Origin of the sequence: Ruegeria alba (assembly GCF_022321465.1) — a bacterium.
GTDB lineage: Bacteria > Pseudomonadota > Alphaproteobacteria > Rhodobacterales > Rhodobacteraceae > Ruegeria_B > Ruegeria_B alba.
The window spans coordinates 56,580-155,094 of the sequence record NZ_JAKOEM010000007.1 but is presented as its reverse complement, the minus strand read 5'-3'; the positions used below and the strand labels follow the sequence as shown (position 1 = coordinate 155,094).

The 98,515-nt window shown below is 62.6% G+C and carries 101 protein-coding genes, 1 pseudogene and 1 riboswitch (1 of these 103 running past the window's edge); of the genes and pseudogenes, 63 read left to right on the top strand and 39 right to left on the bottom strand.

Features of this window, described 5'->3' with window-relative positions; translation table 11 throughout:
• Positions 1–252 (bottom strand): annotated as a pseudogene (locus MB818_RS10690) (hypothetical protein); the annotation flags it as partial.
• Positions 252–965: a uroporphyrinogen-III synthase gene (locus MB818_RS10685; protein WP_238905057.1), complete on the bottom strand. Its 714-nt coding sequence runs from the start codon at positions 963–965 to the stop codon at positions 252–254. The gene MB818_RS10685 and the pseudogene MB818_RS10690, both read right to left, overlap by 1 nt.
• A gap of 98 nt (positions 966–1,063) precedes the next feature.
• On the opposite strand from MB818_RS10685, the gene tsaD reads away from it, so the two are divergent.
• The 5 genes from tsaD to MB818_RS10660 are packed head-to-tail and all read left to right on the top strand — an operon-like array spanning position 1,064 to position 4,251.
• Positions 1,064–2,161, top strand: coding sequence for a tRNA (adenosine(37)-N6)-threonylcarbamoyltransferase complex transferase subunit TsaD (tsaD, locus tag MB818_RS10680; protein ID WP_238905055.1), 1,098 nt, complete (start codon positions 1,064–1,066; stop codon positions 2,159–2,161).
• On the top strand, positions 2,158–3,120 hold the full coding sequence (locus tag MB818_RS10675) for an NAD(P)H-dependent glycerol-3-phosphate dehydrogenase (RefSeq protein ID WP_234177653.1): 963 nt from the start codon (positions 2,158–2,160) through the stop codon (positions 3,118–3,120). Before tsaD ends, MB818_RS10675 begins: the two co-directional genes overlap by 4 nt.
• 1 nt (position 3,121) lies before the next feature.
• A complete protein-coding gene (locus MB818_RS10670; protein ID WP_234145378.1) occupies positions 3,122–3,391 on the top strand; it encodes a YciI family protein in 270 nt (89 codons plus the stop codon).
• Positions 3,391–3,813, top strand: a complete 423-nt coding sequence (locus MB818_RS10665) for an EVE domain-containing protein (protein ID WP_234163349.1) — start codon at positions 3,391–3,393, stop codon at positions 3,811–3,813. The genes MB818_RS10670 and MB818_RS10665 overlap by 1 nt, the downstream gene beginning before the upstream one ends.
• A gap of 42 nt (positions 3,814–3,855) precedes the next feature.
• Positions 3,856–4,251, top strand: coding sequence for a DUF1761 domain-containing protein (locus tag MB818_RS10660; protein ID WP_234139115.1), 396 nt, complete (start codon positions 3,856–3,858; stop codon positions 4,249–4,251).
• Between the two features lie 245 nt (positions 4,252–4,496).
• On the opposite strand, the gene MB818_RS10655 is transcribed toward MB818_RS10660, so the two are convergent.
• The 4 genes from MB818_RS10655 to MB818_RS10640 form a co-directional block, all read right to left on the bottom strand.
• Complete coding sequence (locus tag MB818_RS10655) at positions 4,497–4,838, bottom strand: DUF2853 family protein (RefSeq protein WP_234139116.1); 342 nt, start codon at positions 4,836–4,838, stop codon at positions 4,497–4,499.
• 180 nt (positions 4,839–5,018) lie between these two features.
• Positions 5,019–5,522 (bottom strand): DUF922 domain-containing protein, encoded by a 504-nt coding sequence (locus MB818_RS10650; RefSeq protein WP_234139117.1) that lies wholly within the window; start codon positions 5,520–5,522, stop codon positions 5,019–5,021.
• Between the two features lie 174 nt (positions 5,523–5,696).
• Positions 5,697–7,085, bottom strand: coding sequence for an adenosylhomocysteinase (ahcY, locus tag MB818_RS10645; RefSeq protein WP_234139118.1), 1,389 nt, complete (start codon positions 7,083–7,085; stop codon positions 5,697–5,699).
• 96 nt (positions 7,086–7,181) lie between these two features.
• A complete protein-coding gene (locus MB818_RS10640; RefSeq protein WP_234139119.1) occupies positions 7,182–7,496 on the bottom strand; it encodes a hypothetical protein in 315 nt (104 codons plus the stop codon).
• A gap of 207 nt (positions 7,497–7,703) precedes the next feature.
• On the opposite strand from MB818_RS10640, the gene MB818_RS10635 reads away from it, so the two are divergent.
• Positions 7,704–8,297, top strand: coding sequence for an HD domain-containing protein (locus MB818_RS10635; RefSeq protein ID WP_234139120.1), 594 nt, complete (start codon positions 7,704–7,706; stop codon positions 8,295–8,297).
• Here the strand turns inward: MB818_RS10635 and MB818_RS10630 are convergent.
• The 3 genes from MB818_RS10630 to MB818_RS10620 form a co-directional block, all read right to left on the bottom strand.
• Positions 8,270–9,499: a glycosyltransferase family 61 protein gene (locus MB818_RS10630; RefSeq protein WP_234139121.1), complete on the bottom strand. Its 1,230-nt coding sequence runs from the start codon at positions 9,497–9,499 to the stop codon at positions 8,270–8,272. The genes MB818_RS10635 and MB818_RS10630 overlap by 28 nt on opposite strands.
• A 10-nt stretch (positions 9,500–9,509) precedes the next feature.
• The gene (locus MB818_RS10625) at positions 9,510–10,064 is read right to left on the bottom strand and encodes an ActR/PrrA/RegA family redox response regulator transcription factor (protein ID WP_234139263.1); all 555 of its coding nucleotides are present in this window, start codon (positions 10,062–10,064) and stop codon (positions 9,510–9,512) included.
• An 86-nt stretch (positions 10,065–10,150) separates the two neighbouring features.
• On the bottom strand, positions 10,151–10,771 hold the full coding sequence (locus tag MB818_RS10620; protein WP_234182114.1) for an SCO family protein: 621 nt from the start codon (positions 10,769–10,771) through the stop codon (positions 10,151–10,153).
• 87 nt (positions 10,772–10,858) lie between these two features.
• Between MB818_RS10620 and regB the strand changes: the two genes are divergently transcribed.
• From regB to arsJ, 13 genes are all read left to right on the top strand, one after another.
• Positions 10,859–12,256: a sensor histidine kinase RegB gene (regB, locus tag MB818_RS10615; RefSeq protein WP_238905053.1), complete on the top strand. Its 1,398-nt coding sequence runs from the start codon at positions 10,859–10,861 to the stop codon at positions 12,254–12,256.
• A gap of 67 nt (positions 12,257–12,323) precedes the next feature.
• Complete coding sequence (locus tag MB818_RS10610) at positions 12,324–13,826, top strand: PAS-domain containing protein (protein ID WP_238905052.1); 1,503 nt, start codon at positions 12,324–12,326, stop codon at positions 13,824–13,826.
• Between the two features lie 42 nt (positions 13,827–13,868).
• Positions 13,869–14,342: a tRNA (adenosine(37)-N6)-threonylcarbamoyltransferase complex ATPase subunit type 1 TsaE gene (gene tsaE / locus MB818_RS10605; RefSeq protein WP_238905050.1), complete on the top strand. Its 474-nt coding sequence runs from the start codon at positions 13,869–13,871 to the stop codon at positions 14,340–14,342.
• The gene (locus MB818_RS10600; protein ID WP_238905048.1) at positions 14,339–15,346 is read left to right on the top strand and encodes an aminoglycoside phosphotransferase family protein; all 1,008 of its coding nucleotides are present in this window, start codon (positions 14,339–14,341) and stop codon (positions 15,344–15,346) included. Before tsaE ends, MB818_RS10600 begins: the two co-directional genes overlap by 4 nt.
• Positions 15,343–16,029 (top strand): nucleotidyltransferase family protein, encoded by a 687-nt coding sequence (locus tag MB818_RS10595; RefSeq protein WP_234165158.1) that lies wholly within the window; start codon positions 15,343–15,345, stop codon positions 16,027–16,029. The genes MB818_RS10600 and MB818_RS10595 overlap by 4 nt, the downstream gene beginning before the upstream one ends.
• Positions 16,022–18,949 (top strand): double-strand break repair protein AddB, encoded by a 2,928-nt coding sequence (addB, locus tag MB818_RS10590; RefSeq protein ID WP_234216625.1) that lies wholly within the window; start codon positions 16,022–16,024, stop codon positions 18,947–18,949. Before MB818_RS10595 ends, addB begins: the two co-directional genes overlap by 8 nt.
• Positions 18,946–22,302 (top strand): double-strand break repair helicase AddA, encoded by a 3,357-nt coding sequence (gene addA / locus MB818_RS10585; RefSeq protein WP_238905042.1) that lies wholly within the window; start codon positions 18,946–18,948, stop codon positions 22,300–22,302. Before addB ends, addA begins: the two co-directional genes overlap by 4 nt.
• A gap of 60 nt (positions 22,303–22,362) precedes the next feature.
• Positions 22,363–22,683, top strand: a complete 321-nt coding sequence (gene trxA, locus MB818_RS10580; RefSeq protein WP_011049545.1) for a thioredoxin — start codon at positions 22,363–22,365, stop codon at positions 22,681–22,683.
• A gap of 87 nt (positions 22,684–22,770) precedes the next feature.
• Complete coding sequence (locus MB818_RS10575; RefSeq protein ID WP_234139130.1) at positions 22,771–23,121, top strand: Lin0512 family protein; 351 nt, start codon at positions 22,771–22,773, stop codon at positions 23,119–23,121.
• Positions 23,118–23,495, top strand: coding sequence for a Lin0512 family protein (locus tag MB818_RS10570; protein ID WP_238905040.1), 378 nt, complete (start codon positions 23,118–23,120; stop codon positions 23,493–23,495). Before MB818_RS10575 ends, MB818_RS10570 begins: the two co-directional genes overlap by 4 nt.
• 79 nt (positions 23,496–23,574) lie before the next feature.
• Complete coding sequence (locus tag MB818_RS10565) at positions 23,575–24,405, top strand: arsenate reductase/protein-tyrosine-phosphatase family protein (RefSeq protein ID WP_238905038.1); 831 nt, start codon at positions 23,575–23,577, stop codon at positions 24,403–24,405.
• Between the two features lie 32 nt (positions 24,406–24,437).
• Positions 24,438–25,436, top strand: coding sequence for an ArsJ-associated glyceraldehyde-3-phosphate dehydrogenase (locus MB818_RS10560; protein ID WP_234177644.1), 999 nt, complete (start codon positions 24,438–24,440; stop codon positions 25,434–25,436).
• Positions 25,433–26,710, top strand: coding sequence for an organoarsenical effux MFS transporter ArsJ (arsJ, locus tag MB818_RS10555; RefSeq protein ID WP_238905036.1), 1,278 nt, complete (start codon positions 25,433–25,435; stop codon positions 26,708–26,710). Before MB818_RS10560 ends, arsJ begins: the two co-directional genes overlap by 4 nt.
• A gap of 60 nt (positions 26,711–26,770) precedes the next feature.
• On the opposite strand, the gene MB818_RS10550 is transcribed toward arsJ, so the two are convergent.
• Positions 26,771–26,965, bottom strand: coding sequence for a DUF1127 domain-containing protein (locus tag MB818_RS10550; protein WP_234139135.1), 195 nt, complete (start codon positions 26,963–26,965; stop codon positions 26,771–26,773).
• Between the two features lie 195 nt (positions 26,966–27,160).
• On the opposite strand from MB818_RS10550, the gene hslV reads away from it, so the two are divergent.
• The 3 genes from hslV (at position 27,161) to MB818_RS10535 (ending at position 30,385) form a co-directional block, all read left to right on the top strand.
• A complete protein-coding gene (hslV, locus tag MB818_RS10545) occupies positions 27,161–27,718 on the top strand; it encodes an ATP-dependent protease subunit HslV (RefSeq protein ID WP_238905034.1) in 558 nt (185 codons plus the stop codon).
• 223 nt (positions 27,719–27,941) lie between these two features.
• Positions 27,942–29,249: an ATP-dependent protease ATPase subunit HslU gene (gene hslU, locus MB818_RS10540; protein WP_234145357.1), complete on the top strand. Its 1,308-nt coding sequence runs from the start codon at positions 27,942–27,944 to the stop codon at positions 29,247–29,249.
• A 32-nt stretch (positions 29,250–29,281) separates the two neighbouring features.
• A complete protein-coding gene (locus tag MB818_RS10535; protein WP_234139138.1) occupies positions 29,282–30,385 on the top strand; it encodes an alpha/beta hydrolase in 1,104 nt (367 codons plus the stop codon).
• On the opposite strand, the gene MB818_RS10530 is transcribed toward MB818_RS10535, so the two are convergent.
• The 3 genes from MB818_RS10530 to MB818_RS10520 are packed head-to-tail and all read right to left on the bottom strand — an operon-like array spanning position 30,382 to position 32,665.
• Positions 30,382–30,972, bottom strand: a complete 591-nt coding sequence (locus tag MB818_RS10530; RefSeq protein ID WP_234139139.1) for a Smr/MutS family protein — start codon at positions 30,970–30,972, stop codon at positions 30,382–30,384. The genes MB818_RS10535 and MB818_RS10530 overlap by 4 nt on opposite strands.
• Positions 30,972–32,012: a murein transglycosylase A gene (gene mltA, locus MB818_RS10525; protein ID WP_234139140.1), complete on the bottom strand. Its 1,041-nt coding sequence runs from the start codon at positions 32,010–32,012 to the stop codon at positions 30,972–30,974. The genes MB818_RS10530 and mltA overlap by 1 nt, the downstream gene beginning before the upstream one ends.
• A complete protein-coding gene (locus tag MB818_RS10520; RefSeq protein WP_234139141.1) occupies positions 32,009–32,665 on the bottom strand; it encodes a Tim44/TimA family putative adaptor protein in 657 nt (218 codons plus the stop codon). Before MB818_RS10520 ends, mltA begins: the two co-directional genes overlap by 4 nt.
• 109 nt (positions 32,666–32,774) lie before the next feature.
• Here MB818_RS10520 and MB818_RS10515 point away from each other — a divergent pair, with 109 nt between their 5' ends.
• Positions 32,775–33,272 carry an FxsA family protein gene (locus MB818_RS10515; protein WP_234139142.1) on the top strand — a complete coding sequence of 166 codons (498 nt, stop codon included), beginning with the start codon at positions 32,775–32,777 and terminating at the stop codon, positions 33,270–33,272.
• Between the two features lie 54 nt (positions 33,273–33,326).
• Positions 33,327–33,824, top strand: a complete 498-nt coding sequence (gene secB / locus MB818_RS10510; RefSeq protein ID WP_234139143.1) for a protein-export chaperone SecB — start codon at positions 33,327–33,329, stop codon at positions 33,822–33,824.
• A gap of 24 nt (positions 33,825–33,848) precedes the next feature.
• Here secB and dnaQ read toward each other — a convergent pair whose 3' ends face one another.
• From dnaQ to MB818_RS10490, 4 genes are read right to left on the bottom strand one after another with little or no spacing between them, the layout of a single operon-like run.
• Complete coding sequence (gene dnaQ / locus MB818_RS10505) at positions 33,849–34,574, bottom strand: DNA polymerase III subunit epsilon (RefSeq protein WP_234145355.1); 726 nt, start codon at positions 34,572–34,574, stop codon at positions 33,849–33,851.
• Positions 34,567–35,160 carry a dephospho-CoA kinase gene (coaE, locus tag MB818_RS10500; RefSeq protein ID WP_238905033.1) on the bottom strand — a complete coding sequence of 198 codons (594 nt, stop codon included), beginning with the start codon at positions 35,158–35,160 and terminating at the stop codon, positions 34,567–34,569. The genes dnaQ and coaE overlap by 8 nt, the downstream gene beginning before the upstream one ends.
• Positions 35,157–35,990, bottom strand: coding sequence for a shikimate dehydrogenase (locus MB818_RS10495; protein WP_234139146.1), 834 nt, complete (start codon positions 35,988–35,990; stop codon positions 35,157–35,159). The genes coaE and MB818_RS10495 overlap by 4 nt, the downstream gene beginning before the upstream one ends.
• Positions 35,987–36,586 (bottom strand): Maf family protein, encoded by a 600-nt coding sequence (locus MB818_RS10490; RefSeq protein WP_238905031.1) that lies wholly within the window; start codon positions 36,584–36,586, stop codon positions 35,987–35,989. The genes MB818_RS10495 and MB818_RS10490 overlap by 4 nt, the downstream gene beginning before the upstream one ends.
• A 412-nt stretch (positions 36,587–36,998) precedes the next feature.
• Here MB818_RS10490 and MB818_RS10485 point away from each other — a divergent pair, with 412 nt between their 5' ends.
• From MB818_RS10485 to MB818_RS10455, 7 genes are all read left to right on the top strand, one after another.
• Complete coding sequence (locus MB818_RS10485) at positions 36,999–37,448, top strand: CopD family protein (RefSeq protein ID WP_234139148.1); 450 nt, start codon at positions 36,999–37,001, stop codon at positions 37,446–37,448.
• A 125-nt stretch (positions 37,449–37,573) separates the two neighbouring features.
• Positions 37,574–38,845 (top strand): transcription termination factor Rho, encoded by a 1,272-nt coding sequence (gene rho / locus MB818_RS10480; protein ID WP_234165121.1) that lies wholly within the window; start codon positions 37,574–37,576, stop codon positions 38,843–38,845.
• Positions 38,846–38,876: 31 nt separating this feature from the next.
• Entirely contained in the window at positions 38,877–40,163 is a 1,287-nt protein-coding gene (gene mnmE / locus MB818_RS10475) for a tRNA uridine-5-carboxymethylaminomethyl(34) synthesis GTPase MnmE (RefSeq protein WP_234216641.1), read from the top strand.
• 12 nt (positions 40,164–40,175) lie between these two features.
• The gene (gene mnmG, locus MB818_RS10470; protein ID WP_234216643.1) at positions 40,176–42,044 is read left to right on the top strand and encodes a tRNA uridine-5-carboxymethylaminomethyl(34) synthesis enzyme MnmG; all 1,869 of its coding nucleotides are present in this window, start codon (positions 40,176–40,178) and stop codon (positions 42,042–42,044) included.
• Positions 42,041–42,655, top strand: a complete 615-nt coding sequence (gene rsmG, locus MB818_RS10465) for a 16S rRNA (guanine(527)-N(7))-methyltransferase RsmG (RefSeq protein ID WP_238905029.1) — start codon at positions 42,041–42,043, stop codon at positions 42,653–42,655. Before mnmG ends, rsmG begins: the two co-directional genes overlap by 4 nt.
• Positions 42,648–43,451 carry a ParA family protein gene (locus MB818_RS10460; RefSeq protein ID WP_234139153.1) on the top strand — a complete coding sequence of 268 codons (804 nt, stop codon included), beginning with the start codon at positions 42,648–42,650 and terminating at the stop codon, positions 43,449–43,451. The genes rsmG and MB818_RS10460 overlap by 8 nt, the downstream gene beginning before the upstream one ends.
• 22 nt (positions 43,452–43,473) lie before the next feature.
• On the top strand, positions 43,474–44,364 hold the full coding sequence (locus MB818_RS10455) for a ParB/RepB/Spo0J family partition protein (protein ID WP_238905027.1): 891 nt from the start codon (positions 43,474–43,476) through the stop codon (positions 44,362–44,364).
• Here MB818_RS10455 and MB818_RS10450 read toward each other — a convergent pair.
• From MB818_RS10450 to rph, 4 genes are read right to left on the bottom strand one after another with little or no spacing between them, the layout of a single operon-like run.
• On the bottom strand, positions 44,354–44,707 hold the full coding sequence (locus tag MB818_RS10450; RefSeq protein WP_234145346.1) for a YbaN family protein: 354 nt from the start codon (positions 44,705–44,707) through the stop codon (positions 44,354–44,356). The two genes, MB818_RS10455 and MB818_RS10450, sit on opposite strands and share 11 nt — an antisense overlap.
• Before the next feature lie 3 nt (positions 44,708–44,710).
• Entirely contained in the window at positions 44,711–45,868 is a 1,158-nt protein-coding gene (gene hemW, locus MB818_RS10445) for a radical SAM family heme chaperone HemW (protein ID WP_234177634.1), read from the bottom strand.
• Positions 45,858–46,472 (bottom strand): RdgB/HAM1 family non-canonical purine NTP pyrophosphatase, encoded by a 615-nt coding sequence (gene rdgB / locus MB818_RS10440; RefSeq protein ID WP_234139157.1) that lies wholly within the window; start codon positions 46,470–46,472, stop codon positions 45,858–45,860. The genes hemW and rdgB overlap by 11 nt, the downstream gene beginning before the upstream one ends.
• A complete protein-coding gene (gene rph / locus MB818_RS10435; RefSeq protein ID WP_234139158.1) occupies positions 46,469–47,182 on the bottom strand; it encodes a ribonuclease PH in 714 nt (237 codons plus the stop codon). Before rph ends, rdgB begins: the two co-directional genes overlap by 4 nt.
• 122 nt (positions 47,183–47,304) lie before the next feature.
• Here rph and hrcA point away from each other — a divergent pair, with 122 nt between their 5' ends.
• On the top strand, positions 47,305–48,369 hold the full coding sequence (gene hrcA, locus MB818_RS10430) for a heat-inducible transcriptional repressor HrcA (RefSeq protein ID WP_234139159.1): 1,065 nt from the start codon (positions 47,305–47,307) through the stop codon (positions 48,367–48,369).
• Between the two features lie 10 nt (positions 48,370–48,379).
• On the top strand, positions 48,380–48,943 hold the full coding sequence (locus tag MB818_RS10425; protein WP_234139160.1) for a nucleotide exchange factor GrpE: 564 nt from the start codon (positions 48,380–48,382) through the stop codon (positions 48,941–48,943).
• A gap of 63 nt (positions 48,944–49,006) precedes the next feature.
• Here MB818_RS10425 and mutS read toward each other — a convergent pair whose 3' ends face one another.
• Complete coding sequence (gene mutS / locus MB818_RS10420) at positions 49,007–51,625, bottom strand: DNA mismatch repair protein MutS (protein WP_238905059.1); 2,619 nt, start codon at positions 51,623–51,625, stop codon at positions 49,007–49,009.
• 160 nt (positions 51,626–51,785) lie between these two features.
• On the opposite strand from mutS, the gene MB818_RS10415 reads away from it, so the two are divergent.
• Both MB818_RS10415 and MB818_RS10410 read left to right on the top strand, forming a co-directional pair.
• Positions 51,786–54,041, top strand: coding sequence for an NADP-dependent malic enzyme (locus tag MB818_RS10415; RefSeq protein ID WP_238905025.1), 2,256 nt, complete (start codon positions 51,786–51,788; stop codon positions 54,039–54,041).
• A gap of 3 nt (positions 54,042–54,044) precedes the next feature.
• Positions 54,045–54,917, top strand: a complete 873-nt coding sequence (locus MB818_RS10410; RefSeq protein ID WP_234139162.1) for a ribokinase — start codon at positions 54,045–54,047, stop codon at positions 54,915–54,917.
• On the opposite strand, the gene msrA is transcribed toward MB818_RS10410, so the two are convergent.
• Positions 54,914–55,576 carry a peptide-methionine (S)-S-oxide reductase MsrA gene (gene msrA, locus MB818_RS10405; RefSeq protein ID WP_234139163.1) on the bottom strand — a complete coding sequence of 221 codons (663 nt, stop codon included), beginning with the start codon at positions 55,574–55,576 and terminating at the stop codon, positions 54,914–54,916. The genes MB818_RS10410 and msrA overlap by 4 nt on opposite strands.
• Before the next feature lie 162 nt (positions 55,577–55,738).
• Between msrA and MB818_RS10400 the strand changes: the two genes are divergently transcribed.
• Positions 55,739–56,452, top strand: coding sequence for a sulfotransferase-like domain-containing protein (locus MB818_RS10400; protein ID WP_238905023.1), 714 nt, complete (start codon positions 55,739–55,741; stop codon positions 56,450–56,452).
• A gap of 7 nt (positions 56,453–56,459) precedes the next feature.
• Here MB818_RS10400 and MB818_RS10395 read toward each other — a convergent pair whose 3' ends face one another.
• From MB818_RS10395 to MB818_RS10385, 3 genes are all read right to left on the bottom strand, one after another.
• Entirely contained in the window at positions 56,460–56,741 is a 282-nt protein-coding gene (locus MB818_RS10395; protein ID WP_234145336.1) for an SCP2 sterol-binding domain-containing protein, read from the bottom strand.
• Between the two features lie 75 nt (positions 56,742–56,816).
• Positions 56,817–57,260: a DUF1810 domain-containing protein gene (locus tag MB818_RS10390; RefSeq protein ID WP_238905021.1), complete on the bottom strand. Its 444-nt coding sequence runs from the start codon at positions 57,258–57,260 to the stop codon at positions 56,817–56,819.
• On the bottom strand, positions 57,257–58,486 hold the full coding sequence (locus tag MB818_RS10385; RefSeq protein ID WP_234177628.1) for an argininosuccinate synthase: 1,230 nt from the start codon (positions 58,484–58,486) through the stop codon (positions 57,257–57,259). Before MB818_RS10385 ends, MB818_RS10390 begins: the two co-directional genes overlap by 4 nt.
• Positions 58,487–58,640: 154 nt before the next feature.
• On the opposite strand from MB818_RS10385, the gene ilvA reads away from it, so the two are divergent.
• Positions 58,641–59,867, top strand: a complete 1,227-nt coding sequence (gene ilvA, locus MB818_RS10380) for a threonine ammonia-lyase IlvA (RefSeq protein ID WP_238905019.1) — start codon at positions 58,641–58,643, stop codon at positions 59,865–59,867.
• Positions 59,868–59,873: 6 nt separating this feature from the next.
• Here the strand turns inward: ilvA and MB818_RS10375 are convergent, their stop codons facing one another.
• Positions 59,874–60,200 carry an Hpt domain-containing protein gene (locus tag MB818_RS10375; protein WP_234145332.1) on the bottom strand — a complete coding sequence of 109 codons (327 nt, stop codon included), beginning with the start codon at positions 60,198–60,200 and terminating at the stop codon, positions 59,874–59,876.
• 190 nt (positions 60,201–60,390) lie between these two features.
• Here MB818_RS10375 and MB818_RS10370 point away from each other — a divergent pair, with 190 nt between their 5' ends.
• A complete protein-coding gene (locus MB818_RS10370; RefSeq protein ID WP_234139170.1) occupies positions 60,391–61,644 on the top strand; it encodes a PP2C family protein-serine/threonine phosphatase in 1,254 nt (417 codons plus the stop codon).
• On the opposite strand, the gene MB818_RS10365 is transcribed toward MB818_RS10370, so the two are convergent.
• Positions 61,631–62,083 (bottom strand): NUDIX hydrolase, encoded by a 453-nt coding sequence (locus MB818_RS10365; RefSeq protein WP_234139171.1) that lies wholly within the window; start codon positions 62,081–62,083, stop codon positions 61,631–61,633. The genes MB818_RS10370 and MB818_RS10365 overlap by 14 nt on opposite strands.
• A 76-nt stretch (positions 62,084–62,159) precedes the next feature.
• On the opposite strand from MB818_RS10365, the gene hslO reads away from it, so the two are divergent.
• The 8 genes from hslO (at position 62,160) to MB818_RS10325 (ending at position 71,388) form a co-directional block, all read left to right on the top strand.
• A complete protein-coding gene (hslO, locus tag MB818_RS10360) occupies positions 62,160–63,140 on the top strand; it encodes an Hsp33 family molecular chaperone HslO (protein WP_234163336.1) in 981 nt (326 codons plus the stop codon).
• Positions 63,133–63,729 (top strand): CoA pyrophosphatase, encoded by a 597-nt coding sequence (locus MB818_RS10355; protein ID WP_234139173.1) that lies wholly within the window; start codon positions 63,133–63,135, stop codon positions 63,727–63,729. Before hslO ends, MB818_RS10355 begins: the two co-directional genes overlap by 8 nt.
• Positions 63,726–64,880, top strand: coding sequence for a CCA tRNA nucleotidyltransferase (locus tag MB818_RS10350; protein ID WP_238905017.1), 1,155 nt, complete (start codon positions 63,726–63,728; stop codon positions 64,878–64,880). The genes MB818_RS10355 and MB818_RS10350 overlap by 4 nt, the downstream gene beginning before the upstream one ends.
• A gap of 191 nt (positions 64,881–65,071) precedes the next feature.
• The gene (locus MB818_RS10345) at positions 65,072–66,910 is read left to right on the top strand and encodes an ABC transporter ATP-binding protein (protein WP_238905016.1); all 1,839 of its coding nucleotides are present in this window, start codon (positions 65,072–65,074) and stop codon (positions 66,908–66,910) included.
• A complete protein-coding gene (locus MB818_RS10340; RefSeq protein ID WP_238905014.1) occupies positions 66,907–68,739 on the top strand; it encodes an ABC transporter ATP-binding protein in 1,833 nt (610 codons plus the stop codon). The genes MB818_RS10345 and MB818_RS10340 overlap by 4 nt, the downstream gene beginning before the upstream one ends.
• A gap of 39 nt (positions 68,740–68,778) precedes the next feature.
• Complete coding sequence (locus MB818_RS10335; protein ID WP_238905012.1) at positions 68,779–70,011, top strand: class I SAM-dependent RNA methyltransferase; 1,233 nt, start codon at positions 68,779–68,781, stop codon at positions 70,009–70,011.
• 17 nt (positions 70,012–70,028) lie between these two features.
• Entirely contained in the window at positions 70,029–70,805 is a 777-nt protein-coding gene (locus MB818_RS10330; RefSeq protein ID WP_234182193.1) for an ion transporter, read from the top strand.
• Between the two features lie 64 nt (positions 70,806–70,869).
• Positions 70,870–71,388, top strand: coding sequence for a L,D-transpeptidase family protein (locus MB818_RS10325; protein ID WP_234145323.1), 519 nt, complete (start codon positions 70,870–70,872; stop codon positions 71,386–71,388).
• Here MB818_RS10325 and MB818_RS10320 read toward each other — a convergent pair.
• Complete coding sequence (locus MB818_RS10320) at positions 71,372–71,659, bottom strand: hypothetical protein (RefSeq protein WP_238905010.1); 288 nt, start codon at positions 71,657–71,659, stop codon at positions 71,372–71,374. The genes MB818_RS10325 and MB818_RS10320 overlap by 17 nt on opposite strands.
• A gap of 114 nt (positions 71,660–71,773) precedes the next feature.
• Here MB818_RS10320 and MB818_RS10315 point away from each other — a divergent pair, with 114 nt between their 5' ends.
• Positions 71,774–72,682 carry a LysR substrate-binding domain-containing protein gene (locus MB818_RS10315; protein ID WP_234163334.1) on the top strand — a complete coding sequence of 303 codons (909 nt, stop codon included), beginning with the start codon at positions 71,774–71,776 and terminating at the stop codon, positions 72,680–72,682.
• A 10-nt stretch (positions 72,683–72,692) separates the two neighbouring features.
• On the opposite strand, the gene MB818_RS10310 is transcribed toward MB818_RS10315, so the two are convergent.
• The 3 genes from MB818_RS10310 to MB818_RS10300 are packed head-to-tail and all read right to left on the bottom strand — an operon-like array spanning position 72,693 to position 76,672.
• Positions 72,693–74,132 (bottom strand): sulfotransferase family 2 domain-containing protein, encoded by a 1,440-nt coding sequence (locus MB818_RS10310; RefSeq protein WP_238905008.1) that lies wholly within the window; start codon positions 74,130–74,132, stop codon positions 72,693–72,695.
• Between the two features lie 6 nt (positions 74,133–74,138).
• Entirely contained in the window at positions 74,139–75,839 is a 1,701-nt protein-coding gene (locus MB818_RS10305) for a DUF5927 domain-containing protein (protein ID WP_234216670.1), read from the bottom strand.
• Positions 75,836–76,672 carry a glycosyltransferase family 2 protein gene (locus tag MB818_RS10300; RefSeq protein WP_234139184.1) on the bottom strand — a complete coding sequence of 279 codons (837 nt, stop codon included), beginning with the start codon at positions 76,670–76,672 and terminating at the stop codon, positions 75,836–75,838. Before MB818_RS10300 ends, MB818_RS10305 begins: the two co-directional genes overlap by 4 nt.
• Between MB818_RS10300 and MB818_RS10295 the strand changes: the two genes are divergently transcribed.
• Positions 76,640–76,987 (top strand): hypothetical protein, encoded by a 348-nt coding sequence (locus MB818_RS10295; RefSeq protein WP_234163333.1) that lies wholly within the window; start codon positions 76,640–76,642, stop codon positions 76,985–76,987. The two genes, MB818_RS10300 and MB818_RS10295, sit on opposite strands and share 33 nt — an antisense overlap.
• Before the next feature lie 36 nt (positions 76,988–77,023).
• Here the strand turns inward: MB818_RS10295 and MB818_RS10290 are convergent, their stop codons facing one another.
• Genes MB818_RS10290 through cysQ form a run of 3 tightly spaced genes read right to left on the bottom strand, consistent with a single transcriptional unit; the run spans position 77,024 to position 79,679 of the window.
• Positions 77,024–78,067, bottom strand: coding sequence for a glycosyltransferase family 2 protein (locus MB818_RS10290; protein WP_234139186.1), 1,044 nt, complete (start codon positions 78,065–78,067; stop codon positions 77,024–77,026).
• Positions 78,068–78,080: 13 nt separating this feature from the next.
• Positions 78,081–78,881: a 3-deoxy-manno-octulosonate cytidylyltransferase family protein gene (locus MB818_RS10285; protein ID WP_238905007.1), complete on the bottom strand. Its 801-nt coding sequence runs from the start codon at positions 78,879–78,881 to the stop codon at positions 78,081–78,083.
• Positions 78,882–79,679, bottom strand: a complete 798-nt coding sequence (gene cysQ, locus MB818_RS10280; RefSeq protein WP_234139188.1) for a 3'(2'),5'-bisphosphate nucleotidase CysQ — start codon at positions 79,677–79,679, stop codon at positions 78,882–78,884.
• Positions 79,680–79,845: 166 nt separating this feature from the next.
• On the opposite strand from cysQ, the gene MB818_RS10275 reads away from it, so the two are divergent.
• A complete protein-coding gene (locus MB818_RS10275; RefSeq protein ID WP_235775994.1) occupies positions 79,846–80,619 on the top strand; it encodes an ABC transporter permease in 774 nt (257 codons plus the stop codon).
• Complete coding sequence (locus tag MB818_RS10270; RefSeq protein WP_234177615.1) at positions 80,616–81,200, top strand: COG3650 family protein; 585 nt, start codon at positions 80,616–80,618, stop codon at positions 81,198–81,200. Before MB818_RS10275 ends, MB818_RS10270 begins: the two co-directional genes overlap by 4 nt.
• Here the strand turns inward: MB818_RS10270 and MB818_RS10265 are convergent.
• Positions 81,197–81,799, bottom strand: a complete 603-nt coding sequence (locus tag MB818_RS10265; RefSeq protein WP_234139191.1) for an alpha-ketoglutarate-dependent dioxygenase AlkB family protein — start codon at positions 81,797–81,799, stop codon at positions 81,197–81,199. The two genes, MB818_RS10270 and MB818_RS10265, sit on opposite strands and share 4 nt — an antisense overlap.
• Positions 81,800–82,012: 213 nt before the next feature.
• On the opposite strand from MB818_RS10265, the gene dnaK reads away from it, so the two are divergent.
• The 13 genes from dnaK (at position 82,013) to radC (ending at position 93,591) form a co-directional block, all read left to right on the top strand.
• Complete coding sequence (gene dnaK / locus MB818_RS10260; RefSeq protein WP_234139192.1) at positions 82,013–83,926, top strand: molecular chaperone DnaK; 1,914 nt, start codon at positions 82,013–82,015, stop codon at positions 83,924–83,926.
• 75 nt (positions 83,927–84,001) lie between these two features.
• Positions 84,002–85,147, top strand: a complete 1,146-nt coding sequence (gene dnaJ, locus MB818_RS10255) for a molecular chaperone DnaJ (protein WP_234165063.1) — start codon at positions 84,002–84,004, stop codon at positions 85,145–85,147.
• Positions 85,148–85,289: 142 nt separating this feature from the next.
• A riboswitch (TPP riboswitch) is annotated at positions 85,290–85,394 on the top strand.
• Between the two features lie 44 nt (positions 85,395–85,438).
• Entirely contained in the window at positions 85,439–86,242 is an 804-nt protein-coding gene (gene thiD, locus MB818_RS10250) for a bifunctional hydroxymethylpyrimidine kinase/phosphomethylpyrimidine kinase (protein WP_234216673.1), read from the top strand.
• Positions 86,239–87,216 (top strand): FAD-dependent oxidoreductase, encoded by a 978-nt coding sequence (locus tag MB818_RS10245; protein WP_238905006.1) that lies wholly within the window; start codon positions 86,239–86,241, stop codon positions 87,214–87,216. The genes thiD and MB818_RS10245 overlap by 4 nt, the downstream gene beginning before the upstream one ends.
• A complete protein-coding gene (gene thiS, locus MB818_RS10240) occupies positions 87,200–87,394 on the top strand; it encodes a sulfur carrier protein ThiS (protein WP_234139196.1) in 195 nt (64 codons plus the stop codon). Before MB818_RS10245 ends, thiS begins: the two co-directional genes overlap by 17 nt.
• 3 nt (positions 87,395–87,397) lie before the next feature.
• Positions 87,398–88,162 (top strand): thiazole synthase, encoded by a 765-nt coding sequence (locus MB818_RS10235; RefSeq protein WP_234139197.1) that lies wholly within the window; start codon positions 87,398–87,400, stop codon positions 88,160–88,162.
• Positions 88,159–88,755: a thiamine phosphate synthase gene (locus MB818_RS10230; RefSeq protein ID WP_238905005.1), complete on the top strand. Its 597-nt coding sequence runs from the start codon at positions 88,159–88,161 to the stop codon at positions 88,753–88,755. Before MB818_RS10235 ends, MB818_RS10230 begins: the two co-directional genes overlap by 4 nt.
• On the top strand, positions 88,752–89,717 hold the full coding sequence (locus tag MB818_RS10225; protein WP_238905004.1) for a ThiF family adenylyltransferase: 966 nt from the start codon (positions 88,752–88,754) through the stop codon (positions 89,715–89,717). The genes MB818_RS10230 and MB818_RS10225 overlap by 4 nt, the downstream gene beginning before the upstream one ends.
• Positions 89,718–89,730: 13 nt before the next feature.
• Complete coding sequence (locus tag MB818_RS10220; RefSeq protein WP_238905002.1) at positions 89,731–90,666, top strand: ABC transporter substrate-binding protein; 936 nt, start codon at positions 89,731–89,733, stop codon at positions 90,664–90,666.
• Entirely contained in the window at positions 90,663–91,343 is a 681-nt protein-coding gene (gene tenA / locus MB818_RS10215) for a thiaminase II (RefSeq protein WP_234139201.1), read from the top strand. Before MB818_RS10220 ends, tenA begins: the two co-directional genes overlap by 4 nt.
• Complete coding sequence (locus MB818_RS10210; protein WP_238905000.1) at positions 91,340–92,068, top strand: ABC transporter ATP-binding protein; 729 nt, start codon at positions 91,340–91,342, stop codon at positions 92,066–92,068. The genes tenA and MB818_RS10210 overlap by 4 nt, the downstream gene beginning before the upstream one ends.
• Positions 92,065–92,799: an ABC transporter permease gene (locus MB818_RS10205; protein WP_234139203.1), complete on the top strand. Its 735-nt coding sequence runs from the start codon at positions 92,065–92,067 to the stop codon at positions 92,797–92,799. The genes MB818_RS10210 and MB818_RS10205 overlap by 4 nt, the downstream gene beginning before the upstream one ends.
• A 36-nt stretch (positions 92,800–92,835) precedes the next feature.
• On the top strand, positions 92,836–93,591 hold the full coding sequence (gene radC, locus MB818_RS10200; protein WP_430539609.1) for a RadC family protein: 756 nt from the start codon (positions 92,836–92,838) through the stop codon (positions 93,589–93,591).
• Positions 93,592–93,656: 65 nt separating this feature from the next.
• Here the strand turns inward: radC and MB818_RS10195 are convergent, their stop codons facing one another.
• From MB818_RS10195 to secA, 3 genes are all read right to left on the bottom strand, one after another.
• On the bottom strand, positions 93,657–95,213 hold the full coding sequence (locus MB818_RS10195; protein WP_234139204.1) for a phosphate ABC transporter substrate-binding/OmpA family protein: 1,557 nt from the start codon (positions 95,211–95,213) through the stop codon (positions 93,657–93,659).
• A 25-nt stretch (positions 95,214–95,238) separates the two neighbouring features.
• On the bottom strand, positions 95,239–96,231 hold the full coding sequence (locus tag MB818_RS10190; RefSeq protein ID WP_238904998.1) for a hypothetical protein: 993 nt from the start codon (positions 96,229–96,231) through the stop codon (positions 95,239–95,241).
• 93 nt (positions 96,232–96,324) lie between these two features.
• Positions 96,325–98,515 carry the 3' portion of a preprotein translocase subunit SecA gene (gene secA, locus MB818_RS10185; RefSeq protein WP_234139206.1) on the bottom strand. 515 nt of this gene lie beyond the right edge of the window, so only the last 2,191 of its 2,706 coding nucleotides appear in the window; its start codon lies beyond the right edge, outside the window — the gene reads right to left on this strand; it ends in the stop codon at positions 96,325–96,327.

Sequence of the window (98,515 nt, the reverse complement as noted above, 5' to 3'; positions counted from 1 at the left end):
TTCGGCTTCGGCTTCGGCTTCGGCTTCGGCTTCGGCTTCGGCTTCGGCTTCGGCTTCGGCTTCGGCTTCGGCTTCGGCTTCGGAAGGCACCTCTGTCGCCGCCTTCGCCTCGTCAACCGTTGGTTCAGGCAACTCCTGTTTGGTCTCGGACATAGGGTCGGTGACGGTTTCCAGCTCTGGGTCTTTCTTCTCGGCCACCGCGCTGTCCCTTTCGAATCTGAAAATCTTCAAATACCGGATGCCGTTCGACACTAATGCGCGCCCGGACGCCCCTCAACCCGAATGGCACGCGTCACAGCAATTTCAATCGCGTCCCGCATAGCGTCGGCATCCGGAGTCTTGGCAACGATCAAATCGGAAAGCTTTATGTTTTCAAAGGGTTTTTTCACTGCCTCGCTCATCGCGACGACGCTGAGCGTCGGCGTGCCGTTCAACAGCCCGGCAAATTGTCGCGCGGTCCGGGGTGAGAAAACCGGTGCAATAACGGGTTTGTCACCCGTCAGAACCCGTTGTGCCTCGTCCGAAAAGGGCAACAAACGCTGGGCATAGATCACCTGTTCCCCGGTCCTCAACCCCATCCGTGTCAGGTTTGCCGCCACTTCACCGCGCCCATGTTCACCGCGCAGATGCAAAAGAGGCGTAACCGGGCGCCGCGCGAGCATCCCCGCGATCAGCGCCTCGGCGCTCTCGCCCGCCATGGTGGCAGACCAGCCCGCCTGCACCGCCATCCGGGTGGTTGCCCGCCCGACGCAGAAACAGGGCAGCGACCGGTCTGCGGTCAAGCGCGCGGCGATGCCCACGCCATTGGACGAGGTAAAGATCAGACCCGCCGCCGAACCAAAATCCAGCGCCTCGACTGTCGGCTCTATCTGCAACAGCGGCGAAAAGATGGGGGTCAACGCCGCCCGGATCTCGGGGCGTAACCCGGCGACAAACCGTTCCGAGGCGCCACGCGGGCGGGTCATCAGCAGATAGATCAGCGGCGCGCTCCTGCGTGGCGGGATTGTTTGCGGGTCGCGGGGGTGATACCCCGCTCGCCGAACATCATGCAACGGTGGGGCCGATGGCGCAAACCCTGACGATACTCGGGCTGGAAAGCAGTTGCGACGATACCGCCGCCGCGGTGGTGCGCCAGACCGAGGGGCAACCGGCCGAGATCCTGTCCTCGGTCGTGCATGGCCAGACCGACCTGCACAGCGCCTATGGTGGCGTGGTGCCCGAGATCGCCGCCCGCGCCCATGCCGAAAAACTGGATATCTGCGTGCGCCAGGCGCTGGCCGAGGCTGGCGTTACCCTGGCCGATCTGGATGCGGTGGCAGTGACCGCCGGGCCGGGCCTGATCGGCGGGGTGATGTCGGGGGTGATGTGCGCCAAGGGGATCGCCGCCGCCACCGGCCTGCCTCTGATCGGGGTGAACCATCTGGCGGGCCACGCGCTGACCCCGCGCCTGACCGACCAGATCGCCTATCCCTATCTGATGCTGCTGGTGTCGGGCGGGCATTGCCAATACCTGATCGCCCAAGGGGCCGAACAGTTCTCACGGCTTGGCGGGACCATCGACGACGCTCCGGGCGAGGCCTTTGACAAGACCGCGCGCCTGCTGGGCCTGCCGCAACCCGGCGGTCCTTCGGTCGAGGGCGAGGCGCGGCAGGGTGATCCCAAGCGATTCCGCTTTCCCCGGCCCTTGCTGGACCGGCCCGGTTGCGACCTGTCGTTTTCGGGGTTAAAGACCGCGCTGATGCGGATGCGCGACCAGTTGGTCGCCGAACAGGGCGGGTTGACCCGGCAGGATCGCGCCGATCTGTGCGCCGGGTTTCAGGCCGCAGTGGTGGATACGCTGGCGGAAAAGACCCGGCGCGCGCTGGCGCTCTATCTGGCAGAGGACCCAGCAGACCCGGTTGTCGCGGTCGCTGGTGGGGTGGCGGCCAACGCAGCCATCCGCGCGGCGCTGGAAACGGTCTGCGCCGAGGCGGATGCCCGGTTCACCGCGCCCCCGCTGCGCCTGTGCACCGACAACGCGGCAATGATCGCCTATGCCGGTCTCGAACGCTTCCGCAGCGGCGCCCGCGACGGGCTGGACCTGACCGCCCGGCCGCGCTGGCCGCTTGATCAAAACAGCCCGGCGATGCTGGGCAGCGGCAAGAAGGGCGCCAAGGCATGAGTGTCGCGGTTCTGGGATCGGGCGCATTCGGCACCGCTTTGGCAATCTCGCTTGCGGGCAAGGGTCCGGTCACGTTGTGGTCACGGTCCCCCGAACAGGCGCGGCAGATGCAGGAGACCCGCGAGAACCAACAGCGCCTGCCCGGCCTGCCGCTGCCCGAAGCGCTGAGCGTTACCGATGATCTGGATCAGGCTTCGCAAAGCGACACGCTGCTCCTTGCGGTGCCGATGCAGAAACTGCGCGGCATGATGTCAGATCATGCGGCTGCATTGCGCGGGCGGGTTCTGGTCGCCTGCTGCAAGGGGATCGAAATGAACAGCGGGCTTGGCCCGATGGCCGTGATGGCAGAAACCCTGCCCGGCACCCGCACCGCGCTGCTGACCGGACCCAGCTTTGCCCAGGATATCGCGCGTGGCCTGCCGACGGCACTGACGCTGGCCTGCGCCGAGGCCGATCTGGGTCGCGATTTGCAAGCGCAGCTGACCACCGCCAACCTGCGGCTCTATCGGACCACCGACACGATCGGGGCCGAACTTGGTGGCGCGCTGAAGAACGTGATCGCGATCGGCTGCGGCGCCTGCATCGGTGCCGGGATGGGCGACAGCGCCCGCGCCGCGCTGTTGACCCGTGGCTTTGCCGAGATGCAGAGGCTGGCGGTGCTGAAAGGCGCCCGCCCCGAGACCCTGATGGGCCTGTCTGGCCTTGGCGATCTGATGCTCACCTGCTCATCCGACCTGTCGCGCAACTATCGGTTCGGTCTGGCATTGGGCCGACAGGAACCGTTCGACCGCTCCACCACGGTCGAAGGTGTCGCCACCGCCCATGCGGTGGCACAACTGGCCCGCGATAACAGGATCGAGATGCCGATCAGCACAACGGTGGCGCAGCTGTCAAACGGTGATTACAGTGTCGCCGAAGCGATGCGTTCGCTGCTCAACCGACCGCTCAAGGAGGAATGACATGCTGGTTGCCCTGATCGCACGGGACAAGGACGGCGCCCTGCAAACCCGGCTCGACAATCGCGCAGCCCATCTTGCCTATATCGAGGAAACCGGCGTTGTCGCGCAGGCGGGCCCCTTGCTGGACGGTGACGCGATGATCGGCTCGCTGGTCATTCTTGATGTGGCCGATCTGGCCGCGGCCGAGAACTGGGCCGCCAATGACCCCTATGCCAAGGCCGGGCTGTTCCAGTCGGTGCAACTGATCCCGTGGAAAAAGGTAATCGGCTGATGGCCTATTGGCTGTTCAAATCGGAACCCGAGACCTGGGGTTGGGACGATCAGGTCGCCAAGGGCGACGCGGGTGAAGAATGGGATGGCGTGCGCAACTATCAGGCGCGCAATTTCATGCGGGAAATGGCGCTGGGTGACCGAGGCTTTTTCTACCACTCGCAAAGCGACAAGGCGGTGGTGGGCATCGTCGAGGTCTGCGCCGAGGCGCACCCCGACAGCAAGGCAGACGACCCGCGCTGGGAATGCGTGGATATCAAGGCGGTGCGCCCCTTTCAGCAGCCGGTGACGCTGGACCAGATCAAGGCCGACACGCGCCTGTCCGAGATGGTTCTGGTGCGCAACTCGCGCCTGTCGGTGCAGCCGGTGACCGAGACGGAATGGCGTATGATCTGCGCAATGGGGCAGACAGATCCCGACTGATCGTGCATTCTGGCCGCATCGCGGATACTCGATGAGGCAAGGATGGAACTGTTGAATGTTCTGGCGGCCGCGTTTGGCGCATTTGCGCTGGGATCGGTTTGGTACATGGTTCTGGCAGAACCCTGGATGCAGGATGCCAAGGTGCCGCGCGGCCCCGACGGCAAACCCCAGGGCGGCATGACCCCCGGCATTTTTGCGGCCAGCTTTCTGCTGCAACTGGTCGTGGCGGGGATGATGCGGCATGTCTTTGCTCTCTCGGGGATCGACAGTGCGGGGGCGGGGATCGTGGCGGGGATCGGCATCGGGCTGTTCTTCATCACACCCTGGATCACGCTCAACAATCTCTATGGTATGCGCCCGCTGCGGCTCAGCCTGATCGACGGCGGCTATGCAACACTGGCCTGTGCGGTGATGGGCTTGATCCTGACGCTATTCTAGGATCGCGGTCCCGGTGGTAGCTCAATGAAAAAAGGGGAAGGTTCCGACGGTTCAGAACCCTCCCCTACCCCCGCGTGCTCCCAACACACCACACGCGAATTCTGTACCGAGGTTCTGACCGTCCTGGTCATACAATAGTTATACGCCCGATACCCCTTCCGGCGCAAAGGCAAAGCTTTGACAATATTCATAAAATGCGAAACGCCCGCGAATGCGGGCGCTTGCGTGTACAGCATGCCGTTGGCTCAGCCGTAGACGGATTCCTTGCCGAAATGCTTGGTCAGCATGTAATAGACGACGGCGCGATACTTGTTGCGCTCAGACTTGCCATAGGTGTCCACAACCTTGGCAATGGCGGCATCCAGCTCGGGCCCGTCGGCCAAGCCCAGCTTCTTGATCAGGAAATTGTTCTTGACGGTTTCCAGCTCACCCGGCTGACTCGACGCGACGGTCGAGGCATCGGCATCATAGATTGCCGGACCGCAACCAATGGTCACCTTGGTTAGCAGGTCCATGTCGGGTGTCATCCCGCACTTGTTCTTCAGATCGTCAGCATATTGGGCGATCAGGTCGTCGCGTTTTCCCATCTCTTCACTCTCCCGAGTTTTTCTGTTTTCGGCCAGTCTATCCGGCACTGGCAAGAGCGTAGCGGCAGCCGGGTCGCGCACAAAGGGAAAACTTGGCCCGTTTTCCCTGTAAGTCGCCGTGATCGGCCTTGTCATCGCGTCAAGTCAGCCCCGAGGCGAGAGACAACGCGAAAGGCCGCCTCACTTCAAGACCACGCCATCCTTCTTGCCGTGGTCGGTCCGCTTGTCGAGGACCTTGTCCTGATTGGACCATTTTCTGATGACGGCGTCGCCGTCAGCGCATTTGGTCTGTTCAATTTCCTGCGCTGCCTGAACACCATGCGCGCCGTGCAACTCCTCGTGTTTCTTCAGAGCCGTGACAAAGGATTTCCAGCTTTTGCGCAGCTCCGGATCCAGCTTGGCCTCGTTCTTATGCTTGGGCATCGTATAGGTGATACTGACTGACAGGTCGCAACTGCCGGACCATTTCACATACCAGTCCGTATAGGCCCAGAACCCGTTGGGTCCCCGCGCATCCATCTCCCGGATCAGGTCCTGCGCTGTGGCGGCATTCACCACATAGGTCTTGTTCACAACGGTAACCTTGGGTTTCGCCTCGGCCATCACCGCACCGAATGAGAGCCCCAACACCGCCACACACAGCGATTTGACCAAGAGGCGAATCGAAAGAAACTTCATACGCATATCACATTCCTCGAGGTGCATGCCGCCTGACGGCTCGGCTCAGTTGCATGAGATAAGCGGACTGGGGATTAACGCGTCAAGCTTTATCGGATCACTGCGATCGGTATGAAAAGGCCGCCCCGATCGTATCGGGGCGGCCAGTCAGAACGGTTGCGCATCGGCTGACGCCGACACTCAATAGCGGTAGTGTTCCGGCTTGAACGGGCCTTCGGGCTTGACCCCGATATAGCTGGCCTGATCGGGGCTCAGCTGGGTCAGCTTGACACCGATCCGGGCCAGGTGCAGGCGGGCCACTTTCTCGTCCAGGTGCTTGGGCAGGATATAGACCTTGTTCTCGTACTGGTCGCCCTTGGTGAACAGTTCGATCTGCGCCAGAACCTGGTTGGTGAACGAGGCCGACATCACGAACGAGGGGTGGCCGGTGGCGTTGCCCAGGTTCAGCAGACGACCCTCGGAGAGCAGGATGATCTTGTTGCCCGAGGGCATTTCGATCATGTCAACCTGTTCCTTGATGTTGGTCCATTTGTGGTTCTTGAGCGCGGCCACCTGAATCTCGTTGTCGAAATGGCCGATATTGCCGACGATGGCCATGTTCTTCATCTCGCGCATGTGCTCGATGCGGATCACGTCCTTGTTGCCGGTGGTGGTGATGAAGATATCGGCGCTGGCGACCTCGTCTTCCAGCGTGGTCACCTCGAATCCGTCCATGGCGGCCTGAAGGGCACAGATCGGGTCGACCTCGGTCACCTTCACGCGCGCACCGGCACCGCGGAGGCTGGCGGCAGAGCCCTTGCCCACATCGCCATACCCGCAAACCACGGCGACCTTGCCGGCCATCATGGTGTCGGTGGCGCGGCGGATGCCGTCGACCAGCGATTCCTTGCAGCCGTACTTGTTGTCGAATTTCGACTTGGTCACGCTGTCATTCACGTTGATCGCCGGGAACGGCAGATGGCCGTCCTTGACCAGCTGATACAGGCGGTTGACGCCGGTCGTCGTTTCCTCGGACACACCCTGGATCTGGTCGCGCATCTTAGTGAACCAGCCCGGCGAGGCAGCCATGCGCTTCTTGATCTGGGCCTTGATCACGGTTTCCTCTTCCGAGGACGGAACCGGGATGATGTCCTCACCCGCCTCGGCGCGGGCGCCGAGCAGGATGTAAAGCGTCGCGTCGCCGCCATCATCCAGGATCATGTTGGGGCCGTCCTCGAACAGGAAGGATTTGTCGAGGTAGTCCCAATGCTCTTCCAGCGTCTGGCCCTTGATCGCAAAGACGGGGATACCTGCCGCCGCAATCGCTGCCGCCGCGTGGTCCTGGGTCGAGAAGATATTGCACGAAGCCCAGCGCACATCGGCGCCCAGCGCCACCAGCGTCTCGATCAGCACGGCGGTCTGGATGGTCATATGCAGCGAACCGACAATCCGCGCGCCTTTGAGTGGCTGCGCCTCGCCATATTCCTCGCGCAGCGCCATCAGGCCCGGCATCTCGGTTTCGGCAATATCCAGTTCCTTGCGGCCAAACCCGGCCAGCGAAATGTCCTTGACGATATAATCCCCGGCCATCTGTCACTCCATTCCGGCAAATTCGGTCGCCAGAGGCCCTATCACCCCTGCCTTCGACTGGCAACGAGGATCAGGGGGAATGATCGCGGCTGTGGCTCAGCTGGGGATATCGGGCACCGTCTGGGTGTCCGAGGTCTGGAAATAGTCGGTGCCCGCAGCGACGATACAGCTGATGCCAGTGGCCCGGGTCAGCAGCACGGTAAAGGTGCCGGTTTCGGACGAGGCCCAAAGCTCGATCACCGAGGCGCCATCAGACAAGGGCTGCAAACCACCGGCGGCGAGGCGTTCAGAGTATTTTTGCTGCAACCGGTCGACGATCGCCGCGCGCGCGGCACAGGATTGCGCGGTGGCCGTCCCGGCGGACAGGATCAGGCCAAAGCCGGCCAATGCTCCCAACAGAGGCTTGATCATCGCAAGCTCCTTTCGCATAGAGGAACGGATCTGTTGGGGGACGTGCCGGGAGGAGATAACACGCCCCCCGCTCTTCGATAGACCGATCAAGCCACCGGGCCGCGAACGCGACACCTGATCGTTGGGCTGGCAGCATGTGATCGGAACAGGGATCAGGCTGCGCCCGGAATGTGGCAAAAACATGGCACGCAAAGGGGACGTGGCACAATGGCAACACAACCCAGAGCCTGGCAAAGGATGCTGTCGGGGCGACGGCTGGATCTGCTGGACCCGACGCCGGTCGACATCGAGATCGAAGATATCGCCCATGGGCTGGCCTTTGTCGCGCGCTGGAACGGGCAGACACGAGGGGAATTCGCCTATTCGGTGGCTGAACACTCGCTGCTGGTCGAGGATATCTTTGCCCGCATCGTGCCCGGCGCCGGGGCGAAATGGCGGCTGGCGGCGCTGCTGCACGATGCGCCCGAATATGTGATCGGCGACATGATCTCTCCGGTCAAGGCGGCGGTCGGGGCCGATTACGGGCTGCTCGACGCACGGCTGACAGCGGCAATCCACATACGGTTCGGCCTGCCCGCCGTGCTGCCGGTGCAGATCAAGAAACAGATCAAGCGCGCCGACCGGGTGAGTGCATGGATGGAGGCCACACGGATCGCCGGGTTTACCGAGGCCGAGGCGAACAAGTTCTTTGGCAGGCAGAAACCCGAGCTGATGCAGGGTCTGGACATTTGCCTGCGACCGCCGCTGGAAACGCGCGCCGCCTTTACCGCCCGCTATGAGGCCTTGATTTCCGAAGTCTGATCCGCTGCGGCGTCATCGCGCGCGGCACGGCGTGCGCGCCGCTCCTGCCGCATGATCCGGCGCCGGCGCTTTTGATATTCCTCGCTCTCGACAAAATCGCCGGCCTGATCCAGCCCCTTGTCGCGGAACATCTGGGCGCGCTCCTCGTCGGTTGCGCGCAGCCAGTCCACGTCCGGGCGCACGAAACCGCCCATCGCCAGGCCGCGCCCGATCACGGCATGATCGAGCTCGCCAAAGGAGAGCCGGTTCGATTTGCCGCCCTCGCCCCGCACCCATTCGGTATAAAGCGCGTCGATCACCATCGGGCTGCAGCGACAGAAATGGGCGACATTCTTGGCCAGAAGGTTGGTGGCCCCGGCCTTGCGGCGCAGGATCATCGCCACTTTCTGATCGGGCCGTCCGACCATGGCGTAAAGGTGCAGCGCCGAGCCGTCGGCGGCAATCACATGGGTCGCGGCCTTGTAGCGGGCCAGCTGGGTTTCGAGATTGTATTTCTCGGGGTGAAAGATGTCATAGCCCTCGGCCCGCAGCAGATCCTCCAGCCGCTCCTCTCCCAGCATGCCGCCCTTGCCCAGGCCCAGCGCCGAGCGCGAGATATAGATCTTGCTGGGCCCATCAGGTTCGACCGCCTTGCCGAACCCGGCATGGATCGCATCGCGGAACTTCTGAGTACCTTGCGTGATCGGCCCCAGGCCAAAGCCTTGTCCGGGAACGATCAATTCCTCGACACGGATTGGGTCCGTGGCCACATGGATCGGCAGACCCGGGTGCATCAGGTCGATGAAATCGCGCTGAAACCCGCGAATCTGATCGCCGACACGCGGCCGTTTGGGGATGAACAACACGCCGTCGATGGGCCCGTCGATATGGTTCAGCGCCCAGAGCCGCGCAGTGCTTTCCACGAGGAAATGACCGAAATGAGCCCACAGCACCCCACCCCACAGCCAGCGGCCCGATAGAACCTCGGACACATTCTCGGGCATCGGGGGCTCGGTCGTCAGCGGGCGATACCGACGCCAGAGCGCGCCTTGCGGACAATAGCGGCCATCGCTGTGCAGCACGCCCGCCTCTTGGGTGAATCCACTGACCTCGGGCGGCACGACGATGGCGCCGCTCAGCGTGTCCAGTCCCTCGGACCAGCCACCATCGGGCTGTGGTTGGGTGGTAGGGTCATTGGGGTCAAGTTCAGGCGCTTGCGCCATAACGAACCTCTCAGCGCGGGCTTCTCTTGGCCAGAATCCTTTGCAGGGTCCGGCGGTGCATGTTTAGCCGGCGCGCGGTTTCGCTAACGTTACGATCACAGAGTTCATAGACACGCTGAATGTGCTCCCACCTCACCCGGTCCGCGCTCATCGGGTTTTCGGGCGGCGGTGGCAATTCGTCGCCGGTGGCCAGCAAAGCGTTGGTGATGTCGGTGGCGTCGGCAGGTTTCGATAGATAGTCGGTGGCCCCGATCTTGACCGCTGCGACCGCGGTGGCGATGGCACCGTAACCGGTCAGGACCACGACCCGGCAATCGGGCCGCTTCTCGCGCAGCACTTCGACCACATCCAGCCCGTTACCATCCTCGAGCCGCAGATCGACCACCGCATAGGCCGGTGGCCGGGCGGTGGCGATGGCACGACCGGCGGCAACCGAACCGGCGGTCTCGATCTCGAAGCCGCGTTTTTCCATCGCCTTGGCCAACCGGCGCAGAAACGGCTCGTCGTCATCGACCAGCAACAGCGACTTGTCGGGTCCGATATCGGGCTGGGGGGCGTCGACCATGCTCATTCTTTCCGCTGTTTTTCGTGTTTTTGCCTAAGGGCGAGTATTAACAGCGACTGCGGCAAGGTCAAACGCCTCTGTCGTGATCACATGGCGTCCAGAAAACATCCGATCCGGTCGGCCATCTGCTCTGCCGTCTCGTCGCGGCGGAAAAACTCGACAAAGCCGTGCTCGGGCAGCACCAGGTAAGAGAAGGTCGAATGGTCGACCAGGTAGTACTCGTCGCTCTTGTCCTGTGCCCGGTAATAAGTCTTGTACGCCTGACTTGCGGCCTTGACCTGCTCGGGCGAACCGGTCAGGCCGATCATGCGCTCGTGCAGGTTGGCGGCGAAATCGCCAACCACCTCGGGGGTGTCCCGGTCGGGGTCGATCGAGATAAAGATCGGGGTCACCCTCTGGCCCCGGTCTTCCAGAAGGTCCACGGCCTCGGCATTGCGCGAGGTATCCAGCGGGCAGACATCAGGACAGAACGTATAGCCGAAATAGAGCAACGAAGGCTCTGTGATCACATCCTTGTCGGTCACGGTCTCGCCCTTGGCATTGACCAGTTCGAACGGGCCGCCGATGGTCTCGGCCCCGCCGGCAATCTGCCCGGCGCGGCACTGGGCGAACCGGTCATCTCCATCACCGCCTCGGGTAGCGATCCAGGTGGCACCCAGTGCGGTGGCAGCGACCACCGCGGCGAGAAAGGCATAGAGTCGGGTCATTTTCGGCCTCAAGGTCAGAGATGTTGATCGTCTCGGCCCGGACACCTATCAAGATAGCCAGCCGTTGCAACTGGACATAGGCGCGCGATGCCGGACTCCAACATGAACCTCGTGCTCGGACAAGAGCGCAGCAGCTGGATCCGTCTGCGCACGATGATCCTGCTCAGATGGGTGGCCATTGCCGGGCAGGTCGCCGCTATTCTGGTGGCGCAGCACAGCTATCACCTGCAACTGAACCTGGGCCTGTGCTATCTGGCCATCGGCATCTCGGCCGTCGGCAACCTGCTGGCGATCTTTCTTTTCCCTGAAAACAAGCGCTTGGGAGAGTTCGAGAACTTTCTGATGGTGCTGTTCGACCTGTTGCAGCTCGGGTTCTTGCTGTATCTGACCGGCGGGTTGCACAACCCGTTCGCGCTGCTTCTGGTCGGGCCGGTGATCATCTCGGCCAATGTGATGGGCCTGCGCTCGACCCTGTTCATAGGTACCACCGCCATCGTTCTGGTCACGCTGCTGGGGCTCTATCACGTTCCGTTGAGAACCGAGATGGGCTTTATCCTGCGCATCCCGGATGTGTTCGTCTTTGGCCATTGGACGGCGATCATCATCGCGATCATCTTTCTGGGCGCCTATTCCTATCGCATCAGCTCCGAGGTGCAGTCGATGTCCGAGGCGCTGGCCGCGACGCAAATGGCGCTGTCGCGCGAACAGAAGCTGACCGATCTGGGCGGGGTGGTGGCCGCCGCCGCGCACGAGCTGGGAACACCGCTGGCCACGATCAAACTGGCCAGTTCCGAGCTGGTCGAAGAGCTGGATGACCGCCCCGACCTGCGCGAGGATGCGGCACTCATCCGCGAGCAGGCGGATCGTTGCCGCGATATCCTGCGTGACATGGGACGGGCGGGAAAGGACGATCTGCATCTGCGCCAGGCGCCACTGTCGACTGTTATCCACGAGGCGGCCGAACCGCATGTGCACCGCGGCAAAACCGTGCATTTCGACGAAGGTCCCGGAGCGGGTGGCGATCTGCAACAGCCCTCGATCCTGCGCAAGCCCGAGGTCATCCACGGGCTGCGCAACCTGATCCAGAACGCGGTCGACTTTGCCCGTGCCAATGTCTGGGTCGAGGCGGAATGGACAGCCGAGACGATCACGGTCTCAATCATGGACGACGGTCGCGGCTATCCCGGCCACATGATCGGCCGGATCGGCGATCCTTTCGTGCGCCGTCGCCGTGCCGAGATCGACCGCCGCACCCGGCCGGAATACGAAGGCATGGGCCTGGGCCTTTTCATTGCCAAGACCCTGCTGGAACGCAGCGGAGCCGAATTGAGCTTTGCCAACGGTTCGGATCCCTACCAGACGCTTACCGATCAGTCCGAACGCCGTGGTGCAATCGTTCTGGTCGTGTGGCCCCGGTCGCAGATCGACGCTCAGACCGGCGAGAATCCTGTCCCGCTAGGGTTGAATGAGCAGTTTCAAGTTTAGTTAAACTTGTGTTAACCTCTGACCCTCAGGATCGATCCATTCGGACGGGACAAGGCGGGTTGCGAATATGGCGGATTGGCTGGCTCTGGCGGCAATTGCCCTGTTGTCAGCGGGCCTGACAGGACGGTTCCTGATCGTCTCGATGCGCGCGGGCAAACCAGTAGGACGGGTATTCGAACCGGGCGGCGGGCAAGGGCATGTGTTTCTATTTGACGGCACCGACCTGATCGGTGCCTCGCATCCGGGCACCGACAGAGGTATTCATGACTGGCACGGCCTGCGCGACAGGCTTGCTGACGAATTCCCTGGATTCCCATCGGATCCCGAACACGTGGAACAGCAAGGAGAATTGGTCGTGACCGCGATCGATGGACGGGCTGACCGCGATGTCTTTTGCGAATGGATCGACGGCATCGTTCGGGTCGAACTGCGCAGGCATTGCCAGACACAAGACGGTAAACGGCAGAACCCCGATACCGACCCGCTGCGGCTTGCAATGGATCAGGCTCCCTATCCGGTCTGGTATCTGGGCGGAGATGGCGGCATCCGATGGTGTAACGCCGCCTATGTGGTTCTCGCCCGAAAGGTTCGAGGTCGCTCGCCGGAACTGTTCGACCCGCTGTTTCCCGACGTCTCGGACATAGGCGCGCCGGGCAAGAAAACCCGGATTTCCATCGCGACCGGCGATACCGGCACCAAACTATGGTTCGACGTTGTTATCGTCCCGCAGGACGAAGGCTGTCTCTGCTACGCGATGGACATCAACGCGGTCGTCGATGCCGAAGTCGCCCAGCGCAATTTCGTGCAGACCCTTGCCAAGACCTTTGCCCAACTGTCCATCGGGCTGGCGATATTTGACCGCAACCGGCAACTTGCCCTGTTCAATCCCGCCTTGATCGACCTGACCTGTTTGCCCGCCGATTTCCTCAGCAGCCGACCCGAGGTGTCGAGCTTCTTTGACAGGCTGCGCAATCTCAACATGATGCCGGAGCCAAAGAATTACGGTGGCTGGCGCCAGCAGATGAACGACCTGCTGCAAGCGGCATCGAGCGGCAATTATCAGGAAACCTGGTCGCTGCCCTCGGGCTCGGTCTATTCGGTCAGCGGGCGGCCCCATCCTGATGGCGCGGTGGCCTTCCTGTTCGAGGACATCACCGCCGAGATCACCCTGACCCGCCGGTTCCGCTCGGAACTGGAACTGGGGCAGGCAGTGCTGGACCATCTGGATGAGGCGATAGCGGTGTTCGCCGCCGACGGGTCGCTGGCTTTTTCCAACGCCGCCTATCACCGGCTGTGGAAATCCGATCCCGATCTCAGCTTTGCACAGGTGACGATCGTGGATGCGACCCGAACCTGGCAGGACCTTTGCGCCGCGACGCCGCTCTGGGGCGAGATCCGAGACTTTGTCGAAAGCCGCGAAAACCGGGCCGAATGGGGGGGGCGCGTGCAATTGCGCAGCGGCGCGCATCTGATCTGCACTGTCAGCCCGATCCAGAACGGCTCTACCCTGGTATCCTTTTCTGCACCCGTAGAGACAGCCGCGCGCGGCCCCGCCCACGCCGGGGGGTGATACCGCCTTGCAGCCGGAATGCACCGCGGTCATTGTGGCGCCATGACCGCTTCGCCCCTGATCCTGCACCCTGACAGCCCCGATGAAACCGCCCGTTTGGCGGTGGTTCTCGGTGCCGCTTTGACAGCGGGGGATTGCCTGTTGCTGTCGGGCGAGATCGGCAGCGGCAAGACCCATTTCGCCCGTCACCTGATCCAGTCCCTGCTACCCGTCGCCGAGGATATCCCCTCGCCCACCTTCACGTTGGTACAGGTCTATAACAGCACCCGGGGCGAGATCTGGCACAGCGATCTCTACCGCCTGACCGGACTGGACGAGATCGAGGAACTGGGCCTGTCCGAAGCCTTCTCGGACGCGATCACGCTGGTTGAATGGCCAGACCGGCTGGGCCCTCTGACACCGGACCATGCCCTGCATCTGCATTTCGAAACCGACCCTCAGGACGAGTTGAAACGCCGCCTGACCCTGTCTTGGACCGATCCAAAATGGACCACGCGCATCGAGGCGTTGAAATGAGTGACCGAAGCGCGCTTGCCACCGCTTTCCTGGCCGAAACCGACTGGGCCGGCGCCTCGCGAACGCCGCTGGCAGGCGATGCCTCGGCTCGCCGCTATGAGCGGTTGAGCAACCCGGAAACCGGCCAGACCGCCGTGCTGATGGACGCTCCGCCCGCGCAGGGCGAAACGGTACACCGCTTTGTCGAAATGGCGCGGCATCTGCGCGCCCAGGGCCTGAGCGCGCCCGAGATCCTGGCCGAGGATCCAGCGCAGGGCTTTTTACTGATCGAAGACCTGGGCGACGACCTCTTTACCCGCGTCATCGCCCGCGACCTGTCACAAGAAGTGCCGCTTTACGAGGCTGCGACCGATCTATTGGTGGCGCTGCGCGACATGCCGCTGATGGCCGGTCTCGACAGCTATGGCCCGGCGCCGCTGGCCGAAAAGACCGATATCGCCTTTGATCACTATGTGAGCGGGATCACAGGCGCTGACACCACCGAGATGCGGGATCGGTTCATAGACCGGTTCGGAGGCGTCCTGCACCGGACGATCCAGGGACCCAAAGTAATGATCCTGCGGGACTATCACGCCGAGAATCTGCTCTGGCTGCCGGATCGCGCCGGGATGGCCCGGGTCGGGCTGCTCGATTTCCAGGACGCGGTCGTGGGCCACCCTGCCTATGATCTGGTCAGCCTGTTGCAGGACATCCGCCGAGATGTGCCGGCCCGGATCGAAATGCGCATGATCGACCGGTTCATAGCCGAGACCGGTGCGGACGACCACGAATTCCGCACCGCCTATGCCGTGCTGGGCGTACAGCGGAATCTGCGCATTCTGGGCGTCTTTGCCCGGCTGTCGCGCGAGATGGGCAAGACCCGGTATCTGGCGCTGATGGCCGCGGTCTGGCGCCATGTGATGCGCGATCTGGAGCATCCGGCCATGGCGGGTATCGCAGACTTGCTGCGCGAAACGCTGCCGCCTCCCTCACCCGAAAACCTGGCCCGACTGCACCCGAGATGACACAGACCGACCTGCCCGTAATGCTGTTCGCCGCCGGGTTCGGCACCCGCATGGGCGACCTGACCCGCACCCGCCCGAAACCCCTGATCGAGGTGGCGGGCCGCCCTCTGGTCGATCACACGCTGGATCTGGCTCGCGCAGTTTCCCCGCCTCGGATCGTAGCGAACCTGCATTACCTTGCCCCGATGCTGGCGGCGCATCTGGCGCCACGGGGGGTGCTCTTGTCCGAGGAGCAGCCCGATATCCTCGATACCGGCGGTGGGTTGCGGCAAGCCTTGCCGATGCTTGGAGCCGAAACGGTGTTTACAAGCAATACCGATGCGATCTGGTCGGGGCCGAATCCCTTTGCCCTGTTGGCCGAGGCTTGGGATCCGGTACATATGGATGCGCTTTTGATGTGCGTGCCGTTGGAACAGGCCATCGGACATGCAGGGACTGGCGATTTCAGCCTTGATGCGCAGGGGCGGATCGAACGCGGACCGGGGCTGGTCTATGGCGGGGTGCAGATCGTCAAGACGGGCGGGTTGCATGGTTTTGACGTGCCTGCTTTTTCGCTGAACCTTCTCTGGAACAGGATCGGGGCGGCCGGGCGGCTCTTTGCGCTGGAATATCCGGGGCGCTGGTGCGATGTCGGCCATCCCGGCGGGATCGCCCTGGCCGAGGAGATGCTGCGCGATGTTTGACCCCTGCACGCACCCCCGTGTCTTTGCCCTGCCGCCCGGCGTCGATTTCCCGCGCGCGCTGGTGCAGGGGCTGCACCAACGTGTTGCCGGGCAGCCGCCGCATGTGCTGGCGGGGGTGCAGCTGGTGGTCAACACCCACCGGATGGAGCGGCGCATCCGCGCGTTGTTCGATGCCGGGCCGGCGGCACTGTTGCCGCGGGTGTCGCTGGTCACCGACCTGACGGCGCTGGGCGCGGTCACCCATCTTCCACCCGCCGTTCCACCATTGCGGCGGCGGCTGGAACTGGTGCAGCTGATCACGCGCCTTTTGGATCAGCAGCCCGATCTGGCAGCGCGGGCATCGATTTTCGACCTTTCCGATAGCCTGGCTGCTCTGATCGACGAGATGCAGGGCGAAGGGGTCACACCCGCTGCCATTCGGGCGCTGGATGTCAGCGACCAGTCGGGGCACTGGGCGCGTGCGCAGCAATTCATCGCGATAGCCGAGCGCTATTTGCGCAGCGGTGACGACGAACTGGACGTGCAGGCCCGGCAACGCCGGGTGGTCGAGGCGCTGATCGCGGAATGGGCGCAGCACCCTCCTGAACATCCGGTGATCCTGGCCGGTTCCACCGGGTCGCGCGGGACCACAATGCTCTTGATGGAGGCGGTTGCCCGCCTGCCGCAGGGCGCGGTGGTACTGCCCGGCTTTGACTTCGACCAGCCGGGGCGGGTCTGGGACGGGCTCGAGGACGCGCTGACCGCCGAAGATCATCCCCAGTTCCGCTTTGCCCGGCTGATGGCGCGGCTGGGCCTGACGCCGGATCAGATCGCACCCTGGTCGGATGACGTGGCCCCCTGCCCCAGCCGCAACCGGCTGGTGTCGCTGGCACTTCGCCCCGCACCGGTGACCGACGCCTGGATGAGCGAGGGGCCGCAGCTGAAAGGTATCGATACCGCCACCCGCGACATCACCCTGATCGAGGCGGCCAGTCCGCGGGACGAGGCGCTGGCCATCGCCCTGCGCCTGCGTCAAGCGGCAGAGGATGGGCAAAGCGCGGCGCTGATCACCCCCGACCGGATGCTGACACGGCAGGTCAGCGCCGCGCTTGATCGCTGGAACATCCTGCCCGATGACAGCGCCGGCCTGCCACTGCACTTGTCACCACCGGGCCGGTTCCTGCGCCATGTCGCGGGGCTGTTCTCGTCCCGGCTGGATGGCGAGGCGCTGCTGACGCTGCTGAAACACCCGTTGTGTCACACCGGAAAGGGCCGCAACGAACACCTGCTCCACACCCGCGATCTGGAACTGGATCTGCGCCGCAACGGCCCGCCCTTTCCCGGTGCCGAAGACCTGACGGGTTTCGCCACCCGCCGCGAGGTGTCCGACGGCTGGACCAACTGGGTCGCCCGCTGTTTCTGCGACCAGCATGTCACCGGCGCCCTGCCGCTGTCCGATTGGGTCGACCGCCTGCGCCAGCTGGCCGAGGCGCTGTCGGCAGGCGCCGAGGGCGGCAGCGGCAACCTTTGGGAACAGAAGGCCGGGCAAGAGGCGTTGGCTGTTGTCACCGCTCTGGCCGACGAGGCCCCGCATGGCGGCGAGATGGACGCCCGCGATTTCGCCGACCTGCTGGGCGGGCTGTTGTCCACGGGCGAGGTGCGCGACCGCGACGCGCCCTATCCCGGCATCATGATCTGGGGCACGCTCGAGGCGCGGGTGATGGGGGCTGACCTGCTGATCCTGGGCGGGCTGAACGAGGGCAGCTGGCCCGAATCCCCTGCCCCCGACCCCTGGCTGAACCGGCGCATGCGCCATGATGCGGGCCTGTTGCTGCCGGAACGCCGCATCGGCCTGTCGGCGCATGATTTCCAGCAGGCCATCGGCGCGCCCGAGGTCTGGCTGACCCGCGCCAAACGCTCGGACGATGCCGAAACCGTGCCCTCGCGCTGGCTGAACCGGCTGACCAACCTGTTGCAGGGCCTGCCCGATCAGGGCGGTGCAGTGGCGCTGTCCGAAATGCGGGCGCGCGGCCGCCGCTGGCTGTCCATGGCCGAGGCGCTGGAGGAGGCGCCGCGCAGTGCCCCGGCCCCGCGCCCCTCGCCCCGGCCGCCGCTGGCCGCGCGGCCCCGGCAATTGTCGGTGACCGAGATCAAGAAGCTGATCCGCGATCCTTACGCGATCTACGCCCGGCATGTGCTGCGGCTCAAACCGCTGGACCCGCTGGTGCAGGCACCCGACGCGCTGCTGAGGGGGATCGTGATCCACGAAGTCCTGGAGAGTTTCGTCCGCGACAGCGTGCTGGACATGGCCCTGCTCAACCGCGACACCTTCCTGAAACGTGCGGCCACGATGCTGGAGGAGCTGGTTGCCTGGCCCACGGCGCGGGCGCTGTGGCTGGCGCGGCTCGACCGGGTGGCCGATGCCTTTTTGCTGTCCGAAGAGGCCCGGCGCGCCGATGCAGGCCCGATCGCCTTCGAGGCGCAAATGCACAAACAGCTCGACGGGCTGGATTTCACCCTGACCGGGCGGGCCGACCGGATCGACCGCTCCGAACGCGGCTCGCTCTGTCTTTACGACTACAAGACTGGGGCACCGCCCAGCGAAAAGCAGCAGGCGAAATTCGACCGGCAACTGTTGATCGAGGCTGCGCTGGCCGAAGAGGGCGGGTTCGAGGGGATCGACCCGGCCCCGGTGGCGCGCGCGGTCTTTATCGGCATGGGTGGCAGCTACAAAGAGGTGCCAGCCCCGCTCGACGCCGAGCCCCCGGTCAAAGTCTGGGCCGAGCTGCACCAGCTGATCGGCGCCTATTTCGAGCCAGATCAAGGTTTTACCTCGCGCCGGATGCTGCACAAGGACAGCGATGCAGGCGATTACGATCATCTGGCGCGGTTCGGAGAATGGGATCGCAGCGCCACGCCCGAACCCGAGGATCTGACATGAGCGCCCGCAACGCAGCGACCGAACGTCAGGTACAGGCCGCGCGGCCCGACGCCTCGACCTGGCTGGCGGCAAATGCCGGGTCGGGCAAGACCAAGGTGCTGACCGACCGGGTGGCGCGGCTGTTGCTCAGCGATGTGCAGCCTCAGCACATCCTGTGCCTGACCTATACCAAGGCGGCAGCCAGCGAGATGCAGAACCGCCTGTTCAAGCGGTTGGGCGAATGGGCGATGCTGGCGGATGCGCCGCTCAGGGCGCAATTGTCGGATCTTGGGGTGCCAGGGGCGATCAACAATGCGCGGCTGGCCCATGCCCGCACCCTGTTCGCCCGCGCCATCGAAACACCCGGCGGGCTCAAGATCCAGACCATCCACTCGTTCTGTGCCACGCTCTTGCGCCGGTTCCCGCTGGAAGCGGGGGTCAGCCCGCAATTCTCGGAAATGGAGGACCGCGCCGCCGCCCTGCTGCGCGAAGAGATCGTCGAAGACATGGCCGCTGGCCCGCAGGCTGCGCTGATCTCGAATTTGGCCCGCCATATCACCGATACCGATTTCGCCAGCCTGACCGCCGCCATCTGCCAAAGGCGCGCGGCCTTTGCGCAACCGCTGGACTGGGCCGGGCTGCTGGCCCTGTTCGACCTGCCCGAGGAGTTCGATACCCAGAGATTGCTGACCTCGGTCTTTCTGGGTGGCGAGGTCGCGCTGATCCGCTCCCTCCTGCCTGCGCTGATGGGCAGCGGTGCCAATGACCAGAAAGCCGCCGCCCGGCTTGCCGCCTTTACCCGGCCGACGCTCGACGGGCTGATCGTGCTGGAACAGGTGCTGCTGACCGGTGCCAGCGCGAAATCGCCGTTCTCGGCCAAGATCGACGGCTTTCCCACCAAGGGTCTGCGCCAAGGCGTGCTGGCTGGACAGATGCCCCAGCTCGAAGCGCTGATGCTGCGGGTCGAGGCTGCGCGCGACCAGCGCCTTGCGCTGGCTGCCGCTGAGAAATCTCTGGCGCTGCACCGGTTCGCGGCCGCGTTTCTGCCGGAATATTCCCGGCGCAAACAGTTGCGCGGCTGGCTCGACTTTGACGACCTGATCCTGAAGGCGCGGCAATTGCTGACCGATCCGGGCGTCGCGGCCTGGGTGCTTTACCGGCTCGACGGTGGCATCGATCATATTCTGGTGGACGAAGCACAGGACACCAGCCCCGAACAATGGGACGTGATCGAGAAGCTTGCGCAGGAATTCACCAGCGGCGAAGGCGCGCGCTCGGGTGTCGAGCGCACCATTTTTGTCGTCGGTGACAAGAAACAGTCGATCTATTCATTTCAGGGCGCCGACCCGGACGCGTTTGACCGGATGCAGGCCGAATTCGGGCGCAAGCTGCGCGATTCAGGCTCTAACCTGGAAGATCTGACGCTGGAATTCTCGTTCCGCTCGTCCAGCGCGATCCTTGGGCTGGTCGATCTGGTGTTCCGGGACCGGTCTCAGGCGGGGTTTCACAAAGAGTCCTTGCACCGGGCCTTCAAATCCGACCTGCCGGGACGGGTCGACCTTTGGCCCCTTATCGACAAGGTCGAGGAAGAGGAAGACGGCGATTGGACCGACCCGGTGGACCGGCCCGGCGCGCGCCATCACACGGTGATCCTGGCCGAGCAGGTGGCCGGGCAGATCCGCGAGATGATCGACCGGGGCGAAACCATCCCGATTGATGGCGAAACACCTGGCACATTCGCGCGGCGACGGGTGCGGCCCGGCGATTTCCTGATCCTGGTTCAGCGCCGATCCGATCTGTTTGCCGAGATCATCCGCGCCTGCAAGGCGGCGGGCCTGCCCATTGCGGGGGCCGACCGGCTCAAGGTCGGGGCCGAACTGGCGGTCAAGGATCTTGCCGCCCTGCTCAACTTTCTGGCCACGCCCGAGGATGATCTGTCGCTGGCCACGGTGCTGAAATCGCCTCTGTTCGGGTGGAGCGAACAGCAGCTCTTCGATCTGGCGCATCGCCGGAGCGACCGCTACCTGTGGGCGGCACTGCGCGCCCGTCGCGCCGAATTTCCCGAGACGCTCGAGATACTCGACGACCTGCGCGGGCAGACCGATTTCCTGCGCCCCTATGACCTGATCGAGCGGATCCTGACCCGGCATGACGGGCGGCGCAAGCTGTTGGGCCGGCTGGGCGCCGAGGCAGAGGACGGGATCAACGCCCTGCTCAGCCAGGCGCTGGCCTATGAACGCTCGGACATTCCCAGTCTCACCGGGTTCCTTGTCTGGATGCAGACCGACGATCTGGAGATCAAGCGCCAAATGACCGGGGTGGGCGACATGATCCGGGTGATGACGGTACATGGCTCCAAGGGGTTGGAGGCGCCCATCGTGATCCTGCCCGACACTGCCCAACGCCGCGCGCCACGCGATGCCGAGATCATGTTGGCCGAGGGCACACCACTATGGCGGGTGCCGCGTGACAGCTCTCCGGCGCTGCTCTCGACCGCGCGCGAGGCAGCGCAGACGCGCGAGATGAACGAACGGCTACGGCTCTTGTATGTGGCGCTGACGCGTGCGGAAAAGTGGTTGATCGTGGCGGCGGCGGGCGATCTCGGCAGCGATGGCAGCAGCTGGTATCAGGCGGTTGCGGATGCGATGGCCGAGGCCGGGGCAACCGGAGTCGCGGGCGATATCCTGAGGCTGGAACATGGCGACTGGACCGGGCCACCGCTGGTCGAGGAAAGCACCAAGCCCGACAGTGCAGTGGCCCTGCCCGATTGGGCGGCCCTCCCGGCGCCCGATCCCGTATCCGCAGTCAAAACCATTGCGCCCTCGGATCTGGGCGGCGCCAAAGCCCTGCCGGGAGAAGCCGGTCTGGACGAAGAAGCCGCCAAAGCGCGTGGCAGCTGGCTGCACCTATTGTTGGAGCATCTGCCCGGAACCGAACCGGCGGCTTGGACCGATCACGCGTTGCGCCTGTTGCCAGACCTTGATGCCCCCTTGCGTGACGAACTGCTGGCCGAGGCACGCGGCGTGCTCAGCTCCACGGCGCTGGCTGACATCTTTGCCCCCGGCACCCTGGCCGAGGTGGCGATCTCGGCACCGCTGGGGGCAAGGCGCTTGCACGGAGTGATCGACCGGTTGCTGATCGGTGAGAACGAGATCGGCGTCGTCGATTTCAAGAGCAACGCGGTGGTGCCAGACCGGCCCGAAGCCTGCCCCGAGGGGCTGTTGCGGCAGATGGGCGCCTATGCACATGCGCTGGAACAGGTCTATCCCGGGCGCAGCATCCGCACCGGCATCCTCTGGACTCGCACTGCACAGATCATGTGGTTGCCTCACGATCTTGTGGCCGCTGCCCTGGGTCGCATCCAGATATCTTGACCTCCCCCCGTCGGGAACCTACCTTTCCGGCCCAAGCGCATCCCTTTTTGGAGACAGACCATGTCCACCGTAGCCGTCACCGACGCAACCTTCGACGCCGAAGTCAAGAACTCGGACATCCCCGTAGTGGTCGATTTCTGGGCCGAATGGTGCGGCCCGTGCAAACAGATCGGCCCCGCCCTGGAAGAACTGGCAACCGAATATGCCGGCAAGGTGAAGATTGCCAAGGTCGATGTGGACAGCAACCCCAACGCCGCCGCCGCAATGGGCGTGCGCGGCATTCCGGCGCTGTTCATCTTCAAGGACGGCCAGGTCGTGTCGAACCGCGCCGGCGCCGCACCGAAAGCGGCGCTGCAAAACTGGATCGACAGCTCGATCTGAAGCCGGTTTCACGCTATGAACCAAGAGGCGCCCCGCATCGGGCGCCTCTTTTTCGTTCCGATTACGGGCGATAGCAGGAGCGGCAGAATGGCTAAAACGCGCGTATTGGTGGAATTTGGCATGGGCACGTCGCTCAGGCGCGAGGACTATACCGAGGCGGCGCTGCGCGCACTAAAGGACGCGCTGTGGCACAACTCGGTCAACATGGCCGAGTTGTTCGGCTTTCCGAAAGAGGCGATGATCGTTGATGCCGAAATAGGCGTACAGCGGCCCGAGGCGGTGGATACGACGGCTCTGGCGGCGGTGTTTCCCTACGGCCAGCCCAACATCACGGTCCGGCAAGGCGGGTTGGACATCGACAAGCCGCAGGGTGGCGGGCGCACGGTCATCGCCAATGCGGCGGTGGTCGTGTCCTTTGACATGGAGGCGGCAGGATGAGCGATCATCGGATGATCCTTGAGATGGGCACCGGCAATGACCTCTATGGTCAGGATTATACCAAGGCGGCGCGGCGGGCGGTGCAGGACGCGCTGCACCATTCCTCGATCACGCTGTTTTCGAAGCTGCGGATCGATCATGGACAGATGCGGGTGCAGGTAACCATCGGCGTACAGCAGCCCGACGAGGTCGATTGCGAGTCCGTCGCCGCCGAGCTGCCGCGCGGGGTTGCCACGGTGCGCGCTGTGCTGGGTGGGCTGGATGTGGCGGACCCGGATGCCGGAACCCGCCACGTTGTCGCGACTGCGGCGATCGAAGCTTACTTGCCTTCCCTTGCGGGCAAATATCAGTTGACACCGGACGATCCGGCCTGAGCACTTCCAGCCTGACGGGAACAGGAGGGACGGCGCAAAGGGGCTTGACCGAATTCTTTATTTCGATAAAACGCGAAATATGGAAATAACGATTCCCCTCCGCCTGTCCACCCTTGGGCACCCGCAGCGGCTGGCCGTGTTCCGGCTGCTGATGCGCCGCTATCCGGGCCGCGTCGCCGCCGGTGAAATCGGCGCCGCGCTGGATGTGAAACCCAGCACATTATCGTCATATCTTTCTGCTTTGGTGCAGGTGGGGCTGGTGACCCAGACCCGCGAGGGCACCTCGCTGCTTTACCAGGTGGATATGGACGGCATGCGCGAGACGATGAATGCGCTGTTCCTCGATTGCTGCCGGGGTCGCCCTGAATTGTGCCTGCCCAACGCTCTCTCTGCTGTTGCGACGAGTTCAACCATGACCCACCCGAAATACAATGTCCTGTTCATCTGCACCGGCAATTCCGCCCGCTCGATCTTTGCCGAGACCCTGTTGCGAACCGAAGGCGGTGACCGGTTCAACGTCTATTCCGCAGGGACCAAGCCTTATTCCGAGCTGAACCCGCACGCGGTCGAGGTGCTGCGCGCCAAGGGTCATGACGTGACCGGATTGCGCGCCAAGAACATTGCCGAGTTCACCACCCCCGAGGCGCCAAAGTTCGATTTCGTCTTTACTGTCTGCGACCGCGCCGCAAACGAGGAATGCCCGGCCTGGCAGGGGCAACCGATCTCGGCCCATTGGGGCCTGCCGGACCCTGTTCGCGCCGAAGGCAACGACGCACAGAAAAACCTCGCCTTTCAACAGGTCTATGGCACGCTGAAGAACCGCATTCAGGCCTTTGCCAACCTGCCTTTCGAGCAGCTTGACCGGATTTCCCTGCAACGCGCGGTCGATGATCTGGGCCGCGAGGCCTGACCCCACCCGATTTTTTTCACAAAGGAATTCTCATGACTGTTTATGCCCTCAATGGACTTGGCCGCATGGGCAAGCTGGCCCTGAAACCGCTGCTGGAGCGCGGCGCGCAAATCGCGTGGATCAACGATGCGGTGGGCAGCCCCGAAATGTTCGCGCATCTGCTGGAATTTGATACCGTACATGGTCGCTGGCAGGCCGAATTCGGCTGGGATGACCAGTCGATCACCATCGACGGCACCCGGATGCCGGTCCACACCAGCCGCCGGATCGAGGATCTGCCGCTGGATGGGGTGGATGTGGTGATCGACTGTACCGGCGCCTTCAAGACCGAGGCGAAACTGGCCCCCTATTTCGACGCGGGCGTCAAAAAGGTTGTGGTCTCGGCCCCGGTCAAGGATGGTGACGCGGCAAACATCGTCTATGGCGTGAACCACGATATCTACGAGCCCGCGCGCCACCGGATCATTACCGCCGCCAGCTGTACCACCAATTGCCTGGCGCCGGTGGTCAAGGTCCTGCACGAGGGGATCGGGATCAAGCACGGCTCGATCACCACGATCCACGACGTCACCAATACCCAGACCATCGTCGACCGCCCCGCCAAGGACCTGCGCCGGGCGCGCTCGGCGCTGAATTCGCTGATCCCCACCACCACCGGCAGCGCCACCGCGATCACGCTGATCTATCCCGAACTCAAGGGCAAGCTGAACGGCCATGCAGTGCGGGTGCCGTTGCTGAATGCCTCGATCACCGATTGCGTGTTCGAAGTTGCCCGTGAGACCAGCGCCGAAGAAGTCAACGCGCTGTTCAAGGCCGCGGCCGAAGGGCCGCTGAGCGGTATCCTGGGATATGAAAAGCGGCCGCTGGTCTCGGCCGATTATACAAACGATCCGCGATCTTCGATCGTGGATGCGCCCTCGACCATGGTGGTGAACGGCACCCAGGTCAAAATCTATGCCTGGTATGATAACGAGATGGGCTATGCCCACCGGTTGGTGGATGTGGCCTGCATGGTGGGTGACAGCCTGTGACGCGGGCCCCGTCCGAGCGCGGCGGGCTGTCGGCCTATATCGCCGTCACCGCCGCCTATTGGGCCTTTATGCTGACCGATGGCGCGCTGCGCATGCTGGTGCTGCTCCATTTCCACATGATGGGATTCAGCCCGGTGCAACTGGCCTATCTGTTTGTGCTCTACGAGGTCGCGGGCATGGTCACCAACCTGTCGGCGGGCTGGATCGCGGCGCGCTTCGGGCTAGCGGCGACGCTCTATGCCGGGTTGGCGCTTCAGGTGGGCGCGCTGGTCGCCTTGTCGCAATTGGATCCGGGCTGGCAGATCGCCACATCGGTGGCCTTTGTCATGATCGTGCAAGGCCTGTCCGGCGTGGCAAAGGATCTGTCCAAGATGTCGTCGAAATCGGCGGTCAAGCTGCTGGCGCCGAAAGAAGGCGATGGTCTGTTTCGCTGGGTCGCCCTGCTGACCGGGTCAAAGAACGCGGTCAAGGGGATCGGCTTTCTGCTCGGCGCTGTCCTGCTGGCGCTGGCTGGCTTCTCAGCGGCGACGCTGGGTATGGCCGCCATCCTGGCCGTAATCCTGCTGGCAGTGCTGGTCGCCATGCCCGCAGGCCTGCCCAAGGGCCGCAAGGGTGCGAAATTCTCCGAGGTCTTCTCGAAATCCACCAATATCAACTGGCTCTCGGTGGCGCGGGTGTTCCTGTTCGGCGCCCGCGACGTGTGGTTCGTGGTCGGCATCCCGGTCTATTTCTACGCGGTCCTTTCCGACGGCAGCGCGGCGGGCAACCGCGCCGCGTTTTTCATGATCGGCGGGTTCATGGCGGGGTGGATCGTGTTCTACGGCGCGATCCAGGCCTCGGCGCCGCGCCTATTGCGCGCCGCATCGCGGGGCGAGGACGCGCTGATCGCCGCCGCCCGCCATTGGGCGGCCTGGCTGGCCACTGTTCCCGCTGTTCTGACGGGCGCGACCTTGATGGCCAGTGGGCCGGAACCCTGGCTGACGGCGGTTCTGGTATCGGGCCTGCTGGTGTTTGGTGCGCTTTTCGCCATCAACTCCTCGCTGCATTCCTATCTGATCCTCGCCTTTTCCAAGGACGAGCGGGTCACCATGGATGTGGGGTTCTACTACATGGCGAATGCGGCGGGGCGGCTGCTGGGGACGCTTCTGTCCGGGCTGACCTATCAGCTGGCCGGGGTGCCCGGCTGTCTGGGAACTGCGGCGGTGATGGTCGCGCTCAGCGCGCTGGCCGCTGGACAGTTGCATGCTGCAACTTCCAACAGGGCGGCCCCCTGAAATAGAAAAAGCCGCCCGAAACACGAGCGGCCATTCTAACGTCGATCCGTGGGGATTGGATCAGATCTTGGCGATGTCGGCACGAGTCAAGCCGATGTCGTCCAGCTGGGCGTCGGTCAGAACCGACAGCGCCTTGCGGGTGCGGCGCGAGTCGTTCCAGGATGCCACGGCCTCTTTCGCCGAGTAGAAGAAATCCACCACGCGGAGAACGGTGACTGCTCCGAGCGGCGCTGTGGTGCTGGTGGTATATGCCATTTGCGCGTTCCTTTAAATGAAACAGCCGACCCTGCGTCGGTTGTGAGGCTCATCTAGGGGATGGGTCCGAGTCTTACAAATGCCCGCTCGACAGCCCCGAAATGCAATCCGTGCATAACTTCTAGGCAGTATGCATAGCTTGCCCTTGCGCCCCCGACGGCCCATATACGGGCGCAACAGAAGATGGAGGCATTCATGGCAGACGATCAATTTCCGGGCTGGCACGGCACCACGATCATCGGCGTCAAGAAAGACGGCGAAGTGGTGATCGCGGGCGACGGTCAGGTCAGTCTGGGCCAGACCGTGATCAAGGGCACCGCTCGCAAGGTGCGGCGCCTGTCGCCCGGAGGCTATCACGTGGTCGCGGGGTTTGCCGGATCGACGGCGGATGCCTTTACCCTGCTCGAACGGCTGGAGGCCAAGCTGGAGGCGACCCCCGGGCAACTGGCGCGCGCCTCGGTCGAGCTGGCCAAGGACTGGCGCACCGACAAGTACCTGCAAAAGCTCGAAGCGATGCTGATCGTCAGCGACGGGCAGGACATGTTCGTGATCACCGGCGCGGGGGACGTGCTGGAACCTGAACATGACGTGGCCGCCATCGGCTCGGGCGGGAATTTCGCACTGGCCGCCGCGCGGGCGATGATGGACAGCGACAAGAGCGCAGAACAGGTGGCCCGCGCCGCCATGGCGATTGCCGCTGATATCTGCGTCTATACCAATGGCAACCTGACGGTTGAGACAATTTCGAAATAGATGAGGCCGCGCCTTAGGCGCGGCCTCGCGGGCGGAGAGAGTGAGTGGTGGCGCCCGTTGTTACAGGGTTGAAATGGTGTGTGCCCAATTGCGCGGAAAGATGCTTTCACAAATCTCTGATCCACCGTGCGCGGCCCGTGTGCTGACGCCGCGACACGGGACCCGCTTGTGTTTTCAGCCCCCATGCTTAGGTTCCCGCCTGACACAACGAGATTGAGAGCACATGACCGACCTGACCCCGCGCGAGATCGTCTCGGAGCTTGACCGTTTCATCATCGGCCAGAAGGACGCCAAGCGCGCCGTTGCCGTGGCGCTGCGCAACCGCTGGCGGCGCAAGCAGCTGGCTGACGACCTGCGCGACGAGGTGTACCCGAAGAACATCCTGATGATCGGCCCCACTGGCGTGGGCAAGACCGAGATCAGCCGACGCCTGGCGAAACTGGCGCGCGCGCCCTTCATCAAGGTCGAGGCGACCAAGTTCACCGAGGTCGGCTATGTCGGGCGCGATGTGGAACAGATCATCCGCGATCTGGCCGATGCGGCCATCGTGCAAACCCGCGAATATATGCGGGACGAGGTCCGTGCCCGCGCCCACAAGGCGGCCGAAGACCGGGTAATCACGGCCATTGCAGGCGAAGACGCTCGCGAAGGCACCCGCGAGATGTTTCGCAAGAAGCTGAAGGCCGGCGAGCTGGACGATACCGTGATCGAGCTGGATGTCGCCGACGGTTCGAACCCGATGTCGATGTTCGAGATCCCGGGCCAGCCCGGCGGCAATATGGGCATGATGAATCTCGGCGACCTGTTCGGCAAGGCCTTTGCCGGGCGGACCACCCGCAAGAAACTGCGCGTGGCCGACAGTTATGATATCCTGATCGGGGAAGAGGCCGACAAGCTGCTGGATGACGAGTTGGTCAACAAGACCGCGCTCGAGGCGGTCGAGCAGAACGGCATCGTGTTCCTGGACGAAATCGACAAGGTTTGCGCCCGCTCGGACGCGCGCGGGGCCGATGTCAGCCGCGAGGGCGTGCAGCGCGACCTGCTGCCGCTGATCGAAGGCACTACTGTGAGCACCAAATACGGGCCGATCAAGACCGACCATATCCTGTTCATCGCCAGCGGCGCCTTTCACATTGCCAAGCCCAGCGACCTGCTGCCCGAATTGCAGGGGCGGCTGCCGATCCGCGTGGAACTGCGCGCGCTGACCGAAGAGGATTTCGTGCGCATCCTGACCGAGACCGATAATGCCCTGACCCGGCAATATACCGCGCTGATGGGCACCGAAAGCGTAACGGTCACCTTTACGCCCGACGGCATCGAAGCGCTGGCCCGGATCGCCGCCGAGGTGAACCAAAGCGTCGAGAATATCGGCGCGCGGCGCCTTTATACAGTGATGGAACGGGTGTTCGAGGAACTCTCCTTTACCGCGCCCGACCGTTCGGGCGAGACGGTGAAAGTGGATGCGGCGTTTGTCGACACCAACCTTGGTGAGCTGACACGCTCGACCGACCTGAGTCGATACGTTCTGTAACGACCGGGGTTTACCCAGCAAGAGGATCTGAGATGCGGATTCGGGTTGCGATCATCTTGTGTATCGCGCTGCTCACTGGCTGTGCCGACCGCAGTTACACGCCGATCACGCCGGATGCGTTGAAGGTTGGCAGCCCCGCCACCGTGTTTGCCGCAACCACCCGGGTGCAGCAGGTCGATGGCTCCTTTGGTCCTGACCGGAGCGAAAGCCTGAGCCTGTTGGAGCTGACTGTCTCGATCCCGCCCGACCGTCGTCCCGGTCGGCTCGATTTCGGCTATGGGCAGGCCAACCCGGAAAAGCAGTTCATCCTTGCGGGCCAGACCCTGTTCGCCCGTGCCGATGCGTTTCACGACCGGCTACGGCAAGACCTGTCCCAGCAACCGGTCGGCAATCGCGAGTTGACCCTTTTTGTGCACGGGTTCAATTCCACGCAGACCGAAACCGCCTATCGCGCGGCACAACTGGCGCATGACATCGACATGTCCGGGTCGCTGATGGTCTATTCCTGGCCCAGCAAGGGCCATGCCCTGGGCTATGCCTATGATGCCGACAGCACGGTATTTGCCCGCGATGGTCTGGAAATCTTATTGCGCAGTCTGGGAAATGAGCGGATCGACCGGATCTCGGTCGTTGCGCATTCCATGGGGTCTTTCCTGTTGATGGAAGCGCTGCGCCAGATCGAGATCGCCAGCCCGGGCTGGTCGGCGCAACATCTGGACGGAATTATTCTGATCTCGCCCGATCTGGACCTCGACGTGTTCCGCAGCCAGATGCGCCGGATCAAGACCGTGCCACAACCATTCGTGGTTATGGCCTCGGAAAAGGACAATGTGCTGAACCTCTCGCGCCGGCTGCGCGGCAAGCAAAGCAGCGAGCGGCTGGGTCAAATCAGTTCGGCCGCGTTGATCGCCGATTTGCCGGTGTCGGTGATCGATACCAGCACGTTTTCGGACGAGGCTGAATCGGGTCATTTCGTCGCCGCTACCTCTCCTACTCTGCTGGCAATGATCGCCGAGGCGCGGAACATGACAGATCTGTTTGAGGCAGGAAATGTGCCGCTGGAGCGCGCATTTCCGGGTATCGTCACCTATGCGCGTGACAACCTCGACGTCGTAATGGAAAACAACGACCGCTAGCCGCGGTTGCGCCTGAGATAGACGTAATAGGCACCTTCGCCGCCGTGGCTGATATGGGCGGGCGTCACCTGAAGCACCGCCTGCGCCAATGGAGGTAGCGACAGCCATTGAGGCACCTGATGACGCAACACCCCACGCGGGGTGGGGATGGGTCCGGGTTCGTCGCGATACTTGCCCTTTCCGGTCACCACCAGTACCAGCCGCTTGCCCTGGGCCTGGGCAGTCAGGATAAAGCGGGTCAGGGCGGGGTGAGCGGTGTCTACGCGCATGCCGTGCAGGTCGAGTTTTCCCTCAGGTTTGAGCTTGCCCCGGCGCATCCGGGTATAAGCCTTGGGATCCATCTGCACCGGCGCCCGCGACAACCGGTCTGTGACCGAGGGTGTCAGCACATGGCGTGCGGATTTGACGCGCGCGGCTTGACCTAGCTCGAAAGGTTCCAGCGACATCGGCAGCGGTTTGGTCGGTTTCGGCTTGGGCAGCGTCTGCGGGTGAACCCCGTCGACACGTTCCGGGTGCAGCCGGTCGGCTTGCCGGACGACCTTGCGCCAGAGGTCGATTTCATCCCTTGTCAGCTTTCTCCGGGTCATCAGTACCCGTCCGGCAACAGGGCATAGGCGCGCTGGATCGGTAGCAGAACCACCATGCGGCCCGGATCGCGCAGCGTACCCGCCGCCTGTCCCGCTGCATCGCCTGTGCCAAAAAAGATATCGGCCCGCTGCGCCCCCTTGATGGCCGATCCGGTATCCTGCGCGATCATCAGTCGCCGCATCAGGCCGGCGCCGTTCTTTTCGACCCAGACCGGTGCACCAAGCGGCGTATAGGCTGGATCGACCGCGATCGAGCGCAGCGGCGTCACCGAGCGGTTCATCGCCCCGACTGGTCCCAGTTCCGAGGACAGGTGCTTCAACTCGCGAAAGAAAACAAAAGATGGGTTGTGATAGAGCAACTCTTCGCCGGCCTCGGGATTGCGCCGAACCCAGTTCTTGATCACCTGGGCGCTCACCTGATGGGCGGAATAGATGCCGCGCCGCACCAGCTCGACCCCGATCGACCGATAGGGGTGCCCGTTGGCGCCGCCATATCCCAGCCGCAAGGTTTGCCCATCCGGCAGGCGGATGCGGCCTGACCCCTGGATTTGCAGAAAGAACAGCTCGACCGGATCATCGACCCAGGCAATCTCGAGTCCGCGATTGTTCATCACGCCGCTGGTCAGGATCTGGCGCCGGTCCAGCCATGGATTGCTGGCGCGCGCCTCGGGCGGCATCTTGTAAACCGGATACCGATAGCGGGACGAAGGGAACCGGGCGCCCTCAAGTTCAGGTTCGAAATACCCGGTGAACAACGCATCCTCGCCATCCTCGATCAGGACGGGGCGAAACAGCAGCTCGAAAAACCCACGCGCGGTCTCGGGCGTTGCCTCGCGCGCCATGGCGCACAGGCTGCGCCAATCCGGATCATTGAACTGGTCGCAGGTGTTCAAGAATGTCGACAGCGCGGCCGCGTGGTCGTCTTCCACCCAACCGTCCAGCTGGTCAAAGGACAAGACGGTATGCGTTATCTCTGCCGCTCCGGCCGAGGCGGTCATCATGGCACCTGCCAGAACAGCCGACCGGAGCGCGCCAATCATGCGTCCGTGGCGACAAGCAGCCAGTTCGGATCATCGGTGCCCATGACGCGGGCAAAGGTCCAGACGTCCTTTTGCCGTTTGACCGTCGTGGGGCTACCTTCGACCACATCGCCGCCGCGATCGCGTACAACCGAGGTCAACTCGCCCACGAAACGCATGGTGATTTCGGCCCGGTTGCCATCCTTGTCGAAATGAACGTCCTGAATTGCGGTTTCCCGCACACCGACGAATTCCGCCTCGATCGTAAGACCCTGATCCTCGCGCGCTGCAACGACGCCGACAAAGGTTTCAAAGACGTCTTCGGCCAGAAACGGCTCGATCTCGTCCAGATTGCCGCGCTCGAACCCCATCACGATCATCTCGTAGGCGCCGCGCGCTCCCTGCACGAATTCACTGACCGAAAAGGCCGGTTCGATCCGTTTCATCGCTGCCAACGCCTGGGCTTGCGGGCTGTCCTCGGGAACATGGTCGGTGATGTCGCGATCGGGGCCGCCTTCGATCACTTCGAAATCGCGCCGCGCGCGGTTTTCCGGCTGCTTCGGCACCGGCGGCTTTTCGAACCCTTCACGGGTTCCAAGCACGCTTTTCAGGCGCAGAATCAGGAAAATGGCAATGCCGGCCAGCACAAGAAGCTGGATCAGGGGAGAGTTCATTATGTCCTCGGTCTCGGGCCAGAAACTTTGTAACCTGGTCTTAGAACCACTATGTAGGCAACGGTTGGGGGCAAGTCCACCATTGACCATAGGCGAAAGGACGCGTTGCATGTATCTGTTTCTGGCCTTCCTGCTGGTTCCGATCATCGAGATCGCCCTGTTCATTCAGGTTGGCGGGTTGATCGGGCTGTGGCCGACCCTTGCCATCGTGGTGCTGACCGCGGTGCTGGGAACATGGCTGGTCCGGACACAAGGCCGCATGGCGCTTGGCCAATTGAACCGTGCCTTCAACCAGTTGGACGACCCGACAGAGCCGCTGGCCCATGGGGCGATGATCCTGTTTTCCGGTGCTTTGCTGCTGACACCGGGCTTCTTCACCGATGCGCTTGGATTTGCCTTGCTGGTGCCGGGCGTGCGGGTTGCCGTCTATCGCTATCTTCGCGCCCGTGTTCAGGTTTCCAGCTTTCAGATGGGTCCGGGGCCAGGCATGCGCCAACCGCATCATGACACTGGCGACGTGATCGACGGCGAATGGGAAGAGGTGCGCCCGCATCGCGAAAGAGGTGCCGGGCCGTCTGGCTGGGTCGAGGGGCCCGACCGCCATTGAGCCGACCGCGCCAAGCTGATAAGCAGTGGCGAATTTGCTAATCCGGAGGATTTCATGGCCGAGACCGACGCCGCCGCTGCCCAGCAGCCGCCCCAGATCCAGATGCGTGTATTGGGTCAGTTCATTCGTGACATGTCGTTTGAAAACGTCATGGCACAGCGCGGCGCTTCGGGCGACGTGCAGCCCGATGTCAATGTCCAGGTCAATCTGGATGCGAAAAAGCGCAGCACCGAAAACCAGTACGAGGTTGCGATCAAGCTGAACATTACGTCCAAGGCCAAAGGCATGGACGATGTGCTGTTCGTGTTCGAGATCGACTATTGTGGCATCTTCCATGTCGAGGGTGTGCCGAACGAGCAGTTGCACCCGTTCCTGCTGATCGAGTGCCCGCGGATGCTGTTCCCGTTCCTGCGCCGCATCGTCAGCGACATCACCCGCGACGGTGGCTATCCGCCGCTGAACCTCGACAATATCGACTTCATGGCGCTGTACCGCTCCGAACTGGCACGCCAGCAGGCAGCCGCGCAGGCCGAACAAAAGGCCGACGCCTGATCCGGAACGCGCGCCTGACCCCGGTCAGGCGCGTTTCCACACCGCGTTTTCCCCCAGTTTCTCGACAAACTCGGCATGCGCCGCGCGCTCTGCCTCGGTGATCCGGGCGGGCAGGGGGGTTGGCCTTGGCATCGGGCGCCAGGCAGTCTCTGCACCGGTGCCACCGCTGCTTGCCACAGTCGACAGTCCGAAATCGGGCTGCTTGCCGCCAATCAGCTCCAGATAGACCTCGGCCAATATCTCGGCATCCAGCAAGGCGCCGTGCAACACCCGGTTCGAATTGTCGATACCGAACCGGCGGCACAGCGCGTCCAGCGTGGCGGGCGAACCCGGAAATTTGCGCCGCGCCATGCCCAGCGTGTCGATGGCCCGGTCAAACGGAATTTCAGGCAGACCCATCCAGCGCAGTTCGGCATTCAGGAACTTCATGTCAAAGGACGCGTTGTGGATGATCAGATGGGAATCCGCCACGAAATCGCGAAACGCCTGACCAACCTTCGCAAAGACCGGCTTGTCCCGCAGGGTCACCTGACCCGGTTCGGGCTGTTGCGGCGGCTCCAGGATGTCGGGTCCGATCCCGTGCACGCCAAAGGCCTCGGCGGGCATCATGCGTTCGGGGTTGATATACTGGTGATAGGTGTTGCCGGTGGCGATGTGGTTCCACAGCTCGACTGCACCAATCTCGACAATACGATCGCCGGTTTCAGGGTCGAATCCGGTGGTTTCAGTGTCGAGTACGATCTCACGCATGGTTCATCCCCGCCCGTATCTGCCTGACGATATCCTGCACCTGGGCGCGGGCATGGTCCAGTGTGTCGGTCACGATCACGAAATCGGATCGCGCACATTTTTCTTCGTTCGGCATCTGCTTGGCCCGGATCTGTTCGAACTGTGCCTCGGTCATGGTGCCGCGCGCCATGACACGGGCCCTTTGTTCCTCGGGCGGGATCGAGACACAGGCAACCGCGTCCATCGCAGCCTCACCCCCGGTTTCGAACAGAAGCGGAATGTCAAAAACAAGGATATCCGCCGTCGCGCTGTCGCGAAACCGGGCGCGGTCCTCGGCCACCAGTGGATGCACAATTGTCTCGATCCGTTTCAGAGCCTGCGGATCCTCGGCAATGACCCGTTTCAGCGCCGGGCGGCTGACCTGATCGTCAACCACCGCATCCGGAAAGGCCGCCCGCATTGGCGCAACTGCCGCGCCGCCGCTGGAATAGAGCCTGTGCACCGCCGCATCCGCGTCCCAAAGCGCGCAACCTTCGTCCACGAACATCTGCGCCGTGGTCGACTTTCCCATGCCGATGGAGCCGGTCAACCCAAGTCGAAATGTCATCTGAGCGCGGCCGCGCGCGTGGCCGCATCGACAACCGGACGCTCGCCGAACCAGCGCTCGAATCCCGGCACCGCCTGGTGCAACAGCATGCCCAGCCCGTCGACCGTGGTACATCCCATCTCTTCGGCCTCGGCCAGAAGACGGGTCTTGAGCGGCGCATAGACCAGATCGGTCACCACCGCATCCGCGCGCAACCCGTCCAGCGGCACCCGCAGCTCAGGCTTTCCGATCATCCCAAGAGATGTTGTGTTCACCACCAGGCGTGCGTCCTCGACCACGTTGCCGGCCTGAACCCAGTCCGCCACTGTGACCCGCTGGCCGAAATCATCCTTGAGCTTGTCGGCCCGCACCCGCGTGCGGTTGGTGACGATCACCTCTGGCACACCGGCTTCGGCCAGGGCCGAGATCACCGCCCGTGCCGCGCCACCTGCGCCGAACACTACCGCCGGCCCCGATTTCGGGTCCCAGTCAGGCGCCCCGGCACGCAGGTTCTCCATGAAACCATAGCCATCGGTGTTGTCGGCAAGGATCCGCCCGTCTTCGCGAAAGATCAGCGTATTGACCGCGCCGATCAGCGTGGCGCGGTCGGTGATCTGATCGGCAACCGCCATCACCGCCTCTTTATGCGGAATGGTGATGTTGACACCCACGAACCCGGCCTTGGGCAGGGTGCGCACCACCTGAGCCAGGTCCTGTGGCGCGACATCCATCGGGATATAGTGGCCGTTGATGCCATAGGTCTTGAGCCAATGGCCATGCAGCCGGGGGGATTTCGAATGCGAAATCGGGTGGCCAATCACGCCAGCCAGCGGAATCCGGGTCTCGGTCATGTGTCAATCACTCCGCGCAATGCCAGAAAATTGAGCAGTTCCAACAGGGGCATACCCAAAACGTTAAAATGATCCCCGTCAATGGCCGAGAACAGGCGCACGCCCTCTTCTTCAAGCTTGTAGCCGCCGACCGCGTGGCGAATGCTGTCCCAATTGCGGGTGACATAGCCTGTCAGATAGCTGTCGGACAATGCCCGCATCCGCAGACGGACCTGCCCGACATGGCGCCAGAGGGGTTGCCCGTTTTCATAGATCACTGCTGCTGACAAGAGCATGTGCCGCTGACCGCTCATCTGTTTCAGCTCGGCCAGTGCGGTCTCGGGGCTGTCAGGCTTGGACAACAGCCTACCCTGAAAGTCGAGCACCTGATCGCATCCCAACACCATGGCGCCGGGATGTTTGTCGCTGATCTTGCGTGCCTTCATCTCGGCCAGCGCATCGGCGATATCGCGCGGCGGAGCGCCCTCGGCCAGCAAGGCTGCCTTTACAGTTTCTTCATCGACGCGCGGTACATCCTTGGTAAAAGGGACGGCCGCGTTTTCCAGCAGCTGGGCCCGGATGGCGGAACCGGATGCCAGGATGAGGGGGACAGTCATGTGGAAAACCCCGTGGGAAATCTGGTGATTGCTCGAGTATGGGTTTTCATGCTTTTCGCCTTGACGTGCAAGTCCGGTGAAATTGCAGAAATCTCACCCGAGTCGCCCGAGTTCCGTCCCATCTGGACAAGGATAACTGCGACAGTTGGGAGAATCCGACCTATTCATGGGCCTCCCCGTGCGCTCCCCGATTTAATCCGGCAAATGATAGTGACATAAGACATTGTTAAAAAAGAATAATGCTTGAATTTTCCACAGAACATGGAACATCCGCGCAAAGTTTCTCACATTGGGGAAAACCGCAGGGAGAGAACAGTTATCCACGAAAACGGAGCTACCTACAAAACCATCAATCTTTCTTCTTTTCTTTTTTATTATTAGATACGAGACCAATCGCCCGAAGAGAGACATAATGACCGACCTTCTGTTCACCCTGTACCCATGGGTCAAATCCCTGCACATCATGGCGGTGATCAGCTGGATGGCCGGTCTGTTCTATCTGCCCCGGCTGTTTGTCTATCACGTCGAAAAGGCTGAGAAGGTGCAGAACGCACCGGCGATCTTTCACGAGATGGAAGAAAAGCTGATGCGCGTGATCATGCGACCGGCAATGATCGTGTCCTGGGTCTGTGGTCTGATCATGGTTCTGACGCCGGGTATCGTCGACTGGGGCGAGGTCTGGCCCTGGACCAAGGGTGTATCCGTCATTGCGATGACCTGGTTCCATGAATGGCTCAACGCCCGCCGTCGCGCGTTCCTGTCAGGGCAAAACCGATTGACCGGGCGCCAGTACCGGATGATGAACGAGGTGCCGACGCTGCTAATGGTGGTGATCGTGCTGTCGGTGATCGTGAAATTCTGATCCCCCTTTGACTCTGCCTGCCAGCGCGCTTATCTATGGGCCAACGCGCCCGTCCGGGCATCCGCGTCTCCTATTCACATATTCCGTTCTAGTGCCGCCACAGGGCGGCAGAGGGTCCGTATACGATGACGATCGAATCCCTGAATCTCGCCGATCTCAAGGCAAAGAGTCCCAAGGACCTGTTGTCCATGGCCGAGGAGCTGGAGATCGAAAACGCCTCGACCATGCGCAAGGGCGAGATGATGTTCCAGATCCTGCGCGAGCGCGCGGATGAGGGATGGACCATCGGCGGCGATGGCGTGCTTGAGGTGCTGCAGGACGGCTTTGGCTTTCTCCGCTCGCCCGAAGCGAACTATTTGCCAGGTCCGGATGACATCTATGTATCGCCGGACATGATCCGCCAGTACAGCTTGCGCACCGGCGATACGATCGAGGGTGCGATCAAGGCGCCCGACGACAACGAGCGCTATTTTGCGCTGACCAATGTCACCAAGATCAATTTTGAAGACCCTGAAAGGGCGCGTCATAAGATTGCCTTTGATAACCTGACACCTCTCTACCCGGATGAGCGGCTGAAGATGGAGATCGAGGATCCGACCATCAAGGACCGCTCGGCCCGGGTGATCGATCTGGTCGCGCCTATCGGGAAGGGCCAGCGCTCGCTGATCGTGGCGCCGCCGCGGACCGGTAAGACGGTGATCCTGCAGAACATTGCCCACTCGATCGAGCGTAACCACCCCGAGTGCTATCTGATCGTTCTGTTGATCGACGAACGCCCCGAGGAAGTCACCGACATGCAGCGCTCGGTCAAGGGCGAGGTGGTGTCCTCGACCTTTGATGAACCAGCGACCCGCCACGTGGCCGTGTCGGAAATGGTTATCGAGAAGGCCAAGCGCCTGGTCGAGCATAAACGAGATGTTGTTATCTTGCTCGACTCGATCACAAGACTTGGTAGGGCATTCAACACAGTTGTCCCGTCCTCGGGTAAGGTTCTGACCGGTGGTGTGGATGCCAATGCGTTGCAGCGGCCCAAGCGGTTCTTCGGTGCGGCCCGGAACATCGAAGAGGGCGGTTCACTGACCATCATCGCAACCGCGCTGATTGATACCGGCAGCCGGATGGACGAAGTGATCTTTGAAGAGTTCAAGGGCACCGGTAACTCTGAAATCGTGCTGGATCGGAAAATCGCCGACAAGCGGGTATTCCCGGCTATCGACATCCTGAAATCCGGTACCCGGAAAGAGGATCTGTTGGTCGATAAGGGCGATCTGCAAAAAACCTTTGTCTTGCGTCGGATCCTCAATCCGATGGGTACGACCGACGCGATCGAGTTCCTGTTGTCAAAGCTGAAACAGACCAAGACAAACGGCGAATTCTTCGATTCGATGAATACCTGATCCGGTATCCAGGCAGCGCGAGGGCAAGGATATGGACACGATTTTTGCCTTGGCCACGGCGCAGGGCAAGGCGGGTGTTGCAGTCATCCGCCTGTCCGGTCCGCGTGCCTATCAGACCGCCTGCCTGCTGGCGGGGCCCGACCTGCCGTCGCGGGGCCTGTCGGTCCGGCAGCTGAAGGATGCGCAGGGTGCCCGCCTGGATGACGGTGTGGTGCTGACCTTTGCGGCACCTGCCAGCTTCACCGGCGAGGACGTTGCCGAATTCCAGATACATGGCAGTCTCGCTACCACCGAAGCGGTGCTCCGTTGCCTGGGCGATCTTGATGGATTGCGCCTAGCTGAGCCCGGGGAATTCACCCGGAGGGCGCTGGAAAACGGCAAGATGTCGCTTCCCCAGGTCGAGGGGTTGGCCGACCTGATCGACGCCGAGACCGAGGCGCAGCGCAAGCAGGCGCAGGCGATGCTGAATGGCGCACTGGGCCGGTTGGCCGAAGGATGGCGTGCCAAACTGATTCGCGCCGCCGCGCTGCTAGAAGCGGTGATCGACTTTGCCGATGAAGAGGTTCCGACCGATGTCAGCCCCGAGGTGCGGGCGCTGTTGGCTGACGTGCGCGCGGATCTGGAACGTGAGATCTCCGGCGTTCGTATCGCGGAACGCATTCGAACCGGGTTCGAAGTGGCGATTATCGGGCCGCCAAATGCGGGCAAGTCTACCTTGTTGAACATGTTGGCGGGCCGTGAGGCAGCGTTGACATCCGAGGTGGCAGGAACCACCCGTGATGTGATCGAGGTACGTATGGACCTTCGCGGGCTGCCGGTCACTCTGCTCGACACTGCTGGCCTGCGCGAAACCGGTGATCTGGTCGAGGGGATGGGTATTGCCCTGGCTCGGCGTCGTGCGGATCAGGCCGATCTTCGGGTGTTCCTGACAGAGGATGTCATCGCCACGGGCGTGGTATTGCAGCCCGGCGACCTGCATGTCCTCCCAAAGGCTGATCAGCGCTCGGATACGGCAAACGCGATTTCGGGCGTGACAGGGCAGGGGGTTGATCAGCTGGTGCAGCGCATCTCGGGTGTCTTGACGACCCGTTCCGCCAGCGCCGGTATCGCAACCCGCGAACGTCATCGTGTGGCAATGAGAACAGCATTGGACGCCCTGGATCGTACCGGCACTGTTCTGGAATCGGGCCCGGACCTGTATGATATCGCTGCCGAAGAACTGCGCACTGCGATCCGTGCGTTGGAATCGCTGGTCGGTCGGATCGGTGTGGAAACGTTGCTGGACGAAATCTTTGCGTCCTTTTGCTTGGGAAAGTGAGGAGTGTTTCACGTGAAACATTCGGATTTCGATATCGTGGTGATCGGGGCCGGGCATGCCGGTGCTGAGGCGGCACATGCTGCGGCACGCATGGGTATGAGGACTGCCCTAGTGTCCCTGTCCGAACGTGACATCGGCGTGATGTCCTGCAACCCTGCCATTGGCGGTCTGGGAAAGGGACATCTTGTTCGCGAGATCGACGCGCTTGACGGGGTCATGGGACGGGTGGCCGACAAGGCTGGGATTCAATTTCGTCTGCTTAATCGGCGCAAAGGACCTGCTGTACAGGGGCCGCGCGCTCAGGCCGATCGCAAGCTCTATCGACTGGCGATGCAGGAAGAAATGCGTAGTCGCCCTGGGTTGACCATTGTCGAGGGCGAAGTCATCGATTTCCGCATGCAAGGGTATCGCGTTGCTGGTGTCGTTTTGGCGGATGGCTCCGAGATTGCATCGCAAGCCGTGATCCTGACCTCGGGTACGTTCCTGCGCGGAATCATTCACATTGGTGATGTCTCGCGCTCTGGTGGACGGTTAGGAGACCGACCCTCGGTTCCGCTCGCCGAAAGGCTGGACCGGTTCGCGTTGCCGATGGGACGGCTGAAAACGGGAACGCCGCCCCGACTGGATGGGCGCACCATCGACTGGTCAATCTTAGAACGACAGGAAGGGGATGAGGACCCTGTCTTGTTCTCGTTCCTGTCTAAAGGGGTTTATGCGCGTCAGATCGCTTGCGGTATCACGCATACCAACGCGCGGACGCACGAGATTATCCGCGAGAACCTGACTCGTTCCGCGATGTATGGCGGGCACATCGAAGGTGTCGGCCCCCGTTATTGCCCGTCGATCGAAGATAAGATTGTTCGTTTTTCTGACAAAGAGTCGCATCAGATTTTCCTAGAACCCGAAGGTCTGGAAGATCACACTGTCTATCCAAACGGTATTTCGACCTCGCTGCCGGTAGATGTTCAGGAGGATTATGTCCGCTCGATCCGGGGACTGGAAAAAGTCGAAATTCTGCAACCTGGTTACGCGATCGAGTACGATTATGTCGATCCACGTGCCCTGACGTCCCAACTGTCACTACCGAATGTTCCGGGCTTGTACCTTGCCGGCCAGATCAATGGAACGACTGGCTATGAAGAGGCTGCGGCGCAAGGGATGGTAGCTGGGTTGAACGCTGCCAACATGATATTGGGTCGTGACCCTGTCCTTGTCAGCCGGTCAAACAGTTATATCGGTGTGATGATTGACGATCTGACCACGCGCGGTGTAGCAGAACCATATCGAATGTTCACCTCGCGGGCGGAATTCCGTCTGTCCTTGCGTGCGGATAACGCAGATCAACGGCTAACACCACTGGGCCTGGAATTGGGTTGCGTTGGTGATGAGAGGCGTGATGCGTTTACACGTAAGGCCGAAAATCTGGCGAAAGCTTCAGCTCTACTCGATCAGAGCAGCTTTACCCCAAAAGAGATTGCCGCGGCTGGTATCAAGATCAGTCAGGATGGCAGTCGGAGAAATGGCTTTGCTATTCTCGCGTTTCCCGATGTCGGGTTTGACGAATTGGTGCCGCTGATCCCAGGGTTAGAAGAGACTGACGCTGAAACCCGCGACCAAGTGGAACGTGATGCACTTTATGCCAATTATATCGCGCGACAAGAACGGGATGTCGAGGCTATGAAACGGGATGAGGCTATGGTCATCCCGGCCGATTTCAGCTTTTCCTCGCTCGATGGGTTGTCAAATGAGCTGAAACAAAAGCTGACATCCGCGCGACCTGAGAACATTGCGCAGGCAGGACGGGTAGAGGGGATGACCCCGGCGGCGCTTGCACTGATTCTGGCCCGCTTGCGCCGTGGCGACCGAGCGCGAAGCGCATGACGGTGCCCGATGCGAACGCGCTGAATGTTTCACGTGAAACATCCGAGCGGCTGAGGACCTTTGCCAATTTGGTGCACAAGTGGAATCCTCGGATCAACCTGGTATCGAAGCGTAGCTTGGACGATCTGTGGGTTCGTCACATAGTCGATTCCATTCAGGTGTTCCGCAACGCCCATACAGGCGATCTGTGGGCCGATCTTGGCAGTGGCGGCGGCTTTCCAGGTTTGATCTGTGCAATTCTGGCTGCCGAAGAGCAACCCGAAACCAAGTTCATCTGTGTCGAGAGCGATCAGCGAAAATCGGCGTTTCTGCGTAGCGCTGCACGCGAATGCGGCATCGAATGTCAGGTAATATCCGAGCGTATCGAGCATCTTGACCCGTTGGACGCAGATATCCTTTCTGCCCGTGCTCTGACCGATCTGACAGGGTTGCTGGGTTTTGCCGAGAGACACCTGAAACCCGGCGGAACTGCGCTGTTCCCCAAGGGCGCCAACTGGAAAAAAGAGATGCAAGAGGCCGCGAAGCAATGGAATTTCTCCTATGACGCGGTTACTAGTTTAACCGAGCCCCAGGCCGTTCTTTTGAAGATAACAGGAGTCACGCGTGTCTGATCTTTCCCGTCCAGTCGGACCCCGGATCATAGCGGTCGCCAACCAGAAAGGCGGCGTGGGAAAGACCACAACAGCCATCAACCTTGCGGCAGCGCTGGTCGAAGCGGGCCAGCGTGTTCTTGTGGTGGACCTCGATCCACAAGGGAACGCCTCGACCGGGCTGGGCGTGGATGAGCGTGACCTGACGACCTATGAGTTGCTGGTGGATGATGCGCCACTGAACTCCGTGATCCAGAAAACCAACATTGAGGGGCTTTCGATCGTTCCGGCGACAGTCGATCTCAGCTCGGCGGATATCGAACTGATCTCGAACGAGAAGCGAAGCTTTCTGCTTCATGATGCACTGCGTCAGACAGCAATGGACGCCTATTTGTGGGATTACATCCTGATCGATTGCCCACCGTCTCTGAACCTGTTGACGGTCAACGCAATGGTTGCCGCGCATTCCGTACTGGTACCGTTGCAGAGCGAGTTCTTTGCGCTGGAGGGGTTGTCGCAACTGATGCTGACCATCCGCGAGGTGCGTCAGGCGGCCAACCCCAATCTGCGGATCGAGGGAATCGTGCTGACCATGTACGACCGCCGCAACAACCTGTCGCAGCAGGTCGAAAAGGATGCGCGCGACAATCTGGGTGATCTGGTGTTTGATACCAAGATCCCCCGTAATGTGCGGGTCAGCGAGGCGCCGTCTTTTGCTATGCCGGTGCTCAGTTACGATCCAAACTCTCTGGGCGCGATGGCTTATCGTGACCTGGCCGCTGAATTGATGAAGAAACATAAAAAGATCGCCGCCTGAACGCGGTAGAGAGGAGCGACACATGGTTTCGAACAAACCCCGAGGGTTGGGACGCGGACTGTCCGCTTTGATGGCCGATGTGACGCAGACGCCAGAGGCGACCAGTGGTGAGTCCTCGCGTCGCCCTGATCGTACTGTGCCTATCGAAAAGCTGCGCGCAAACCCGAACCAGCCGCGCCGCACCTTTACCGAAGAGGCGCTGCAAGAGCTTGCAGCCTCGGTCAAAGAGAAGGGTATCTTGCAACCGCTGATCGTGCGTCCCGTTGAGGGTGACATGTACGAAATCGTCGCCGGTGAACGTCGCTGGCGCGCGGCGCAACTGGCGCAGCTGCATCAGGTTCCGGTTCTGGTGCGCGAGCTGGACGATACCGAAGTCCTGGAAATCGCGATCATCGAGAATATCCAGCGCGCCGACCTGAACGCGGTAGAAGAGGCCGCAGGCTATCGGCAGTTGATGGACAAGTTCGGCCATACGCAGGAAAAGCTGGCCGAAGCCCTGGGTAAAAGCCGCAGTCATATCGCGAACCTTCTACGCCTGCTGTCTTTGCCGGATGACGTTCAACACATGGTGGTCGAAGGAAAACTGTCGGCCGGACATGCCCGAGCCCTGATTACCAGCGATAATCCGTCGGAATTGGCCAAGATCGTCGTGCGTGACGGGCTGTCGGTACGCGCGACTGAGGCTTTGGTCAAGAAGCAGGCGGAAGGCGAGAAGCCCGCGACGACGGCGCGCCCGAAATCGGCCGGAAGCGACAAGGACGCCGATACCCGCGCGTTGGAAAAGGATCTGTCGGCGATCCTGGCGATGAAGGTGACGATCAACCACAAGGCGGGAACCGAAACCGGTCAAGTGGTCCTGACCTATGAGAATCTGGATCAGTTGGACGATCTTTGCGCCAAGCTCAGCCGTTAGGGCGGGTCCAGATAAAGATCAGCACTCCCCCCAGAACCACGGCTTGAATGGCCAGGACATGGGAGGGGGCCGAGAGAAGAAGCGACAGGCCAAAGACGGCGGCAATCGACAGGGTTGCCGCCTTTTTTGCGCCTGGACGGATGGCGCCAGATTGCTGCCAGTCAACGATCATCGGGCCAAACAGGCGATGTGTCAGCAGCCAGGTATGCAGGCGCTCGGACGAGCGGGCAAAGAAGAACGCGGCCAGCAGAAGGAACGGCACAGTAGGAAGCAGCGGCAGGACAACGCCAATCAGGGCGAGGGCAACGCAGACCAGTCCAAGAGCCGCCCAGATAAACTGCATTCTCTACTCCGACATCAGGTCCAGAATGACCGCGTTCAGCACCGCGCGCCCTTGGGCCGTTGCCCTTAGTCTCGCCCCGTCGATGTCGATCATGCCCAGTTCGGCCAAATGGGCAAGGCGGTTCCGGTTCAGGGGCTGTGGGGAAAGTGTCTCGTATCGGCGAATATCTAGTCCTTCGGTAATGCGAAGCCCCATCATCAGGTATTCATAGGCTTGATCTTGTAGGGATAGTGCAACACGGCTCAACTCACCGTTTCCCTTTGCCGCTGCACCCAGCCAGGCACCGGGGTTCAGTGGGCTCTCGGTGGCAAACCGCTGACCATCTATGGTGATGCGGCCATGCGCGCCGGGACCGATGCCGACATAATCGCCATAGCGCCAATAGATCAGGTTGTGGCGGGACTCGGCGCCGGGGTGGGCGTGGTTCGAAACCTCATAGGCGGGCAGGCCATGGGCAGCGCAGACTTCTTGCGTGATCAGGTACATGTCGGCGGCATCGTCATCGGCGGGCAGGCCGCGCAGCTTGCCACGGGCGTAACGGTCGCCAAAGGCGGTGCCGTCCTCGATCGTCAGCTGATAGAGCGAAAGGTGATCGACGGCCATGGCCAACGCTTCGTTCAACTCTGCGCGCCAGGCCTCGGGCGTCTGATCCTGCCGGGCATAGATCAGATCGAAACTGACCCGGTCAAAACAGCGGCGCGCTATGTCGAAGGCGGCGCGCGCTTCGGCCACGCTGTGAATGCGGCCCAGCCGGTGCAGATCCTGGTCGTTGAGCGCCTGCACCCCCATCGAGATGCGATTGACCCCGCCATCACAATAGGCGGCAAAGCGACCCGCCTCGACCGAGCCGGGATTGGCCTCGAGCGTGATTTCCATGTCGTTGGAAGTGGGCCAGAGCCGGCGGGCGGTTTCGATCACCGCCGCGACCGTTTCCGGCATCATCAGCGACGGGGTACCGCCGCCAAAGAACATGGTGTTCAGAACCCGACCCGGCAGTTCGGCAGCAGAGCGTTCAAGCTCTGCGACATAGGCTCTAACCCAGGCCTTTTGGTCAATCTCACGGGCAACATGGCTGTTGAAATCGCAATAGGGGCATTTGGCCTGGCAAAAGGGCCAATGCACGTAGAGGCCAAAGCCTCCATGCTGCCAGTCATCCCCCAAAACAGCCCTTTACGAATTTCTCCACTGCCCGTGCGCGGTGGCTGATCTTGTTCTTTTCCCAACGATCCATCTCGGCAAAGGTCACGTCATAGCCCTCGGGTACGAACATCGGGTCATAGCCGAACCCGGCCGCGCCACGAATGGGCCAGACCAGATGACCGGGGGCGACGCCTTCGAACACCTCGTCATGACCATCGGGCCAGGCCAGAACCAGCGTGCAGCGAAATTGTGCCAACCGGGGATGCGGGGCGCTTTTGGCTTCCAACTCGTCATTGGCGCGGGTCATTGCCATCATGAAATCGCGCCCATTGCCGGTTTCGGCCCAGTCGGCGGTATAGACCCCCGGCGCGCCATCCAGCGCGTCGATGGTGATGCCGCTGTCATCGGACAGGGCGGGCAGGCCGGTGGCGCGGGCGGCGGCATGCGCCTTGATCCGCGCATTGCCGACAAAGGTATCCTCGGTCTCTTCCGGTTCGGGCAGGTTCATTTCGGCGGCGCCGACCACCTTGACCCCAAAGGGCTGGAGGAGATGCGCCATCTCTTCCAGCTTGCCCTTGTTGTGGGTTGCAATCAGCAGCGTATCGCCTGTGAACCTGCGGGTCATGCGGTGGCGGCCTTTTGCGCGGCAACCAGTTCGCCCACGCCCTTTTCGGCGAGACCCAGCAGCTGATCCAGTTGCGCGCGGTTGAAGACCGAGCCTTCGGCGCTCATCTGCACCTCGATCAACTTGCCGGACCCGGTCATGATGAAATTGCCGTCGACGCCTGCCTCGCTGTCCTCGGGGTAATCGAGGTCCAGCACCGGCTGACCGGCATAGATGCCGCAGGACACGGCGGCGACCGGATCGACCAGTGGGTCGGAAATGACATCGCCCGCCTTCATCAGCTTGTTCACCGCCAGGCGCAAGGCGACCCAACCGCCGGTGATCGAGGCGCAGCGGGTGCCTCCATCGGCCTGAATCACGTCACAGTCGACGGTGATCTGACGCTCGCCCAGGGCCACCCGGTCAACACCCGCGCGCAGGGCGCGGCCGATCAGGCGCTGGATTTCAACGGTGCGGCCGCCTTGCTTGCCGCTGGCGGCCTCGCGCCGCATCCGGGTGTTGGTGGCGCGTGGCAGCATACCGTATTCGGCGGTGACCCAGCCGAGGCCCGAGCCCTTAATAAAGGGGGGCACACGATCTTCGATCGTGGCGGTGCACAGCACATGCGTATCACCCATCTTGATCAGGCACGAGCCTTCGGCATGTTTTGTGAAACCGGTTTCGATTGAAACCGGGCGCATTTCGCTTAGTTCTCGTCCAGAGGGTCGCATGGGTCATCCTTTGTCTGTTGCGCTGGGGATACCGCCCGCAAGGGCGTGGATGCAAGCCCGATTGACCTTTTCGGGGCAGGGGATTTAATGGCCACTCAGCCGGGGATTGCCCAAGGAATGCCATGAGCGATGCGCGCAAAATACTGGACGATCTGAACGACCGCTCGCGCGAGGTGTTTCGCCTGATCGTCGAGTCCTATCTGGACAGTGGCGAGCCGGTCGGCAGCCGCACCCTGACCCGCACTCTGAGTGAAAAAGTCAGCGCCGCAACCGTGCGCAACGTGATGCAGGATCTGGAATATCTGGGCCTGCTCGACAGTCCCCATGTCAGTGCGGGGCGGATCCCGACCCAGATGGGGCTGAGAATGTTTGTCGACGGGTTGCTCGAGGTGGCGGATCTGAGCCTGGATGACCGGGCCAAGCTGGACGCGACGTTGGGCGCAAATGCCAGCGATGTGGGCGGAACACTGGACCGGATCAGCGCCACGCTCAGCCGGGTGACTCAAGGCGCCTCGCTGGTACTGACGCCCAAGCACGAGGCCGAGATCCGCCATATCGAGTTTGTCTCGCTGGCGCAGGACCGGGCGCTGGTGGTGTTGGTGTTTTCGGACGGTCATGTGGAAAACCGCCTGTTTGCGCCGCCCCCGGGACAGACCCCCAGTTCGATGCGCGAGGCGGCCAATTTCCTGAACGCACTGATCGAGGGCAAGACCCTGAGCGAGGTCCGCCGGCTGATGCAGACCGAGATCGGCGCCCGCCAGCAGGAAATCGACCAGCTGGCCCGCCAGATGGTCGAAAGCGGTCTGGCGGTCTGGGACCGCGAGGGTGAAGGCGCAGACCGCCTGATCGTGCGCGGGCGCGCGAATCTGTTAGAGGGCACTGGCCAGGAACAGGAGCTGGAGAGAATTCGGGTGCTGTTCGACGATCTGGAGCGTAAGCGCGACATCGCCGAGTTCCTGCAATTGACCGAAGATGGCGATGGTGTGCGAATTTTTATCGGCTCTGAGAACAAACTTTTCTCACTTTCGGGTTCCTCTTTGGTGGTGTCTCCATATATGAACGCGGATCGAAAGGTTATCGGTGCGGTGGGGGTGATCGGCCCGACGCGCCTGAACTATGGTCGCATCGTTCCGATCGTGGATTACACGGCACAGCTGGTCGGGCGTCTGATTTCCGACCGGAGTTAGAGGTAGAAAGATGGCAAAGCCGAACAACGAAGAGTTTCTGGACGATATCGCAACCGCCGAGGCCGAAGAACTGGCCGAGGAAATGGCCGAGATCAGCGAAGAGGCGGCAGAGCTGGATACGCTGCGGGCCGAGCGGGATGCGTTCAAGGACAAGTTCATGCGCGCGTTGGCCGACGCCGAGAATGTGCGCAAGCGGGGCGAGCGCGCCCGGCGCGAGGCCGAGCAGTATGGCGGCTCGAAACTGGCCCGCGATATGCTACCGGTCTATGACAATATGAAGCGTGCGCTGGACTCCATGACCGACGAACAGCGCCAAGTTTCGGGTGCTTTGATCGAGGGAATCGAATTGACGATGCGTGCGCTGCTGGATGTGTTCGGCAAGCATGGCATTCAGGTGCTGTCGCCGCAGGTGGGCGACAGGTTCGACCCGCAGATGCACGAAGCGATGTTCGAGGCGCCGGTGCCCGGCACCAAGGCGGGCGATATCATTCAGGTTTCCGCCGAAGGCTTCATGCTGCACGACCGCCTGCTGCGCCCGGCGCAGGTTGGCGTGTCGTCGATGCCTGCGGGCTGATTTGGCTTCGCCCGGCGAAGCCAAGCCTCCGGCGGGAGTACTTTAAGCGGAATGAAGGGGCGGTCAGGATCTGGCCGCCTCTTTCAGTTTATACAGCATCTCAAGCGCTTGGCGGGGGGTCAGCTCGTCAGGGTGGATGTCCTTCAGCATCGCAACGGCAGGTGAGCTTTTTGGTGCGGGCGGCGGCGGTGGCGGCGCGACTGAGAACAGCGGCAGATCATCGATCAGCGCCTTTTGCTTGCCGCCTTCGCGTTCGGACTTCTCCAGTTGGTCCAGAACCACGCGGGCACGCGCCACAACGGACGGGGGTAGGCCGGCGAGTTGCGCCACTTGCACACCATAGGACCGGTCGGCGGCGCCCTTCCTCACTTCGTGCAGAAAAATGACCTCTCCGTCCCATTCCTTGACGGCAACGGTCAGGTTCTCGACACCATCCAACGTTCCGGCAAGGGCGGTGAGTTCGTGGTAGTGGGTGGCGAACAGAGCGCGGCAGCGATTGGCCGCATGCAGGTGTTCCAGCGTGGCCCAGGCGATGGAAAGACCATCATAGGTGGCAGTGCCACGGCCGATTTCGTCCAGGATCACCAGCGCTCGGTCGTCCGCCTGGTTCAGGATGGCGGCGGTTTCCACCATCTCGACCATGAAGGTCGAGCGGCCCCGTGCCAGATCGTCCGAGGCGCCGACGCGGCTGAAAAGCTGGCTGACCACCCCGATATGGGCTCTGTCGGCGGGTACGTAGCTGCCTATTTGGGCGAGCAGGGTAATCAGCGCGTTCTGGCGCAGATAGGTTGATTTACCGGCCATGTTGGGGCCGGTCAGCAGGCGGATCGCGGCACCCTTGTCCGCGGTGAGATCGCAGTCATTGGCCACGAACGGCTCTCCGCCCTGCCGGCGCAGGGCGTGTTCCACCACCGGGTGGCGGCCTCCCTCGATGGCAAAGACGCGTGAGGTGTCGACGCTGGGTCTGCACCAGTTCTCGGCCCGTGCCAGATCGGCCAGCGCGGTCGCCAGATCAAGTTCAGCCAGCCCGCGCGCGGCGAGGTTGAGGCGGGCGGCGGCCTCTAGAATTGCGCCAGAAAGGCTGGAATAGAGCCGTTTTTCAATCTCGAGCGCGTGGTTCCCCGCGTTCAGGATGCGGGTTTCCAGCTCGCTCAACTCGACCGTGGTAAAGCGCACCTGATTGGCGGTGGTCTGTCGGTGGATATAGGTCTCGCTCAGCGGTGGGTTCAGCATCTTGGCCGCGTGCGTGGCGGTGGTTTCGATGAAATAGCCCAGAACGTTGTTGTGCTTGATCTTCAGCGAGGCGATGCCGGTATGTTCGGCATATTTCTGCTGCATCCCGGCGATGACGCCACGGCCCTTGTCGCGCAACTCGCGCGCCTCGTCCAACTCGCTGTCGTAACCCGGCGCGATGAAGCCGCCATCGCGGGCCAGCAGCGGCGGTTCGGCCACCAGCGCGGTATCGAGCAGGCCTAGCAGGTCATCGAAACCGTTCAGGTCGGCACAGGCGCTTGCGATCAGGTCGGGCAGTTCCAACCCATCGCAGCGGGCGGCAATCGCCTCGGCCTGACCCAGCCCGTTGCGGATTGCGGCAAGGTCGCGCGGGCCGCCCCGGTCCAGCGCCAGCCGCGACAGGGCACGGTCCAGGTCGGGCGTCTTGCGCAGGGCCCCACGCAGGTCGGCGGCCAGCGTGGTGTGGTCGATACAGAAGTCGAGCGCCGAGAGCCGCGCGTGGATGACGTCCAGATTGCGCGACGGGCTGGCAATGCGCTGTTCCAGCAGGCGGGCGCCACCGGGAGTGACGGTGCGGTCGATCACCGAAAGGAGCGAGCCGCCGCGTTCGCCCGAGAGCGAGCGGGTCAGTTCCAGATTGCGCCGGGTGGCGGCGTCGATCTGCATTACCCGGTCTTCGGCCTCTTGCACCGGGGGTTGCAGCAGTGGCAGTTTGCCTTTCTGGGTGATCTCCAGATAGTCGATCAGCGCACCCATGGCCGACAGCTCGGCGCGGGCGAAGGAGCCGAACCCCTCCAGCGAGCCGACCTTGTAAAGTTCGCACAGCCGCTTTTCAGCCGCCATGCTGTCGAAACTGGCCTTGCCCAGGGGGGTCAGCGGGATGCGGTGATCGTCGGCCAGCGGGCGCAGCTGCTGAAACACCGGCTCATCAACCACCAGCAGCTCAGAGGGGGCCAGCCGCGCCAGTTCCGGGCTGAGGCGAGGGCGGGTCACAGGCATCACATGGAAATCACCGGTCGAGATATCGGCCCAGGCCAGCGCGGCGCCGCTGCGGACCTCGGCATAGGCGACAAGGAAGTTGTGGCGGCGCGCCTCGAGCAGCGCATCTTCGGTCAGGGTGCCGGGGGTGACGAGCCGCACCACATCGCGCCTCACCACGGATTTTGATCCGCGTTTCTTGGCCTCGGCGGGGCTTTCCATCTGTTCACAGACGGCAACCCGGAACCCTTTGCGGATCAGGGTCAACAGATAGCCCTCGGCGGCGTGAACCGGGACGCCGCACATCGGGATATCCTCGCCCTCGTGCTTGCCGCGCTTGGTCAGCGCGATATCCAGCGCCTCGGCCGCGGCCACCGCGTCGTCAAAGAACATCTCGTAGAAATCGCCCATCCGGTAGAACAGCAGGGCATCGGTATGGCCCTCTTTGATTTCGAGGTATTGGGCCATCATGGGCGTGACGGTGGTCAAGGCTTTGTTCTCCGGCGGCTGGTGCGCGCGACCTTACAAATCCGGCCCCTGCGGCGAAAGGCGAAAACGCATTGTCGTTGAGGCGCGCGATTGCCTGCGCTATGAGGCTGAAAGCCCGCATAGCAGAGAAACGACCCATCCCATGCCCAAAGCGAAAATCACAAACGAAGAGGCGCTGGCCTTTCACCTGGAACCGACCCCCGGCAAGTGGGAGGTGCAAGCCACCGTTCCCATGACCACCCAGCGCGATCTGTCGCTGGCCTATTCGCCCGGCGTTGCGGTCCCTTGCGAGGCGATCGCGGCCGATCCCGGGCTGGCCTATGACTATACCAACAAGGGCAATCTGGTTGCGGTGATCTCGAACGGGACGGCGGTTCTGGGCCTGGGCAACCTGGGCGCGCTGGGCGGCAAGCCGGTGATGGAGGGCAAGGCGGTGCTGTTCAAGCGCTTTGCCGACGTGAACTCGATCGACATCGAACTGGACACCGAGGACCCGGACGAGTTCTGCCGCGCGGTCAAGCTGATGGGGCCGACATTCGGTGGCATCAACCTCGAAGACATCAAGGCGCCCGAGTGTTTCATCATCGAGCAGCGGCTCAAGGAAGAGATGGACATCCCCGTCTTTCACGACGACCAGCACGGCACGGCGGTGATCTGCGCGGCGGGCCTGATCAACGCGCTGCACATCTCGGGCAAGAAGATCGAAGATGTGAAGATCGTCCTGAACGGGGCCGGGGCGGCGGGCATCGCCTGTATCGAACTGCTGAAAACCATGGGCGCGCGGCACGAGAACTGCATTGTCTGCGATACCAAGGGCGTGATCTATCAGGGTCGTACCGAGGGCATGAACCAGTGGAAATCGGCCCATGCCATCAAGACCGAGCTGCGCAGTCTCGAAGAGGCGATGAAAGGGGCCGACGTGTTCCTGGGCGTCAGCGTCAAGGGCGCGGTGACGCAAGAGATGGTGCAGAGCATGGCCGACAACCCGGTCATCTTTGCCATGGCCAACCCCGACCCCGAAATCACACCGGAAGAGGCGCATGAGGTGCGTCCCGACGCCATCGTTGCCACCGGGCGCAGCGACTATCCCAATCAGGTCAACAACGTGTTGGGCTTTCCCTATCTGTTCCGCGGCGCGCTGGATATTCATGCGCGCGCCATCAATGACGAGATGAAGATCGCCTGTGCCCATGCGCTGGCGGCGCTGGCGCGCGAGGACGTGCCGGACGAAGTCGCCATGGCCTATGGCAAGAGCCTGACCTTTGGCCGCGATTACATCATCCCGACCCCGTTCGATCCGCGCCTGATTCACCGCATTCCGCCCGCCGTGGCGCGCGCGGGTATGGACACCGGCGCGGCACGGCGGCCGATCATCGACATGGATGCCTATGAGCTGGGCCTGAAATCGCGGATGGATCCGACCGCCAGCATCCTGCGCGGCATCAATGCCCGCGCCCGAAAGGCGCAAAGCCGGATGATCTTTGCCGAGGGCGACGATCCCCGCGTGCTGCGCGCGGCGGTGATGTATCAGCGCTCGGGCTATGGCAAGGCGCTGGTGGTGGGCCGTCAGGACGACGTGAGAGCCAAGCTGGAGGCCGCGGGCCTGGAGGACGCGGTGCGCGAGTTGGAGGTGGTGAACGCCGCCAACACCACACATTTGGAGACCTACAAGGAGTTCCTGTACTCGCGCCTGCAACGCAAGGGGTTCGATCAGAAAGATGTGCACCGCCTCGCCGCGCGCGACCGGCACGTGTTCTCGGCGCTGATGTTGGCGCATGGCCATGGTGACGGGTTGGTAACCGGCGCGACCCGGAAATCGGCGCATGTGTTGCATCAGATCAGCCATGTGTTCGACGCCGACGCCGCGCATGGGGCGGCGGGGATCACCGCGTTGCTGCACAAGGGCAAGATCGTCCTGATCGGCGACACGCTGGTGCATGAATGGCCCGACGAACACGACCTGGCCACCATTGCAGAGCGCGCCGCTGACGTGGCCCGCCATATGGGTCTGGAGCCGCGCGTGGCCTTTGTCAGTTTCTCCACCTTTGGCTATCCGATCTCGGAGCGGACCGAGAAGCTCACGAAGGCGCCCAAGGTTCTGGAAGAGCGTGGGGTGAATTTCGAGTTCGAAGGCGAGATGACTGTCGATGTGGCGCTGAACCCGCGCTCGAAAGAGGCCTATCCCTTCTCGCGCCTGACCGGCCCTGCGAACATCCTGATCGTGCCTGCGCGGCACTCGGCCTCGATCTCGACCAAGCTGATGCAGGAGATGGCAGGCGCCACGGTGATCGGCCCGATCCTGACCGGTGTCGACAAGCCGATCCAGATCTGTTCGACCGTCTCCACCGCCAATGACATCCTGAACATGGCGGTATTGGCATCGGCCGAGATCGGCTAGGCCATGGCGATCTGGAACCTCGGCTCAATCAATGCGGACATGGTCTATGCCGTGCCGCATCTGCCCGGGCCGGGCGAGACGTTGGCCGCTTCGGGGATGGAGCGGTTTCTGGGCGGCAAGGGCGCCAACATGTCGGTGGCCGCCGCCCGCGCGGGTTCGCATGTGCATCATATCGGCGCGGTGGGGCCTGATGGGCGCTGGGCCATTGATCGGCTGACCGAATATGGCGTCGATACCCGCCATATCGCGACGCTCGACGCGCCCACCGGCCATGCCATAATCGCGGTTGAGCCGGGTGGCGAAAACCTGATCGTTCTGTTGCCCGGTGCCAACCGGGCCATTTCGCCCGAGCGGGTCGCCAGCGTGCTGGCCGATGCCGCGCCGGGCGACCTGTTGGTGATGCAGAATGAGACCAGTGCCCAAGTCGAAGCGGCGCGGCTGGGTCGCGAACGCGGCCTGACCGTGTGCTACGCCGCAGCCCCCTTTGATGCTCAGGCGGTGCGTGATGTCCTGCCCTGGCTCGATTTCCTGATCCTGAACGCGGTCGAGGCCGAGCAGTTGCAACAGGCGACCGGTCTGTCGCCAGATCAGTTGCCGGTGCAGCATGTCATCGTGACCCTTGGATCGAAGGGCGCACGCTATTTCGACACTAATCAGGGGAAAACGGCGGAATATCCCGCGCACAAGGTCAAGGCGGTCGATACCACCGGGGCGGGCGACACCTTTACCGGTTATGTCCTGTCGGGGATGGACCGGGGCTTGCCGATGCCGCAGGCGATCACCCAGGCGACGCGCGCGGCCGCTTTGATGGTGATGCGCCACGGCACGGCCGATGTGATCCCCGATTTGAAAGAAGTTTTGGAGGCGCGGTTCTAGCTGCCCGCAAAGGGCGCCGCATCACCCCAAAGCTGTTTCACCCGCGCATCCCGACCACAGGATTTGCGATAGAGCTTGTAAGCCTCGCTTTGCCGTTTCGGGCCAAACCGGGTCAGCACCAGCTTTTCTCCCTTGGCATAATCCTGGTGATAGGCCTCGGCCGGATAAAACCGGCCCGCCTCCAGGATGGGGGTTACGACCGACTGCGCCAAATCTGCCTCAGCGGCGGCTTTGGCCTGGGATGCAAGCGCGGTTTCTGCCTTGTTAGAGACGAATATCGCGGTGCGATAGCTTTCACCGCGATCACAGAACTGACCGCCTGCATCGGTTGGGTCGACCGAGCGGAAAAACAGATGCAGCAGGCGTTCGCGCGAAACCTTGTCGGGGTCAAACAGGATCTGCACAGCCTCGTAATGCCCGGTTCCCCCGCGCGAGACCTGCTTGTAGGTCGGATTGTCAAGCGTCCCGCCGGTATAACCGGACACCGCACCCAGCACGCCGGGCACTTTCTCGAAATCGGCCTCGACGCACCAGAAACAACCGCCCGCAACGGTCAGGGTTTCGGTCTCTGCGGCCTCGGCCTTGCCCCCTTGCAGGATCGTTGCCAGCACCATGGCAACCACCAATGCGACGGGTTTGAGTGTCTGGATCGGGAACATGATGATCCTCCATTTCCGGTCTCGATCAGGCTGCCTTGCAACCGGATTTGCGGCAAGGTTCCGTCATCGAATGTCACGCGCTGTTGATGCGGTGTTTACCCCTTGGAACGCGGCGGGCGGGGCGATAGCGTGCGGCGAATACCCGTAAACGGAGGGCAGTAGATGAAAATCGCCATGTGGTCGGGACCGCGCAACCTGTCGACGGCGATGATGTATGCCTTCGGCGCCCGGACCGATTGCGCGGTCATCGACGAGCCGTTCTATGCTGCTTATCTGGCGATGACCGGGCTGAACCACCCGATGCGAGAAGAGGTTCTGGCCGCACAGCCACAGGACCCAAAGATGGTGGCGGCGGCGCTGAGTGGGCCCAATCCCGGTGCGCGGCCGTTCTGGTATCAGAAACACATGACCCAGCACATGATCCCCGGCATCCCGCGCGACTGGATGCGGGCGGTGCGCAACGTGTTCCTGATCCGCCATCCGGCGCGGGTGATCGCGAGTTATGCCGAAAAGCGCGAAAACCCGACTCTGGAGGATATCGGCTTCCAGCTTCAGGCAGAGTTGTTTGACGAGGTGTCTGGTTGGGGTGGCGACCCGGTCGTGATCGACAGTCATGACATTCGCGAAAACCCGGCCCGGATGCTGGAACAACTCTGCGACCGGATCGGTGTGCCGTGGTCACCGCATATGCTGAGCTGGCCCAGGGGTGGCCACAAGGACGACGGTGTCTGGGCGCGGCATTGGTACGGGGCGGTCTGGAATTCGACCGGCTTTGCCGGACCCGAGGGCGATTTGCCCGAGGTGCCGGAGGCGCTTCAGCCGGTCTTGCAGGCCGCAATGCCGTTTTACGAGCGCATGCGGGCCAAGAAGATCTGAGGCGCGATCAGCCCAGCAACTGTCCCAGTTTCATCGCCACGCCCATGTTGCCGCTGACCTTGAGCTTGCCCATCATCACACCGGTCATCGGGTTCAGCTTGCCGGTCAGCAGTTTGACTAGGTTGTCCTGGCTCAGGCGGATGGTGCAATCTGTATCTCGGTCCTGGGTGCTGGCGGTGTTGTCGGCCAGAACGATCACGCCATCCTCGCCGCAGTCGAATTTCAGCGACCCGTCAAAGCTTTTGCCCGCCAGTTCGGCTTGCATCTTGTCGGCGATATCCTGAAGCATGTCGCGCCCCTCATGTTGCTGGGAAAAGCGGTAAGAAACCGGCCCGCGCTTGGCAAGCCTGACCAAGCGGCAGGGTCAGTCGCCCAGCGCGCGCAGGGTCAGGGGGCAGGGCGACCCGCCATAGAACGCCTCCAGAACCGCACGGAATTCGCCCGGTGCGTCGGGCACCATCGCGAACAGGGTCATGGAGGAACGCAGTTTCTTGGCGTCGATGATGCCCAGGATATCCTCGGGCCGTTTGCCGGTGTGGCCGAGCATAAGCCGGCTGACTTCGATCAGGCGGGCACGCAATTCGGGATGGGCCAGATAGGCGGCGGCCTCGTCCAGATCCCCGATCCCGTAAAGCTGTGCCATATGCGACCGGCCCAGCTCGGCCAGTTGCGGAAAGACGAACCACATCCAGTGGCTCGTCTTCTGTCCCGCAGTCAGTTCGCGCAGGACATCCGGCCAAACGGTGTCCTGCGCCTCGACGAACATCTCCAGTTCGTCGTCTTCGTCAAAGTCGTCTTCGCCGCTCACTTGTCGGCGACGCGACGGTTGCGGGTGGCGATCAGTTTCAGCCGCAGCGCGTTCAGCTGGATGAAGCCCTTGGCATCCTGCTGGTCATAGGCGCCTGCGTCTTCTTCGAAGGTCACATGGGCCTCGGAGTAAAGCGAGTGATCCGACCAGCGGGCAACGGTACGCGCCGAACCCTTGTAGAGCTTCAACCGCACGGTGCCGGTGACATGCTCCTGGCTCTTGTCGATCAGGGCCTGCAGCATCTCGCGCTCGGGGCTGAACCAGAAGCCGTTATAGATCAGCTCGGCATAACGCGGCATGATCGAATCCTTCAGGTGGCCCGCGCCGCTATCCAGCGTGATCTGTTCGATGCCGCGATGTGCCTCGAGCAGGATGGTGCCGCCGGGGGTCTCGTAGACGCCGCGCGATTTCATCCCGACAAAGCGGTTCTCGACGAAATCCAAGAGGCCGATACCGTGCTTGCCACCCAACTCGTTCAGGCGGGTCAGGATGGTCGCGGGCGACATCGCCTCGCCGTTGATCGCAACCGCGTCGCCCTTTTCAAAGGTGACCTCGATGAACTCGGGCGTATCGGGGGCGTCTTCGACCGCGACGATGCGCTGGGCGACGTAATCGGGCGCCTCGACGCCCGGATCCTCCAGCACCTTGCCCTCGGACGAGGTGTGCAGCAGGTTTGCGTCGACCGAGAACGGCGCCTCGCCGCGCTTGTCCTTCGAAATCGGAATCTGATGTGCTTCGGCGAATTCCAGCAGACGGGTGCGGCTGGTCAGGTCCCACAGACGCCAGGGGGCGATCACCTTGATTTCGGGGTTCAGCGCATAGGCGGAAAGTTCGAACCGCACCTGGTCGTTGCCCTTGCCGGTGGCGCCATGGGCCACCGCGTCTGCGCCATGCTCGGCGGCGATTTCGACCAGACGTTTCGAGATCAGCGGCCGCGCGATCGAGGTGCCCAGAAGATACAGCCCCTCGTACACCGCATTGGCGCGGAACATCGGGAAGACAAAGTCGCGCACGAACTCTTCACGCACATCCTCGATATGGATGTTCTCGGGCTTGATCCCCAGCAGCTCGGCCTTTTTGCGGGCGGGTTCCAGTTCCTCTCCCTGACCGAGATCGGCGGTAAAGGTAACAACCTCGCAGCCATATTCGGTTTGCAGCCATTTAAGGATGATCGAGGTATCGAGGCCACCGGAATAGGCCAGGACAACTTTCTTGGGCGCGGACATTGGACTTCCCCATTTACGTATGACGCAAGGGCCGTAGCGGTTTTTGCGGTTGGGGGCAAGTTGCGGCATCGGAACTGTGGCGAAATCGGTGGGTGTAATCCAGCACACCAATGTATTCCTTGCCTCGGGCGCAGGGTTGCGGCAGTCAGGCGGAATGAGCGATTTCATGTCCCGTGCCCGCGCCGCCGAACAGGTGATGCGCGATGTCTTTCCCGCCACGCCGTTGCAGCGCAATGACCATCTGTCGGCGCGCTATGGTGCCGATATCTGGCTCAAGCGCGAGGATCTGAGCCCGGTCCGATCCTACAAGATCCGCGGTGCATTCAACGCGATGCGCAAGCAGCAGGGGCAGGCGCTGTTCGTCTGTGCCAGTGCGGGTAACCATGCCCAGGGCGTGGCCTATATGTGCCGGCACATGGGGGTGCGGGGTGTGATCTTCATGCCGGTGACCACTCCGCAGCAGAAGATCCAGAAAACCCGGATGTTCGGCGGCGATCAGGTCGAGATTCATCTGACCGGCGACTATTTCGACCAGACGCTGGCTGCCGCACAGACCTGGTGCGCGCAAGAGGGCGGGCATTTCCTGTCACCCTTCGACGATGCCGATGTGATCGAGGGGCAGGCCTCGCTGGCTGTCGAGATCGAGGAACAACTGGGCGGCGTGCCCGATCATGTGGTGCTGCCGGTCGGCGGCGGCGGCATGTCGGCGGGGGTGGCCACATGGTTCGGGGATCGCAGCCACTGCATCTTTGTCGAGCCCGAGGGCGGTGCCTGTCTGCGCGCGGCGCTGGCGGCGGGGCATCCGGTGACGCTCGATCATGTGGACAATTTCGTTGATGGCGCGGCGGTGGGCCGGATCGGCGAAAAGACATTCGAACTGCTGAAATCGCGGCACATGTCGGATGTGCTGGTGATGTCCGAGGATCGGATCTGCACCACCATCATCGAAATGCTGAATGTCGAGGGTATCGTGCTGGAACCCGCGGGCGCGCTGTCGGTCGAGGCGGTGGCGGATGTGCAAAGCTTCATCAGGGGCAAGACCGTGGTCTGTGTCACCTCGGGCGGCAATTTCGATTTCGAACGTCTGCCCGAAGTGAAGGAGCGGGCGCAGCGCTATTCGGGGGTCAAGAAATACTTCCTGCTGCGACTGCCGCAGCGGCCCGGCGCGCTGAAGGAGTTTCTGAACATCCTCGGACCGGATGACGATATCGCCCGGTTTGAATACATGAAGAAATCGGCACGCAATTTCGGGTCCGTCCTGATCGGTATCGAGACGGCCAAGCCTGAGAATTTCGAGCGCCTTTATGCCCGTCTGGACGAGGCCGGGTTCACCTATACCGACATCACCCGCAACGAGACGCTGGCGCAATTCGTGATCTGAGCGCGCTCAGATATGGTCGGACAGCTCCGACTGGAAGGCCGATTTCGAGGCCTCGAAACTGTTGATGATCGCGTCCAGATCGACCGCGTCCGCATGACCGGCGGCGGATTGCCGCTCGCCATCCTGACACAGGGCGGAAAAGGATTCGAACCCAAGGCTGAGCGCGCTGCCCTTGAGGAAATGCAGATCCTTTTCGAGCAGTCGGCGATCCGGTGTCTGGCGAAGACGCGCGATCACCTCTTCGACCTCTTCCAGGAAAAGGTCTACAACCTCGTCGAAATCCTCCGCACCGACCTCTTCCCGCAATTGGGTCACGCGGGGCCAGTGAATCATGGCGCACCTCCGTTCTGTCTGCCCCATTCACCCATCATTAGGAGATCGAGGGTAAACAGCCGGTAAAGAGAAGCAGGTGCATAAGCGGCAATTTGCACTTTCATGAGATGTTAACGGGGGCCTGTCTAGCGTGTCAGTATCCTTGGCCTTGGTGAATTCGGGACAGACGACAGTGTTGCATGGTAGGGAAATGGAGGCCCAGACCGAGATGGAGCTGGGTGCAATCCGCCGGGTGCTGGTTGTCGATGACAGCCGGTTACAGCGTCGCATCCTGTCGAGCTCTCTGAAAAAATGGGGGTTCGAGGTAATCGAAGCCGATAGCGGCGAGGAGGCGATGGAGATTTGCGCCAGCGCCATGCCCGATCTGGTGCTGAGTGATTGGGTCATGCCGGGGATGAGCGGTGTAGAATTCTGCGAGGCGTTCCGGCAGCTGAACTCCGACCGATACTGCTATTTCATCCTGCTGACATCGAAGAGCGAAAAGAACGAGGTGGCACAAGGGCTTGACGCCGGTGCCGACGATTTCCTGATCAAGCCGGTCAGTTCGGACGAGCTGCGCGCGCGGATTTCGGCCGGGGACCGCGTGATCGGCATGCAGCGAGAGCTTTCGGACAAGAACGAGGTGATCGAACAGGCTCTTGACGACCTGAAACGCGCTCATGACGCCATCGACAAGGATCTGATTCAGGCACGCAAGATCCAGGAATCGCTGGTGCCCGATTTCAGCCAGGGTTTTGGTTCGTCACGCATCAGCCTGTTGCTGAAACCGTGCGGTCATATCGGTGGTGATCTCGTCGGCATGTTCTCGCCCGGACCGAATCGCGTCGGATTCTACAGCATCGACGTCTCGGGCCACGGTATCACCTCGGCGATGATGACCGCGCGGCTAGGCGGCTATCTGTCCAGCCGGTACTTCGATCAGAACGTCGCGATGGAGAAACGGTTCAACAAGTTCTATGCGCTGCGCCAGCCGCAGGATGTGGCCGAAACCCTGAACTCGCGCCTGATCGCCGATACCGGGATCGAAGAGTATTTTACCATGGTCTATGCGATCATGGACCTGCGCAGCGGCATGTTGCGGATGGTGCAGGCCGGGCACCCGCATCCTCTGCTGTTGCGCCGGAACGGCACGGCGGAATTCATCGGCGAGGGCGGCGTACCCATCGGCCTGTTGCCGGGCATTCCCTATACGCAGGTCGAGGCGCAGATGGAGGTTGGCGACCGGCTGTTGTTATATTCCGACGGGTTTACCGAATGCCGTCTCGCCAATGGCGAGATGTTGGAGCCCGAGGGGCTGCTTGCACTGGTCAACGAGTGTAATCCGGAACAGGGCGGGCAGGAGTTTCTGGATGACCTTTTCTGGCGCTTGACGCAGGTGATGTCGCCCGAACACGGGCTTGAGGACGATGTCTCGGCCACGTTCTTCGAGTTCAACGGGCCCTGATCTGCGCCAGGTGCCACGCGGCGAAATGGCGATCACCGGCATTCCCCAGCAAGCCCGCAGCGTCCAGCGTCGGCATCCACAGAGCAGCGTGGTCGGGTTCCGTCGGCGGGCCGATACGACGCACGGGCCGGGCGCGGTATATAAGACATATCTTCTCGGCCCAGAGATCGTATTCCGGCATATAGGCAAAGCGCCGGAATGCCCCCACCCGACGCGGTGCGGCAATCAGCCAGCCAGTTTCCTCGTAAACCTCGCGATGCAGCGCCGCGACCGGCGATTCACCCGGATCGATGCCACCGCCGGGCAGTTGCAGATCGGGATCGGGGTCATACTGGCTGGTCAGCAACAGGTCCGATCCGCGCGGCAGCAGGGCATAGGCCCCCACCCGGCGGATATAGCGGCGCCCCGGCTCGGGGCTTTCCCCAAAACGTCTGATCATGTAGAGGCCCTTTCAACGCGGCTTGTCCGACCCTATATGGTCGCGATATGCCAAGACTTGGCGTGCAAGGAAACCCATGACACTCGGAACCAAAATCGCGTGGGACGACACGGTCCTGCCCTTTCAGCTCGATTTGCCCGACATGCGTGGCCGCGTGGCGCGGCTGGACGGTGTGCTGGACGGCATTCTGAAACAGCATGATTATCCCACCGTGGTCGAGGCCCTGGTGGCCGAGATAGCATTGCTGACCGCGCTGATCGGCCAGACCATCGGCCTGCGCTGGAAACTTTCGTTGCAGGTACAGTCCAAGGGCGCGGTGCGTATGATCGCCACCGATTACTATGCCCCGCAGGTCGAGGGCGAGCCGGCGCGCATCCGCGCCTATGCCAGTTTCGACCGCGACCGGCTGACCGATGGCGCCCCCTTCGACCAGGTGGGAGAGGGCTATTTCGCGATCCTGATCGATCAGGGCAAGGGGACCCAGCCCTATCAAGGCATCACCCCGCTGGCGGGCGGGTCGCTGAGTGCCTGTGCCGAGGCCTATTTCGCGCAATCCGAACAGCTGCCGACACGGTTTCAGCTGCGCTTTGGCAAGTCCACCGAACCAGGTGTGCCAGAGCATTGGCGCGCAGGTGGCGTGATGTTGCAGCACATGCCCAAGGCCTCGCCCTTTGCCGCCGGCGGGCCGGGTTCTGGCGATATTCTGACCGCCGCCGATCTGGTGGACGGCGCCGAGGGCGAAAACTGGAACCGGGTCAATATCTTGCTCGACACGGTCGAGGATCTGGAGCTGATTGGCCCGGCGCTGCCGCCGACCGACCTGCTGGTACGGCTGTTTCACGAGGAACAGCCGCGTGTCTACGATGCGCAGTCGGTGCGGTTTGGCTGTACCTGCTCCGAGGAGCGGGTGCGCCAGAGCCTGTCGATCTATTCCGCCAAGGATATCGGGCACATGACCACGGATGAGGGAACGGTGACCGCTGATTGCCAGTTCTGCGGCGCACATTACGTGCTGGACCCGGCCTCGGTCGGGTTCGAGGCGGATCAGGGTGACTGACCTGGTCAGCCCTCTGCTTGCGGCGCTGGCCCGGACCGGGCCGGGGTCGAGCGATTTTGACCTCAACCCCGGTACGGTCCTGCCCGAGGGGCGCAAACTGCGCCCCGCCGGGGTCTTGGTGCCGGTGACCTTGGCCCACGGCGCACCCCGGGTGATCCTGACCAAACGCTCTTCGGCGCTAAAACATCATCCCGGCCAGATCGCCTTTCCAGGCGGCAAGCAGGACGAAGGCGATGCCGATGTGATTGCCGCGGCCCTGCGCGAGGCACAGGAAGAGATCGGTTTGCCACGCGACCTGCCGCGCGTGCTGGGGACCCTGCCGTCACACGAGACAGTGACCGCCTTTACCGTGACACCGGTGGTGGCAGTGATCGAACGCGCGTTCGACATCCGGCCAGAGCCGGGTGAGGTCGAAGAGGTGTTCAGCGTGCCGCTTGCGCATCTGATGCGGCCCGAAAATTACTCGGTGCAATCACGCCGCTGGCGCGGGCAGCGGCGGCACTATTTCACCGTACCCTTCGGGCCCTACTATATCTGGGGCGCCACCGCTCGGATGCTGAGGGGGCTGGCCGAAAGGATGCAACCGTGACCCGCATCAACGAGGCTTGGTTGACCCACCCGGCAACGCAAAAGGTCTGCCGGACCCTGACAGATGGCGGTGCGCAGGCGCTGTTCGTCGGTGGCTGTGTGCGCAACGCGCTGCTGGGGGCACCGGTCAGCGATATCGACATCACCACCGATGCTCGTCCCGAGCGGGTGATGGAGCTGGCTGCGGCGGCCGGGATCAAGGCGGTGCCCACCGGCATCGCCCATGGCACCGTGACGCTGGTCGCGGGCGGTATCCCGCATGAGGTGACCACCTTTCGCCGGGATGTGGAAACCGATGGCCGCCGCGCGGTGGTCGCCTTTTCCGGCTCGATCCACGAGGACGCGGCGCGACGCGATTTCACGATGAACGCGCTTTATGCCCGGCCTGACGGCACGGTACTGGACCCGCTGGATGGCCTGCCCGATCTGCAGGCGCGGCGCGTGCGGTTCATCGGCGATGCGACCGACCGCATCCGCGAGGATTACCTGCGTTCACTACGCTATTTCCGCTTTCACGCCTGGTATGGCGATGCCGATGCCGGTTTTGATGCCGAAGCGCTGGCGGCGATTGCCGGGAATCTCGACGGGCTGACCCGCCTCTCGCGCGAGAGGGTGGGGGCCGAGATGCTGAAGTTGCTCGCTGCGCCCGATCCGGCGCCCTCGGTCGCCGCTATGCGCGCCGCCGGGGTTCTGGCGCAGCTCTTGCCCGGCGCTGACGATCGAGCGCTGGCGCCTCTGGTGCATCTGGAAGACGGGCTGAGCGCCGACCCGATCCGGCGGCTGGCTGCGCTGGGCGACGGCGAAACACTGGCCTCGCTCCGGTTGAGCAAGGCGCAGATGGCGGCGCTGGACACTCTGCGCCACGCTGCTTTGGGCACCGCCGGGGCCGGAGAGTTGGGGCATGATCTGGGCGTCGAAGCAGCGCGCGATGCGCTTCTCTTGCGGGCCGCCTTGCTGGATCAACCGCTTGACCCGCATGCGCCCGCCGCAATTGCGCGCGGTGCTGCGGCCGTGTTTCCGGTCACCGCTCGCGACCTGATGCCAGCGTTTTCGGGCCCCGCGCTGGGCGCGCGGCTTGCCACCCTGAAAGCGCACTGGATCGCATCCGATTTCACGCTGAGCCGGACAGCTTTGCTGGCTCGAGATGATTGACGTAAGGTCAATCAAATCCTGCGTGACATGCTGAACCTTGCGAGGTTAGGTTTGCCGCGAAACCAATAGGAGGGATGCGAATGTATTACGGGCTCTGGTTCAGCTGAGGCTGGGATAACCGACCCGTTCGGGTGGTGTCCTGCACGCCGCCTCTTTCGCATATTCCCTAATTGCTCAACGGAGCATCCTTCATGTTTCGCTTTTTCGAAAATCTTGTCGATCCCTTTGTCGCCTATGATGAGACGGACACGCCGCCCACACGGCTGTGGCCCTTCATGCTGGACTATTCACAGCCATTTCTGCGTGTCTTCATCTGGGCTGGCCTGTTGTCGATCGTTGTCGCCGGGGTCGAGGTCTGGCTGATCTATTACATGGGCCGCGTGGTCGATGTGCTGAACGGCTCACCCGCCGAAGTGTGGGAGCGCTACGGTACCGAGATGATCGCGCTGGCCCTGTTTGTTCTGCTGATCCGTCCGGTGCTGCATGTGCTGGATGTATTGGTCCTGAACAACGCGATTTTGCCAAACTTTGGCACCCTTATCCGCTGGCGCGCGCATAAACATGTGCTGCGCCAGTCGGTGGGCTGGTTCGAGAACGACTTTGCCGGGCGTATCGCCAACAGGATCATGCAGACCCCTCCGGCGGCGGGCGAAGTGGTGTTCCAGGTGTTCGACGCCATTTCGTTTTCGCTGGCCTATCTGATTGGGGCAGCAGTTTTGCTCATGGCGGCGGATGCCCGGTTGTTGTTGCCGCTGCTGATCTGGTTCGCGCTTTACGCGTTGCTGGTGCGCTGGACGATCCAGCGGGTGGGGCCGGCGTCGCAGGCGGCCTCGGATGCGCGGTCGACCGTGACGGGCCGGGTGGTGGACAGCTATACCAACATCCATTCGGTCAAGATGTTCGCCCATGACGACCGCGAGCTGGCTTATGCACGAGAGGCGATCGAGGAAACGCGCCGCACCTTTCAGGTGGAAATGCGGATCTTTACCATCATGGATGTGGTGCTGGTTACCCTGAACGGGCTGTTGATCGTCGGTGTGGTTGGCTGGGCCATCGCGCTTTGGATGCAGGGGCAGGCCAGTGTTGGCCTGGTGGCCGCCGCTTCCGCCCTGACCCTGCGGCTCAACGCGATGACCGGTTGGATCATGTGGGCGCTGACCAGCTTTTTCCGCCAGCTGGGTGTGGTGGCCGAAGGGATGGAGACCATCGCCCAGCCCATCGACCTGGTGGATGCGCCGGATGCCCGGCCGCTCGCGCTGAGCGAGGGCCGGATCGAGCTGCAACAGCTATCGCATCATTACGGGCGCGGCGCCGGTGGCTTGGATCGGTTGGACCTGACCATTGCGCCCGGCGAAAAGATCGGGCTGATCGGGCGTTCGGGCGCGGGCAAGTCGACACTGGTCAAGCTGCTGCTTCGGTTCTACGACCCGGATAGCGGTCGTATCCTGATCGACGGACAGGATATCGCCCGGGTGACCCAGAACAGCCTGCGCAGCCATATCGGCATGGTGCAGCAGGACAGCGCACTGTTGCACCGCTCGGTACGGGACAATCTGCTTTACGGGCGTCCCGACGCGACCGAGGAAGAGATGATCGCCGCCGCCAAACAGGCCGAGGCGCATGAGTTCATCCTCGATCTCGAAGACCCGCAAGGCAGACGCGGCTATGACGCTCATGTGGGCGAGCGCGGGGTCAAGTTGAGCGGCGGGCAACGTCAACGGGTGACGCTGGCGCGTGTCATTCTCAAGGATGCGCCGATTTTGCTGCTGGACGAAGCGACCAGCGCCCTAGATTCCGAGGTCGAGGCTGCCATACAGGACACGCTCTACGGCATGATGGAAGGAAAGACCGTGATCGCCATCGCTCACCGGCTGAGCACTATCGCGCAGATGGACCGTATCCTGGTGCTGGATCAGGGCCGGATCGTCGAGGAAGGCGGTCACGCCGATCTGTTGGCGCAGGGCGGGCTTTATGCCCAGTTCTGGGCGCGACAGTCGGGCGGGTTCCTGAATGTCGAGGCCGATGGATGAGGCTTGCCGACCTCATCGACCCGTTCCGCGACACGGATACGCTCCCACCCCGACGGCTGGGGGCGTTCATCCGATGGGCGCTCAGCGGGGCCTGGCCGGTCTTGTTTGCCGCCGCGCTGTTTTCGGCAATGGCGGGTATGTTCGAGGCGATAACCGCGTGGATACTGGGGCAGGTGGTCGACCGGGCGGTCGAACTCGGTCCCGAAGGGTTTTTTGACGGGACCAATCTGGGGGCAATCCTGGCCGCAGTGGCGTTCTTTGTACTGATCCGACCGGTTGCATTCGGCCTGTCGGCGCTGTCGAACAACTATGTCGTCATGCCCAATATTCCGCCGTTGGTGCTGGCCCGGCTGAACCGCTGGACATTGGGTCAGTCGGTCGGGTTCTTTGACGACGATTTTGCCGGACGGATCGCGCAAAAACAGATGCAAACCGCAAGTGCGCTCACTTCGGTTGTGTCCGAGACGATCAGCGCGATTGTGTTCGCCTTGGCCTCTCTGTTCGGTAGTCTGGCCTTGTTAGGGTCGATTCATCCATTGGTGATGCTGCCCTTTGCCCTGTGGCTCGGCGCCTACTTCATGCTTATCCGCTGGTATCTGCCACGGGTCCGCAGACGGTCGGCGGCACGCGCGGGGGCGCGGGCGATGGTGTCGGGCCAGGTCGTGGACACGATCACCAATATCAAGACGGTCAAGCTCTTCGCCCATGCAAAGGCCGAGGATGTGGCGGCGCGCAACGCCATGGCCGACCTGCGCGAGCGGTCGCTGGATTTCGGATGGCTTTCTGCCAGTTTCCGGTTCTTCCTGATGCTTCTGGCAGGCGTCTTGCCGGTAATCCTGCTTGGATCGGCGCTGCTTCTATGGCGAGCAGGGGGCGCCAGTGCCGGCGATGTGGTGGTTGCGGGCTCGGTTTCGATCCGTATCGCGCAGATGTCCGGCTGGGTCAGTTTCACGCTGATGAGCCTTTATGCCAACCTGGGCGAGGTTCAGAACGGCATGAACAGCCTCGCGCGGGCCGAGCGGATCGAGGATATGCACGATGCCCAACCGCTGGTTGCAGGCAGTGGAAAGATCGAATTCGTCAATGTCGGCTTTGCCTATGGGCGCGAAACCGGTGGGGTGGATGCGTTGACGCTGTCCGTTGAGCCGGGCGAGAAACTGGGGATCGTTGGCGCCTCAGGTGCAGGTAAGTCGACGCTGGTTTCGCTTCTCTTAAGGCTCTACGAGGCGGAAACCGGTCAAATCCGCATTGACGGACAGGACATTGCAACCGTGACGCAAGACAGCCTGCGACGACGGATCGGGCTGGTCACGCAGGAAACCGCAATGTTCAACCGGTCTGCCCGCGACAACATCCTCTATGGTCGCCCCGACGCGACCGAGGCCGAATTGATAGCTGCCGCCCAAAAAGCCGAGGCGCATGAGTTCATTCAGGATTTGGCCGACGCCAAGGGGCGCAAGGGTTACGATGCACATCTGGGCGAGCGCGGGGTCAAGCTGAGCGGTGGTCAGCGGCAGCGGATCGCGCTGGCCCGCGCCATCCTCAAGGACGCCCCGATCCTGGTGCTGGACGAAGCGACCAGCGCGCTCGACAGCGAGGTCGAGGCGTCGATCCAGAGCGCGCTGCATCGCGTGATGGAGGGCAAGACCGTGCTGGCCATCGCGCACCGCCTGTCCACCCTGTCGGAAATGGACAGGATCGTGGTGCTGGATCGCGGGCGGATCGTCGAAAGCGGCACGCATGAGGCGCTGTTGGCCCGCAATGGTCTCTATGCCCGGTTCTGGCATAGGCAATCCGGCGGGTTTATCCGCACGCAAGCGGCCGAGTAAGGGCTTTTCGCCTTGCGCGCGCCCCTGTATCAGGCGGCCATGACACAAGAGATAACCATCACGCGGCTGGGCCATCAGGGTGACGGGATCGCCCCGGGCCCGATCTATGTGCCACGTACCCTGCCGGGCGAAGTGGTCAGCGGAACGCCCGAGGGCGACAGGCTGGCCGATATGCGGGTTGTGATCCCGTCGCCGCACCGGGTGGCGCCGCCCTGCCGCCATTATCGCGCCTGCGGCGGTTGCCAGTTGCAGCATGCCTCGGACGGATTTGTTGCCCAGTGGAAGCAGGAAGTGGTTCATTCCGCGCTCACGGCTCAGGGTATCGAGGCCGAGATGCGCCCCGTTCATACCTCGCCGCCCCGCTCGCGCCGCCGTGCAACCATCGCAGTGCGACGCACCAAGAAGGGCGCGCTTGCCGGGTTTCATGGCCGAGCGTCGGACGTGATCACCGAAATACCCGATTGCCAGTTGTTGGACCCTGCGCTGCTTGCCGCCATTCCGGTCGCCGAGACGCTGGCCATGCTGGGTGGCAGTCGCAAGGGTGTCATGGCGGTGACGCTGACCCTTTCAGACGCCGGGCTGGATGTGGCGGTGCGCGGTGGCAAACCGCTGGACGGCCCGCTTGAGGTGACGCTGGGACAATTGGCCGAGGCGCGGGGACTGGCCCGGCTGGCCTGGGAGGGTGAGGTGATCGCGATGCGACACCCGCCCACGCAACGTTTTGGCAAGGCGGCGGTTGCGCCGCCGCCGGGCGCCTTTCTGCAAGCCACCCGCGACGGTGAACAGGCGTTGCTGGCGGCGGTGCAGGAAACGGTTGCGGGTGCCAGGCGGGTCGCCGATCTGTTTGCCGGTTGCGGCACCTTTGCCCTGCCGCTGGCCGAGACCGCCGAGGTACATGCGGTCGAGGGCGAGGCCGCGATGACTGCGGCGCTGGATCAGGGTTGGCGCCGGGCGGCGGGCTTGAAGCGTGTGATCACTGAGGCGCGCGACCTGTTTCGCCGCCCGCTGTTGCCCGACGAGCTTGCCGCATTCGACGCGGTGGTGCTGGACCCGCCCCGTGCCGGGGCCGAGGCGCAGGTGGCGGAACTGGCCCGTGCCAAGCCACCCGTCATCGCCTATGTCAGCTGCAATCCGGTGACCTTTGCCCGTGATGCGAAAACACTGGTTCAGGCCGGCTATCGCCTGAATTGGGTGCAGGTGGTCGATCAGTTCCGCTGGTCGGCGCATGTGGAGCTTGCGGCGTCCTTCTCGCGGGTCCATATCGGCGGCTGAGCAACAAGGAGCGCGCGATGCAGAGATTGCAGGCATTCATCGACCGGCCCGGATTTGGCCGGTTCATCACCGCCGTGATCATGCTGAACGCCGTTGTTCTGGGGATGGAGACGTCGCCCTATCTGATGGAGCGGTGGGGTGGTCTGATCCTGACCGCCGACCGCATCTGTCTGGGCATCTTTATCGCCGAGATCGTTCTGAAACTGGCGGCGCAGCGGCAGCGTTTCTTTTTGAACGGCTGGAACATCTTCGATTTCGTGATCGTGGGTATCGCCCTGATCCCCGCCGCCGGCGGCCTGTCGGTGCTGCGGGCCCTGCGTATCCTGCGGGTTCTTCGGGTGATCTCGGTTGCACCGCGCCTGCGTCGCGTGGTCGAGGGCTTCATCACCGCGCTGCCCGGCATGGCCAGCGTTTTCCTGCTGATGACCATCATCTTTTACATCGGTTCGGTGATCGCGACCAAGCTCTTTGCCACCTCTTTCCCCGACTGGTTCGGCGACCTGGGCTTGTCTGCCTATACGCTGTTCCAGATCATGACGCTGGAAAGCTGGTCGATGGGCATCGTTCGACCGGTGATGCAGGTCTATCCCTATGCCTGGTTGTTCTTTGTCCCCTTCATCATGATCACCACATTTGCGGTGGTGAACCTGCTGGTCGGTCTGATCGTGAACTCGATGCAGGACGCCCATCATGCCGAGGACGGTGTCCGCACCGATGCCTATCGGGACGAGGTTCTGGCCCGTCTGGAGCAGATCGAACAGCGGCTTGGCGCATTGGGTGAAACCAAAAAGTGATTTTGCCCGGCCCCGATTCCGGGGTATTCGGGGGACCATTGAGAAAAAGAACGAGGCAGTGAATATGGATCGTCGGCATTTCGGTCTTGGTGCGGTTGCCGCGCTTGGCCTGTCGGCCTGCGGCAGTCAGGACAGCAAGTTCCGCCGCTATTACGGACCTGCGGTCACCTCGGTCGTGATCAACAAGGGTGCACGCAAGATGTACCTGTTGAACAACGAAAAGGTGCTGAAGGAATACAAGGTCGATCTGGGCTTTGCCCCGGCCGGGCACAAACAGTTCGAAGGCGATGGCAAGACGCCCGAAGGCACCTATCTGATCGACCGCCGCAATCCCAACAGTGCGTTCCACCTCTCGCTCGGCATATCCTATCCCAATGCCCGCGACGTGGCCTATGCCCAGGCGATGGGCAAGAAGCCGGGCGGCGAGATCTTCATTCATGGGCAGCCCAACCTGTTGCGCGACCGCAAGAAGGCGAAGAAACAACCGGATTGGACCGCAGGCTGCATCGCCGTCAGGAATGAAGAGATTGAAGAGATTTATGCCATGGTGCGCGACGGAACGGTGATCACCCTGCGCGCGTGATCGCAGCTGGCCCCGGTTGTTCAAAGGCCAGGTCGTTGTCGGGCGAGACCCACACTGTTGTTGCTGCGTTGCTGCGCAGCGGATCCACGGTAAATCCGATATCCGCCAGAAGATGCGGCGCGGTTTCCGCGAGGCGGATCAGATCCGCTTCGAGCACCGCACGCTCCCGCTCTCTCTTTCGATCAATAATGCTGATCCAACGAAAGAACCAGGCGCGCAATCCCGGTTTGGTGGCATTCACAGGGCTTTCGTAAACGCCGCAAGAATTCATGATATTTTCCCCTTGGCTATCTGGTCATAACCAAAGCTGGACCCTCGATCTCTTGCCTTCAACGCAAGCTTTCTCGTAACTTGACTTAGGAAATCTAATCCAAAGGGTTTGCACATGCGATTGCCGCCGTTGAATGCTCTGCGCGCATTTGAAGCTGCCGCGCGTCACAATGGGTACATTGCGGCCGCCGAGGAGCTTTGCGTGACCCGAGGTGCTGTGAGCCGTCACATCAAGTTGTTGGAGGAGCATCTGGGCGTTGCCCTGTTCCACCGAAACCACCGCGGGGTCGATCTGACCGCGGCGGGGCGGCAGTTGCTGCCAGTGTTGACCGAGGCGTTTGCCCGGATCGGACGAGAAGCCGAACAGATCTCTTCCGTGACTCAGGACATCCGGATCATCTGTCCGCCGGCGTTGTCAATTCGCTGGCTGTTTCCACGACTGGAGAACTTCCAGGCAGCGCATCCCGGCATCCGTGTCCGGATGACCACAGAGTTTTACGGCGCCAAGGGATTTGATGGTACCGAATATGATCTCGGTGTGTCGGTCGAACATGTCCACGGACGGCCAGCGGGTATCACCAGCATGCCGCTGTTCCCAATGGTGCTGTCCCCGGCCTGTTCCCCGGCTTTGCTACGTCAACAGTCCCTCAGGACACCTTCAGATCTTGCGCGGATGGTCTTGTTGCATGAATCTCCGCAGCGCCGGGACTGGGCGCATTGGCTGGCCAGCTTTGGGATACGCGGGATTGATGCGGCAAGCGGACCGACATTTCCGAATCTGGATATGGCCGCAAGGGCGGCGGCGATGGGGTCAGGCGTTGTGATGGCGGACCTGGCTTTGTGTCACGAAGAACTGCGAAATGGAGCGCTTGTGCTTCCCTTTCCCGAGATGACCTGTGTCACACCACAAGGGGGATATGTCCTGATCGGTATGCGTGACCGTTGGGACGAACCCCATCTGCGGGCGTTTCGGGAATGGGTGGCGCAAGACTGCGCTGATCTCATGCCAGATCTCGGAGCCTAGCCAATCTGTGTCACGCCTGGCTGCCGGCCCATTTCCCGAACCCGAACAGGATATAGTCGCGCTGATAGATGTCGGCGGCCAGCGCCTCGAGCGCGTCATCATAGATATCGCCCAGCGGGATCGGCGTATCGGGGGCGGCACGAGGCGGTTCGGGTGGTTCGGCATGGCCGAAGCGGCGGGCCAGCGCAGGCAAATCGCTCGCGATTTCGTCTTCGCGCAGGATCAGGTCTGGACTGACGAAGTCGGAAAAGCTGTTTAGCGCCTGAGCCTGACTGCACCAGGATCCGTCAATGCGGATCGCTGTCTGTCCGGCGAGGTTCATGCGGACAAATTCCAGAAACGCCTCGAACGCGGCGCGGTGATCGGCGCGTCCGTAATCCGGGCCGGGGCTGTCCTCGGGTATCAGCAGGTTGAACTGTCGGCGCAGGGTGTTGCGGATCTTGGTGAAACAGCCCGGCCCCTTGTTCAGGATGCGATGGCAAAAGGCCGAATGCGCACGTGCCAGAGGGTGACGCAGCACCGTGAACGAGCGGTGTCCCTCGTTACCCTTGAGCCAGCCGCGTACCTGTTTCTGGTTCAGGCCGGTGCCCAGTGCCGCATCGACAACACCGTCCAGATCTGCCATCCAGCGGCGAACCTCGTCCTCGGGGCCGCCACGCACCGGCAGATAGATCAAAGGTGTCACCGCGCCGGTAACATAGGTCGGTACCGCGGGGCCACGGCGCGGTTCGAAATTGGGAGTCCGTGTCAGGTTGAAACGGTCCAGCCCACTCAGGGCCTCGACCATCTCGCCCGCATTCACCACCTTGGAGGTGACGGGGCTGGGGTTCTGGCGCTTCAGGTTGTCATCCAGTTGGTCCAGCCGCGCGGGCACGCCCAGCCATTGCGCCAGCCCGTTCATCACCGCCAGGTCCTGAAGATCCTCATAGGCGACATAGAACGGGGTCTGGCCACTGCGCTGAAGGCTGTTGAGCAGAAAGACCTGGAAATCCTGTAACGCCTCGACGTGGCGTGCGAATTCCTCGGCATCGAAGCGGGCCTGTGCCTCTTTCCGACGCTTGATGTTGGTCAGTTTCCACTGTCCGGTTTCCTTGGCGATCTTCCACGAGACATAGCTGTCGAGCGGATTTCGGGTCAGGATGATCTTGGCGCAGCGCGGATCGGACAGGACAAGGCCCAGAACGCGCGGATCGTGATCGTGAAAGAACCGGAACCCGGCCAGAACCCCGCGCGCGTCCCGCACCGCATCGATCAGGCATTGCGGATCGGCGTCGCGCATCTGCTGGCTGATTTCCAGTATCTCGGTCTTGTTGGGATAGCCGATGAAATGCGGGTTGAACGCTTCGCCGACACAGGCAACCCCGTCCAGCGCGTTCAGGTTCGCCTCGAGAAAGTTGGAGCCGGTCCGCATTTCGGCGAAGACGACAAAGTAATCGAAAGGGCTGCTCATACGTCCTTATCGCACCAGATAGGGTTTGCGGTTGGGTTTGGGGTTGTTGACCGGGGCCGGCTCGACCGGAAAATCGCCCATCAAATAGGGGTGCATGCCCTGATTCTTGAGGTTCTGCAGGAACTGTCCAAAGCCGGTCAGATCGACCATTGTCGGCGCTTCGGTCAGGCGGCGCGGGCTGGATTGCCCGATTTCATCGACGATGGTCTGGATGGGTTCCATCGGGGCCTCGACAAACTCGGCCATGGTCCAGATCCGCACCCGCGCCTTTGTCCAGACCGAGCGCAGGATCTCCAGATGCTTGCTTTCGATCCTTTGCAGGCGCGCGGCCTCCTTGCGCAGGTCGGCAAAGTTGCGGTTCGACTTGAACAGCGGCACCGCCCAGGCGCCGGTAATGACCGAGATCTGAGCGTTGGGGTCGCGTGCCAGCAGCCAGTTGATTTCCTGATTGTCGGCGGGGCCGAACTGGAAACACTGTCGCTCACCCCTTGTGTTCCAGATCAGTGAGGTCAGGAAACTGGTGGGATTATAGTCGCGCAACATGGCGCTGTCGCTGAGCGCACCGTTGATCAACCGCTCGCCCCCGGCGAATTCGGCCCGGTCGGGACCAAAGAGATGCCCATGCACGCGGGTGCCGGTGGCCTTGGCCAACCAGGGTTCGAAGTCCTCGAAAAGCTCAGTGAAGCCCTGGAACACCGAATACGGGTTCGAGGTCAGGCCGTTCTCGTTACCGTGGCGGGGAAAGCGGCTCTGCATATACAAACCGTCGCGCCCGCGGGTCCGGCGTTCGACCGCCTTGGCAAAGATGCGGTCGATCTTGCCCGGGTTCGGCTCGGTCCGTTTCATCGCTCCGGCCTGATCGGTCAGAAAGGCCTGGTACAGCCGCTCGGCGCGCGGCCAGATCTTGCGGGCAACGAAACAATCGGACCGGCGCAGCAATTGCAGGTGGTCGTCATAGAAGATATGCGGTTTGCCTTGGAAATCGAACTTGCTCAACGTCAGCGAGCGGCTTTCGATATTGGCCGAGAACTGGCGGGCGAGGGTCTGGAAATAGCTCTCGTCAGGTATCCAGACCTTGCGGAAATAGCGGTCATAGGTGTCGCGCTCGGGGTCCTGAAGGATCGCCGAAAGCGTATGCCGCGTCAGGCACCACCATTGGCTGCCCATGTGTGGGACCAGCCCAGCGGGTATCCGGCGCTTGAACCCCAGTCGCCGTTGCAGGTTGACGTATCTGTCGAACAGATAGCGGTGCTTTTTCCACGAAAAGGGAAAGCGCAGCGTGAATCGCTCATGGTCGAGACCGCCCACGGTCCATGGCACATCGGCGGTGGTCGCGCTTTCGATGAAATCGGTGCGCGGTCTGGCCGCAAGATAGTCGATCAGTTCTTGCACCGGGCGCAGCGGCAGGCATGAGCCGGAGGCCAGATAGACATGCCGGACATCGGCAAACTCGGCCAGAAGCTGCTCGGAGGCCGCCTGTGACGCGGCGACGATCCCCCAGGTGCCCCATTCACATCTATGCCGGGTGCTGAACCGGATCAGCGGGTCCTTGATGCAGGCATCGTGAAACGCCTTGAACGTCTTGCGCGACACGTTGCGGTCCACATGGATCACCACCGGGCAGCCCGAAGCAGTCCAGTGCTGGGCCACCTGCCGCGCCCGATCAAGCGCGGTATGCACCAGCATGACGATGCCGACCGTGCTCATGCCCAGTTCCCCTTGGACATGAGGCCGAGAATCTCCAACTGGCGCCAGTTGATGTATTTCTCGGACCATTTGCACCACAGGTCGGGCTGGCTCTCGACCTTTTCGGCATAGGCCTTGTATTCCACCGAGTTGGAATAATGCTGGCGGCGTGTCAGCTCTTCGACCGCCTTGGCGGTGAGCGTGTCGAGGAATTTGGTGTGCAACAGCGCGCCGCTCGCCTTTTCACCACCCCATTCCTCGTAAACCTGGTTCAGGCCGCGCGGCAATAGGGTATGGGTCGAACTGACATAGGCATAGCGCCGGTTCCACTTCACCAGCGGGGTCTTGTTAAGGGCAGGGGCCTTCTTGGGGTTGTCGGAAAAGAACACCCGACTGCGCGGCCCGCCCTGGATCCACAGGTTTCCGTATTCGGGGTTCTTCTTGATCGAGTAATTTCCGCTGTCGAACCAGTTGGCAATCTCCAGCGGGTTCTGCCCCTCGGCATAGGGGACACTGTCGATCCGACCCTTTGGATAGACATCGATCAGCATCGCGCTGAAAGACCGGATCGAGGAATTGTCGAGCCAGTCTGTCAACGCCTGTATCGGGCGGGTATCGCAAAAAGGATAGATAAAGAATTCGTCGGGATCGACAACCAGAACCCAATGATCGTGGGCATAGCTCCGCTTGAGCCAGTTCATCCAGTCAACGCCGAATGTGGCGGACTTGTAGCTGTGCGTGGTGTGCCAGACTGAAACATCGGACTGCCCAGCAAGGTAATCGAGCGTGCCATCGGTGCTGTCATTGTCGACGATCAGGAAATGGTCGATACCCAGCTCGCGGTAGTAACGCAAAAAGTAGGGCAAGCGGATCTTTTCGTTCCGGACAGTCGAGACCAAGAGAACATCGCCTGGTCGAATTGCAGCGGTATTGTTCTGAACGGCGCGCAATTCCCGAGATTTGCGGATGCAACGCAAAAGACGGCGCTTGCGCCGCACTCTCATCCGATAGGAGTCCCAAAGGCTCACGCTGCTATCCACTCTTCTTATGACGCGAGCATGCCCGGTACTTATAACCAACAAACCCTATTGGTATTGACCGTTTATGTCACTGAAACATCTATGGAAGCAACGGGTTTAGAAAGCGTTACGTCAATCCTGATGCCGTAACCGTGACTTTCCCCAGGTCTCGGTTGTATTCTGGCTCTAATCCCAACCTCCGGGCGAAAGAAGCCCGAGCGCGCTCAATTGCGTCCAGCCCGCGAACCGGGTCGAGGATGATGTCCAGAAATCGGGTGAGGCGGTCAGCTCGTCATAGTAATGGTCGAAATCGGCAGGCGTGTGAAAATGCTGCTGTCGGGTCTTTTCTTCGGCCGATCTGGAAACAATGTCGGGCAGAAATTTGGTGTGAAGCAGCACGCCCGAGGGCGCGCTGTCCCCCGGCCCGCCATAGGCCGCGTTCAGTCGGCGGGGCAGGGCGGAATGACACGAGTTCACATAGGCATAACGTCGGTCCCAGCGGATCAGCGGTATCTTGTTCAATGTCGGTGACCGGCGCGGCTCATCGGCAAAGAACATCCTCTCGCGCGCGCCGCCCTGAACCCACAGGTTCCCCAGTGGCTGTTGGCGCTGGGCGCGATAGGGGCCGGCATCGAACCAGTGCAGGATATCCAGCGGATCGTCGCCCGGCGCATGGATCTGCGCCGCGACCGGCCCCTTGGGGTAAAGGTCCAGCATATGGGCCCCAAAGCTGTCCCGCCCTTGCCCATTCAGCCAGCCAGTCAATGCATGCAGGTCGCGGCGGTCGTGATGTGCATAGACCAGCAGCTCGTCCACATCGACCATCAGGCACCAATGCCCGTGCGCGTGGCGCATCTGAAGCCATGTCATCCAGTCGAGCCCGAAGCGGGAGTCGCGGTAACTGGCCCCGGTCCGCCAGAGCGAAACATCGGGCCGCGCCATCAGCAGCTCGTCGCTGCCATCGTCGCTGCCGTTGTCGACCATCAGAAAGTGATCGACACCGAGGTTTCGGTAATAGTCCAGGAACCAGGGCAGGCGCAGCGCTTCGTTCCTGAGCGTGGTAACGGCCAGCACCTGACCCGGTCGGATCGCCGCGGTGCGGTCGGATAACGCGGTCAGCGCGTGGCGGCTGCGGAAAGCACGCCAGAGCAACCGCCGCCGTTTCCATCGCAACCGATAGGCATCGGCCCATCCGATCGGCGAGAGCGGCGGTGCGGGGCTGCTGGTCATCCGGTCCCTCGTGTCAGTCCAGCCCCATCGCGGCCATCATCTCTTCGATCCGGGCCACGTCCTCGGGGTTGTTCAGCTCCCAGAACTGGCGCCCGCGCGCCTCGACCTCGACACACAGAACCTTGCGCCCGTTTTCCATGAAGCGCAGTTGCTCCAGACCCTCCAGCGTTTCCAGCGGCCCTATCGGCCAGGTCGGATAATCCGCCAGCGCGCCGGGTCGATAGGCATAGACGCCGACATGGTGGAACACCGGGGTCGGCGCGTCGTCGGCATAGATCTGCGAGGTGAAGGGGATCACCTCTTTGGAGAAGTAAAGCGCGCTGCGGTCGGCGGCGAACACCGCCGTGGTTCCGCCGACGCGGCCATGTTTGCGGTCGTTCAGAAAACTGTTCAGCGCCATCCCGTCGCAGCGCAGCACCGGCGTGGCGATGTCGGCCCCGGGCGCGGCGCGCAGCCCCGAAATCAGGTCCTCGACAAACCAGTGCGGCGTCAGCGGCGCATCGCCTTGCAGGTTGACCACGATGTCGTGCCCACCGCCCAGCGCAGCATGCGCCTCGGCGCAGCGCTCGGTGCCGTTGACGCAGTTGGACGAGGTCATGACAACCTCGGCCCCGAAGCCTTGGGCCACCTCGCGGATGCGGTCGTCATCGGTGGCGACCACCACCCGATCGGCGCCACGTACCGCCATCGCCGCCCGCCACGAGCGTTCGATCAGCGTCATTTCCTTGCCACTGGCGCCGGTCAGGCTGACCAGCGGCTTGCCGGGATAGCGGGTCGAGGCATAGCGGGCGGGAATGGCGATGAGCACGGACATTCAGGCTTCCTTGAGGGTGACGCTGGGCGCGTAGGCGATAAAGAACGGGTTGGCATAGCCTTCCTTGCCATAGGTCAGCGGCTGGTGATTGTCGAAACGTACCACCTTGCCCCCGGCTCCGGCCAGAACGGCGTGACCGGCGGCGGTGTCCCATTCCATGGTGCGGCCAACACGCGGGTAAAGATCGGCCTCGCCCGTGGCCACCAGACAGAATTTCAGCGAGGAACCGGCGCTCTTGCTGTCCTTGACGGCGTATTTGCCGATGTAATCCTCGGTCGCCTGGTCGCGGTGCGATTTCGACGCCACCACCATCAACGCGGCATTATCCGCTTGCGCCACCCGGATCGGAGAGAGTTCACCGGGGGTCTCTTTGTCCAGCGCGCCGGTCTCTTCGACCGACGAACCGTCGGCCAGAGTATAGAACATCCGCCCCTTGGCCGGGGCATAGACCACCCCGCGCGTTGGCGTGCCACTTTCCACCAGCGCGATATTCACCGTAAAATCGCCGCGCCGGTTGATGAATTCTTTGGTCCCGTCCAGCGGATCGACGATCAGGAAGGTATCGCCCGTCTGGCTGTGCGAGGCCGCCTGTTCCTCGGTCACCAGCAGGATATCGGGGAAGGCCGCCCGCAAACCGGTTGAGATCAGCGCGTCCGCGGCCTCGTCCGCATCGGTCACCGGGCTGGAATCAGATTTCACCTTCACCGCGAAATCGTCGGCGTTGTAGATCGCCATGATCTGGTCGCCCGCCTCGAGCGCCAGGCGGCGGATGACAGGAATTAGTTCCTCGTAGGTCACAAAAATGCTCCGATCGTGGGATTTGTTGATCCAAGATGCAGGAGCCCTTATGCTGTGATGGCAACGGAACGGCAAGAATTCCGTGCAAGGCTTGGGCAATTCAACGGAAAGCAGCACCGTGTTTCGATACCGGCAACACAAATCCCTATTGAGCGGCGCCATCACCATGGCAGAGCTCATCTTTCACAACGTGGTGCGGGGTGTCCGTCAGGGCCATTCCAATGCCTACGCGGCGTTGGGCAAGAACATGATGCAGATCCTGGTCTTTGTGCTGGTGTTCTACATGATGTTTTCGATGCTGGGGCTTCGCGGTTCGGCGATCCGGGGCGATTTCCTGCTTTACATCATGTCGGGCATTTTCCTGTTCATGGTGCACATCAAGACGGTGGGTGCGGTTGCCGGGGCCGAGGGGCCCAACAGCGCAATGATGAAGCATGCACCCATGAATACGATCATTGCTATCCTATCTGCGGCCTTGGGGTCGCTCTATACCCAATTGCTGACGCTGTTCCTGATTCTCTTTGGCTATCATGTTGCCTTTAAGCCGATCGAGGTGGAGGATCCTGCGGGCGCGTTTGGAATGCTGATGCTGGCCTGGTTCACCGGCTGTGCGGTCGGGCTGGTATTTCTGTCGATCAAGCCCTGGGCACCGATGCTGGTGGGGGTTATGACCACGCTTTACCAGCGCGCCAACATGATCGCCTCGGGTAAGATGTTCGTGGCAAACACGTTACCAGGTTACATGCTGGCCATGTTCGATTGGAACCCGTTGTTTCACGCAATCGACCAATGTCGCGGCTTCGTATTCCGCAACTATTTCCCGCATAACAGCAATTGGCACTATTCGCTGTGGCTGGGAATCATCCTGATCATGATCGGGCTGATGGGCGAATTCTATACCCGTCGCCATGTCTCGGCTAGCTGGTACGCGCGGCGATGAGGTGGCTTTTCGCCTTGCTGCTGGTGTTTGCCGCACCGCTTGCCGCCGATCCGGTACCGGCACTGTTCGATGTGATCGGGGTTGCGGCGGACGATGTGCTGAACGTGCGCGAAGAACCTTCGGCCGGGTCCGAGGTGATCGGCACGCTGGCGCCCGATGCGGTTGGGGTCGAAGTTGTCGACCTGACCTTTGGCGGCGGTTGGGGCCGGGTGAACGTGAACGAGATGAGCGGTTGGGTCTCGATGCGTTACATGCAGCAGCAGTCCGAGGCCGACGGGGTCTGGATGACCCAGCGTTTCATCTGTTCCGGGAACGAGCCGTTCTGGTCGCTGACCGTCGAGCAGGGAGTCGGGGCGCAGTTCCAGATCTTGGGTGAGGCAGAGCAGGCTCTGCCGGCCGGTCTGCTCAAGCCCGGCGCCGGCGTGAACGATCGCTACGCCCTGACATTGGGTCAGAACGTTGCCATCCTGCGGCAAATGCAGTGCCATGACGGCATGTCCGACCGGGCCTATGGGTTGGATGTGGGCCTGATGCTGAACGGGTCGCTTTACGGCGGCTGCTGCACACTGTTGCCGAACTAGCCCGCCACGCGCAGCGTCAGGTTCAGCCGCCCGCCCTTGGGCAGCAACCGGGACGAGCCGAACCGGATACGGTCGATCCCGTGATAGATCAACCGCGCAGGTCCGCCCATCACCACCACATCGCCCGAGTTGAGCCAGACCGATTCCGTCTTGCCGCCGCGGCTGGTATTGCCGATGCGAAACAGCGCGTCATCGCCCAGTGACAGAGAAACTACTGGCCAGTTCAGATCGGCCTCGTCGCGATCCTGGTGCAGGCCCATCCGGGCGCCCTCGCCATAATAGTTGATCAGACAGCAATCGGGCGCGCGGTCCTGCCCGGTGACCCCATGCCACAGATCCAGCACTTCGGGTGGGATCGCGGGCCAGGCCATGCCCTTGGGATGGGTCGGTTGATAGCGATAGCCACCCTTGTCCGTCACCCAGCCCAACGGCCCGGCCGAGGTCATGCGTACCGAGAGCGGTTTGCCGTTCGGCATGGTGGGCGTAAACAGCGGCGCGGCCTTCAGAACCGGGCGCAGCGCCTCGATCAGCCGTGCCTGGGCCGGTCCGTCGAGCGCGCCCTTGCGAATTTCGACACCGCGCAGGTTCAACATGGTCATTCCCTGCCAGACCCTTTCCTTGACGAAGCCTTGTCAAAAAGCATGCAGATTCGCGAAAACCTGCAATTCTGCATGCTTGCAGCACCTGTTTCCGCCCCCTATATACGCCGGGACGCGCCGTGGTGTAGGCCATTGCGCAAACAGATCGGGGCCGGAATGCCAAAACGGGTTCAGGTCTCGAGCCATCGCCTTGAAGAGAAAGGGATCGAACAAATGGGTAAAGTTATCGGTATCGACCTGGGCACCACCAACTCGTGTGTTGCCATCATGGACGGCGCCCAGCCGAAAGTCATCGAAAACTCTGAAGGGGCGCGGACCACGCCCTCGATCGTCGCCTTCACCGATGATGAGCGACTGGTCGGTCAGCCGGCGAAACGCCAGGCGGTCACCAACCCCTCGAACACCATTTTTGGCGTCAAGCGCCTGATCGGCCGCCGGGTCGACGATGCCGAGGTCACCAAGGACAAAAAGATGGTGCCGTTTTCCATCGTCAACGGTGGCAATGGCGACGCATGGGTCGAAGCCAAGGGCGAGAAGTATTCGCCGTCGCAGATTTCGGCCTTCATCCTCGGCAAGATGAAGGAAACCGCAGAATCCTATCTGGGCGAGGATGTGACCCAGGCAGTGATCACGGTGCCCGCCTATTTCAACGACGCCCAGCGCCAGGCCACCAAGGATGCCGGCAAGATCGCCGGTCTGGAAGTGCTGCGCATCATCAACGAGCCGACCGCGGCCGCGCTGGCCTATGGCCTGGACAAGAAGAACAGCCAGACCATCGCCGTCTATGACCTTGGCGGCGGTACCTTCGACGTGACCATCCTGGAGATCGACGACGGCCTGTTCGAGGTCAAGTCGACCAATGGCGACACCTTCCTGGGTGGCGAAGATTTCGACATGCGGATCGTCAACTATCTGGCGGACGAGTTCAAGAAAGAGCACGGTGTCGACCTGTCCGGCGACAAGATGGCGCTTCAGCGTCTGAAAGAAGCTGCGGAAAAGGCCAAGATCGAGCTGAGCTCGACCACCCAGACCGAGATCAACCAGCCGTTCATCTCGATGGGCGCCAATGGTCAGCCTCTGCACCTGGTCATGAAACTGACCCGCGCCAAGCTGGAAAGCCTGGTGGGCGACCTGATCAAGAAGTCGATGGACCCCTGCAAGGCCGCGCTCAAGGATGCCGGCATTTCGGCCTCTGACGTTGACGAGGTGGTTCTGGTCGGCGGTATGACCCGCATGCCCAAGGTCATCGAGGAAGTGACCAAGTTCTTCGGCAAGGAACCCCACAAGGGTGTGAACCCCGACGAGGTTGTCGCAATGGGTGCCGCCATTCAGGCCGGTGTTCTGCAAGGCGACGTCAAGGATGTGGTTCTGCTCGACGTGACCCCGCTGTCGCTGGGTATCGAGACCCTGGGCGGCGTGTTTACCCGTCTGATCGACCGCAACACCACAATCCCGACCAAGAAGTCTCAGGTCTTCTCGACCGCCGAGGACAATCAGAACGCGGTGACCATCCGCGTGTTCCAGGGCGAGCGTGAAATGGCTGCTGACAACAAGATCCTCGGCCAGTTCAATCTCGAGGACATCCCGCCGGCACCGCGCGGCATGCCCCAGATCGAGGTGACATTCGACATCGACGCCAACGGCATCGTGTCGGTTTCGGCCAAAGACAAGGGTACCGGCAAAGAGCACAAGATCACCATCCAGGCCTCGGGCGGTCTTTCGGACGAGGACATCGAAAAGATGGTCAAGGATGCCGAAGAGAACGCCGAGGCCGACAAGGCCCGCAAAGAGCTGGTCGAGGCGCGCAACCAGGCCGAAAGCCTGATCCATTCGACCGAGAAATCGATCGAAGAGCATGGCGACAAGGTCGACCCGACCACTGTCGAGGCGATCGAACTGGCCATTGCCGCGCTGAAGGACGATCTGGACAAGGACGGCGTGAGCGCCGAGAAGATCAAGTCGGGCCTGCAAAACGTGACCGAAGCGGCCATGAAGCTGGGCGAGGCGATCTATAAGGCGCAGAGCGAAGGCGGCGATGGCGAGCCCGCAGGGGCGGATGCCGGTCCGTCGGACGACGACATCGTCGACGCCGAGTTCGAAGATCTCGGCGAAGACAAGCGCAAGTAACGGGTCATCCGGGCCAGAACGGGCCGGTCCGGTAACCGGGCCGGCCCGCATTCGTTGAGGCAGAAGGGAATTCGGATGTCAAAACGCGACTATTATGATGTGCTCGGCGTGTCCAAGGGCGCTTCGGCTGACGAGATCAAGAAGGCCTATCGCGGCAAGGCCAAGGAACTGCACCCCGACCGCAACAAGGACAACCCGGATGCCGAGGCGCTGTTCAAGGACGTGAACGAGGCCTATGAGGTCCTGAAAGACGCCGAGAAGAAGGCGGCCTATGACCGGTTCGGTCATGCCGCGTTCGAAGGTGGGATGGGCGGCGGCCAGCGTCCCGGCGGCGGTTTTGGATCGGGCGATTTCTCCAGCGCATTCTCGGATGTGTTCGAGGACCTGTTCGGCGATTTCATGGGTGGCCAGCGGGGAGGCGGTGGTCGTCGCGCGGCGCGCGGTTCGGACCTGCGCTATAACTTGCGGGTCACGCTGGAAGAGGCGTTCTCGGGTCTGCAAAAGACCATCAACGTGCCCACCGCGGTTGCCTGTTCGGCCTGCGAGGGAACCGGCGCCGAAGGCGGGGTTGAACCCACCACCTGCCCGACCTGTTCGGGCATGGGCAAGGTGCGCGCGCAACAGGGCTTCTTTACCGTCGAGCGGACCTGTCCGACCTGTTCGGGTCTGGGTCAGATCATCAAGAACCCGTGCAAATCCTGCCGGGGGCAGGGCCGGGTCGAAAAGGACCGCGCGCTGAGCGTCAACATCCCCGCCGGGGTTGAAACCGGCACCCGTATCCGCCTGGCGGGCGAAGGCGAGGCCGGGATGCGCGGTGGCCCTCCGGGCGATCTCTATATCTTTGTCGAGGTGGCCAAGCATGATCTGTTCGAACGCGACGGTGTGAACCTCTATTGCCGGGTGCCGGTCAGCATGGCCAAAGCGGCGCTGGGCGGTGCCATCGAGGTGCCGACCATCGACGGCGGTCGTGGCCGGGTGCAGGTGCCCGCCGGCAGCCAGTCAGGCCGGCAGATGCGCCTGCGCAGCAAGGGCATGCCCGCCCTGCGTGGCGGCGGTATCGGTGACATGTTCATCGAATTGGCGGTGGAAACGCCGGTCAACCTGACCAGCAAGCAGAAAGACCTGCTGCGCGAGTTCGAGGAACTGAGCGAGGACAACAATCCCGAGACCAAGAGCTTCTTTTCCTCGGTCAAGTCGTTCTGGGACGGGATGAAAGGCTAGGGGGCGCTGCCCCCGCCGCCTGACGGCGACTCCCCCGGAGTATTTTGGGCGGAATGAAGACAGGGGCGGGTGCCATGTGGTGCCCGCCCTTTTCCGTTGGTCAATTTCCTCTTGATTACCGCGACGTCACCTGAGAAGGTGCGCATAACCGTTGGGGTGCCCCGTTTGGGGCTGAGAGGCGCGGCTGCGTCAACCCATCGAACCTGATCCGGGCAATACCGGCGTAGGGAACGGTCTATCGCTATCGGACGTTTTCCATGCCCCCGTTGCCCCTGAACCGGAGTAGCGGACATGGCAGCGATTGCCCTGACAATAGCGGGATCCGATAGCGGCGGCGGCGCGGGGATCCAGGCCGATCTGAAGGCGATGTCGGCGCTGGGCGTCTATGGCGCCTCGGTGATCACGGCGGTGACGGCGCAGAACACCTGCGCGGTGACGGCGGTGCACGGTATCCCAACGCAAGTGATCCGGGCGCAGATCGACGCGGTTCTGGGCGATCTTGACGTGAAGGCGATCAAGATCGGCATGCTGGCGACGCCCGAGATCATCGGGGTTGTGGCCGATGCCATTGCCGGGTTTGACGGGCCAATCGTGCTGGATCCGGTCATGGTTGCGAAATCGGGTGACGCGTTGCTGGCGGCAGAGGCAATCGGGGCGCTCCGGCGTCTGCTTGTGCCGCGCGCATCGGTGCTGACCCCAAATCTGCCCGAAGCAGCGCGCTTGCTGGAGACCAATGACGCCGGGCCCTTGAACGAGGTAACCGCTCAAGGTCGTGCCCTGGTTGCGCTGGGCGCGGATGCGGTTCTGATGAAGGGTGGGCATGCGAGCGGAGCGATCTGTCATGATCTACTGGTGGGCCCTGAAGGCGTGTTGGCCGAGCTTACCGCGCCGCGCCTGGCAACGAAGAACACCCATGGCACAGGCTGTACGCTGAGTTCGGCGATTGCCGCCGGTCTTGCCAAGGGGCTGACCCTGAAAAGCGCGGTGCAAGAGGCGCATACCTATCTGCAAGGCGCGATTATTGCCGCCGATGATCTGCAAGTGGGGCAGGGTCACGGCCCGGTGCATCATTTCCATCGGGTCTGGCCCGCATGACGCTCTGGTCGGTCATAGGCGCGGGCGTTGCTGGGTTAGCGGTGGCGACCGAGTTGGTCGCGCGCGGCGCACAGGTGCAGGTGTTCGACCCCTCCGGCCCTCCCGGCCCGCATGGGTGCAGCTGGTGGGCGGGCGGTATGCTGGCGCCCTGGTGTGAGTATGAGAACGCCGAGGAACCGGTCTTGCGGTTGGGTCAGCAGGCGATCGGCTGGTGGGAAGAGCACACCACCGTCACCCGGCGCGGCACGCTGGTGGTGGCCAATCCGCGCGATCTGCCGGACCTGCGCCGCTTTGCCCGCCGGACGGAGGGGTTTACCGAAGTCATCCAAGAAGAAATCACCCAATTAGAGCCTGATCTGACCGCCTTCTCCAAAGGCTTGCATTTCCCGGACGAGGCGCATCTGGACCCGCGTCGCGCGCTGTCGGACCTCTATCGCGGCCTCACTGACAAGGGGCTCCAGTTTCACCGCAAACCCGCCCCCGCCGGGTTGGAGAATGCCATCGACTGTCGTGGCCTGCACGCGCGCGAGGTCCTGCATGACCTGCGTGGCGTCAAGGGCGAGATGCTGGTTATCCGTGCACCAGATGTGGCTCTAACACGGCCCATTCGCCTGTTGCACCCGCGCATGCCGCTCTATGTCGTGCCGCGCAGCGACCATGTCTACATGCTGGGTGCCACGATGATCGAGAGTGAGGACAGCGGTCGCATCACCGCGCGCTCGATGCTGGAACTCCTTAGCGCCGCCTATGCCCTGAACCCCGCCTTTGGCGAGGCCGAGGTGTTGGAAATCGGCGTCGATCTGCGCCCGGCCTTTCCCGACAATCTGCCGCGCATCCGGCGGCTGGGGCAGACCATTTATGCCAATGGCCTATATCGCCACGGCTATCTTCTGGCGCCCGCCTTGGCGCAGGGGGTGGCCGACCTGGCGCTGAACGACACACATACGGAGTTGGTCGATGAAGATCGTGCTTAACGGCGAACCGCGCGAGGTCGAGGCCGAAACCCTCGCCGCACTGCTGGCCGAATGTGGCCTGTCAGGCCGCGTGGCCACTGCGGTGAACGAAAGCTTTGTGCCCGCGTCCCTGCGCGGCGGGCACCGGCTGAACGACGGCGACCGGGTCGAGGTGCTTGCCCCGATGCAGGGGGGCTGAGACATGCGTGCATTCTACGGAACCGAATTGCCGAACCCGCTGATGCTGGGCACCGCGCAATATCCCAGCCCCGCGATCCTGGAACAGGCGTTCCGCGCCAGCGGAGCGGGGGTGGCCACCGTGTCGCTGCGGCGCGAATCTGGGGCGGGACAGACATTCTGGTCGCTGATCCGCGATCTGGGCGTGCTGATCCTGCCCAACACCGCCGGCTGCCACACGGTGAAAGAGGCGGTGACCACCGCCCATATGGCGCGCGAGGTGTTCGGCACACCCTGGATCAAGCTGGAATTGATCGGCCATACCGACAGCCTGCAACCTGACGTTTTCGGCCTGGTCGAGGCCGCGCGCATCCTGACCGAGGATGGGTTTCAGGTGTTCCCGTACACCACCGACGACCTGATCGTCGGCGAGCGCCTGCTGGCGGCAGGCTGTGAAGTGCTGATGCCCTGGGGCGCGCCTATCGGTTCGGGCCGGGGGCTGAACAACGAATACGCGCTGCGCGCCATGCGGGCCGAGTTTCCCGACACGCCGCTGGTGGTCGATGCGGGCATCGGCCTGCCCAGCCATGCCGCCCGCGCGATGGAGCTTGGCTATGACGCCGTCCTGCTCAACACCGCCGTGGCGCGGGCGGGCGATCCGGCGGATATGGCGCGCGCCATGGCGCTTGCCGTTCAGGCCGGGCAACTGGCGCATCGCGCCGATCCGATCGAAGCGCGCGATATGGCCAGCGCCTCGACCCCTGTCATCGGAAAGGCCTTCCTGTCATGACGCTCGACCGGTTCTATCCGATCTTCGACCATACCGACTGGCTGCGCCGGATGCTGCCGTTGGGGGTCAAGCTGGTGCAGCTCAGGATCAAGGACCGGCCCGACGCAATGATCCGCGCCGAGATTGCCACCGCGCGCGACCTCTGCCGCGCGCATGGCGCGGTGCTGGTGGTCAACGACTATTGGCAGATCGCGATCGACGCGGGCTGCGAATGGCTGCACTTGGGGCAAGAGGATCTGGATCAGGCCGATTTGCCCGCGATCCGCAAGGCGGGTCTGCGGCTGGGCGTCTCGACCCATGACGATGACGAGTTGGAGCGGGTTCTGTGCATGGATCCCGACTATGTGGCGCTTGGCCCGGTCTATCCGACCATCCTGAAACAGATGAAATGGCACCAGCAGGGCTTGCCGCGCGTCACCGAGTGGAAGGCGCGTGTCGGTGCCATCCCGCTGGTCGGTATCGGTGGCATGAGCGTCGAGCGCGCGCCGGGTGTGCTGGCCGCCGGCGCCGATATCGTTTCGGTCGTCACCGACATCACCTTGAATGCCGACCCCGAGGCACGCGTGCGCCAGTGGATCGAGGCCACCAGATGAGCCGTTATGCCCGCCAGATGATGCTGCCGCAGGTCGGGGCCGAGGGCCAGGCCCGGCTCGCCGCCGCCCGCGTGCTGGTCGTTGGCGCAGGAGGTCTCGCAGCCTCGGCGCTTCCACTGCTTGGCGGGGCAGGCGTGGGGCGGATCGATATTTTTGATGGCGACACGATTGAGCTGTCGAACCTGCATCGTCAGACGCTGTTCAGCGAGGCGGATATCGGCCGGGCCAAGGTCGAGGTCGCCGCCGAACGCTGCCGCGCGCTCAATTCGGGGATTGTCCTGACCGGTACAAAACGATCAATCACCCCGGAAAACGTGATCGGGGCCTGTCGGGATGTTGATCTGGTACTGGATTGCGCCGACAGCTACGCCGCCAGCTATCTGCTCAGCGATACATGTATGGCGCTTGGCAAGCCATTGATCAGCGCCTCGGTCCTGGGGTTGGGCGGCTATGCCGGCGGTTTCTGCGGCGGCGCGCCCAGCCTGCGCGCGGTTTTCCCCGAAGCACCGGACAGTGCGGCCAGTTGCGCAACCGCTGGCGTGCTGGGGCCGGTTGTTTCAATACTAGGCTCTATACAGGCGCAAATGACGCTTTCGATGCTTCTCGGGCTGGATCCTTCGCCGCTTGGCCAGATGGTGCAGATCGACGCGCAAACCTGGCGCAATAGCGCGTTCCGATTTGATCACGCACCGGAACCAGAGACCGCCTTTCGTTTTGTGGCGCCCTCGGGCCTGACCGCCGATGACCTCGTCATCGAGTTGCGCAGCGAGTCCGAAGCGCCCCATCCAGCACACCCGTCAGCCCGCCGCATGACGACATCCGAGATCGAAATAACAGACACTAACCAAGGAAAACGACTGGTTCTGTGCTGCGCCACCGGCCTCCGGGCCTGGCGCGCCGCGGAACAGTTGCAACCGGATTGGCCCGGCGAGATCGTCCTCGTCGCGGCTGCCACATCATGAAAGGAAACGCGACATGAAACACTTGGTAACTGCATTGGCGTTGCTCGCTGCAACGCCCGCCTTGGCGCAAGACAAGATGACCCTGCTGCTCGATTGGTTCATCAACCCCGATCACGGCCCGATCATCGTGGCACAGGAAAAGGGATATTTCGCGGAACAGGGTCTAACCGTGGAAATTGTGGCCCCTGCCGACCCCTCCGCGCCGCCGCGCCTGGTGGCTGCCGGGCAGGCCGACCTGGCGGTCAGCTATCAGCCGCAGCTGCACCTGCAAATCCACGAAGGCCTGCCGCTCAAGCGCGTGGGCACGCTGGTCGCCACGCCGCTCAACTGCCTTCTGGTGCTTGAGGACGGCCCGATCAAATCGCCTGCCGACCTCAAGGGCAAGAAAATCGGCTTCTCTGTCGCGGGCGTCGAAGAGGCGATCCTGACCACGGTTCTGGGCAAGTATGGCGTCGCGCTCAGCGATGTAGAGATGATCAACGTGAACTTCTCTCTCTCGCCCGCATTGATGAGCGGGCAGGTCGATGCCGTGATCGGTGCATATCGAAATTTCGAGCTGAATCAGATGGATATCGAAGGCGAACCGGGCCGCTGCTTCTATATCGAGGAAGAGGGCGTGCCGTCTTATGACGAGCTGATCTATGTCGCCAACCCCGAGCGGATGGATGCCGACAAGATCGCCCGCTTCCTTGAGGCGACCGAGAAGGCGACGCAATTCATCGTCAACAACCCGCAGGCCAGCTGGGAGATCTTCGCCGCCACCTCGCCCGAATTGCAGGACGAACTGAACAAGCGCGCCTGGGTCGATACGCTGCCGCGCTTTGCCCTGCGTCCCGCCGGGTTCGACGCGGGCCGCTATGCCCGGTTCGAGGCGTTTCTGAAGGACACCGGCCTGATCGACAGCGTCAATCCGGTCTCGACCATCACCATCGACGTGACCGCTGAATGAGCGCGCCGGATTATGGCCACGCCTTTGGCCTGATGCGTGCGGCGGCAGGGCAGCCGTGGCGGGATTATACCCGCCACGCCTTTGTCGAAGGGATCAAGGATGGCAGCCTGCCGCACGATGCTTTCCTGCATTATCTGCGGCAGGATTACGTGTTCCTGATCCATTTCGCGCGCGCCTGGGCGCTGGCGGTGGTCAAGGGCCAGACCCATGCCGAGATGCTGGCCGCCGTTGGTACCGTCAACGCCTTGGTGGCCGAGGAGATGCAGCTCCATATCGGGGTGTGCGAGGCGGCGGGGATCTCGAAGGACGCGCTGTTTGCCACCCCCGAGCGGCCCGAAAACCTCGCCTATACCCGCTTTGTGCTCGAGACCGGGTATAGCGGTGATCTGGCCGATCTGCTGGCTGCGCTGGCGCCCTGTGTCATGGGCTATGGCGAGATTGGCACACGGCTGGCGGCAGAGGCGACGAGTGATCGTTACAGGGATTGGATCGACACCTATGCCGGGGCCGAGTATCAAGCGGCTTGCAAGGCTGCGGGTGAGTTGATGGATCAGGCTCTAACAAGGCGTATTGGCGCAGATTTCGAGGCCTCGCCGCGATGGGAACGTCTGTGCCGAACCTTCTGCACCGCAACGGAACTCGAGGTCGGTTTCTGGCAGATGGGGCTTACCCCGTGACCCCGGCCCCCGCGATAACTGTTGCCGGCAGCGCCAGCATCGACGGTGGGTCTTTGTTCGCGCCGTTGGCCCTGACATTGGAAGCGGCGCAATGGACCTGCCTTTTGGGCGGGTCCGGCGTCGGCAAGTCGACGGTGTTGCGGCTGATCGCGGGGTTGGAAACAGGAGCGGAGTTCAGCGGCACGATCACGGCGTCGGATAGTTCCCCGGTGGCGGCGCGAGTTGCCTATATGGCGCAGGACGATCTGTTGTTCCCTTGGGCCAGTGTAGCGCAGAACGTGGCGCTGGGCGCTCGGCTGCGGGGCGAGCAAGTGGACCTTGCCCGGCTCGACGACCTGCTGCGTCGGGTGCGCCTGACCGACCACGCCGCCAAGCGCCCGGCGGAACTCTCGGGTGGCCAGCGCCAGCGGGTGGCATTGGCGCGCACCCTGATGGAGGACAAGCCGGTTGTATTGCTCGACGAGCCCTTCTCGGCCCTCGATGCCCGGACCCGCGCCGATATGCAGGAGCTGGCCGCCGAGCTGCTGGCCGGGCGGACCGTGCTGTTGGTGACCCACGACCCGGCCGAGGCCGCGCGGCTGGGGCATTCGATCCAGGTGATGACCGCCGATGGGCTGACACCGGTCACACCGCCGACCGCGCCGATGCCCCGCGCGGTGGACGATGCCGAAACGCTGCTGTGCCAGGGCGCGCTGCTCAGGATGCTGCGGGAGGGAGGGGAATGACACGCTGGCTCCCTGCTCTGGCCGCGACCCTTTTTGCGCTGGCGATCTGGCAGGCGGTGGTCAGCCTGACCGACCTGCCGCGATTCATCCTGCCCGGCCCTGCTCTGGTGGCCGAAACCTGGTGGCAGAGCCGCTGGCTGATCGCCGAGCATACGGCGGTGACCGCGCTCGAGGTTCTGATCGGCCTTGCCTGCGGTGCAGTGCTGGGCGTGGCGACGGCGCTGCAACTGGCCAGTTCGCGGATTGCACGGGTACTGGTGCAGCCGATGCTGGTCTTTACCCAGGCGCTGCCGGTCTTTGCGCTGGCGCCGATCCTGACGCTGTGGCTGGGCTACGGGCTGTGGTCCAAGGTGGCGATGGCGGTGCTGATCATCTATTTCCCGATCACGGCGGCGTTTTTCGACGGGCTGATGCGGACGCCTGTGGGATACCTTGACCTTGCCCGCACCATGCAGGCCAGCCCGCGTGCGGTGCTTTGGCATATCCGGGTGCCGGCGGCGCTGCCGCAGCTGGCCTCGGGCCTGCGGCTGGCGGCGGTCTATGCGCCGATCGGCGCGGTGATCGGGGAATGGGTGGGTGCGTCAAAAGGGCTGGGGTACCTGATGCTCCTGGCCAATGGCCGCGCCAAGACCGACCTGATGTTTGCCGCCATGCTGACGCTGGGCGTGCTGTCGGTGCTGCTGCATCTGGCGATGCGACGGGCGACACGGCAAATGGCGGGCGAGCGTTAACCTCTCGGAAACCGATTCTGGACGACGCTGCGTGCCATGCGCCAGACTGGTCTGTCCGAGGCCCCGATGCTGTTCGACATGGACGAAGCGCCGGAGATGCCGCTGCCCTCGGGGCGGTTGCCGTCCTATATCCGGGATCATCGCAAGCGCTTGCGGGAACGGTTCATGGCCGGTGGTGCGGCGGCGCTGCCGGATTACGAGTTGCTGGAGCTGGTGCTGTTCCGATCGATCCCCAGGCAGGACGTCAAGCCGCTGGCGCGGCTGCTGCTTGATACGTTTGGCGATTTCAACCGGGTGCTGACCGCCCCTGTGGAGCGGCTGGCCGAGGTCAAAGGCGTGGGCGAGGCGGTGATCACCGATCTCAAGATACTGGAGGCCAGTGCCCACCGCATGGCCCGCGCCCGGGTGATGCAGCGGCAGGTGATCTCCAGTTGGGATGCGCTGCTGGATTACTGCCACACCACCATGGCGCATCGCGAGACCGAGCAGTTCCGGGTCTTCTACCTCGACCGCAAGAACGTGCTGATTGCGGACGAGGAACAGGCGCGCGGGACGGTCGATCACGTGCCGGTCTATCCGCGGGAGGTTGCCAAGCGGGCGCTGGAGTTGAACGCCTCGGCGCTGATCCTGGTGCACAACCACCCATCAGGAGACCCGACACCGTCGCAATCGGATATCGACATGACGGCGCGGATCCGGGCCGCGTGTGAGGCGCTGGGGATAACGCTGCACGATCACCTGATCATCGGAAAATCGGTCGAGTTGAGCTTCCGCTCCGAAGGGTTTCTATAGGGGGCGCTGCCCCCGTCGCGGCAGGGCCGCGACTCCCCCGGAGTATTTCAGGCGAAATGAAGGGGTTACTTGACCCAGACCTCGACCCGGCGATTGACCTGACGGCCCCAGTCGCTGTCATCGCAGGCCATCGGCAGCGCCTCGCCAAAGGCATCGACCGAGATCTCGACCCGCGCCGGGTCAAGCGTTTCGGCCGCCTGCAACACCGCGTCACGCACCGCCTCGGCCCGTTTCAGGGCAATGCGGGCGTTGCCCTCGGCGGCACCATCACCGTCGCTGAACCCGACAAAGAGCATTTGGCGCGCGTCATAGGCACCGCTTTCAAGTTCCTGAGCCAATTGTGCGATATTGGTCCGCGACTGCGCATCAGGGCGCGAGGATCCGGTCTCGAATCGGAAAGAGAGGCTGAGCCGTTGCATCCCAGACAGCGTGGATACGAGTCGTTGCAACTCGGTGAGAGGGACCTCGGCACCAGCGGCTGCGATGGCATTGGCAAGCCGGTTTCCCTGGACCGCGACCGGGATCAACTCTGGCGCCTGATCGACGAAACCGGCACGGCGAATCACGATCTGGGCAGCCGGGCTGCGCATGTAGGCCATGAATTCCCGTGCCAGTTTCGGCAGGCGGCGCGCGGGCATGTAGAGGAACATGGGCGAATTGAGCGGATAATCCTCGGTCTTGATGTTGCGCCGGGTTGCGGCGACAGAAAAACCGCAATCCCCTGTCAGGGTCAAAGCCCTGGCGGTTCCGGTTTCGGAATAGCTGGCGATGCCGATGGCAAACGGGTCGACGGCGACCGCACGGGCAAGCAGGCTGGAACGGTCATGGCGTGCGACCGTCTCGGGCAGCGTTTTGCCGACTGGTAACAGCAAGCGGTCCTCGACGGCCTGCGCCAGTCCCGAGCCTGCGACCGGCAAGTGTAGCGCGATGGGGGCATCGGGGCCGCCGAGTTCGGCCCAGTTCTCGATCTCGCCGGCAAAGACCTGTGCCAGTTGCGGGGCAGAGATCTGTCGCACCGGATTGACCGGCGCCACCACGGGCACCATCGCATCCAGAGCCAGAACCCGCGAGCGGTTGCTGTCGGTCATGTCGCCCAGGCCCAGTTCCAGCGCCCGTCTGCGCTCTTCTGGCCGGATCTCGCGCAGGGCCATGACCAGATCGGCCTCGTCGGCCAGCAGGTCGGCAAAACCTTCGTCGGTGGTGCTGACGCGAAAGGTGAATCTGGCCTGAGGTCTGTCACTGCCGGCCTGGAACAGAAGATAGCTGAACCGGGCCTCGCTTTCGGTTTCGCGCCGGGTCTGCATGCGGTTGCGCAGGGCAAAGCCTTCGATCAACGCGGGCAGCAGCACCTCGGCCATGGTCGAGGAACCGCTGAGCGCCAGTTCGGCGACAAAGTCGGTCAGGTTCGGGCAGGCCGGACCGTCGCAGGTGACGCCCGAACCGTCCACCGTCAGTTCGCCGAACCGGGTTTCGACGCGATAGAATTCTCCGTCGAAGCCAAGCAGATTGCCGCTGATCTCGACCTTGCCATCATGCGAGGTGAGGGTGATGTCCTGAGCGGTGGCCGGAAGGGCCGGGAAAACGGAAAGTGCGGCGAAAGCCGCCGCACGAAGCCAATTCATGTGAAACCTGAAAATTGCCTGCGGATTACCTGGCGGCGATCTTCAGGTCTTCGACCAGATTATTCAACACCAGAAAATCACCGGCAGCAGAACAATCTGGCATGGACATGTTCAGATCATGGGTTGTGAGCGACCCGGTCCCGCGCAGTTCCAGCGATTGAGCCGAGATCTCGCGCCCACAATTGCTGGCTGTCACCTCGGCCTCGATCGATAGGGCGATGGTGCCTGCGGTGTCGCTCTCGCCGGAGGGATAGCTGTAGATTTCGGCCAGTTGCGGCTCCAGCGTGTCGGGTTCACCCAGCCGGATCACCTGGCCGATCCCGCCGGCTGATGCTTCGGACCAGACATGGCCGGTCTCGCCATAACCGGCGCCGAACTCGCGGGCATGCAGCTGAAAGCCCGCAGCGCCAGACCATTGCACCACGACCCGGTCGATCCGGTCGAGCCCCTCGACAGGGCTCATGGCGACGGTGCCACGGCCATTCTGGAATGCCACGACAAAAACGGCGGTTTCGGACAGGGCCGGGACGGTAACCGACAGGTTGCCCGCGTCATCGGTGGTATCGGTAAAGATCAACCCGCTGTGATGCACGGTGACGCGCTGGTTGCCATAGCAGGGCGCGCTGACGTCAAGGGCGATGCTGGCCATAGGGGCAGGCGCGGCGTTTGCGGTAATCGCGCAGCCCAGCTGCGGCTCTTCGGGGTCGCTGGGCGCGTCGGGCAGCAGGATGTCCCGCGCGGGCAGGGGCAGGGCGCCTTCGAGCGCCGGTTCGGGCAGGCGGCGGGGCTGTTCCAGGGTGGGCTGGGCCGAGGTCAGCTTGATCGCGTGCAGTTCGAACTGGGCAAAGTCATCCACATCTGACGCGCCCGACGGTTTCAGAACCGATTGCTGGATAAGCGATTTGCGTGCCGCAATCTGCTGCGTCTCGCGCGCGGCGTTCTGCTGCATCAGGAATCCGATCAGCGCCGCGCAGAGAACGGTCCCGCCAGCTGTCAGAATCTTGCGTCGTTGTGCCATAACCACACTCCATCGCCCATTGGTCCGCGAGAAGTGTCGTTAAAGAAGGCGGCCAGTTTATGGCCGCCGGGGGGAGTCATTGTGGCGGGGGCCTCAGGCCAGCCGCCCGTGGCAATGCTTGAATTTCTTGCCAGACCCGCAGGGGCACAGGTCGTTGCGCGAGGGGTTGCCCCATGTGCTGGGGTCGTCCTCGACAAAGCCGGGGCGCGCATCGCCCGAGGCCTTGGCCTCGGCCACTGCTTCGGCTTGCTGCGCTGCATGTTCCGCCTGGTTTTGCTGGGCCATCATCTGCGCCATCATCTGGCGTTGTTCCTCTTCGCTCAGCATGCGAATGCGGGACAATTGCTGTGTGACGGTCTCGCGAAGGCTATCCAGCAGCCCCTCGAACAGCTGAAAGCTCTCGGTCTTGTATTCGTTCAGCGGATCGCGCTGAGCATAGCCGCGGAAACCGACGACCGAGCGCAGGTGCTCCAGCTTGAGCAGGTGTTCGCGCCATTTGCTGTCGATGGTCTGCAACAACACCTGTTTTTCGATGTTGCGCATGTTCTCGGCACCGAAGTCGGCGGCCTTGCTTTCCATGTATTCGCCCGAGGCCTTGATCAGGCGTTCGCGGATCTCGTCATCGTCCACGCCCTCTTCGGCGGCCCATTCGATCACCGGTACGTCGATGCCCAGTTTCTCGATTACCGCGGCATAGAGGCCCTGGGTATCCCACTGGTCGGCATAGGTCTTGGGTGGCATGTATTGGTCGATCAGGTCGTCGATCACCTGCTCGCGCATATCCGCGACCACGTCCGACAGGTTCTCGGTCGCCATGATTTCGCGCCGCTGGTTAAAGATCACCTTGCGCTGATCGTTCATCACGTCGTCGAATTTCAGCACGTTTTTCCGCATGTCGAAGTTGCGGCCCTCGACCTTGGCCTGGGCGCGTTCGAGCGACTTGTTCACCCAGGGATGGACGATCGCCTCCCCCTCCTTCATGCCCAGCGTGGTCAACACCTTGTCCAGCCGTTCCGAGCCGAAGATACGCATCAGGTCGTCTTCGAGGCTGAGGTAGAACACCGTGCGCCCCGGGTCGCCCTGACGGCCCGAGCGACCGCGCAGCTGGTTGTCGATGCGACGGCTTTCATGCCGTTCGGATGCCATCACATAAAGACCACCGGCATCCAGCACCTTTTGCTTTTCCTCGGCGTGGCGGGCTTCCTCGGCGGCGCGAAGCTCTGCCGGGTCGGCATCTGGGTTTTCGGCCAAGGCGGCCAGAACCTTCATCTCGACATTGCCGCCCAACTGGATGTCGGTACCGCGACCGGCCATGTTGGTGGCAATGGTCACCGCGCCATAGCGGCCGGCCTCGGCCACGATCTGCGCCTCGCGCTCGTGCTGGCGGGCGTTCAGGACGTTGTGTTCGATGCCTTCCTTGGTCAGCATCTGGCTCAGCATCTCGGATTTTTCGATCGAGGTGGTGCCGAGCAGAACAGGCTGGCCCTTCCCATGGGCCTTCTTGGTCTCGGCGATCATGGCGGCGTATTTCTCGGCCGCGGTACGATAGACCTGGTCGTCCTCGTCCTTGCGTGCGATCGGTTTGTTGGTCGGAACCTCGACCACGCCCAGCCCATAGATCTCGGCAAATTCCTCGGCTTCGGTCAGCGCGGTGCCGGTCATGCCCGAAAGCTTGTCGTAAAGCCGGAAGTAGTTCTGGAAGGTCACACTGGCCAGCGTCACGTTCTCGGGCTGGATCTGCACGTTTTCCTTGGCCTCGATGGCCTGGTGGAGGCCATCGGACAGGCGGCGGCCCGGCATCATGCGGCCGGTGAATTCGTCGATCAGCACAACTTCGCCATCGCGCACGATGTAGTCCTTGTCGCGCTGGAACAGCTTGTGCGCGCGCAGGCCCTGGTTGACGTGGTGCACGATGGTCGTGCTTTCGGGATCATAGAGTGACTGACCCTCGGGCAGCAGGCCACGCGCGACCAGTTGCGCCTCGAGGAACTCGTTGCCCTCGTCGGTAAAGGTGACGTTGCGGGTCTTTTCGTCCAGTTCGAAATGATCGTCCGACAGCGCGGGCAGCAGCGCGTCGATGGCGACATACAGGTCAGAGCGGTCCTGTGCGGGGCCCGAGATGATCAGCGGCGTGCGCGCCTCGTCGATCAGGATCGAGTCGACCTCGTCCACGATGGCGAAATTGTGCTGCTTCTGATAGACCTCGCTCAACTCGCCCTTCATGTTGTCGCGCAGATAGTCAAAGCCAAGCTCGTTGTTGGTGGCATAGGTGATGTCGCTTTCA

Excerpts from the sequence above, each read along its gene's own strand:
- MB818_RS10685 (WP_238905057.1), bottom strand. The coding sequence starts at position 965 with ATGACCCGCCCGCGTGGCGCCTCGGAACGGTTTGTCGCCGGGTTACGC.
- tsaD (WP_238905055.1), top strand. The coding sequence starts at position 1,064 with ATGGCGCAAACCCTGACGATACTCGGGCTGGAAAGCAGTTGCGACGAT.
- MB818_RS10675 (WP_234177653.1), top strand. The coding sequence starts at position 2,158 with ATGAGTGTCGCGGTTCTGGGATCGGGCGCATTCGGCACCGCTTTGGCA.
- MB818_RS10670 (WP_234145378.1), top strand. The coding sequence starts at position 3,122 with ATGCTGGTTGCCCTGATCGCACGGGACAAGGACGGCGCCCTGCAAACC.
- MB818_RS10665 (WP_234163349.1), top strand. The coding sequence starts at position 3,391 with ATGGCCTATTGGCTGTTCAAATCGGAACCCGAGACCTGGGGTTGGGAC.
- MB818_RS10660 (WP_234139115.1), top strand. The coding sequence starts at position 3,856 with ATGGAACTGTTGAATGTTCTGGCGGCCGCGTTTGGCGCATTTGCGCTG.
- MB818_RS10655 (WP_234139116.1), bottom strand. The coding sequence starts at position 4,838 with ATGGGAAAACGCGACGACCTGATCGCCCAATATGCTGACGATCTGAAG.
- MB818_RS10650 (WP_234139117.1), bottom strand. The coding sequence starts at position 5,522 with ATGCGTATGAAGTTTCTTTCGATTCGCCTCTTGGTCAAATCGCTGTGT.
- ahcY (WP_234139118.1), bottom strand. The coding sequence starts at position 7,085 with ATGGCCGGGGATTATATCGTCAAGGACATTTCGCTGGCCGGGTTTGGC.
- MB818_RS10640 (WP_234139119.1), bottom strand. The coding sequence starts at position 7,496 with ATGATCAAGCCTCTGTTGGGAGCATTGGCCGGCTTTGGCCTGATCCTG.
- MB818_RS10635 (WP_234139120.1), top strand. The coding sequence starts at position 7,704 with ATGGCAACACAACCCAGAGCCTGGCAAAGGATGCTGTCGGGGCGACGG.
- MB818_RS10630 (WP_234139121.1), bottom strand. The coding sequence starts at position 9,499 with ATGGCGCAAGCGCCTGAACTTGACCCCAATGACCCTACCACCCAACCA.
- MB818_RS10625 (WP_234139263.1), bottom strand. The coding sequence starts at position 10,064 with ATGGTCGACGCCCCCCAGCCCGATATCGGACCCGACAAGTCGCTGTTG.
- MB818_RS10620 (WP_234182114.1), bottom strand. The coding sequence starts at position 10,771 with ATGACCCGACTCTATGCCTTTCTCGCCGCGGTGGTCGCTGCCACCGCA.
- regB (WP_238905053.1), top strand. The coding sequence starts at position 10,859 with ATGCCGGACTCCAACATGAACCTCGTGCTCGGACAAGAGCGCAGCAGC.
- MB818_RS10610 (WP_238905052.1), top strand. The coding sequence starts at position 12,324 with ATGGCGGATTGGCTGGCTCTGGCGGCAATTGCCCTGTTGTCAGCGGGC.
- tsaE (WP_238905050.1), top strand. The coding sequence starts at position 13,869 with ATGACCGCTTCGCCCCTGATCCTGCACCCTGACAGCCCCGATGAAACC.
- MB818_RS10600 (WP_238905048.1), top strand. The coding sequence starts at position 14,339 with ATGAGTGACCGAAGCGCGCTTGCCACCGCTTTCCTGGCCGAAACCGAC.
- MB818_RS10595 (WP_234165158.1), top strand. The coding sequence starts at position 15,343 with ATGACACAGACCGACCTGCCCGTAATGCTGTTCGCCGCCGGGTTCGGC.
- addB (WP_234216625.1), top strand. The coding sequence starts at position 16,022 with ATGTTTGACCCCTGCACGCACCCCCGTGTCTTTGCCCTGCCGCCCGGC.
- addA (WP_238905042.1), top strand. The coding sequence starts at position 18,946 with ATGAGCGCCCGCAACGCAGCGACCGAACGTCAGGTACAGGCCGCGCGG.
- trxA (WP_011049545.1), top strand. The coding sequence starts at position 22,363 with ATGTCCACCGTAGCCGTCACCGACGCAACCTTCGACGCCGAAGTCAAG.
- MB818_RS10575 (WP_234139130.1), top strand. The coding sequence starts at position 22,771 with ATGGCTAAAACGCGCGTATTGGTGGAATTTGGCATGGGCACGTCGCTC.
- MB818_RS10570 (WP_238905040.1), top strand. The coding sequence starts at position 23,118 with ATGAGCGATCATCGGATGATCCTTGAGATGGGCACCGGCAATGACCTC.
- MB818_RS10565 (WP_238905038.1), top strand. The coding sequence starts at position 23,575 with ATGGAAATAACGATTCCCCTCCGCCTGTCCACCCTTGGGCACCCGCAG.
- MB818_RS10560 (WP_234177644.1), top strand. The coding sequence starts at position 24,438 with ATGACTGTTTATGCCCTCAATGGACTTGGCCGCATGGGCAAGCTGGCC.
- MB818_RS10550 (WP_234139135.1), bottom strand. The coding sequence starts at position 26,965 with ATGGCATATACCACCAGCACCACAGCGCCGCTCGGAGCAGTCACCGTT.
- hslV (WP_238905034.1), top strand. The coding sequence starts at position 27,161 with ATGGCAGACGATCAATTTCCGGGCTGGCACGGCACCACGATCATCGGC.
- hslU (WP_234145357.1), top strand. The coding sequence starts at position 27,942 with ATGACCGACCTGACCCCGCGCGAGATCGTCTCGGAGCTTGACCGTTTC.
- MB818_RS10535 (WP_234139138.1), top strand. The coding sequence starts at position 29,282 with ATGCGGATTCGGGTTGCGATCATCTTGTGTATCGCGCTGCTCACTGGC.
- MB818_RS10530 (WP_234139139.1), bottom strand. The coding sequence starts at position 30,972 with ATGACCCGGAGAAAGCTGACAAGGGATGAAATCGACCTCTGGCGCAAG.
- mltA (WP_234139140.1), bottom strand. The coding sequence starts at position 32,012 with ATGATTGGCGCGCTCCGGTCGGCTGTTCTGGCAGGTGCCATGATGACC.
- MB818_RS10520 (WP_234139141.1), bottom strand. The coding sequence starts at position 32,665 with ATGAACTCTCCCCTGATCCAGCTTCTTGTGCTGGCCGGCATTGCCATT.
- MB818_RS10515 (WP_234139142.1), top strand. The coding sequence starts at position 32,775 with ATGTATCTGTTTCTGGCCTTCCTGCTGGTTCCGATCATCGAGATCGCC.
- secB (WP_234139143.1), top strand. The coding sequence starts at position 33,327 with ATGGCCGAGACCGACGCCGCCGCTGCCCAGCAGCCGCCCCAGATCCAG.
- dnaQ (WP_234145355.1), bottom strand. The coding sequence starts at position 34,574 with ATGCGTGAGATCGTACTCGACACTGAAACCACCGGATTCGACCCTGAA.
- coaE (WP_238905033.1), bottom strand. The coding sequence starts at position 35,160 with ATGACATTTCGACTTGGGTTGACCGGCTCCATCGGCATGGGAAAGTCG.
- MB818_RS10495 (WP_234139146.1), bottom strand. The coding sequence starts at position 35,990 with ATGACCGAGACCCGGATTCCGCTGGCTGGCGTGATTGGCCACCCGATT.
- MB818_RS10490 (WP_238905031.1), bottom strand. The coding sequence starts at position 36,586 with ATGACTGTCCCCCTCATCCTGGCATCCGGTTCCGCCATCCGGGCCCAG.
- MB818_RS10485 (WP_234139148.1), top strand. The coding sequence starts at position 36,999 with ATGACCGACCTTCTGTTCACCCTGTACCCATGGGTCAAATCCCTGCAC.
- rho (WP_234165121.1), top strand. The coding sequence starts at position 37,574 with ATGACGATCGAATCCCTGAATCTCGCCGATCTCAAGGCAAAGAGTCCC.
- mnmE (WP_234216641.1), top strand. The coding sequence starts at position 38,877 with ATGGACACGATTTTTGCCTTGGCCACGGCGCAGGGCAAGGCGGGTGTT.
- rsmG (WP_238905029.1), top strand. The coding sequence starts at position 42,041 with ATGACGGTGCCCGATGCGAACGCGCTGAATGTTTCACGTGAAACATCC.
- MB818_RS10455 (WP_238905027.1), top strand. The coding sequence starts at position 43,474 with ATGGTTTCGAACAAACCCCGAGGGTTGGGACGCGGACTGTCCGCTTTG.
- MB818_RS10450 (WP_234145346.1), bottom strand. The coding sequence starts at position 44,707 with ATGCAGTTTATCTGGGCGGCTCTTGGACTGGTCTGCGTTGCCCTCGCC.
- rdgB (WP_234139157.1), bottom strand. The coding sequence starts at position 46,472 with ATGACCCGCAGGTTCACAGGCGATACGCTGCTGATTGCAACCCACAAC.
- rph (WP_234139158.1), bottom strand. The coding sequence starts at position 47,182 with ATGCGACCCTCTGGACGAGAACTAAGCGAAATGCGCCCGGTTTCAATC.
- hrcA (WP_234139159.1), top strand. The coding sequence starts at position 47,305 with ATGAGCGATGCGCGCAAAATACTGGACGATCTGAACGACCGCTCGCGC.
- MB818_RS10425 (WP_234139160.1), top strand. The coding sequence starts at position 48,380 with ATGGCAAAGCCGAACAACGAAGAGTTTCTGGACGATATCGCAACCGCC.
- mutS (WP_238905059.1), bottom strand. The coding sequence starts at position 51,625 with ATGATGGCCCAATACCTCGAAATCAAAGAGGGCCATACCGATGCCCTG.
- MB818_RS10415 (WP_238905025.1), top strand. The coding sequence starts at position 51,786 with ATGCCCAAAGCGAAAATCACAAACGAAGAGGCGCTGGCCTTTCACCTG.
- MB818_RS10410 (WP_234139162.1), top strand. The coding sequence starts at position 54,045 with ATGGCGATCTGGAACCTCGGCTCAATCAATGCGGACATGGTCTATGCC.
- msrA (WP_234139163.1), bottom strand. The coding sequence starts at position 55,576 with ATGTTCCCGATCCAGACACTCAAACCCGTCGCATTGGTGGTTGCCATG.
- MB818_RS10400 (WP_238905023.1), top strand. The coding sequence starts at position 55,739 with ATGAAAATCGCCATGTGGTCGGGACCGCGCAACCTGTCGACGGCGATG.
- MB818_RS10395 (WP_234145336.1), bottom strand. The coding sequence starts at position 56,741 with ATGCTTCAGGATATCGCCGACAAGATGCAAGCCGAACTGGCGGGCAAA.
- MB818_RS10385 (WP_234177628.1), bottom strand. The coding sequence starts at position 58,486 with ATGTCCGCGCCCAAGAAAGTTGTCCTGGCCTATTCCGGTGGCCTCGAT.
- ilvA (WP_238905019.1), top strand. The coding sequence starts at position 58,641 with ATGAGCGATTTCATGTCCCGTGCCCGCGCCGCCGAACAGGTGATGCGC.
- MB818_RS10375 (WP_234145332.1), bottom strand. The coding sequence starts at position 60,200 with ATGATTCACTGGCCCCGCGTGACCCAATTGCGGGAAGAGGTCGGTGCG.
- MB818_RS10370 (WP_234139170.1), top strand. The coding sequence starts at position 60,391 with ATGGAGGCCCAGACCGAGATGGAGCTGGGTGCAATCCGCCGGGTGCTG.
- MB818_RS10365 (WP_234139171.1), bottom strand. The coding sequence starts at position 62,083 with ATGATCAGACGTTTTGGGGAAAGCCCCGAGCCGGGGCGCCGCTATATC.
- hslO (WP_234163336.1), top strand. The coding sequence starts at position 62,160 with ATGACACTCGGAACCAAAATCGCGTGGGACGACACGGTCCTGCCCTTT.
- MB818_RS10345 (WP_238905016.1), top strand. The coding sequence starts at position 65,072 with ATGTTTCGCTTTTTCGAAAATCTTGTCGATCCCTTTGTCGCCTATGAT.
- MB818_RS10340 (WP_238905014.1), top strand. The coding sequence starts at position 66,907 with ATGAGGCTTGCCGACCTCATCGACCCGTTCCGCGACACGGATACGCTC.
- MB818_RS10335 (WP_238905012.1), top strand. The coding sequence starts at position 68,779 with ATGACACAAGAGATAACCATCACGCGGCTGGGCCATCAGGGTGACGGG.
- MB818_RS10330 (WP_234182193.1), top strand. The coding sequence starts at position 70,029 with ATGCAGAGATTGCAGGCATTCATCGACCGGCCCGGATTTGGCCGGTTC.
- MB818_RS10325 (WP_234145323.1), top strand. The coding sequence starts at position 70,870 with ATGGATCGTCGGCATTTCGGTCTTGGTGCGGTTGCCGCGCTTGGCCTG.
- MB818_RS10320 (WP_238905010.1), bottom strand. The coding sequence starts at position 71,659 with ATGAATTCTTGCGGCGTTTACGAAAGCCCTGTGAATGCCACCAAACCG.
- MB818_RS10315 (WP_234163334.1), top strand. The coding sequence starts at position 71,774 with ATGCGATTGCCGCCGTTGAATGCTCTGCGCGCATTTGAAGCTGCCGCG.
- MB818_RS10310 (WP_238905008.1), bottom strand. The coding sequence starts at position 74,132 with ATGAGCAGCCCTTTCGATTACTTTGTCGTCTTCGCCGAAATGCGGACC.
- MB818_RS10305 (WP_234216670.1), bottom strand. The coding sequence starts at position 75,839 with ATGAGCACGGTCGGCATCGTCATGCTGGTGCATACCGCGCTTGATCGG.
- MB818_RS10295 (WP_234163333.1), top strand. The coding sequence starts at position 76,640 with ATGGTCGATACCCAGCTCGCGGTAGTAACGCAAAAAGTAGGGCAAGCG.
- MB818_RS10290 (WP_234139186.1), bottom strand. The coding sequence starts at position 78,067 with ATGACCAGCAGCCCCGCACCGCCGCTCTCGCCGATCGGATGGGCCGAT.
- MB818_RS10285 (WP_238905007.1), bottom strand. The coding sequence starts at position 78,881 with ATGTCCGTGCTCATCGCCATTCCCGCCCGCTATGCCTCGACCCGCTAT.
- MB818_RS10275 (WP_235775994.1), top strand. The coding sequence starts at position 79,846 with ATGGCAGAGCTCATCTTTCACAACGTGGTGCGGGGTGTCCGTCAGGGC.
- MB818_RS10270 (WP_234177615.1), top strand. The coding sequence starts at position 80,616 with ATGAGGTGGCTTTTCGCCTTGCTGCTGGTGTTTGCCGCACCGCTTGCC.
- MB818_RS10265 (WP_234139191.1), bottom strand. The coding sequence starts at position 81,799 with ATGACCATGTTGAACCTGCGCGGTGTCGAAATTCGCAAGGGCGCGCTC.
- dnaK (WP_234139192.1), top strand. The coding sequence starts at position 82,013 with ATGGGTAAAGTTATCGGTATCGACCTGGGCACCACCAACTCGTGTGTT.
- dnaJ (WP_234165063.1), top strand. The coding sequence starts at position 84,002 with ATGTCAAAACGCGACTATTATGATGTGCTCGGCGTGTCCAAGGGCGCT.
- thiD (WP_234216673.1), top strand. The coding sequence starts at position 85,439 with ATGGCAGCGATTGCCCTGACAATAGCGGGATCCGATAGCGGCGGCGGC.
- MB818_RS10245 (WP_238905006.1), top strand. The coding sequence starts at position 86,239 with ATGACGCTCTGGTCGGTCATAGGCGCGGGCGTTGCTGGGTTAGCGGTG.
- thiS (WP_234139196.1), top strand. The coding sequence starts at position 87,200 with ATGAAGATCGTGCTTAACGGCGAACCGCGCGAGGTCGAGGCCGAAACC.
- MB818_RS10235 (WP_234139197.1), top strand. The coding sequence starts at position 87,398 with ATGCGTGCATTCTACGGAACCGAATTGCCGAACCCGCTGATGCTGGGC.
- MB818_RS10230 (WP_238905005.1), top strand. The coding sequence starts at position 88,159 with ATGACGCTCGACCGGTTCTATCCGATCTTCGACCATACCGACTGGCTG.
- MB818_RS10225 (WP_238905004.1), top strand. The coding sequence starts at position 88,752 with ATGAGCCGTTATGCCCGCCAGATGATGCTGCCGCAGGTCGGGGCCGAG.
- MB818_RS10220 (WP_238905002.1), top strand. The coding sequence starts at position 89,731 with ATGAAACACTTGGTAACTGCATTGGCGTTGCTCGCTGCAACGCCCGCC.
- tenA (WP_234139201.1), top strand. The coding sequence starts at position 90,663 with ATGAGCGCGCCGGATTATGGCCACGCCTTTGGCCTGATGCGTGCGGCG.
- MB818_RS10205 (WP_234139203.1), top strand. The coding sequence starts at position 92,065 with ATGACACGCTGGCTCCCTGCTCTGGCCGCGACCCTTTTTGCGCTGGCG.
- radC (WP_430539609.1), top strand. The coding sequence starts at position 92,836 with ATGCGCCAGACTGGTCTGTCCGAGGCCCCGATGCTGTTCGACATGGAC.
- MB818_RS10195 (WP_234139204.1), bottom strand. The coding sequence starts at position 95,213 with ATGAATTGGCTTCGTGCGGCGGCTTTCGCCGCACTTTCCGTTTTCCCG.
- MB818_RS10190 (WP_238904998.1), bottom strand. The coding sequence starts at position 96,231 with ATGGCACAACGACGCAAGATTCTGACAGCTGGCGGGACCGTTCTCTGC.